Source organism: Thermus arciformis (assembly GCF_900102145.1).
Lineage (GTDB): Bacteria > Deinococcota > Deinococci > Deinococcales > Thermaceae > Thermus > Thermus arciformis.
This window is the reverse complement of record NZ_FNBC01000005.1, coordinates 1-97,513: the sequence shown is the minus strand read 5'-3', so window position 1 is coordinate 97,513 and position 97,513 is coordinate 1. Positions and strand designations below refer to the sequence as shown.

The following is a 97,513-nucleotide window of genomic DNA, read 5'->3' as shown; positions in this document are numbered from 1 at the left end:
CGGGGGTACGAGAGCCATCTGTACGAGGACCTCCTCCGGGAGGCCCAGGAGGTTGTTCCCATGGTCATCCGCAGGAGGAACAGCCGGCGGTATCTCCCTTGGATGCAGTACCTGGCCATCGTGGGGCGGAGGGTGGTGGAGACGGTGGGGAGCATGCTCCATCACCTCTTCCCCAGGCGCATCCACGCCGTGACCCAGGAGGGTTTCGTCATCAAAGTTCTCACCTTCGTCCTGGCCCATAACATCAGTCTCCTGACCCAGAAGATGGCTGGGTAGCAACTTGGGTTATCGTAGACGGAAAGGTGGTTGCCGATGTTGGTGAGCATCTGACCGAAGCGGTTCGGGTCCCCGAAGTCCAGGTGGTAGACCACGGCGATGGGGGTTTCCTTCTTGAACTCCTTGTACTCCACCCGTTCGTTCGCCTGGGCCCGCAGGAAAGCCCCCGCGCCCAAGGCCGCCCCCAGCTTAAAGAGAAACCTCCGGTCTATACCTCTCCCCTCCTTTGGGGTGAGGGGAGGATATAGGGCTTAGCCGAGCCCTGTCAAGGGTTTAGGCCTGGCGCCTCTGCAAGAGGTAGAAGACCCCATAGCCCACGGCGGCGATGAGGAGCACAGGGATGGCGTACTTGAGCAGGGTGGCGATGAGCCCGGAGAGGCTTAGGAGCACCTTGCCCAAGAAGGTGAAGACCCAGCCCCCCACCCAAAGGGCGAGGAGAACCCCCACCACCACCAGAAGGCCCAGGACCACCCACTCCAAAAGGTCGCGTAGCGTCCGCTCCATGCTTTCAGCATACTAGAAAGGTGGAGCGCTACCGGCTGGAAGAGGGCATCGTGGTGGGCCGGAAACCCCTGCCCCAGGGGGACCTCCTCCTCCGCCTGGTGACGCCCAGGGGGAGCCTCGAGGCGGTGGTCCGGAAGGGGCAAAGGCCCACGGGGCGTACGGGGAGGCTCTCCCTCTTCCACCACGTACGCTTCCAGCTCTACGACAAGGGGGAAGGCCTCCCCACCCTGACCCAGGCGGAGCTTTTGGGCAGGCTCCACGGCCTCGAGGCGCCCCGCCGCTTCCTCCTCGCCGCCTTCCTCGCCGAGCTCGCCTACCGCCTGGCCTCCCCCGAGGCCGCCCCCAGGGTCTACCCGGTCTTCGTCTCCGGCCTCCGGGGGATCGCCAAGCACGAGAACCCCCTCCTCCCCCTGGTCTGGGCGGGCTGGCGGGTGGTGAAGGCCGGGGGCATCGCCCCCAACCTCCTGGGGCCCGGCCTCCGCCTCAGGGAAGGCCGCCTGGGAGAGGAAGGGGTCTACCTGGGGGAGAAAGGGGTGGAGGCCTTGAGGGCCATCCTCCACCTCCCCGGGAGCGAGGCCCTGCCTTACCTGGAAGAAGCCCCTTTGGAAAGGCTTTTGCAGGCCCTCAAGGTCCACGCCGAGGAGGCCTTAGGGCCTTTGCGCTCGGCGGAGGCTATAGGGATTTGATCTCCAGGATGGTGTAGACCTGGGCCCCCTTCTTGCCCCGGATCTCCACCACGTCCCCCACCTTCTTGCCCAGGAGGGCCTGGCCCAGGGGGGACTCGTCGGAGATCTTGCCGCTGAAGATGTCCGCCTCGTGGCTCCCCACGATGGCGAGGGAAAGCCTCTCCCCGGTCTCGGTCTCCAGCTCCACCTGGCAGCCCAGGGCCACCTGGTCGTAGGAGCCGTTCCCCTCCACGATGACCGCCCGGGCGAGGAGGTCCTCAAGCTGGGCGATGCGGGCCTCGTTCTGCCACATGGCCCGGCGGGCCTCGTCGTAGCCCGCGTTCTCCCTGAGGTCCCCCTCCTCCAGGGCCTGCTCAAAGTCGGCGGAGATCTCCTGCCGCTTGGTGGTCTTGAGGTGGTGAAGTTCCTCCTGAAGGCGCCGGTAGCCTTCCGGGGTCAGGTAGACGGGCTTCTTCATGGTTCCTCCCGCGTAAAAGGGGACACCAGCCCAAAGGCCTTGGGCTGGCGGTACCGCTATTCAGTATAGCAGGTGGGAAGGAAGCGCTCCATGAGGGGAAGGAGCTCCCCAGGGGGCGGCCCCACGGGGAGGAGGCCCACCCCGCTTCCCGCGAGGAGGAGGTGGCCCCGAAGCCCTTCCGGGCCCAGGCGAACCCGCTCCACCCGGAGGCCCAAGCCCCGGGCGGCCTCGGCCACCTTCTCCCGGGTGATCCCCTCGAGGCCCCCCTCCAGGAGGAAAAGCGTCCCCTCCCGGAAGAGGAGGGGGCTCGTGCGGCTCCCGTCCACCACGTGGCCGGAGGCGTCCAGGAGGAGCCCCTCAAAGGCCCCCTCCCTCCGGGCCTCCTCCAGGGCCAGGCGGTAGGGGAGGTAGTTCCCCGTCTTGTAGCGGGCGAGGTCGGGGTGGACCCGGTAGCCCGTGAGGTGGACCCGCACCCCCTCCCGGTAGAGGGATGGGAGCAGGGGGGCGTAGGGCCTCGCCTCGGAGAGCCACACCCCCTCCCCCACGGTGAGGCGGAGGCGGAGGCAGGGCGCCTTGGGAAAGGCCTGGAGAAGGGCCTCGAGGTCCTCGAGGAAGGCCTCATCCCCCGGGTAGGGGAGCCCCAGGGCCAGGGCGTGGCGGCGCAGGCGGTCAAGGTGCTCCTCCAGCCAAAGGGGTTCCCCCCTTTCCGCCCGAAGCGTGGTGAAGACGCTCGCCCCGTGGTAGAGGAAGGCCTCGGGGAGGTCTAGGGCGAGGGGCGTGCCGTTTAAAAGCCTCATCCCACCTCCAGGAACCGGGCGAGAAGGAGCATGCCGTAAGGGGAAAGCAGGCTTTCGGGGTGGAACTGGACCCCATAGGCCCGCCTCCCGTCCCAGATGGCCATGGGCACGCCGTCTTCCGTCCAGGCGAGGAGCCTAAGCCCCGGGGGAAGGCGCCTTAAGGCCAGGGAGTGGTACCGGGCGAAGGGGGCGGGGGTCGGGATACCCCTAAAGAGGCCCTCCCCGGTGTGGAAGACGGCGTGGGCCTCCCCGTGCACGGGGGCCTCCCGGTAAAGCTCCGCCCCCAGGGCCACCCCCAAGGCCTGGTGGCCCAGGCAGACCCCGAGGAGGGGAAGCCCCGCCGCCAGGGCCTTCTCCGTCCACTCCAGGACGCGCCCCGCGGTGAAGGGGTCCTTGGGCCCGGGGCCCACCAGGAGGTGGGTGAAGCCCTTGAGGTCCGGCTCCTCCTCCTGGTCCACCACCGCGACCTCGGCCCCCAGGGCCCGCAGGTAGTCCACCAGGTTGTGGCTGAAGGAGTCCCGGTTCTCCAGGAAGAGGACCCGGGCCCCAAGGCGCCGGGGCGGGGGAGGCGGGCTCCAGGCCGAGGTGGGCTTGGGGGGAAGGGGCCTCTGCCCCGGCCTTCCCCTCTCCAGGGCCAGGAGGAGGCTTTGCGCCTTGTGGAGGGTCTCCTCGTACTCCCGCTCCGCCTCCGAGGCGATGACGACGCCCGCCCCCGCGGAGAAGAGGACCTCCTCCCCCACCCTCTGGAAGGAGCGGATGAGGAGGTTGAAGTCCGCCCCCCGCCCCGAGACATACCCCAGGCTCCCGGTGTAGGCCCCCCGAGGCACGGGCTCCAGCTCCCTTATGGCCTCCATCACCGTCCCCTTGGGGGCCCCGGTGATCGTCCCCCCGGGGAAGAGGGCGGCGAAGACCTCCCCCAGGGAGGCGCCGGTGAAGCCCTCCACCTCGGAGACGAGGTGCATCACGTGGGCGTAGCGCTCCACGGTGAAAAGCTCCCGCACCCGCACCGTGCCCGGGCGGGCCACCCGGGCGAGGTCGTTCCGGAGGAGGTCCAGGAGCATCACGTGCTCCGCCCGCTCCTTGGGAGAGGCAAGGAGTTCTCCCTCCAAGGCCAGGTCCTCCGCCTCCGTCCTCCCCCTAGGCCGCGTGCCCGCGATGGGCCGGGCCAAGACCCTGGGGCCCACCTTCTTAAAGAGCCTTTCCGGGCTCCCCGAGACCACGGCCCACCCCTCCCCCTCCAAAAGCCCCATGAAGGGGGAAGGGTTCAGGGCGCGAAGCCTGGCGTAGAGGAGGAGGGGGTCCACGGGGCCCAAGAGGCGGAAGCGGTGGGAGAGGTTCACCTGGTAGACCACCCCAGCCCGGATCCTCTCCCGCACCTCCTCCACCCCGCGCAGGAAGGCCTCCCGGGGGAAGTCCGAGACCAGGGGGTGGCGGGGAAGGGGCGGGGGGGCGTAGGGAAGGGGCCGCAAGGGAAAGGAAGGGGCCTCCACGAGCCTCCCCTCGAGGAGGGCGAAGCCTTCCGGGTAGTAGAGGAAGAAGGCCTCGGGGAGGCCGGGGAGGGGTTTGTGGGTGGGAAGGCCCAGGTGGCGGGCGAACTCGTAGGCGAAAAACCCGATCCAGGCGGGGAAAAACCCCTTGTTTAGGCCCCTTTCCAGGTAGAAGAAGACCTCCAAAGCCTCCCCCACCCGCCTGCCGTCCAGGTAGAGCCTGCCTTCCCAGACCTCGAGGCGGTGCCTGGGCCGAAGGCCCAGAAGGGAAAGCCGGGAGAAGGGCGCCCTAGGACCCAGGGACTCCAAAAGGGCGGGCCTCCACCCCAGGGTCCGGGCCGCGTGGTAAAGGCCCAGCACGCTAGCAGTATAGGGGCCTTGACCAAAGGGAGCGCTTCCCTTAGGCTAAGGGCCAATGCGGCGGAGCGCCCTTCTACGCCTAAACCGGGCGGGCCCGGTTTAGGGAAAGGCTTCGCCGCCTACCCCCCGGGCCACAAACCCCGGGGGATTTTCGTAGGGAGGGAGCCCATGGGAAAGACGCTTTACGAGAAGGTCTGGGAAGCCCACGAGGTCAGGAAGCTCCGAAGCGGCCAGAGCCAGCTCTTCATAGACCTCCACCTCCTCCACGAGGTCACGAGCCCCCAGGCCTTCGGGATGCTCAAGGACCTGGGCCTTCGGGTACGCTACCCCCACCGCACCTTCGCCACCGTGGACCACATCGTCCCCACCCACGACCGCACCGAGCCCTTCCAGGACCCTCTGGCCCAGAGCATGCTGGAGGCCCTGAGGGCGAACACCAAGGAGCACGGCATCACCTTCTTTGACCTGGGAAGCGGGAACCAAGGCATCGTCCACGTCATCGGGCCCCAGCTCGGCCTCACCCAGCCCGGGATGACCATCGCCTGCGGGGACTCCCACACCTCCACCCACGGGGCCTTCGGGGCCGTGGCCTTCGGCATCGGCACGAGCCAGGTCCGGGACGTCCTCGCCACCCAGACCCTCGCCGCCCAGAAGCTCAAGGTGCGGCGGATCAACGTGGAGGGGAGGCTCGCCCCCGGGGTCTACGCCAAGGACGTGATCCTCCACATCATCCGCCACCTGGGGGTGAAGGGGGGCCTGGGCTACGCCTACGAATACGGGGGAAGCGCCGTGGAGGCCATGGACATGGAAAGCCGCATGACCCTCTGCAACATGTCCATTGAGGGCGGGGCCCGCATCGGCTACGTGAACCCCGACGAGACCACCTTCCAGTACCTGGAGGGCCGCCCCTACGTCCCCAAGGGGTCCGAGTGGGAGGAGGCCAAGAGGAGGTGGCTCGCTTGGCGCTCCGACCCCGACGCCTCCTACGACGACGTGGTCACCTTCCGCGCCGAGGAGATCGCCCCCACCGTCACCTGGGGCATCACCCCGGGCCAGGCCATCCCCATTGACGGCAGGATCCCCCTCCTGGAGGAGTTGCCGGAGGAGGAGCGCCCCGTGGCCGAGGAGGCGTTGGCCTACATGGGCTTCAGCCCGGGCCAGCCCATCAAGGGGGTGCCCGTCCAGGTGGCCTTCATCGGAAGCTGCACCAACGCGAGGCTTTCCGACCTCCGGGAGGTCGCCCGCTACCTCAAGGGGCATAAGGTGAAGAAGGGGGTGCGGGCCCTGGTGGTGCCGGGCTCGGAGTGGGTGGCGAGGAAGGCCGAGGAAGAGGGGATCGCCGAGGTCTTCCGCGAGGCGGGGTTTGAGTGGCGGATGCCCGGCTGCTCCATGTGCCTCGCCATGAACCCGGACCGGCTGGAAGGGGACGAGCTTTGCGCCAGCAGCTCCAACCGCAACTACAAGGGGCGCATGGGAAGCCCCAGGGGCCGCACCGTCCTCATGAGCCCCCTCATGGTGGCGGCGGCGGCCGTGGCCGGGGAGATCGCCGACGCCCGGGAGGTCTTTGGCGTCGGCGCCCGTTAAGGAGGTAGGTCATGCTGGAGAAGTTCACCGTGATCCGCGGCAGGGCGGTGCCCTTAAGGGGCGAGGACATTGACACGGACCGGATCATCCCGGCCCGCTTCATGAAGGCCCTCACCTTTGAGGGGTTAGGCCAGTACCTCTTCTACGACGAGCGCTTTGACGAGAAGGGGAACCCCAAGCCCCATCCCTTAAACGACCCCCGTTACCGGGGGGCCACGATCCTCCTGGTGGAGTCGGGCTTCGGCTCCGGCTCTAGCCGGGAGCACGCCCCCCAGGCCATCAAGCGGGCGGGGTTTAAGGCCATCATCGGGGAGAGCTTCGCCGAGATCTTCTTCGGCAACGCCACCGCCATCGGCCTCCCCTGCGTGAGCCTTTCCCCCGAGGACCTGGGCGTCCTCTTCCGAATGGTGGAGGAGAACCCCGAGCTGGAGGTGGAGGTTGACCTGGTGAACCAAGAGGTGCGCTTCGGGGACCGCACCGCCCCCCTCTTCATCCGGGAAGAAGCCCGGGAGGCCCTGGTGGAAGGCCTCTGGGACCCCATCGGGGAGCTTTTGGAGGCTGGGGAGCTTCTGGACCAGTTTGACCGCAAGCTCCCCTACCCCAGGAGGACGGAATGAAGGTGGCGGTGCTTCCCGGGGACGGCATCGGCCCCGAGGTCACCGAGGCCGCCCTGAAGGTCCTGAGGGCCCTGGACGAGGCCGAGGGCCTGGGCCTCGCCTACGAGGTCTTCCCCTTCGGCGGGGCGGCCATAGACGCCTTCGGCGAGCCCTTCCCCGAGCCCACGCGAAAGGGCGTGGAGGAGGCGGAGGCCGTGCTTCTGGGAAGCGTGGGCGGGCCCAAGTGGGATGGGCTTCCCCGGAAGGTCCGCCCGGAGACGGGGCTTCTGGCCTTAAGAAAAAGCCAGGACCTCTTCGCCAACCTCCGCCCGGCCAAGGTCTTCCCCGGGCTGGAAAGGCTTTCCCCCCTGAAGGAGGAGGTGGCCCGGGGGGTGGACGTCCTCATCGTCCGGGAGCTCACCGGGGGGATTTATTTCGGCGAGCCCCGGGGGATGTCGGAGGCGGAGGCCTGGAACACGGAGCGCTACAGCAAGCCCGAGGTGGAGCGGGTGGCCAAGGTGGCCTTTGAGGCGGCGAGGAAGCGCAGGAAGCACGTGGTGAGCGTGGACAAGGCGAACGTCCTCGAGGTGGGGGAGTTCTGGCGCAAGACCGTGGAGGAGGTGGGGCGGGGCTACCCCGACGTCGCCCTGGAGCACCAGTACGTGGACGCCATGGCCATGCACCTGGTCCGCTCCCCCGCCCGCTTTGACGTGGTGGTCACGGGGAACATCTTCGGGGACATCCTCTCGGACCTGGCGAGCGTCCTCCCAGGCTCTTTAGGCCTCCTCCCCTCCGCCTCCTTGGGAAGGGGCACCCCGGTCTTTGAGCCCGTGCACGGCTCCGCCCCCGACATCGCCGGCAAGGGCCTCGCCAACCCCACGGCCGCCATCCTCTCCGCGGCCATGATGCTGGAGCACGCCTTCGGCCTGGTGGAGCTGGCGCGGAAGGTGGAAGACGCCGTGGCCAAGGCCCTCCTGGAGACCCCGCCCCCCGACCTCGGGGGAAGCGCGGGCACGGAGGCCTTCACGGCCACGGTCCTCCGCCACCTGGCCTAACATGGGAGTATGATCCGGCACCGCTTCAGCGCCGAGGACTTCCACCGCATGGCCGAGGCGGGGATCCTGGGGGAGGACGACCGGGTGGAGCTCATCCGGGGGGAGGTGGTGGAGTTGAGCCCCGTGGGCAAGCGGCACGCGTACGTTGTGAATACCCTCGTAGACCTTTTAAGCCCCCTGCGGGATAGGGCCGTGCTCTCGGTGCAAAATCCCCTGGCGCTTTTCCCGGACACCGAGGTCTACCCCGACCTCGCCCTTCTCCGGCCCCCGAGGACCCGGTACCGCGACCGCCTGCCCGAGGCCAAGGACGCCCTCCTGGTGGTGGAGGTGGCCGAGACCAGCCTGGACCACGACCTCAAGGTGAAGCTCCCCCTCTACGCCCAAGCCGGCATCCCCGAGGTCTGGGTGGTGGACCTCGAGGGGAAGCGGGTCCTCCTCCACCGGAAGCCGGAAGGCGGGGGCTACCGGGAGGTGGAGGCCCTGGGCCCCGGGGCCAGGCTTGCCTTCGGGGGCGTGGAGGTCCCCGCGGAGGAGCTTCTATGAGAAAGACCCTGATCCTCACCGGGGCGAGCCGGGGCATCGGGAAGGCCCTCGCCCTGGAGCTCGCCAAGGCGGGCTTTGACCTGGTGCTCAACGCCCGCAAGGAGGTCCCCTTGAAGGCCGTGGCCGAGGAGGCCCAGGCCCTGGGGGCCAAGGTGGCCCACGTGGCGGGAAGCGCGGGGGAGGCCGAGGTGGCCCAGGCCCTGGTGGAAAGGGCCGAGGCCTTGGGAAACTTCGCGGGCTACATCCACAACGCCGGGGTCCTCCACCCGGGGCCCCTCCTCTTTGAGCTCGCGGAGGAGCTATTCCTGGAGGTCCTCGAGGCCAACCTCCTCGCCGGCTACCAGCTCGCCCGCTTCGCCTACCCCGTCCTCAGGCGCAAAGGGGAGGGCCTCGCCGTGTACCTGGGCTCGGGGGCGGCGGAGAGCAACCTCCCCGGCATCGGGGCCTACGCCGTGGCCAAGGCGGCGGAGGAGCACCTGGCAAGGCAGCTCGCCGCCGAGGCCCCGGAGGTCACCTGCTTCGTCTACCGCCCCGGGGTGGTGGAGACGGAGATGCAGCGCCAGGCCCGGGAGGCCCAGGGAAGCGCCGCTCCCGTCCTTCACCGGGTGTTTAGAGGTTACAAAGAGGAAGGCCTCCTCCTCACCCCGGAGGAGGCCGCCAAGGCCCTGGTGCGGCTTCTCCCCAAGGCCAGGGCCTTCCACGGAAAGATCGCCACCTGGAGGGACGCATGAGGTCGGACCAGATCAAGAAGGGACTCAAGCAGGCTCCCGCCCGCGCCATGCTCCGGGCGGTGGGGGTGGGGGACGAGGACTTCGGAAGGCCCTTCGTGGGGGTGGTGAACACCTTCACCGACGGGATGCCCTGCAACTTCCACCTGCGAAGCCTCGCCCTTTACCTCAAGGCCGGGCTCAAGGAGGCGGGGCTTTTCCCCTTTGAGTTCGGGGCCCCCGCCATCTCCGACGGGATCAGCATGGGCACCCCCGGAATGCGGGCGAGCCTCGTAAGCCGCGAGGTCATCGCCGACAGCGTGGAGCTCATCGCCCAGGGCTACCTCTACGACGGCATGGTGGGGCTTTCCGCCTGCGACAAGACCATCCCGGGGACTGCCATGGGGGTGATCCGTAGCGGCATCCCCGGCATGGTCCTCTACGGGGGGACCATCGCCCCCGGGGAGTGGCGGGGCCGGAAGCTCACCATCGTGGAGGTCTTTGAGGCGGTGGGGCAGAGGGCCGCGGGGAAGATCTCCGAGGAGGAGCTTTTGGAGATTGAGCGCCGGGCCATCCCCGGCCCCGGGGCCTGCGGCGGGCAGTACACCGCCAACACCATGGCCATGGCCCTCGAGGCCTTGGGCCTCTCCCCCTTGGGCTACAACGCCATCCCCGCCGTCCACCCCGAGAAGGAGCGGGCCACCAAGGAGGCGGGGAAAATCCTCGCCTGGGCCATAGAAAAGGACTGGAAGCCCAAGGACTTCCTCACCCGGAAGGGCTTCCTCAACGCCATCGCCGCCGTGGCCGCCACGGGGGGGAGCACCAACGCCGTCCTCCACCTCCTCGCCCTGGCCAAGGAGGCGGGGGTGGAGCTCAGCCTGGACGACTTTGACCAGATCTCCCGCAAGACCCCGGTGATCGCCGACCTCCGCCCCTGGGGCACCTACACCGCCTGGGAGCTCTACGAAGCCGGGGGCACGGCCCTCGTCTTCAAGCGGCTTTTGGAGGCGGGGCTTCTTTACGGAGAGGAGAAGACCCTCACGGGCCGCACCCTGGCGGAGGAGGTGGAAAGGGCCTACCGGGAGGCGGAGGGGCAGAAGGTGGTCTTCCCCGTGGAGAAGGCCCTCAAGCCCCACGGGGGGCTCGTGGTGCTCAAGGGGAACCTCGCCCCCAAGGGGGCCGTCCTCAAGCTGGCGGGGACGGAGCGCACCTACTTTGAGGGCCCGGCCCGGGTCTTTGACTCCGAGGAGGCGGCCATGGAGAAGGTCCTAAAGGGGGAGATCCGCCCCGGGGACGTGGTGGTCATCCGCTACGTGGGCCCCAAGGGGGCGCCGGGGATGCCCGAGATGCTCTCGGTGACGAGCGCCCTCGTGGGGGAGGGTCTGGGGCCGGAGGTGGCCCTCCTCACCGACGGCCGCTTCTCCGGGGGCACCCGGGGCCTCATGGTGGGCCACGTCGCCCCCGAGGCCTTCGTGGGCGGGCCCATCGCCCTCCTGGAAGAGGGCGACCCCATCCGGATTGACGTGGAAGGCCGCCGCCTCGAGGTCCTCCTCCCCGAGGAGGAGCTGGAAAGGCGGAAGGCCCGCTGGCGGCCCCGCCCCCCCGCCTTCACCCACGGCCTCTTCGCCCGCTACGCCGCCCTGGTGCGCCAGGCGGACGAGGGGGCGGTGCTGGAAGACCCCCTCTAGGGCCTTTGGATCCGGTCTGGGGCCAGGTTCTGGCCCCGTTCCTTCTTCACGTCCTCCGGTTTAAAAGCCTCCCCCTTGGCCTTGAGGAGGGCCATGAGGTGGTTCAGGAGGGCGGCGAGCTCCTCGTCCTTGAGCTGGGCGAAGCCCGGCATCAGGCCCGCCTCCCCCTTCTTGCCGTAGAGGACCACCAGGACCAGGTAGCGCCGGCCCTCCGGGGTGGCGAAGAGGGGGGCCACCCCCTGGAGGCCAGGGTAGGGCCTCACCCCCTGGGCCTTCTCCCCGTGGCACTGGGCGCAGGCCCTGGCCCAAAGGCCCTCCACCCCCTGGGCCAGAGCGGAAAGGGCCAGGAAGAGAAGGAGGAAGGCCCGCTTCATGCCCCAAGTATAGGGCCTGAAGGCCAGGCCTTCCTTTAGCGGGCCTTCACCTCGGTCCAGACCCGGTCAAAGAGGGCGATGTCCGGGCCCAGGTCCTTGAGGTACTCAAGCTTAGAGCGCACCTCCTCCGGCGGGAAGACCACGGGGTCGTTCCGCATCGCCTCGGGCAGGAGGGGGATGGCCTTGGCCACGGGGGTGGCGTAGTGGGTGTACTCCGCTAAGGCCGCGGCGTTTTCCGGCTCCAGGAGGAAGTCCATGAAGCGGTAGGCGAGCGCTTGCGCCGGGCCCCGCTTCAGCACCACCATGGCGTCCGTCCAAAGCGTCCCCCCCTCCTTGGCCAGGGCGTAGCGGAGGCGCTCGTCCTCTCCCCGGGCCTGGAGGACGTCTCCCGAGTAGGCGAGGGCCAAGGCGGCGTCCCCCGCCAGGATGCGGTTCAGGGCCTCCACCCCCCCGGCGAAGCCCACGGAGCGCCTCTTGGCGGCGATGAGGAGCTCCTTGGCCTTCTCCAGGGCCTCGGGGTCGGTGGTGTTCACGGAGTAGCCCAGGTACTTCAAGGCCGCCCCGATGGTCTCCCGCATCTCGTCCAGGAGGAGGAAGGGCCCCACCTGGGCCTTAGGGTCAAAGAAGACGGCGTAGGAGTCCACGGGGCCCTTCACCAGGTCCTCCCGGTAGGCGATCCCCGTGGTGCCCCAGAGGTAGGGCACGGAATAGCGGAGGCCCGGGTCATAGGGGGGGTCTAGGAAGAAGGGGTCCAGGTTGGCCAGGTTCTTCAGCCTCCCCTTGTCCAGGGGGGCGATGAGGCCCTCCCGGGCCATCTGGAGGACGTAGTAGTCCGGGGCCACCACCAGGGAGAACTCCTGGTCCGCCCCCGCCTTGAGCTTGGCCAGCATGGCCTCGGGGGACTCAAAGGTGTCCAGGACCACCTTGGCCCCCGTCTCCCGCTCAAACTTCCTTAGGAGCTCCTCGGGGATGTAGTCGGCCCAGTTGAGGAAGTAGAGGGTGCCCGCCCCCGCGGGCGCCTTGGGCCGAAGCCAAAGCCACCCGAGGAAGGCCGCCGCCACCAGGACCAAGAGCCATCCGATCCGCCTCATACCCTCCTCCGGCTGAGAGCATACCCCAAAGCCAGGAAGAAGGCGCTAAGCCCCACCACCAGGGTGGAGAGGGCGTGGACCTTGGGGCTCACCCCGAGCTTCACGCTGGAGTAGATGTAAAGGGGCAGGGTGGTGGCCCCAGGCCCCGCGGTGAAGAAGGTGACCACGAAGTCGTCCAGGGAGAGGGTGAGGGCGAGGAGCGCCCCCGCCGCCACCCCCGGCCAGGCCAGGGGAAGGGTCACGTGGAGGAAGGTCTGGAGCCCCCTCGCCCCCAGGTCCCGGGCGGCCTCCTCCAGGGCGGGGTCCAGGAGGAGGAGCCTCGAGCGCACCACCAGGGTCACGAAGGCCACCTGGAAGGTGATGTGCCCCAGGATCACCGTGAGGAGGGAAAGCCGGGGAAAGCCCAAAAGCTCGCGGGAAAAGGCGAAGAGGAGGAGGAGGGAAACCCCCATGACCACGTCGGGCACCACCACGGGGACGTAGAGGAGGTAGCGCAAAAACCCCTTGCCGGGGAAGCGGTAGCGCACGAGCCCCAGGGCGAGGAGGGTGCCGAGGACCGTGGAGACCAGGGTGGAAACAAAGGCCACGGTCAGGGTGTTCAGGAAGTATTCCAGCACCCGTGGGTCCTGGAAGAGGGCCCGGTACCAGTCCAGGGTGAAGCCGGTGAAGCGCACCCCCCGGCGGCTCTCGTTGAAGGAGAGGGCCACGATGACCAGGATGGGCAGGTAGAGGAAGAGGTAGACCAACAAGGCGTGGAGGGAGAGGAGCCGCCTCATACCAGGTCCTCAAGCCCCCTTTCCCCCTGGAGGCGGGCGTAGAGGTAAAGGCTGAGAAGAACAAACCCCATCAGGAACACGCTCAAAGCCGCCCCGAAGGCCCAGTCCCGACTGACGCCGAACTGCTGCTGGATGAGGTTGCCGATGAGGACCACCCGCCCCGCCCCCAGGAGGTCCGCCACCACGAAGGTGCCCATGGCGGGGATGAAGACGAGGACGCCCCCCGCGAAAAGCCCGGGGTAGGTCTGGGGAAGGACGGCGTGGAGAAAGGCCCTAAAGGGCCTCGCCCCAAGGTCGTAGGCCGCCTCCAGAAGCTGCCAGTCAATCCGCTCCACGCTGGCGTAGACGGGGAGGACGAAGAAGGGCAAGAAGGTGTAGACCGTGGCCAGGAGCACCGCGAGGAAAGAGGGGTAGAGGCTTAGGGGCCCGAGGCCAAAGGCCTGCAGGAAGGCGTTCACCAGGCCCTCCTTCTGCAAGAGGACGAGCCAGGCGTAGACCCGGATGAGGAAGTTGGTGAGGAAGGGGAGGAGGAGCAGGAAGAGGAGGAGGTCCCGCCGGGGGTGGCGGGCGATGTAAAAGGCCAAGGGGTAGCCCAGGAGGGCGGAGAGGAGGGTGGCCAGGGACCCCACCCAGAGGCTTTGGGCGAAGGCCTCGAGGTAAGGGGGCTCCAGGAGCCGCAGGTAGTTCTTCAGGGTGAGGGGCCCCTGGAGCTCCCCGTAAGGCCCCCGGCTCATGAAGGAGGCCAGGAGTACGAGGAGCGTGGGCAAGAGGACGAAGAGGAAGAGCCAAAGCGCCCCCGGGCCCACGGTGACCAGAACCCGGAAGAGGCGCTGCAGGGGGGTAGCCGCCTCATTCATGGAGCACCACCAGGTTCTCCGGGGGAAGGTAGCAGAGGACCTCTTCCCCGTACCCGAACTCCTCGGCCCCCGGCTCCTGCAGGTCCTGGTTCAGGGTGTAGGCCAGAAGCCGCACCTCCCCAGAGCGAAGGTAGTACTGGTTCTCCGCCCCCGTGTAGACGATCTCCTCCACCACCGCCCGCACCAGGTTTTCCCGGGCGGGAAGCCCGTTCCCCAGGGGGTAGAGGCGGATCTTCTCCGGGCGGATCGCCAAAAGGGCCTCCCGTGCCAAAGGGGCCCTGAGGCGCAAAGGCCCCAAAGGGGTCTCGGCCCCCAAGGGGTGGGGCCTTGCGGGGAGGAAGTTGGAGCGGCCGAGAAAGGCCGCCACGAAGCGGGTCTTGGGGCGCTCGTAGACCTCGTCGGGAAGCCCCACCTGCTCAATGCGGCCCGAGCGCATCACGGCGATGCGGTCGGACATGACCAAGGCCTCCTCCTGGTCGTGGGTGACGAAGATGAAGGTGGTGCCAAGCCGCCTCTGGAGCTGCATGAGCTCCACCCTGAGGTCCTGGCGGAGCCTCGCGTCCAGGGCGGAGAGGGGCTCGTCCAGGAGGAGGACCTGGGGCTCCAGGACCAAAGCCCGGGCCAGGGCCACCCGCTGCTTCTGCCCCCCGGAAAGCTCCCGGGGGTAGCGCTTCTCCAGGCCCAGGAGGTCCACGAGCTCCAACGCCCAGGCCACCTTCTCCCGGATGGCCTCCTGGGGAAGGCCTTTCATGCGGAGGCCGAAAGCCACATTGGCCTCCACGGTCATGTGGGGGAAGAGGGCGTAGTTCTGGAAGACGGTGTTCACCGGGCGCTCGTAGGGGGGGACCCCGGCCATGTCCCGCCCGGCGATCTCTATGCGGCCCGCATCGGGGGTGTCAAACCCCGCCAGGAGGCGGAGCAACGTGGTCTTGCCGCAGCCCGAGGGCCCAAGGAGGCTGAAGAACTCGCCCCTATGGACCTCGAGGTCCACCCCGTCCAAGGCCAGCACCCCGCCGAAGGCCTTGCGCACTCCCGAAAGGCGCACCAGCACGTCCCCGGCCACGGGGCCCAGTTTAGCAGCCTAGGGCGCCAGGCGGTCCCGGTGCACCAGGAGCACGAGCCCCAGGGAGAGGAGGGTGGCCACCAGACTGGACCCCCCGTAGGAGAAAAGGGGCAGGGTGAGGCCGGTCACGGGCATCACCCCCAGGGCCACCCCCAGGTTCACCACCACCTGGAAGCCCAGCATCCCCCCTACCCCGGCAAGGAAGAGGCGGTCCGCCATGCGGGGGCACTCCAGGGCCAAGGAGAAAAGGCGCAGGAGGAGGAGGGCGTAGAGGCCGAGGAGGGCCACCGCCCCCACGAACCCCCACTCCTCCGCCCAGACGGCGAAGACGAAGTCCGTGTGGCGGAAGGGCACAAAGCCCAGCTGGGTCTGGGTCCCCTGGCCGTAGCCCTTGCCGAAAAGCCCCCCGGAGCCGATGGCGATGGTGGACTGGATCACCTGAAACCCCTGGCCCAAGGGGTCCCGGTAGGGGTCCAGCACGATGAGGACCCGCTCCCGCTGGTAGGGCTTGAGGTTGGGCCAGATCACCGTGGGCACCAAAAGGGCCAAGGCCAGCGCCCCCACCAAGAGGTGCTTCCCCGGCAACCCCCGCACCCATAGGACCGCGAAGGCCCCGAAGAGCACCACCAGGGTGCCCCCAAGGTCGGGCTGGAGCAGGAGCAGGGCCACCACGGGCAGGGTGAGGAGGCCGGGAAGGAAGTAGTCCCAAACCCGGAGGATGGGGCGGTGTTCCAGGAGGCGGGCGAGGGCCAGGACGAGCCCCAGCTTGGCCACCTCCAGGGGCTGGAACTGCAGGGGGCCCAGGACGAACCAGGCCTTGGCCCCGTTGATCTCCCGGCCCACCACCAGGACCAGCCCGAGAAGGAGCAAAGAGAGGCCGTAGAGGGGGTAGGCCAGGGCGAAGACCGCGCGGCGGGAAAGGAACTGCACCCCCACCGCCAGGGCCAGCCCCAGGAGGAAGGCCGCCCCCTGCCGGGGAAGGAGGCCGGGGTCGGGGGCGGCGCTTCGCAGGTTAAAGAGGCCGAGGACCACCAGGGTCAGGGCCAAGAGGATGAGGCCCCAGTCGTAGGCCAAAGGGTTGGGCCGGGTCAGGGTCACCGGGACCTCACCTCAGGGGGATGTCGGCCACCAGGATCATCTTCTCCCCCCGCTCCTCCAGGGCCACGGAAAGCCCCTCCTCCTGGGCGGGGAAGTAGCGGCGCAAGACCTCCAGGAGGTCCTTCTTGAGGTTTTCCACGAGCCCGGGGGAAAGCTTGGCCCGGTCGTAGGCCAGCACCAGCTTCAGGCGCTCCTTGGCCTTTTCCTTGCTCTTTCTGCGCCACCACATCAGCGACCTCCGAAGAGCCTCCTCAGCACCCCTAAAAGCCCCTGGGGGTCCTCGAGGGCGCGGAAGGGCACCTCCTCCCCCCGGAGGCGCCGCGCCGTGTCCATGAAGGCCAAGGCGGCCGGGCCCGTCCCCTTTAAGACCAAGGGCTCCCCCTGGTTGGTGGAGATGAGCACCCCCTCGTCCTCGGGGATGATGCCGATGGGCTTCAGGCCCAGGATCTCCACCACGTCCTCCACGGAGAGCATGTCCCCCCGGGCCACCATCCGGGGCCGCAGGCGGTTGATGACGAGGAAGTTCTCCCGGATCTCCCGGGCTTCCAGAAGGCCGATGATCCGGTCGGCGTCGCGGACGCTAGAGACCTCGGGGTTCACCACCACCAAGGCCCCTTCCGCCGGGGTGGCCGCCGTCTGGAAGCCCTTCTCTATCCCGGCGGGGGAGTCTATGAGCACCCGGTCAAACCCCTCCTCGGCGAGGAGGTGTTGGACGAGGTCCCGGAAACGCTCGGGGTCCAAGGCCTCCTTGTCCTTGGTCTGGGAGGCGGGGAGGAGGTAGAGGTTCTCCACCCGCTTGTCCCGGATGAGGGCCTGGCGGGGTTTGGCCCGGCCCTCCAGGACGTCAATGAGGTCAAAGACCACCCGCCCCTCGAGGCCCATGACCACGTCCAGGTTGCGCAGGCCCACGTCCACGTCCACCACCGCCACCTTCTCCCCGAGTTTGGCCAAGGCCGCCCCCAGGTTGGCGGTGGTGGTGGTCTTGCCCACCCCTCCTTTGCCCGAAGTCACCACGATGGCCCGTGCCTTCACCGCGTTACCTCCCGGGTTTCCAGAATCTCCTCCAAATCCTGAAAGAACTCCAACACGCGCTTCCCCTTCGCCGTCAAGGTGTATTCTACCCGAGGCGGCACCTCGGGGAAGGCCCGCCGCTCCACGAAGCCCAGGGCGTGAAACTCCCTGAGCCGTTCCACCAGGGTGCGGGGGGAAAGGAGCAAGGCCGCCTGGAGGTCGGAGAAGCGGGAAGGCCCCCGGCCCAGGGCGAAGAGGACCTCCGGGGCCCCCCGGCGGGCCATGACCTTGAGCACCTTCCGGGCGCTTTTGGAGAGGGCCATGGGCCAATGCTATCAAAAAGGCTAGCAAGAGGGAAAGCCTTGCCCCGGGAAGGCCAAGGGGCCTATCCTGGAAGGGTGAAGGAGGAGCCCAGACCCGACTGGAAGGACTTCTTGGCCCTCGTCCTCGCCGCTTACAGCCTCCTCCTCCCGCCCCTTCTCCTCCTCCTGGGGGTGCTTTTCGCCTTCCTTCTCCTCCTCCGGCTTTTCCTGTAAAACTAGGGTATGGAAGGCCTCTTTGAGTCCCTGCCGGAAGGCTACCGGGAGAAGCTCGGCCGGCCCGGGGAGTACCCCTTCACCCGGGGCATCTACCCCCGGATGTACCTGGATAAGCTCTGGACCATGCGCCAGTACGCGGGCTTCTCCACCGCCGAGGAGTCCAACGCCCGCTACCGATACCTCCTCGCCCAGGGCCAGACGGGCTTAAGCGTGGCCTTTGACCTCCCCACCCAGCTCGGCCTGGACCCCGACCACCCCATGAGCGTGGGGGAGGTGGGGCGGGTGGGGGTGTCCATCGCCACCCTCGAGGACATGCAGAAGCTCTTTGACGGCATCCCCCTGGACCAGGTCTCCACCAGCATGACCATCAACGCCCCGGCCATGATGCTCCTCGCCCTCTACCTCCTCGTGGCCGAGGCCCAGGGGGTGCCCTGGGACAAGGTCTCGGGCACGGTGCAGAACGACATCCTCAAGGAGTACTTCGCCCGGGGCACCTACATCTACCCCCCCGGCCCTTCCATGCGCCTCGTGACCGACATCTTTGCGTTCTGCGCCGAGCGCGTCCCCAGGTGGAACACCATCAGCATCTCCGGCTACCACATCCGCGAGGCGGGGGCCACCGCCGCCCAGGAGATCGCCTTCACCCTGGCGGACGCCAAGGCCTACGTGCGGGCCGCCTTGGAGCGGGGCCTGGACGTGGACCGCTTCGCCCCCAGGCTTTCCTTCTTCTTCGCCGCCCACGGGGACATCTTTGAGGAGGCCGCCAAGTTCCGGGCGGCAAGGCGCCTTTGGGCGAGGATCATGCGGGAGGAGTTCGGGGCCAAGGACCCGAAAAGCTGGATGCTCCGCTTCCACACCCAGACCGGGGGCTCCACCCTCACGGCCCAGGAGCCCCTGAACAACGTGGTGCGCACCGCCTACCAGGCCCTGGCGGCGGTCCTCGGGGGGACGCAGAGCCTCCACACCAACGCCTACGACGAGGCCCTGGGCCTGCCCACGGAAAAAAGCGCCCTCCTCGCCCTAAGGACCCAGCAGATCCTGGCCTACGAGAGCGGGGTCACCCGGGCCATAGACCCCTTGGGGGGAAGCTTCTACGTGGAGCACCTCACGGACAAGCTGGAACGGGAGGCGGAGGCGATCCTGCGGGAGATTGACGCCCTGGGGGGCGCGGTGGCCGCGGTGGAGGCGGGCTACTTCCAGAGGGCCATTGAGGAGTCCGCCTGGCAGTTCCAGAAGGAGGTGGAGGAGGGCAAGAGGGTGATCGTAGGGGTGAACCGCTTCTTTGACCCCAATAGCCCCCTGAACGAGCCCGTCCCCGTGCAGCGGATTGACCCCGAGCTTCACGAAAGGCGCAAGCGGGAGCTCGCCGCCTTCAAGGCCAAGCGGGACGGGGAGAGCGTCCGCATTGGCCTGGAAAGGCTAAGGGAAGCGGCCAGGGGCCAGGAGAACCTCTTCCCCTACGTCCTGGAGGCCTTCCGCCGCCGGGCCACCCTGGGGGAGGTCTGCGGGGTCTTAAGGGAGGAGTGGGGCGAGTACCAGCCCCCCCGGTGAGGAGGGCCATGGAAGGCGAAGCCGAGCTCTGGAACTTTTTGGAGAGGCACCTGAGGAGCATCTACGAGGGCGACTGGGCCACGTACGAGGCCACCACCCACGAGGAGCTTTCCCTCTACGAGTGGTTCGTGACCCCCCACCGCCTGGACGGCCTCCCCTTCCACCGCTTCATGGTGGAGAAGAACTGGGCCACGAGGGGCCGGCCCTACCGCCTGGACCTCCTGGAAAAGCGCCTCCAGCGCTATGGGGACGTGGCCATCTTCAGCTACACCCTCCTCCTCACCGTGGAGGAAGAGGCGGGCCTCCGCCACCGGGCGGTGAACGAAAGCCGGGTGGCGGTGCGCTTCCCCGAGGGGTGGAAGGTGGTGCACGTGCACAAGAGCCCGGCGGGGTGAAGGCCACCCCGCCGGGGCGCGGTGCCCGTACTAGGCCCCCTCCTTCAGCCGCTCCACCACGGAGCGGTCCTCGAGGGTGGAGGTGTCCCCCTTGATCTCCTTCTCCCCGGCGGCGATCTGCCGGAGGAGGCGGCGCATGATCTTGCCGGAGCGGGTCTTGGGCAGGGCGTCGGTGAAGCGGACCTCGTCCGGGCGGGCGATAGGGCCGATGACCTTGGCCACGTGGGCCTTGAGCTCCTCCCTAAGGGCGTCCGAGGGCTGGTACCCCTCCTTAAGGGTCACGAAGGCCACGATGGCCTCCCCCTTCAAGGGGTCAGGACGGCCCACCACCGCCGCCTCGGCCACCGCGGGGTGGGAGACCAGGGCCGACTCAATCTCCATGGTGCCCAGGCGGTGCCCCGCCACGTTCAAGACGTCGTCCACCCGGCCCAGGATCAGGTAGTAGCCGTCCTTGTCCCGCCGGGCCCCGTCCCCGGTGAAGTAGACCCCCGGGTGCTGGCTGAAGTACTGCTTTAGGAAGCGCTCCGGGTCGCCCCAGACGGTGCGGAGCATGCTGGGCCAGGGGCGGGTGATGCAGAGGTGCCCCCCTTCGTCGGGGTTCTCCACGGGGCGGTGCTCGCTGTCCAGGATCTCGGGCTTCACCCCGAAGAAGGGCTTCCCGGCGTGCCCCGGCTTCATGGCGTGGGCCCCGGGCAGGGTGGTGATCATGATGCCCCCGGTCTCCGTCTGCCACCAGGTGTCCACGATGGGGCAGCGGCCCTTGCCGATGACGTTGTAGTACCAGAGCCAGGCCTCGGGGTTGATGGGCTCCCCCACGGTGCCGAGAAGCCTGAGGGTGTCCAGGCGGTGCTTCAAGGGCCAGCCCTCCCCCCACTTCATGAAGGCCCGGATGGCGGTGGGGGCGGTGTAGAGGATGGAAACCCCGTACTTGTCCACAATCCGCCAGAAGCGGTCGGGCTCGGGCCAGTTGGGGGCCCCCTCGTACATCACCGTGGTGGCCCCGTTGAGAAGCGGCCCGTAGACCACGTAGGAGTGCCCGGTGATCCAGCCCACGTCGGCGGTGCACCAGTAGACGTCCTCGTCCTTGAGGTCAAAGACGAGCTTGGTGGTGAGGTACACATAGGTCATGTAGCCGCCCAGGGTGTGCAAGACCCCCTTGGGCTTCCCCGTGGAGCCCGAGGTGTAGAGGATGAAGAGGGGCTCCTCCGCCTCCATGGGCTCGGCCTCGCAGCGGTCGGAGGCGGCCTCCATGAGCTCGTGCCACCAGTGGTCCCGGCCCGGGGTCCAGGGCACCTCCTCCCCGGTGCGCCGCACCACCACCACGTGCTCCACGCTCGTGGCGTCCTTTAGGGCCTCGTCGGCGTTTTGCTTGAGGGGGACGATCCCCCCCCGGCGGTAGCCCCCGTCGGCGGTGATGAGGACCTTGGCCTCGGCGTCCTTGATCCGGTCCGCCAGCGCCCCGGCGGAAAAGCCGCCGAAGACCACGGAGTGGACGGCCCCGATGCGGGTGCAGGCCAGCATGGCGATGGCCGCCTCGGGGACCATGGGCAGGTAGATGGTGACCCGGTCCCCCTTCTTGACCCCAAGGCGCTTCAGGACGTTGGCGAACCTCTGCACCTCGCGCCAGAGGTCGTGGTAGGTGAGGACCCTCTCCTCCCCCGGCTCCCCCTCCCAGATGAGGGCCGCCTTGTTGCGGCGCCAGGTCTGCACGTGGCGGTCCAGGGCGTTAAAGGCCAGGTTGGTCTTCCCCCCCACGAACCATTTGGGGTGGGGGAGGTCCCCTTCCAGGACCTTCTGCCAGGGGGTAAACCAGTGGAGCTCCGAGGCCACCCGCCCCCAGAAGCCTTCGGGGTCCTCGAGGCTTTCCCGGTAAAGCCTTTCGTACTCCTCCTCGCTCCCGATGTGGGCCTGCTTCCGGAAGGCCTCGCTGGGGTAGAAGACCCGCTCTTCCTTGAGCACGCCTTCAATCCGGTCCATACATCCCCTCCCTTGGCCTTGAGGATAGGCGGGCTCCTTCCGCGGGGTCAAGAAAAGGGGGGTTTTTCACCATTCGCCAAAGCCCGCCTTTCTTGACAGGGATCGCCCGCCCCACAGAAGATGGGCGCAGATGGCCAGGAAGAGGAGCCTCTCCACGGTTCAGGCCGCCTTGCGCATCCTGGCCTACCTGGCCGAGCACCCCGAGGGGGTGGAGGTGAAGGAGGTGGCCCGCCTCCTGGGGAAGAGCCTCTCCACCGCCTACGCCCTCCTCAACAGCCTCGCCGAGGAGGGCTTCGCGGTGAAGACGGAGCGGGGCTACCGCCTGGGCACGGCCAAGCCGGTCCCGGCGGAAGGGCCCAAGGACCCCTACCTGAACGAGGCCCTGGAGGAGCTTTACCTGCGCACCCGGGAGCGGTGCTACCTGGCCCTCCTCACCCCCGAAGGGGTGCGGCTCAAGACCCGAGGGCGGCAGGGCCAGCCCCACCCCCTGGGGGAGACCCTGCCGGAGGAGGCCCATGCCCTGGCCCTGGGGAAGGTGCTCCTGGCCTTCGGGGCCCTGAACCCTCCCCCCTTGCGCCCCCGCACCCCCTACACCCTCACCGAACCCCTGGCCCTGGAGGAGGAGCTCAGGCGGGTCCGGGAGTCGGGCCTGGCGGTGGAGATGGAGGAGTACGCCCCGGGGCTTTCCGCCTTGGCCGCCCCCCTCTTCGGCCCCCGGGGGGAGCTTTTGGGGGCTTTGGGGGTGGTGGTGCCCGCGCGGCGTTTCCCCTTCGCCTTCAGCCGCCTGGCCCGGGCCCTGGCCGAGGTGGCCCAGGTCTCCCCCCACCTATCCCCCCCGAGCCCTCCTCCCCTTCCCCCGCCCGTGGAGGTGGCCGCCCCCATCCAGGCCGTGGACCCACCGCCAGACCTGGCCCGGGAGGCCAATTTGCGGGACTTCCAGGGGGCCTACCGGGAAAGCCTCGAGGACCCCGAGGCCTTCTGGGGAGGCTTCGCCCGGACCTTCGCCTGGGAGAAGCCCTGGGACAGGGTCTACGACCCGGAGGCCCGGGCCTGGTTCCCGGGCGGGCGCACCAACGCCGCCCTGAACGCCCTGGACCGCCACCTCCCGGAAAGGGCCCAGCAGGTGGCCCTCCTCACCCTGGACGGGGAAGGGAACCTGGGCAAGTGGACCTACCGGGAGCTCCACGACCTCTCCGCCCGCCTGGCGGGGGTGCTCCGGGGCCTGGGGGTGGGCCCGGGGGACCGGGTGGCCCTCTACCTGCCCACGGGCCTCGAGGCCGCCCTAAGCCTTCTGGCCCTCGCCCGCATCGGGGCGGTGCACGTGGCCCTGCCCGTGGGCCTTGGGCCCGAGGCCCTGCGCCAGCGCCTCCTCACGAGCGGAGCCCGCCTCCTCATCGCCGCCGACGGCCACTACCGCCGGGGGCAGCTCGTGCCCCTGCGCCCCGTGGTGGAGTCCGCCCTCTTCGGCCTGGACCTCCCCGTCCTCTGGCACGCCCGGGGCACCACGGAGTTCCTGGAAAGGGCCACGGAGGGAAAGCCCCAGGAGCCCCTTCCCGTCCCCGCCTCCCACCCCCTCTTCGTCCTCTACACCTCGGGCTCCACGGGCACCCCCAAGGGGGTGGTCCACGGCCACGGGGGGTACATGGTGGGGGTGGCCTGGGCCCTCCGCCACCTCTTTGACCTGAAGCCGGGGGAGGTGTTCCACACCACCGCGGACCTCTTCTGGGTGGTGGGCCACTCCTTCGGCCTCTACGCCCCCCTTTTCCTGGGGGGCACGAGCCTCCTCCTGGAGGACCGCCCCGACCACCCGAGCCCCGCCGCCTTCTACGAGCGCTTAAGGCGCCTCGGGGTGGACCTCCTCCTCACCTCCCCCACCTTCTTGCGCACCCTTCGCCGCCACGGGGAGGCGAGGCCCACGGGGCTTCGCCTGGTGGGGAGCGTGGGGGAGGCCCTGGCCCCGGAGGTCTGGACCTGGACCAGGGAGAACCTGGCCTGGCCCCTGGACAACTGGTGGCAGACGGAGCTGGGGGCCCCCGCCCTGGCCACCCCCCTCACCCTCCCCGCCAAGCCCGGGTACGTGGGGGTGCCCCTCCCCGGGGTGGAGGCCCGGGTGGTGGACGGGGCGGGGAACGTCCTGCCCCCCGGGGAGAAGGGCCACCTGGTGCTCCTACGGGCGGGACCGGCCCAGATGGTGGGCCTTCTGGGAGGGGAAAGCCCCTGGCGGGGAGGGCTTTACTGGACGGGGGACCTGGCGGCCATGGACGAAGAGGGGTACTTCCGCATCCTGGGCCGCGGCGACGAGGTCATCAAGGTGGGGGACGCCCGCCTGGGCACCGCGGAGGTGGAGGCCGCCCTCCTCACCCACCCCCAGGTGGCCGAGGCCGCGGCCATCGGGGTCCCGGGGGAGGAGGGGGAGGAGGTGGCCGTCTTCGTGGTCCTGCGGAAGGAGGTGCCGGAAGAGCTCAAGCCCCTCCTGGCGGAGAAGCTCAAGGCCCACCTCCTGCGCCACCTGGGGCCCTTACCCCCTCCCCGGGTCTTCTTCGCCGAAGGCCTCCCCCGCACCCGTAGCGGCAAGATCCTGAGGCGGCTCCTTAAAGCTGAACTCTTGGGCATGGACCCCGGGGACCTCTCGGGGCTGGAGGAGGAGTATGGCGGTGGAAAAACTGCTTAAAGAGGAAGAGCGGCTCCTTGCGCCGGAAAGCCTGAGGGAGAGGGCCAACCTTCGGGACCTCGAGGCGGAGTACCGGAAAAGCCTCGAGGACCCCGAGGGCTTTTGGGGCGCTTGGGCGCGGCGCTTCTACTGGGAAAAGCCCTTTGAGAAGGTCCTGGAGTGGAACCTCCCCGAGCACCGCTGGTTCCTGGGCGGCACCACCAACGCCGTCTACAACGCCCTGGAGCGGAACGTGGAAAGGGGCCTAAGGAACAAGGTGGCCCTCCTCTACCTCGCCGAGGACGGCCGGGAGGAGAAGCTCACCTACGGGGAGCTTTTGGACCGGGTGCGCCGCCTGGCCACAGGGCTTAGGCGCCTCGGGGTGGAAAAGGGGGACCGGGTGGTGATCTACATGCCCCTCACCCTGGAGGGCGTCATGGCCATGCTGGCCACGGCCTACCTCGGGGCCATCCACAGCGTGGTCTACGCCGGGCTTGGGGTGGGGGCCCTGAGGGAGCGCATCCTGGACGCCGGGGCCAAGCTCCTCATCGCCGGGGACGTGAGCTACCGCCGGGGCAAGGGGGTGGACCTCAGGAGCATCGCCGAGGAGGCCATCCGCGACCTCCCCCTCAAGGTGGTCTGGTTCCAGCGGGCCTACAAGGCGGAGCTTCCCGAGGGGCACCACGACTTCCACGAGCTCCTCTGGGAAAGCCCCCCGGAGGCCCGGGCGGAGATGGTGGACGCCGAGCACCCCCTCTTCATCCTCTACACCTCGGGCTCCACGGGGAAGCCTAAGGGCGTGGTCCACGTCCACGGGGGGTATATGGTGGGCACCACCTACCACCTCCGCACCTTCTTTGACGTGAAGGACGAGGACGTCTTCTGGGCCACGAGCGACATCGGCTGGATCGTGGGCCACTCCTACATCGTCTACGCCCCCCTCCTGGAAGGGGTGACCTCGGTCCTTCGGGAAGGAGCCCCCGACCACCCCGACCCCGGGGCCTTCTGGCAGGCGGTGGAGCGGTACCGGGTGAACGTGATGTTCACCGCCCCCACGGCGGTGCGCATGTTCATGAGGTACGGCCCCGAGTGGCCCGGGAAGTACGACCTCAGCTCCTTGCGCCTTTTGGCCGTGGCCGGGGAGCCCTTGAACCCCGAGGCCATGAGGTGGGCCTACGAGCACCTGGTGGACGGGGGCAGGCGGGGGTTCGTGGCCGACAACTGGTGGCAGACGGAGCTCGGCGGCCCCACCATAGGGACGCCCCTCGTCCTCCCCGCCAAGCCCGGCTTCGCCGGGGTGGCCCTCCCCGGGGTGGAGGCGGCGGTGGTGGACGAGGAGGGGAGGCCCGTGCCCCCGGGGCAGGGCGGGCTCCTCGTCCTCAAGCGGCCCTTCCCCCACATGATGCGCACCGTCTGGGGGAACCACGAGCGCTACCTCCAGTACTGGCGGGAGATCCCAGGCGGGGTCTACGCCAGCGGGGACGTGGCGAGCCAGGACGAGGAGGGGTACTTCAGCGTCCTGGGCCGGGCGGACGACGTCTTGAACGTGGCCGGGCACCGCATCGGCACCGCCGACGTGGAAAGCGCCCTGGTCTCCCACCCGGCGGTGGCCGAGGCCGCGGTCATCGGCGTCCCCGACCCCCTGAAGGGGGAGGCCATCAAGGCCTTCGTGGTCCTGCGGCTGGGGCACACCCCTTCCGAGGAGTTGAAGGATAACCTCGTCCAGCACGTGCGCCGGGAACTGGGGCCCATCGCCACCCCCTCGGAGGTGGTCTTCCTGGACAAGCTCCCCAAGACCCGCTCCGGCAAGATCCTGAGGCGGCTCCTCAAGGCCAAGGAGCTGGGCAAGGACCCCGGGGACCTGTCCACCCTCGAGGAGTAGCCCCGGCCCGAGGAAGCCCGCCGAGCCCCCCACCGCGGCCTTGGCCCCCGTGGGGTACTTGGCTTTCGCCTCCTCCCCTCTTCAGGGAAAACCGCTCCTTTTGCGCATACCCGCAAAGCCCCCTTTTCTTGACAACGCCCCTTGCCCCGACTAGCTTCAGGTCTAACCGCTAGGCAGAAACCCCTTGGGGCCAGGCCCCATACCCAGGCCTAGCGGGGGAGGTGTAGAATGCAGGAGAAGGAGCTGGAAACCCTCGTGGCCGAACGGTGGCGCATGGCCCTCACCCTAACCGGGGTCATGCTCGCCATCTACCTGGGCTTCGTCCTCCTCGTGGCCTACGCCAAGGAGCTCATGGGGAGGCAGATCGTCCCCGGCCTCAGCTTGGGCATCCTCCTCGGGGCCTTGGTCATCGTCTCGGCTTGGGTGCTCAACTGGATCTACACCCGCTGGGCCAACACCTACTACGACGAGCGGGTGAGGCGGCTCCTCGGGAGGTGAAGCATGCCCACGACCGCGCTCGGCCAACCCAACGCCGTCTCCATCCTCTTCTTCTTCCTCTTCATCGCCATCACCTTGGGGATCACCTACTGGGCGGCGAGGAGGACCAAGACCACGGAGCACTTCTACGCCGCCGGGCGGAGCATCACCGGGTTCCAAAACGGCCTGGCCCTGGCGGGGGACTACATGTCGGCGGCGAGCTTCCTCGGCATCGCCGGGCTCGTGGCCCTCTCGGGGTTTGACGGCCTCCTCTACTCCATCGGCTTCCTGGTGGGCTGGCCGGTGGTCATGTTCCTCATCGCCGAGCCCCTCCGCAACCTCGGCAAGTACACCTTCGCCGACGTGGTGGCCTACCGCCTGCGCCAGGTGCCGGTCCGGAGCGCCGCCGCCATCAGCACCCTGACGGTGGTGGCCCTCTACCTCATCGCCCAGATGGTGGGGGCGGGCAACCTGATCAAGCTCCTCTTCGGCCTCCCCTACGAGGCCGCGGTGGTCCTCGTGGGGGTGGTGATGATCCTTTACGTCCTCTTCGGGGGGATGGTGGCCACCACCTGGGTGCAGATCGTCAAGGCCGTCCTCCTCCTGGGTGGGGCCTTACTCCTCGCCCTTTTGGTCCTCGCCCGCTTTGGCCTCAACCCCATCGCCCTCTTCCACGAGGCGGCCCTCAAGTACGGGGACCAGGTGCTCGCCCCGGGCAAGCTGGTAGCCAATCCCATTGACACCGTCTCCCTGGGGCTTGCCCTCATGCTGGGCACCGCCGGCCTGCCCCACATCCTCATGCGCTTCTACACCGTCCCCGACGCCAAGGCCGCCCGGACCTCGGTCACCTGGGCCACGCTCTTCATCGGGTTCTTCTACCTCCTCACCTTCGTGATCGGCTTCGGGGCCATGGTCCTCGTGGGGCCCGACCCCATCAAGGCCATTGACAAGGGCGGGAACATGGCCGCGCCCCTCTTGGCCGAGGCCCTCGGGGGGACGCCCTTCCTGGGCTTCATCGCCGCCGTGGCCTTCGCCACCATCCTGGCGGTGGTGGCCGGCCTCACCCTCTCCGGGGCCGCCGCCCTCTCCCACGACCTCTGGGTCAACGTGATCCGGGGAGGGCACGCCCCCGAAGCAGAGCAACTGCGGGTGGCCCGGATGGCCACCCTGGTCCTGGGAGCCTTGGCCATCCTCCTCGGCATCGCCTTCAAGGGGCAGAACGTGGCCTTCACCGTGGGCCTGGCCTTCGCCATCGCCGCAAGCGGCAACCTGCCCGCCATCGTCTACTCCGTCTTCTGGAGGGGCTTCACCACGGCCGGGGCGGTGGCGGCCATCCTGGTGGGAACCCTCTCCGCCGTGGTCCTCATCTACCTCTCCCCCACCATCCAGGTGGACATCCTGAAGCACGCGGCCCCCATCTTCCCCCTGAAGAACCCGGGGATCGTCTCCATCCCCCTGGGCTTCCTGGCGGGCTGGCTCGTCTCCTTGGCCACCCGGGAGAGGGAAGCCGAGGAGAAGTACCTGGAGGTGGAGCGTCGCCTCCACCTGGGCGGGGGGGACTAAGCACCCCGCCGCGGCTAAAGCCGCGGCGGGGGCCCCAAAAGGGGTTTCTCAACTTCTCAGGTGCTCCTTGCGAAAACCGGCATGCGGACCCTTAGGTCAGAGGAAGGGGCACCGGGGGCCGGGGCCTCCCTCCCCGTGGGGGCCCTGGCCACCCGCGCCCCCCTTTGGGCCCCGGGGAGCCTGAGCGTCCGGGAGGCCGCGGCCCGGATGCAGGCCCACGGGGTTTCCAGCCTCCTGGTGGAGGGAGACCCCCCGGGCATCTTCACCGACCGGGACCTGAGGCGGTGGGTGGCCGAGGGCAGGCCCCTGGAGGCGCCCCTGGCCGAGGCCGCCTCCTTTCCCCTCCTCGCCCTCCCCCAGACCACGCCCCTCCTCGAGGCGGTGGCCTTCATGGTGGAGCGGGGGATCCACCACCTGCCCCTATTGGAGGGGGGGAGGGTGGTGGGGATGGTGACCCACACCGACCTGGTGCGGCGGGAGGCCCAGCTCCCCCTCCTCCTCCTCCGGCGCGTGGAGGGCCTGGCCCTCGAGGGCTACGCCAGGGAGGTGGCGGGGCTCGTGCAAACCCTCCTGGAGGCGGGGGCGGGGGCCCTGGAGATCGGCAGGCTGGTGGCGGGCCTCAACGACGCCCTGGTGCGGAGGCTCCTGAGCGAGGCGGAAAAGGCCTTGGGCCCGCCCCCCACGCCCTACGCCTTCCTGGTCCTGGGCTCCGAGGGGCGGCGGGAGCAGGCCCTCCTCACGGACCAGGACAACGCCCTCCTCTACGCCGAATCCGGGCACGAACCCTACTTCCAGGCCCTGGCCGAGCGGGTGGTGGGGGGGCTCTTGGCGGCCGGGTTTCCCCCCTGCCCCGGGGGCTACATGGCCACCCGCCTGCGGATGGACCTCGAGGCCTTCCTGAAGGCCTTCTGGGGCTGGACCGAAGCCCCGGAGCCCGAGGCCCTCCTCAAGGCCCAGGCCTTCCTGGACCTGCGCCAGGTGGGAGGGAAGCTGGACTTAAGGCCCCTCGAGGCCGAGCTCCTCGCCCGGGCGCAAAGGGGGGTCTTCCTCCACCACCTGGCCCGCTCGGCCCTAGCCTTCCCCCCGCCCCCCACCCCCTTCGGGCGCCTGCCCCCCTCCCTGGAGCCCAAACGGCACGGCCTCTTCCCCATCGTGCTCCTGGCGCGCTTCTACGCCGTGTACACCGGAAGCCCGGAGCGGCACACCCTGGACCGCCTGCGGGCGGCCTCCCGGGCGGGGGCCCTGAGCGAAGAGACGGCCGAGCTCCTGGGGGAGGGCTTCGGCCTCTTCTTCCGCCTGAGGCTCCGGGCGGAGCTTGGGGGGCAAGGGGCCCTCTCCCCCAAGGCCCTCTCCCCCTTGGAGAGGTGGCGGGTCCTGGAGGCCTTCCGGGCGGTGCGGACGGCCCAGGGCCACCTGCGCCTGCGCTTTGGCCTGCGATGAACCCCAAGACGCCCCTGCAACGCCTGGTCTACACCGCCTTGGACCTGGAGGCCACCGGCCTGGACCCCACCCGGGACCGGCCCGTGGCCCTGGGGGCGGTGCGGCTGGTGGGAGGAAGGCTCGGGGCGGAGCTGGAGCTCCTCCTGGACCCCGGCCGCCCCGTGAGCCGGGAGGCCCAGGCCCTCCACGGCCTGAGCCGCGAGGCCTTGAGGGGCAGGCCCACCCTGGAAGAGACCCTCCCCACCTTCCTCGCCTTCCTCGAGGGCACGGTCCTCCTCGCCCACCAGGCCCACGTGGACCTGGCCTTCCTCCCGGCCCTCAAGGGGTTTCCCCTCCTGGACACCTACCTCCTCGCCCGCTTCCTCCTCCCCGGGACCGACCCCCGCCTCGAGGCCCTGGCGGCGCGCTTCGGTCTCCCCCTCTCGGGAAGGCACACCGCCCTCGGCGACGCCCGGCTGGTGGCCGAGGTCTTCCGCCACCTCCTCCCCCTTCTGGAGGCGGCGGGGGTGCGCACCCTCGAGGCGGCGCGCCTGGCCTGCCTTCGGACAGCGGAGGGGCTCAGGCCCTGGAGCCTTTGAGGGCCCTAAAGCCGATGTCCCTCCGGTACACCGCGCCGGGAAAGCCGACCCGGGGGATGTAGGCGTAGGCCCGCTCCAGGGCCTCCCTGAGGTCCTGTCCCAACCCCACCACGTTGAGCACCCGCCCCCCGGCGCTCACCAAGACCCCACCCTCCCGCCTTGTGCCCGCGTGGAAGACCAGCACCCCCTCTGGAGGCTCGGGCACCTGGAGGGGAATCCCCTTCCGGGGGCTTTCCGGATAGCCCGGGGCGGCCAGGACCACGCAGGCCGCGGCCCCCGGCTTCCAGGAAAGCTCTACCCCCCCCAATCTCCCCTCGGCCACCCGCAGGGCCAGCTCCACCAGGTCGCTCTCCAGGAGGGGCAAAAGGGCCTGGGCCTCGGGGTCGCCGAAGCGGGCGTTGAACTCCAGCACCTTGGGCCCTTCCCGGGTGAGCATGAGCCCGGCGTAGACCACCCCCCGGTAGACCACCCCCTCGGCCCGCAGGCCGGCGATGAGGGGCTTGAGGATCTCCTCCTCCACCCGCCTTAAGGTGGCCCCGTCCATGGGGTAGGGGGCCACCGCCCCCATCCCCCCGGTCATGGGCCCCTGGTCTCCGTCCAGGAGGCGCTTGTGGTCCTGGGAGGGAAGGAGGGGCAGGATGGTCTCCCCATCGGTGAGGGCTAGGACCGTGGCCTCCTCCCCCTCCAGGTACTCCTCTATGACCACCTCCCCCCCCTCGGCCCGGTTCAGGATGTTGGCCACGGCCTGCTTGGCCTGGTGCAGGTCAAAGGCCACCGTGACCCCCTTCCCCGCAGCGAGCCCGGAGTCCTTGACCACCACGGGCACCCCCACCTCCTCCAGGTACTCCAGGGCCTCCAGGGGCTCCCGGAAGACCCGGTGGCGGGCCGTGGGGATGCCGTAGCGCTCCATGAGGCCCTTGGCGAAGGCCTTGGAGCCCTCAATCATGGCCGCCTTCTGGGTGGGGCCGAAGACGAGGAGGCCCCGCTCCAAGAAGGCGTCGGCGATGCCCTCCACCAAGGGGGCCTCCGGGCCCACCAGGGTGAGGTCTATGCCCTCGGCGAGGGCCCAGTCCGCCAGGGCCTCCACGTCCCCGCCCCAGGGGACGAGCTCCGCCAGGGCCTCCATCCCGGCGTTGCCGGGAGCGGCGTAGAGCCTTTCCACGAGGGGGCTTTGCGCCGCCTTCCAGAGGAGGGCGTGCTCCCGCCCCCCGCCACCCACCACGAGGACCTTCATAGGGAGGATTCTACCCGCTTTAGGCTCGCCTCCACTTCCCGGCGCACCGCCTCCGGGAGGGAGGCCACCTCGGCCCTCAAGGCGGGGTGGTCCTGGGCCAGGAGGTGGGCGGCGAGGAAGGCGCCCCGGCCCCACTCCCCCCCTTGGCCCAAAAAGGCGGGGGCCACCAGCGCCTCCCGCCCCCAGGCGCGAAGGAGGGCCCAGGCCCTGAGGTATAGGGGCTTCTCCCGGGGGGAAAGCCCTTGGAAGACCCCCGCCGCCTCCTGCCCGAGCCGGGCCTTCAGGTCCTGGGGCGGGGGAAAGGCGAGGCCGGAAAGGAGGAGGGCCACGGCCCTAGGGTAAAGCCCGTGCTCCAGGCGGAGGACCCGGGCCTCCAGGGTCTCCGGCGTGTCCCCGGGGAGGACGGGCACCCGGCCTTGGAGGAGGATGGGCCCCGTGTCCATCCCTTGGTCCACGAAGTGGACGGTGGAGCCCGTCTCCTTTTCCCCCGCCTCCAGGACCCGCCGGTGCACGTGAAGCCCCGGGTAGTCGGGGAGGAGGGAGGGGTGGACGTTGAGGAGGCGGCCGTACCAGGCCTCCACGAACCGGGGGGAGAGGAGGCGCATGAACCCCGCGAGGAGGACGAGGTCCACCCTCCTCTCCGCCAACAGCCCCAAGGCCTCCTCCTCAAAGGCCCGCCGCCCCCGCCAGGGGAGGGCCACCGCCTCCACCCCCCGCCTCCTCGCCCGCTCCAGGGCGAAGGCCTCGGGGTTATCGGAGAGGACCAGGACCACCTCCCCCAAGGGGTGCCCCTTGGGGAAGGCCTCGAGGAGGGCCTCGAGGTTCGTCCCCCGCCCGGAGGCGAAGACAGCCATCCGGGCGGGCCGCCCCAAGGGAAAGGGCGTCACCTAACCCTCCAAAGCCTCGGGGTGGTGCTTCTGCCAGTAGCGCACGAGGCCCTGGAGGTTCATGAAGGGGGGATCGGCGAGGGCGTACAGGCGCATGCCCGCCTCGTCCACCCCGGCCCCCCTAAGGCCCTCGTGCCAGTAGGCCTCAAAGCGCCGGACCATCTCCTCCTCGGAAAGCCCTTCCTTCAGGCGGTGCAGCACCCAGCCCGCCCAGGCCTCCAGAGTCTCCCTGAGGGCCTGGAGGTGGGCCTCCACGTCCCCGTAGGGGCCGAAGTGGGTGAGGTAGAGGGCCTTGGGCCTCAGGGCGAGGAGGCGGTCCAAGGAGGCGTACCAGCTTTCCAGGTGGATGTCGGGGGGTGGGGTGGGGGGGAGGACCGGCCCGGGGGCGATGCGCACCCCGGCGATGTCCCCGGCGAAGACGAGGTCCCCCACCCGGTAGGCGTGGTGGTGGGAAGCGTGCCCCAGCGTCTCCACCGCCTGGACCTCGAGGCCGCCCACGGCCACCACCTCCCCGTCGGCGAGGGGCCGCACCCTCTCCTCCGGAATCCCCCGGACCTTGCCCCAGAGGGCCTTGAGCCCGTCCCCGTAGATCCTTTCCGCCGAGGCGAGGAGCCGGGAGGGGTCCACGAGGTGGGGGGCGCCCCTGGGGTGGACGTAGACCGTGGCCCCAAGCTCCGCCAGGCGCCAGGCCGCCCCCGCGTGGTCCAGGTGGATGTGGGTCACGAAGACGTGGCGCACCTCCTCGGGGGCCACCCCTCGCTCCCCCAAGGCGGCCACCAGGCGGGGATAGGTGCTCTCAGGGCCCGTTTCTATGAGGATGGGGCCCTCCTTCGTCCTGAGGAGGAAGCTGGCGATGACCCTTTCCGAATGAAATCCGAGATCCAGGACCTCTACCACGGCTTTTCCTCCTTGGGGCCGATGCGGGTGTGGAGGGTGCCCACGCCCTCCACGGCCACCTCAATCCGGTCCCCGGGGTTCAGGGCCCCCACGCCGGAGGGGGTCCCGGTGAGGACCACGTCCAAAGGCTCCAGGGTCATGAAGCCCGAGATGTAGGAGAGGATCTCCGCCACGCTGAAGATCATCTGGGAGGTGTGCCCCTCCTGGCGGAGCTCCCCGTTCACGTAGGTGCGGACCCAGGTGTTCTGGGGGTCCAGATCGGTTTCCAGCCAGGGGCCCAAGGGGAGGAACTTGTCGGCGCTCTTGGCCCGGACCCACTGGAGGTCCTTCTTCTGGGCGTCCCGGGCGGTGATGTCCACGGCGATGGTGTAGCCCAGGACGTGGTCCAGGGCCTTCTCCGGGGGAACGCGGCGCATCCTGTCCCCGATGACCACGGCAAGCTCCCCCTCGTAGTGAAGCTCCTGGGTGAAGAAGGGGTAGGGCACCCTGTCCCCGGTGTTCTCCGGGTCGCGGGGGTTGGCGGGGTGGGCCAGGGTGTTGGGGGCCTTGAGGAAAAGGCCCGGCTCCTGGGGCAGGTCCTCCCCGAAGTCGTGCCCCATCTCCCGGATGTGCTCCCGGTAGTTCCGCCCCACGCAGACGATCTTGCTGGGGGTGGCGGGCACCAGGAGGCGCACCGAGGCGAGGTCGTACCGCCTGCCCGTGGGGTTGCCCCCCGGGGCGTCCGTCTCCAGGACCAGCTCCCCTTCCAAAATGCCCCAGCGGCCCTCGTTAAAGCGCAGGATCTTCATGCCCTAAAGCTACCACCTTCCCTTAAGGATTTGCAGGCCCCTTAGGGCCACCACCCCCGCCACCCCAAGGGCCCCCCAGCGGCCTTCGGGGGGAGCCAGGAGGAGAAGGGCCAGGTAGCCGAAGGCGGCCCCAAAGGGGATGGGGTAAATCCCCTTCCGCCCCTTCCGCCAGTAGGCGAGGTGGTAGACCCCCGCCACCAAAAGGCCCAGGGCCGTGGCCCAAAGGGTCTCCCGGGGGAACCAGGCCAGGAAGAAGCCCAGGGAAGGGGCGATCCCCCCGCCTCCCCGGAAGCGGAAGAAGAGGGGCCAGTTGTGGCCCGCCACCAGGGCCACCCCCGCCCAGGGGCGGAGGGCGGGCGGGGTGAGGAGGGCGGCCAAGACCCCTTTCCCCAGGTCAAAGAGGACCACCAGCAAGGCGGCCCAGGGGCCCTTCCGGCGGAAGACCCCCGAGCCCCCGGGGAGGTCCTTCCCCCGCACCTCGGGGAAGAGGAGGAGCCCCCCCACCAAGGAGCCCAGGAGGTAGGCCAGGAGGAGGTAGACCATGCCCCCATTCTTGCAAAGGCCCGGGCCCTGGGGTATCCTCAGGGTGGAAGTTTCCATGAAGCGCTTCCACACGCCATGAGGAGAAAGCAACCCACCATCCACGAGGTGGCCGCCCGGGCAGGGGTAGGGCTCGGCACGGTGAGCCGGGTGCTCAACAACCACCCGGCGGTGCGCCCCGAGACCCGGGCCCGGGTGCTTAGGGCCATGGAGGAGCTGGGCTACACCCCAAACCCCCACGCCCGCAGGATCGCGGGGGGGCGGAGCTACACGGTGAGCGTCCTCCTCCCCTTCGTGGCCACGGAGTTCTACCGCAGGCTTTTGGAAGGCATAGAGGGCGTCCTCCTGGAAAAGCGCTACGACCTCGCCCTCTTCCCCATCCTCTCCCAGGCCCGGCTCAGGCGCTACCTGGAAAGCTCCACCCTGGCCTACCTCACCGACGGCCTCATCCTGGCCTCCTACGACCTCACGGAGCACTTTGAGGAAGGCCGCCTCCCCACCGACCGCCCCGTGGTCCTGGTGGACGCCAAAAACCCCCGGTACGACTCCGTCTACCTGGACAACCGCCTGGGGGGGCGGCTTGCGGGGGAGTACCTGGCCCGCTTTCCCGGGGCCATCTTCGCCATCAAGGTGGAGGAGGAGCCCGACAAGGCCTTCCGCCACACCGTCTTCTCCGAGCGCCTGGCGGGCTTCCGGGAGGCTTTGGAGGAGGCGGGCCGCCCCTTCCCGGAAGACCACCTCTACGTCACCCGCCTCTCCCAGGAGGGGGGGCGCCTCGCCCTCCGCCACTTCCTGGAAAAGGCCTCCCCGCCCCTCAACGTCTTCGCCGGGGCGGACCAGGTGGCCTTAGGGGTCCTGGAGGAGGCGGAGCGCCTGGGCCTCGCTGTGGGCCGGGAGGTGCGGGTCCTCGGCTTTGACGGCCACCCCTTCGCCGAGGAGGTGGGGCTTTCCACCATCGCCCAGCCCGTGGAGGCCATGGGGGCCCGGGCGGCCCAGCTCCTTCTGGAGAGGATGCAAGGCTACGCGGGCCCGCCCCGGGAGGTGCGCTTTGAGCCCCTCCTCGTGGAGAGGACCTCCACCCTGACCCCAGGTCCCGCGCCCTACGTGCCCTAGAATCGTCCCATGGGCCTTTGGAACACCCTGGCCAACCTGGCGCGCTGGACCATGGTCCTGCCCGTGGTAGGCCTCCTCCTCGGGGCCTTTTACTTCGCCTGGCACGCCCTGTTGGAGGCGGCCTCCGCCCTGGGGCAGGGCCTCGAGGCCGCCCTCCCCGCCCTGGTGGGCGCCGTGGACCTGGCCCTTCTCTCCGCCGTCTTCCTCATCTTTGGCGCGGGTCTTTTTGAGCTCTTCATCGGCAAGCTGGAGGTGCCCCTGGACAACGTCTTGGCCGTGGAGAGCCTGGCCGACCTCAAGAACAAGCTGGGCCAGGTGATCGTCATGATCCTGGTGGTGAAGTTCTTTGAGAAGGCCCTGGCCTTCAAACCCCAGGCGGCCCTGGACTTCCTCCTCTTCGCCGGGGGGGTGGCCCTTCTGAGCGCCGCCCTCTGGCTGGCCCGGGCCAAGGAGTAGGTGCTGGTCTACCTGGACCAAAACCACGCCAGCCGCATGGCCAAGCACCTCCTGGGCCAGAAGGGGCACGAGGCCTTCGGCCAGCTCTTTCTGGCCCTCAAGGGGAAAGCCCTCGCCCCCCCAAGCCCCTTCCACGTCCTGGAAACCCTCTTTCCCCAAAGGGGCCCGGAGGAGAAGGCGGGCTACCTCCTCCCCGCCCTCCAGGAGGTCTTCGCCGCCCTCTCGGGGGGCTACTGGGTCCGGCCCTGGCAGGAGGTGGCCGCAAGGCAAAAGCGGGGGGTGTACCGGGAGGACCTCCTCTCCGAGGAGGGCAGCTGGGAGCACCCCGCGGACCTCTCCCCCTTCCTGGGGCTTCCCGAGGCCCTTTGGGGGCTTCCCTACGGGGAGGCCCACGCCCTGGCCCTAAAGGAGGTCAAGGCGCGCGCCGGCCTCGAGGAAGTGCCCTTCGTCAGGCTCCTCGCCCACCTCCTCGCCCGGATGGCCTCCGACAGCCACCGCAGGCCCCGCCCCTCCGACCTCCTGGACGCGGTGATGGCGGCCACGGTCTACCCCTACGTGGACCTCCTCCTCACCGACCGCTACCTGCGAAACCTCCTCCCCGAGAAGAGCGTGGGGGGGCGGAGGAAAGAGGTGGAGGCCCTGGTCCGGCGCCTCTTAGAGGAGTAGACTCCGGGGCGTGAGAGGCATCCGGGACCCCCGCCTCCTCCCCATCGCCGAGAAGGTGATGGAGGGGAAAAGGCTTTCCTTTGAGGACGGCCTCGTGCTCTACGAGACCCGGGACCTCCCCACCCTCATGCGCCTCGCCAACCTGGTGCGGGAAAGGAAGCACGGGCACAAGACCTACTTCGTCCACTCCATCCGCGTCTCCCAGACCAACATCTGCTACGTGGGGTGCACCTTCTGCGCCTTCCAGAGGCGCTTCGGCGAGGAAGGGGCCTGGGACTTTGAGGTGGACGAGGTGGTGGCCTGGGTCAAGGAGCGCTACCAGCCTGGCCTCACCGAGATCCACATGACCGCGGGCCACCACCCCAAAAGGCCCTTCTCCTACTACCTGGACCTGGTGCGGGCCCTGAAGGAGAACTTCCCCGGGGTCCAGGTGAAGGCCTGGACCGCGGCGGAGATCCACCACTTCTCCAAGATCGCCCGCCTCCCCTACCGGGAGGTCCTAGAGGCCCTGAAGGAGGCGGGCCTGGACGCCATGCCGGGGGGTGGGGCGGAGATCTTCGCCGAGAGGGTGCGGAGGAGGATCGCCCGGGCCAAGGTCTCGGCGGAAGGGTGGCTTGCGGTCCACCGCACCGCCCACGAGCTCGGCATCCCCACCAACGCCACCATGCTCTACGGGCACATAGAGACCCTGGAGGAGCGCCTGGACCACATGGACCGCCTCCGCCGCCTCCAGGACGAGACGGGGGGCTTCATGAGCTTCATCCCCCTGGCCTTCCAGCCGGACGGGAACCTGCTCGCCCGGGAGCTGGGCAAGAAGGAGTTCACCACGGGGCTGGACGACCTTAAAAACCTGGCCGTGGCCCGGCTTTACCTGGACAACTTCCCCCACATCAAGGGGTACTGGGCCACCTTAACCCCCGAGCTCGCCCAGGTCTCCCTGGACTGGGGGGTCACGGACATTGACGGCACCCTCATTGAGGAGAGGATCGTCCACATGGCGGGAAGCCCCACGCCCCAGGGCCTCACCAAGCGGGAGCTCGCCCGCATTATCCTTATGGCGGGCCGCCTCCCCGTGGAGCGGGACGCCCTCTACCGGGAGGTGCGGGTCTGGGACCGGGTGGAGGCGTGAGCCCACCCGGCTTCCCCGGACCAAGGAGGGGAAGGGAGGGATGAGGCCCCTGCGGGTGGGGTTTCCCCCCTACGCCAACGTGGCCCCCCTGGTCCGCTTCCTCAGGCCGGAGGGCTTCTCCGTGGTCCACGCGCCCCCCACCACCCTCAACGCCTGGCTCCTGGAGGGGAAGCTGGACCTGTCCTTGGCCTCCAGCTACGCCTACCTCCGCCACCAGGAGGCCCTGGGCCTATTGCCGGACTTCTCCGTGGCGGTGCTCGGGCCGGTCTACTCCGTGAACCTCTTCCACCGCGTGCCCCTGGCCGACCTCAAGCGGGTGGCCCTCACCACGGAAAGCGCCACCAGCGTGGCCCTTCTAAAGCTCCTCCTGAAGGAGGCCGGGGCCGAGCCCCGCTACGAGCAGACGAAGGGGGAGCTGGAGCTCCTTTCCGCCCACGACGGCGTTCTCCTTATCGGCGACCGGGCCATAAGGGCCTACGCCGCCCTCCTTCCCGAGATCCCCGAAACCCCCCACGCCCTCCCCACAAGCCTGGGCGGGGTCCAGGTGGCCGACCTCTCCGTCCTCTGGTTCCGGAGGACCCGCCTCCCCTTCGTCTTCGCCGTCTGGGCCTACCGGAGGGAAAACCCGCCCCCCAAGCCCTTGGTCCAGGCCCTGAGGCGGGCCCGGCGGGAAGGCCTGGCGAGGCTCGGCGAGGTGGCGCGAGGGGAGGCGGAAAGGCTTGGCGTCCACCCCGCTCTCATGGAGCACTACCTCTGGAACTTCCGCTACCACCTGGAGGAGCCGGACCGCCTGGGCCTCGAGGCCTTCGCCGAGGCCCTGGGGCTTCCCTTCCGGCCCCTTTACTATCCCGAATAGCGCTTGACATTTCATAGCGGTTGAAGTAGCGTAGCCTTGGGCCCTGGGCCCAAGGAGGTGTAAGGATGCGTTGGAACCTTGACCCGACCCACACCAGCGTGGAGTTCGCCGTGCGGCATATGATGATCGCCACGGTAAAGGGGACAATCAACCTCAAAGAGGGGTACGTGGAAACCGACGAGACCGGGAAGCCCCTCCGGGTGGAGGCCCGCCTGGACGCGGCGAGCATCCACACCGGCGTGGCCGACCGGGACAACCACCTCCGCTCCCCGGACTTCCTGGACGTGGCCAACCACCCGGAGATCGTCTTCCGGGGCGAGAGGATCACCCCCCTGGGGGAGGGCCGCTACCGGGTGGAGGGAGAGGTGACCATCCGGGGGGTGACCCGGCCCCTGGCCTTTGAGGTGGAAACCCACGGCCCCGTGAAGGACCCCTGGGGGAACGAGCGCATCGCCGCCCACTTTGAGGGGAAGCTGAACCGCAAGGACTTCGGCCTCACCTGGAACATGCCCCTGGAGGCCGGGGGGCTTCTCGTGGGCGAGGAGGTGCGCTTCAGCGTGGACACCGAGGCGGTGAAGGCGAAAGAAGAGGTAAACGTCTAGATGGTGCCCGCCTCGCTTCGGCACGCCCTCCGGGCCACGGGCCTGGCCCTCCTCGTCTTCGTCCTCTTCCTTTTCCCGCCCTTCGCCGCCACCCCACGCCCCGACACCCGGGCCGTCCTGATCCTCCTGCACGTACCCCCGGTGGCGGCCTACCTCTGGGGCCTGTGGAGAATGGAAGGGGAAATCCGCCCGTGAGGCGGCTTCTCGGCCTCACCCTCAGGGTGCGGGACCTGAAGGCCCAGCTGGGCTTCTACCAAGGCCTTCTGGGCCTAAAGGCGGAGGCCGACCCGCCCCGCTACCGGCTTTTCCCCGAGGGGAAGGGCTTCGTTCTGGAGCTTCTCCACGACCCCGAGGCCCCCTTAAGGCCCTACCCCTCCTTAGGCCTCTACCACTTCGCCCTCCTCCTGCCCCACCGCAAGGCCCTCGCCGGGGTCTTCCGCAGGCTCCTGGAGGCTAGGGCCCACTTTGAAGGGGCGGCGGACCACGGGGTCTCGGAGGCCCTCTACTTCCGCGACCCCGAGGGGAACGGCCTGGAGCTCTACCGGGACCGCCCCCAAGGGGCATGGCCCAAAGGCCCCCTCATGTTCACGGCGCCCCTGAACCTGGAAAAGCTCCTCGCGGAAAACCCGGACCCCACCCCCCTTCCCCCCGAAACCCTTCTTGGGCACCTCCACCTCCACGTGGAGGACCTGGCGGCGGCGGAGGCCTTCTTTAGCGGGAAGCTCGGCATGGAGGTGACCTTGCGCACCTACCCCGGGGCCCTCTTCTTCGCCTGGGACGGCTACCACCACCACGTGGGGGCGAACACCTGGGCGCCAAGGCGCAAGGCGCCCCCTGGGGCCACGGGGCTTTTGGGCTACACCCTCCTCGCCCCTCCCGGCGTTCCCCCCGGGGAGCACCCCGACCCCACCGGGGCCTTGGCCCGGGTCTTGACGGAGCCCCCGCCTTCCCCTTAGACTCTAGACCAACTATGTGGACCCTAGGGCGCTACTTCGGCTTTTATTACCCCGCCGGGGGCGCCCTGCGGTCCGCGTAGGCCATACCGCGAAAAGGGCGCCCCCTAAAGGGGGCGCCCAAGGTTTTTGGGAGGGAAGCCATGCTGATCGTGATGAAGCGGGGGCACACAGAAGAGGAGCTTCAGGAAGTGGTGCGGGAGATTGAGAAGGTGGGCTACCGGCCCCACGTCTCCCGGGGCGTGGAGACCACCTTGGTGGGGGCCATCGGCCGGGGGCCCACCCCGGAGCTCATGGAGCACTTCCGGGCCCTGCCGGGGGTGGCCGAGGTCATCCCCATCTCCAAGCCCTACAAGCTTGCGAGCCTCGAGGTCCAGCCCTTCCCCACGGTCCTGGAGTTCCCCACGGGGAAGACGGGGGGCGGCCACGTGATGGTGGCGGCAGGCCCTTGCGGGGTGGAGTCCCGGGAGCAGACCCTAAAGGCCGCCCGCTACGTGAAGGCCCACGGGGCCCACATGCTCCGGGGGGGAGCTTTCAAACCCCGCACGAGCCCCTACGCCTTCCAGGGCCTGGGCCTCGAGGGCCTGAAGATCCTCGCCGAGGCCAAGAGGGAGACGGGGCTCCCCATCGTCACCGAGGTCCTCTCCCCGGAGCAGGTGGAGCTCGTGGCCGAGTACGCCGACGTCCTCCAGATCGGGGCGCGGAACGCCCAGAACTTCGCCCTCCTCCAGGCGGTGGGGGAGGCGGGCAAGCCCGTCCTCCTCAAGCGGGGGATGAGCATGACCCTGGAAGAGTTCCTCATGAGCGCGGAGTACATCCTCTCCCGGGGCAACATGCGGGTGATCCTGGTGGAGCGGGGCATCCGCACCTTTGAGAAGGCGACCCGCTTCACCCTGGACGTCTCCGCCGTGCCCGTCCTCAAGAGCTGGACCCACCTCCCCGTCTGGATAGACCCCTCCCACCCGGCGGGCAAGAGGGACTGGGTCATCCCCTTGGCCCTGGCGGGCCTGGCGGCGGGGGCCGACGGCCTCATCGTGGAGACCCACCCCGAGCCGGAGAAGGCGCTTTCCGACGCCGCGCAACAGCTCCACGAGCACGAGTTCGCCGAGCTCATGGACAAGGTGCGCCGCCTGGTGGCCGCCCTGGACAAGACCCTCGCCACCCCCGTCCTGGGATGAGGCCCCTCTTCGGCAAAGTCGGGGTCTTCGGCGTGGGCCTTTTGGGCGGGAGCGTGGCCCTGGGGATTAAGGAGCGCTTCCTCGCCGAGGAGGTCCACGCCTACGACCAAGACCCTCTGGCCCTGGAGAAGGCCCTCTTTCTCGGCGTGGCCGACCGGGTGCACACCGAGGTGGGCCCCTGGGTGGGGGAGCTTGACCTCGGGGTCCTCGCCGCCCCCGTGGGGGCACTGGCCGAGCTGGGGGAAGCCCTCGCCCCCTGGGCCCACCCAGAGAGCCTCTGGACCGACGTGGGAAGCGTGAAGGCCAAGGTGGTGGCCGCCCTGGAAGGCCTCCTCCCCCACTACCTGGGGGGGCACCCCATGGCGGGAAGCGAACGGGCCGGGGTGGAGAACGCCCACGCCGGGCTTTTGCAGAACGCCGTCTGGGTCCTGACCCCCACGGAACGGACGAGCCCCAGGGCCCGGGAGGGCGTGCGGGGGCTCGTGGAAGCCCTGGGGGCCTACCCCCTGGAGATGCCCCCCGGGCTTCACGACGAGCTCGTGGCCCGGGTCTCCCACCTCCCCTACCTCCTCGCCGTGGCCTTGAACCGCATGGTGGCGCGAAGCCCCCACAAGGACCTCCTCATCTTCCTGGCGGCGGGGGGCTTCCGCGACCTCACCCGGGTGGCCTCCGGCTCCCCCAGGATGAGCCGGGACATGGTGGTGGAAAACAAAGAGGCCCTGAAGGAGGCCATAGAGGAGCTCCGGGAGGTCCTCCTGGAGCTGGAAGGCCTCCTGGAGGAGCCCGAAAGGCTTCTTAAGGCGGCGGAAGAGGCCAAGCGCACCCGGGACAGCCTCCCCATCGTGCGCCGAAGCCTCCTCCCCGAGATGCACGACCTCGTGGTCCAGGTCCCGGACCGGCCCGGGGAGATCGCCAGGATCGCCACCGCCTTGGGCGAGGCGGGGGTAAACATCAAGGACATAGAGGTCCTCACCATCCGGGAGGCGGCGGGGGCCCTCCGCCTCTCCTTCGCCACCCGGGAGGAGCGGGAAAGGGCCCGGCGCGTCCTCCAGGAGGCGGGCTACCGCTTGCCCTGAGGCGGGGCAAGGACCACCCGGCCCTTCCCCAGGGCCTTGGCCCGGTAGAGGGCTTGGTCGGCCCGTAGGAAGAGGTCCTCGAGGTCCCCCGCGTAGACGGCCACCCCCAGGCTCGCCCAGACCCCCTCCTCCTGGAGGCGGCGCCAAAGCCGCTCCGCCACCTCCACCGCCTCTTTTTCCCCCGTCCCCGGGAGGAGGACGGCGAACTCGTCCCCGCCCCACCGGGCCACGAGGTCCCCCCGGCGCACCCCCGAGACCAGGACCCGGGCCACCCGCCTGAGGTACCGGTCCCCCTCCTTGTGGCCCCGCTCGTCGTTTACCTGCTTGAAGCCGTCCAGGTCCAAAAGGACCAGGGCGAAGGGGGGCCCGCCCCGCTCCACCCGGGCCGCCTCCCGCTCCAAGGCCATCTCCAAGGCCCTGCGGTTGGGGAGGCCCGTGAGGGGGTCGGTGAGGGCCTGCTCCTTCCAGAAGCGGGCCTGGCCGTAGAGCTCCCGGAAGCGGGCGAGGAGGAGGGCGAGGGCGAGGAGGACGGGCTGGCTTAAAGCGAAGTGCCCCCAGAGCCAGGTGGGCTTTCCCACGGCCCAGAGGGCGAAGGCGGAAAAAAGCCCCGCCCAAAGGAGGCCCAGGCCGAGGGCCACGGGCAAGGGGTAGGCGAAGGCCAGGAGGAGGTAAAGGGAGGGAGACCAGAAACCCACCGCCCAAGGGAAGTCCCTTCCCCGCCAAAGCTCAAAGAGGAGGTAAGCCCCCAGGGCGTGGGCCAAGAAGCGGGGGGCCCGCCTGGGCCCCTGCCCGAGGGCGAGGAGGAAGAGGAAGGCGAAAAGGGGGTAAAAGGCCCACTCTCCGCCTTTTGGAGGCCTGGCCCAAAGCTGGAGCCCCACGCCCAGGGGCAAACCCACCCAGGCCAGGGCGTAGAGGAGGCGGTAGGCACCCTCCATGGGTCCATTCTCCCTAGACCCCTGTAAAAACCGCGTGAAAAAAGCCCATCGCCCCTAGGGAAGCACCTTGCCGGGGTTGAAGAGGCCCGTGGGGTCCAAGGCCTCCTTGACCCGGTGGAGCGCCCCCAGGGTCTCGGGGTCCACCGCCTCCGGCATGAAGCCCCGCTTCATGAGGCCGATGCCGTGCTCCCCGGAGAGCACCCCCCCGTGCCTCAAGGCCACCCGGGCGATCTCGTGGGCGAGCTCCCAGACCCTTTCCTCGCTCTCCCTCCTCGGGTCAAAGAGGATGTTGGGGTGAAGGTTTCCGTCCCCGATGTGGCCGAACTGCACCACCACCAGGCCGAAGGCCCTTCCCAGGGCCTCAATCTCCCGCACCACCTGGGGCAGGGCCGAGCGGGGCACGGCGATGTCCTCGTTCACCCGCTTGGGGCGGATGCGGCCCAAGGCGGGGCTCACCGCCCGCCGGGCCCGCCAGAGGGCCTCGGCCTCCGCCTCACCCGCCGCGCGGACCACCTCGGCCCCATGACGGCGGGCGCTCGCCTCCACCAGGGAAAGCTCTTCCTCCACGAGGTCCACCTCCTCCCCGTCCGTCTCCACCAGGAGGAGGGCCCGGCCCCGAGGCAGGCCCATCCTCAGGTAGTCCTCCACGGCGCCCGCGCAGGCGGGGTCCATGAACTCCATGCGGGCGGGCACGGCCCCCGAGGCCACCGCCTCGGAAACCGCCTCGGCCAGGGGCTCCACCCCGGGGAAGTGGGCCAGAAGGGCGGCCCGGTGCCGGGGCAAGGGAAGAAGCCGCACCCTGGCCCCGGTGATGAGGCCCAAGGTGCCCTCCGAACCGATGAGAAGGCCGGGCAGGTCGTAGGCCCCGCGGCCCAGGCGGTGGACCTCGCCCCAGGCGTCCACGAACTCCAGCTCCAAAACGTAGTCCCCGGTGACCCCGTACTTGAAGCAAAGGGGCCCCCCGGCGTTTTCCGCCAGGTTCCCCCCTAAGGTGCTGGTGCGGTAGGAGGCGGGGTCCGGGGGGTAGAAGAGGCCGAAGGGCCTCGCCGCCTCGGAAATCCTGGCCGTGGTCACCCCGGGCTCGGCCCAGGCGGTCTGGGTGTGGGGGTCCACCTCGAGGCGGGTCATCCGGGTGAAGGCCACCACGATGGCCCCCTCCTCCGGGACCGCCCCGCCGGAGAGGCCGCTTCCCGCCCCCCGGGGCACCAGCGCCACCCCGTGCCGCCGGGCCAGGCGGACCAAAGCGGCCACCTCCTCCCGGCTTTCGGGCAGGACCACGGCCAAGGGTTCAGGCCCCACCAGGATGGCGTCGTAGCGGTAGACCTCCTTCGCCGCCCGGGAAAGGAGGGCCCGGGGGCCGAAAAGCGCCTTGAGCTCGTCCAAAACCCCTTGCGCCCGGGAAAGCGCCATGGACCCAGCCTACCAGGAAGGGTCGCAGAAAGAGGAGGCATCCCCGCGCACGGGGTTGGCTGCGGCCACGTAGGGCCCGGCGACCCCCCCAGTGAACCCCCGAAGCCAGAGCCTGCGGTCAGGCAGGGCGGGCTCCACCCCGATGCCCTGGGGGAGGGAGGCGCCTTGGGGGGAAACCAAGGAGACCGCCTGGATGCTCCCATCCGGGGTCACCTCCACGAAACCCCGGACATGGCCCCCGTAGATGGGTCCCCCTAGGGCCGAACGCTCCTGCGGCGCTGCCTCCCAAGGGGCTTTCCCCTCGGGGACCCAGTAGAACTCTAAGCGGTCCACCCTTCCCTCCAGATAAAAGCGGTAGTCCACCCGCGTGTTGCCGTAGGCGCAGTAGGTGGGCTGGGTCTCCAGGCGAGCGATCCGGTGGCCCGGGTAGACCACCTCGAGGGTCAGGGAACAGGCGGCGAGAAGAGGCAGGAGCAGGGCTAAACCACGCACCCCCTAAACGTAGCTCCTCCCCCCTAAAGGGGGCTTTGCTGGGGCTAAAGGGGGCTTTAGACTTCCCCCATGGCCTACTGGCTCTTGAAGTCCGAACCCGAGGTCTACAGCATTGAGGACCTGGAGCGGGAAGGCCGGGCCGTCTGGGACGGGGTGCGGAACTACCAAGCCCGGAACTACCTGATGCGGATGAAAGAGGGCGACCTCTGCTTCTTCTACCACTCGGGCACCACCCCCCCGGGGATCGCCGGGCTTTGCCGGGTGGTGCGCACCCTCCTCCCTGACCCCACCCAGTTTGACCCGGAAAGCCCCTACCACGACCCCAAGGCCACCCCGGAGAAGCCCCGCTGGTACACGGTGGAGGTGGCCTTCGTGGAGAAGTGGCCCCTCCTCCCCCTCGCCGAGCTCAAGGCCCTCTTCCCCCCGGACCACCCCCTGGTGCGAAGGGGGAACCGGCTTTCCGTGATGCCGGTTCCCCCGGAGGTGGCGGAGAAGCTTATTGCACGGAGAGGGTCCCGATGATCTTGAAGAGGGGCAGGAACATCCCGGCCACGATCATGCCCACGATGACGCCCAGGAAGATGATCATGAGGGGCTCAATGGCCGCGGTGAGGCTCGCCACCGCCTCGTCCACCTCCCGCTCGTAGAAGTCGGCGATCTTGGAGAGCAGGGTGTCCAAGGCCCCCGTCTCCTCGCCGATGGCCACCATGGAGCTCACCATGGGCGGGAAGACGAAGGGGTGCTGGGCCAGGGTGAGGTTCAAGGGGTCGCCCTGCTGGATCTTCAGCTTGGCGGCCTCCACGATCTCCTCCACCACGCTGTTGCCCGCGGTCCCCTTGGTGATGTCCAGGGCCTCCACGATGTTCACCCCGCTGGAGAGGAGAAGGGCCAGGGTGCGGGAGAAGCGGGCCACGGCGGTCTTGCGGTTGAGGTTGCCGAAAACCGGCACCCTGAGCTTGATGCGGTCAATGACCCTACGCCCCTGGGGAGTGCCGTAGTACCAGCGGTAGGCGAAGAAGAGGACCACGGCGAGGAGGAGGAGGGGCAAGGTGGCCGCCCGGAGGAAGTCGGAAAGGGCGATGAGGAAGCGGGTGAGGAGGGGGAGCTCGGAGCCTAAGTCGGTGAGGATCTGGGCGAACTGGGGCACGATGCCCGTGAGGAGGAAGTAGGCCACGCCCACGGCGAAGACGAAGACGATGACCGGGTAGGTCATGGCGCTGCGGATCTTGCCCCTTAGCTCCAGCTCCTTCTCCAGGAAGCTTGCCAGGCGGTCCAGGATGACGTCCAGGCCGCCCGAGGTCTCCCCGGCCCGCACCAGGTTCACGTAGAGGCGGGAGAAGAGCTTGTGCTTGGAGAGGGCCTCGGAGAAGGCCATGCCGCCCTCTATGTCCGCGCGCACCTGCTTGAGGATCTCCCGGAACTTCTTGTTCTCCGTCTGGCGCTCCAGGATGGCCAGGGACTGAAGAAGGGTGAGGCCCGCCCCCAGCATGGTGGCGAGCTGCCGGGAGAAGATGGCGAGGTCCTTGAGGCCGGGGCCCCTCTCCAAGGCGGGAAGGCGCACCTCGGCCTGGAGGCCCTTCCCCGGCTCCTTGATCTCGGCCACGAAGAGGCCCCGGTCGCGGAGGAGCCTCGCGGCGGTGCGGAGGTCCTCGGCCTCAATGGTGGCCTCCACCAGACGGCCCTGGCGGTCCCGGGCCTTATACTGGTAGATCGGCATGGAAGCAGTATACCAGGAGGCCCTGGCCAAAGCGGCGGAGATCCTCAAGGGAGGGGGTTTGGTGGCCTTCCCCACGGACACGGTCTGGGGAGTGCTGGCCCGCATGGAGGACGAGGCCGCTTGCCTAAGGATCTACGAGGTCAAGGGGAGGCTCGAGGACAAGCCCCTCCAGGTGCTAGTGGCGGACCTGGAAAGCGCCCTGAGGCTTGCCGACCTCGGCCCCCTGGAAGGGAAGTTTTTGCGCCTGGCGGAGGCCTTCTGGCCCGGGGGGCTCACCGTGGTGGTCCCTGGGAAGGCCATCCCCCCCTGGATCAGCAAGGACGGCTCCGTGGGCCTCAGGATGCCGGACCACGCCCTTTTGCGGGAGCTCCTCCGCCGGGTGGGGGGCCATGCCGCCGCCACGAGCCTGAACCGAAGCGGCGAACCCCCCGTGCGCACCGAGGCCGAGGCCCGGGCCTTCCCCGTGGACTTCGTCTTTCCGGGGGAGGCCGGGGGGCTCGCCTCCAGCGTGGTGGACCTGCGCACAGGCCAGGTGCTTCGGGAGGGGGCCATTCCCAAAGCGGCCCTCCTCCCCTACCTCACCTAGGCCATGGAAGGCCCCGGGCTCAAGGCGGAAATCCTGGCGGTTCTCTTCGCCGCGGGCAGGCCTGTTTCCCTGAAGGAGCTCAAGGCCCTGGGCCACCCCGAGGAGGCCCTTCTCCGGGCGCTCAAGGCCCTCGAGGCCGACCTCCAGGAAGGCGGGCTCGGCGTGGCCCTGGAGCGGGTGGCGGGGGGGTGGCGGCTCGTGGTGCACGAAAGGTCCCTCCCCGCGGTGGAAAGGGTCCTCAAGCCCACCCCGCCCCGCCTCTCCAAGGCGGCCCTCGAGGTCTTGGCCCTCATCGCCTACCACCAGCCCATCACCCGGGCGGAGCTCGAGGCCATGCGGGGGAAAAGCGTGGAAGGCCTCCTGGAAAGCCTCCTGGAGCGGGGGCTCATCCGGGTGGTGGGGGAGAAGGAGGCCCCGGGCCGCCCCAAGCTCTACGGCACCACGGAGCGCTTCCTGGAGGTCTTTGGCCTGGAGAGCCTAGAAGACCTCCCTCCCCTCCAGGACGGCCCACCCCTCCTCCTCCGGGGCTAGGGCCTCCCGGGCAGGGACGGGGAGGGGGCTAAAGAGCTCGTTCTGCCGCACGAAGGCGAGGAGAAACCGCCCGAGGAGGCGCATCTGGCTCCGGTGGGCCCGGATGGCCTTCTCCTTGAGGCGCACCTCCTCTTCCTCCAAGGGAAAGCGCCGCCAGGGAAGGCCCCTTCCCCGGGGAGGGGGGTAGAGGGGCAGGCGGGGGTGGAGCCCCTTGGGCAGGGGGTACTGGTACCCCCCGTGGATCACGTAGTACTCCAGCCGCCCCTCCAGGCCCAAGGCCGCCGCCGCCCGCATCCCGAAGTAGGCCGCGGCCTGGTGGTCCCGGTGGGCGTCTAAGGGGCTTGGAAGGAGGATCCGGGTGGGCTTAAGCCGCTCCAGAAGCTCCACCAAAGTGGCCTCGAGGGCCTTTCCCGTGTAGGGGAGGCCCGCCCGGTAGCACCCCGGGTAGGCCACGGCCTTGAGGCCGGTGTAGGGGCTTTCGTAGGCCAGGTAGTAGTGGGTGGTGAAGAGCTGAAAAAGCCCCTGGTCGGGAAAGCCCAGGAAATAGGCGCTCTCCCGGGGAAGGCCCAGGGCCTCGAGGCCCCGCCAGGCCTCCACCATGCGCCTAAGGGCCAGGCGGCGCAGGGCCTCCCGGGAGGGCAGGGGGCTCCCCGCCGCGAGGTCAAAGGCGTCCCCCGAGGTGAGGTAGACCACGCTCACCCGCCCCCCCCGGGCCCAGGTGCGGCGCATGAGCCCTGCCGCCGCCAGCACCTCGTCGTCGGGATGGGGGGCCAGGACCAGGAGGTGCTCCCCCCCACCGGGCCCGGGAAAGAGGGGCAGGCGGCGCACCCGGGCCCCCGCGAGGAGGGCGTGGTAGGTGGCGAAGACGAAGCGGCCGTTGACGAAGGCCCAGACCCCTAAGGCCGCCAGGAGGACAAGGAGGCGCTCCGTCCACAAAAGGCCAAGCCAAAGCCTTAAGACCTCCCCTACGCCCAGATAAAGGAGGAGCAAGAGGAGAAGCCACTGCCAAGGGGCCAGGCGGCGCACAGAGGCCATTCTAGACTGGAGGCGTGGCCCACCTGCGCCCCGCTCGCCCGGAAGACCTCCCCGCCATCGCCCGCCTCTCCCACCAGACCCTCCTCCTGGGCCGGGAAGGCCCCGGGGTCTTCCCCAGCGAGGCCCTGTGGGGAGAGCTCTTCGTGGCCCCCTACCTAAAGGGGGGGTGTTGCGCCTTGGTGGCCGAGGAGGAAGGCCGGGTGGTGGGCTACATCCTGGGGGCCTGCGCCTACTTTCCCCTGGCTTTGGCCCTCTCCTTACGCTTGCCGAGGGTGCTCTTGGGCTTTCTCCTGGGAGGCTACGGCCCCAGGCTTCCCCACCTCCGCTACCTCCTCCGCCTCCTCCTCTTCCCCGGGCCCAAGGCCCCCCGGAAGGCCTACCCCGCCCACCTGCACATCGCCGTGGACCCCAAGGCCCAGGGCCGCGGCCTGGGCCGGGCCCTCCTCGCGGCTTTTCTGGACTGCTTAAAGAAAAGAGGGGTTAAAGGGGTGCAGCTTTCCACCACCCGGGCCAACGAGGCCGCCCGGAGGCTTTACCGGAGCCTGGGCTTCCGGGTCTACGCCAAGCGGGCGAGCCCCTTCTGGGCCCCCTACCTGGGCCATCCCCTGATCCACGAGGTGTGGGTGAGGGAGCTTTAGGGAGCAAGCTTCACCGCGGTGCCGCTGGCCGTGACCATGAGCATGGAGTTCGCCTGGCCCAAGACCTCGTAGTCCAGGTCCACGCCTACCACGGCGTCCGCCCCAAGCCTCCTGGCCTCCTCGGCGAGCTCCTCTAGGGCCATCTCCCGGGCCCGCCTCAGCTCCGCCTCGTAAGCCCCGCTCCGCCCCCCCACGATGTCCCGCACCTGGGCGAAGAGGTCCCGGAGGAGGTTGGCCCCCACGATGGCCTCTCCGAAAACGATGCCGAGATACGCCTGTATGCGGCGCCCTTCCACCTGGGGAGTGGTGGTGAGGATCATGCCCCCATAATAAGGGGGTGCTGCCCGAGGCGCTTCGGGGCTTTTCCAGCTACCGGGAGTGGCTGGAAAGCGAAGAGGAGTTCCGGGGACGCGTCGTCTTCGCCCGCCTCCTCCCGCGAAGGCCCCCAAGGGCCGCCCCCTACCAGGGGGCCTTCGCCGGGGTGCTGGCCGCCTTGGGCCTCTCCCCCTTCGCCCACCAGGTGGCCGCCCTGAAGAAGGTGGAGGCCGGGAAGAACGTGGTCATGGCCTACTCCACCGCCGCGGGGAAGAGCCTGGTCTTCCAGGTCCCGGTGCTCAAGGCGGCCCTGGAAGGGGGGACGAGCCTCCTCCTCTTCCCCACCAAGGCCCTGGCCCACGACCAGCTGAAGCGCCTTAAGGCCATGGCCCAAACCCTGGGCCTCGAGGGGGTCTTCCCCTACGACGGGGACACCCCGGGCCCCACCCGCCGGGCGGCCCGGGAGGGAGGGCTTGTCCTCCTCTCCAACCCGGACATGCTCCACCACGGCCTCCTGCCCCGGCACGGGGAGTGGGCCTCCTTCCTCTCCCGCCTGCGCTACCTGGTCCTGGACGAGCTCCACGCCTACCGGGGGGTCTTCGGCACCCACGTGGCCCTGGTCCTCTTCCGCCTCCTCCGCCTGGCCCGCCGCTACGGGGCCAACCCCCAGGTGATCGCCGCCAGCGCCACCATCCAAAACCCCAAGGCCCACGCGGAAACCCTCACCGGCCTCCCCTTCGTGGAGCTCCGGGAGGAGGTGGCCCGCTCGGAGAAGGAGCTTCTGGTCCTCCTGCCCAAGCCCCTAGACCGCAAGGGGGAAAGGCGGAGAAGCCCCCTCCTCGAGGCCGCCCACCTGGCCCGGGCCCTGGCGGAGAGGGGCCTTAAGGCCCTGGTCTTCGCCAACGCCCGCAAGAGCGCCGAGCTCATCGCCCGCTACGCGGCCCACCCCCTGGTGCGCCCCTACCGGGCGGGGTACACCGCCAAGGACCGGAGGCGGCTCGAGGAGGCCCTGAAGCGGGGGGAGGTGCGGGTCCTGGTCTCCACCAGCGCCCTGGAGCTCGGGGTGGACATCGGGGAGCTGGACGCGGTGGTCCTGGTGGGCTACCCGGGTTCGGTGGCCGCCTTCTGGCAGCGGGCGGGAAGGGCCGGGCGGGGGGAGAGGCGGGCCCTGGTGGTCTACATCCCCCGGGAAGACCCCCTGGACGAGTACTTCCTCCACCGCCCGGAGCTCCTCCTAAGAAGCCCCCCGGAGGAGGCGGTGGCCGACCCCAAGAACCCGGTGCTCTGCCCCCTGCACCTCCACGCCGCCGCCTGGGAGTGGCCCCTCGCCCGGGAGGAGGTCCTCTGCCCCCAGGCCCTAGGGGAGCTTCGGGAAAAGGAGGGCCGCTACTACACCCCAAGGAGGCACCCCCACCGGGAGATCAGCCTCCGGGGCCTGGGGGCGACCTTCACCTTAAGGGGCCCCGAGGGGGAGGTTCTGGGCCACCTGGACGAGCGCCAGGCCTACTGGGAGGCCCACCCCGGGGCGGTCTACCTGCACGGGGGGGAAAGCTACCTGGTGCGCAACCACGACCCCGAGAGGCGGGAGATCTGGCTTCTCCCCGCCCTGGAGGACTACTACACCGAGCCCCGGGCGGAGACCCACCTGGAGGTCCTGGAGGGAGAACCCGTGGGCCACGGGGTCTGGGTGGGCCGGGTGGTCCTGAGGGAGCGGGTGGTGGGCTACGTGAAGAAGCGCTTCTTCACGGGGAGCGTCCTGGAGGAAGTGCCCCTGGACCTCCCCGAGATCGCCTTCCCCACGGAGGCCCTCTGGTTCCACCCCAAGGAGGCGGTCCCCCCCCACCGGATCCCCGGGGGGATCCACGCCCTGGAGCACGCCATGATCGGCCTCCTTCCCCTCTTCGTCCTGGCGGAGCGGCAGGACATTGGGGGGCTCTCCTACCCCTTCTACCCCAGGCCCCTGCCCTCGGGAGAGGGGCCCACCGTCTTCATCTACGACGGCTACCCGGGGGGCGTGGGCTACGCCCGGGCCGCCGCCCGACGCTTCCCCGAGTGGCTCCGGGCCGCCTTGGAGCTCCTCAAGGCCTGCCCCTGCGAGGAGGGGTGCCCCCGGTGCGTCCTCTCCCCCAAGTGCGGCAACGGCAACCAGTACCTGGACAAGGAGGCGGCCCTTCACCTGGCGGCCCACCTGGTCCTCTCCCTCCCGGCCCGGGTGGTGCACTAAGTGCCCGCACCTTGATTTCGCCCCATGGGACGCCGGAGGTAGCTTAAACACCCCACCGGTTGCCAGGCCCGGTCCTCCGCGCGTAAACTCTTCCCCATGAGCCCCAAAGAGGCCCTAGAGGAAAGCCCCGAGGCCTTCTGGGGCCGTTTTCGGGAGTACGCCCTCGAGGTCTGGCTCTCCCCCGAGCCCTGGGGAAGCCCCCTGGTGGAGGTCCTCCACGGGGAGGGGGTAGTCTACGCCTTTGACCGGGGCGCCCCCCCGGCCCCCGCGGGGCGGGTGCGGGCCCTCCTCCACGGGGTGGTGGCGGAGGCCAAGCCCCTGGAGGGGGAGGCTTTCTTGCGCCGGGAAGGCCCGAGGTACCGCCTGGGAGGAAGGGCGAGGGCCCTGGGGGAGGGGTTTTACCTCCTGGAAGCCCCCGTGCCCGTGCTGGTCTACGGGGAGACGCCCCTGCCCGAAGCGGCCGAGGTCCTCTTGTGGCCCCCCCTGATGCTCTTTAGGGAGTGAGATGCGCTGCGCCTGCGGGCAGAAAAACCCCCCGGAAGCCCGGTTCTGCATGGCTTGCGGCCAGGCCCTGGAGGCGCCCCTGCCCGAGGAGAGGCGCCACGTGAGCGTGGTCTTCTTTGACCTGGTGGCCTCCAGCGAGCGCTTCCGGGAAGGGCTTGGCCCCGCCTACCAGGGCCTGAGGGAGGCCCTGGAGGAAGCCGCCCGGGTGGCCCGGGCCAAGGGGGGGTTCGTCCACCGCTTCCTGGGGGACGGGATCCTGGTCCTCTTCGGGGCCCCCCGGGCCCGGGGACGGGAACCCTGGCGGGCCCTGGAGGCGGCTTTGGAGATGGTGGCCGCCTCCCCCCTCCCCGGCCGGGCGGGGGTGGCGAGCGGCCTCGCCCTCTGGGCCCCCCTGGGAAGCGGCCAGGCGGGGGAGCCCACGGCCGTGGGGCCCCCTGTGGTCCTGGCGGAAAGGCTGAGCAAGCTGGCCGCCCCCGGGGAGGTCCTGGCCGACGCCGCCACCCTGGCCCTGGCCCCGGGGGCGGAGGCCGAGCCCTTAAGCCCCCTGGAGGTCAAGGGCCTGGGAAGGGTGGAGGCGGCCCGGGTCCACGGGGTGCGCCCTGAGCCGGGCCCTGGGGGCAGGGCCCTTCTGGCCCAGGTCCGCCAGGCCCTGGCCAGGCCCCCGGGCCGCCTCAACCTGGTGGGCCCGCCGGGAAGCGGCAAAAGCTTCCTCCTGGAAAGGCTTCTGGAGGAGCCCTTCCCCTTTCCGGTGGTGGTCCTGGAGCGCATGGGCCCGGAGACCCCCCTGCGGGCGAGCCTCCGGGAGGCGGTGGAGCGGGCCTTCGGAACCCCGGAGGCCCTCCTGGACCGGGCGGGGCTTCCGGAGGGCCTGGCCCTGGCCTGGCGCTACAGCCTGGGCCTGGCCCAAAGGCCCTCCTGGGGCCGGGAGGAGCTGGAGGAGGCCATCCTCGAGGCCTGGCGGCGGGTGCTTTGGCGTCTGCCCGGGCCCATGCTCCTGGTGCTCAAAGACCTCCACCTCCCCGACCCCACCCTGGCCCGCCTCCTCCGCCACCCCTTCCCCCGCCTCCTCCTGGTGGCGGAAAGCCGCAAGCCCCTCTTCGCCCCCACCCTGGCCCTCCCCGGCCCCCAAAAGCCCCTCCTCCTCGCCCTTCAGCCCGCCCTGGACGCCCTGCCCACCCGGGAGCGCCAGGCCCTCCTGGCCTGGGGGGTGCTGGGCGAGGTCCCGGAGGAGGTCCTGGAGGCCCTTGCGGGGCGCTTCTCCCGGGAGAGGCTGGAACGGGAGGGCCTGCTGGAAGGGGGTAAGCCCCTCCCCGAGGTGGCCCAGGCCGCCCGTCTCCTGGTGCCCGAGGAAAGGGCCAAGGCCTGGCACCTGGCGGCGGCAGACCACCTCCGGCAAAGGGGCGACCTCCTGAGGGCGGCCCGCCACCTGAAGGAGGCGGGGGAGGCCCGCCAGGCGGCCCAGGCCTACCGCCTCCTGGCCCAGAGGGCCTGGCGGGAGGGCCACCCGGAAAGGGCCCTGCCCCTCTACCAAAAGGCCCTGGAGGCCGACCCCTCCCTAAGGGCCTTCCTGGAAAGGGAGCGCCAGGACGCCCTGGCCTCCTTGGGCCTCGCGGAGGAGGCCGAAGGGGGCCCCCGCTCCCAGGACCCCGTGCTTGCGGCCTTCAAGGAGGCCCAAAGCCCCTGGGCGCTCCTGCCCCTCCTTCCCGGGCTCAAGCCCTACCCCCTGGAGGAGGCCCAGGCCCGCCTGGCCCTGGCGGGGGCCTTCTGGCGGGCCTTCAAGCCCCGGCAGGCCCTGGAGGTCCTCAAGGGCTTCCCCGAAGGGGCCCCCCCCTCCCTCCGCCTCCACGGGAAAAGCCTCCAGGCGGGCCTCCTGATGGACCTCGGCCGCTACCCCGAGGCCGAGGCCCTCCTGAAGCCCGGGGAAGGGGACCTCGAGGCCCAGGTCCGCTTCCACGCCACCCGCCTCCGCCTCCTCCTGGAGACGGGCCGCCTGGAGGCGGCCCTGGAGGAGGGGGAGGCCGCCTACCGGAATGTCCCCCACCCCTGGCTCGCCGCCGCCCTCCTCACCGCCTGGACCCTCAAGGGGAGGTTCCGGGAGGACCTCTTAGAGGCGGCGAAGGCCCACCCCGACGGCCGGGGGCTCGCCCTCTTGGCCCTGGCCCACCACCGCTGGCTCCGGGGGGAAAACCCCAAGCCCTTCCTCAAGGAAGCCCTCCGGGAGGCGAGAAGGCTCTCCAACCCCTACGTCCACCACCTGGCCCTCACCTCCTTGGCCCTCTACCACTGGCCCCGAAGCCCGCAAAAGGCCCGGGTCCTCTCCCAGCACCTCCTCTACCAGACCCACCGCACGGGCTTTTCCGTCCACCTGGAGCTGGCCCGGCTCCTCCGGGCCCAGCTCCTCCTGGAGGAAGGGGAAAGGGTGGACCACCTCCTGGGCTTCACCCCCTCGGTGTCCCTCACCGCCGCCTGGAAGGCGGCCCTGGCCGGGGAGGGGCCCTGGGACCTCCGGGGGTACGGTATGCTGGGAAGGTGGGTCCGCCAGCTTTGGCGTAGGCGGAGGGGAGCATGGACGGGGAGGCCATAGAGGCCATCAAGCGCCGCCTCTCCCTGAAGGAGGTGGTTTCCCGCTACGTGGCCCTGAAGCCCGCGGGCCGCGGGCGGTGGAAAGGCCTTTGCCCCTTCCACCAGGAGAAGACCCCCTCCTTCTACGTGGACGAGGAGAAGGGCCTCTTCCACTGCTTCGGCTGCAAGGCGGGGGGCGACCTCATCGCCTTCGTGGAGAAGATAGAAGGCCTGGACTTCCAGGCGGCCCTGGAACGCCTGGCGGAGGAAGCGGGGGTGGAGCTTCCCAAGCGGGGGGGTGTCCCGAACCGCAAGGAGCTCTACGAGGTCTTGAAGCTGGCCCAGGCCTACTTCCAGGAGGGGCTCGCCGCCCACCCGGAGGCCCGGGCCTACCTGGAGGGGCGGGGCCTCACCCCGGAAAGCCTGGCCCGCTTCGGCCTCGGCTACGCCCCCCCTAAGGGGGATGGCCTCCTCACCCACCTCGCCCGCCACGGGGTGAGCCCCGAGGAGGGCCTGAAGGCGGGGGTGCTGGGGGAGAAGGGCGGCCGGTACTACGACTACTTCCGAGGACGCGTCACCTTCCCCATCAAGGACCACCTAGGGCGCATCGTGGCCTTCACGGGGAGGGCCCTGGGGGACGAAAACCCCAAGTACCTGAACTCCCCGGAGACCCCCCTTTTCCGCAAACGGGAGGTGCTCTTCGCCTACCCCGAGTCCAAGGCCAAGCTCCGGGAAGGGCGGGCCATCGTGGTGGAGGGCCTTTTTGACGCCATCGCCCTGCACCAGATGGGCTTCCCCGAGACCGTGGCCGTCTTGGGCTCGGGGCTTTCCGAGGCGCAGGCCCGCCTCCTCAAGGCCCAGGAGGTGCGGGAGGTCTACCTGGCCTTTGACGCGGACGAGGCCGGGCAGAAGGCCACCCTGCAGAGCCTGGACCTGGAGATGGCCCGGCAGTTCCTCTTCTACGCGGTGCGCCTCCCCGCCAAAGACCCCGGGGAGCTCCTCCTCCACCCCGAGGGCCCCGCCCTCTTCCAAAGGGCCCTGGAGGAAGCCCTCCCCGAGGTGGACTTCCGCTTCCAGGAGGCGGCCAAGGGCCTGGCCCTCTCCCGGCCCGAGCACAAGCGGAAGGTCCTCGAGGCCCTCACCCCCAGGATGCTCTCCCCCGAGCCCTTTGACCCCGTGGCCGAAAGGCTCAAGGCTTTGGTGGTGGAGCGTTTGGGCCTTTCCCCGAGGGAGCTCAACGAGTACCTGCAAAGCCGCCGCCGGGGCAAGCCCCCCCCGCCCCCGCCCCCCAAGGCCGAGCCCAGAAACCGGGCCCTCCTCCTGGAGCTGGACGTCATCGCCCTCCTCCTCTCCCTCCCCCAGGAACGCCTTCTGGAATGGGTCCGTTATGTGGCGGACCACGTCTGGCCCCCGGAAGGCTCCCTCCTGGCCGAGTTTCTGGAGCTCGCCCAGAAGGAGCCCCGCAAGGACTACCTGCGCCAGGTTCTGAGCCGCAAGGAGGCCGGAGGAATCCTCTTTGAGCGGCTCATGCTGGCCCCGGAGGTGGAGGAGGCCCGCCTCCCCGAGGTGGTGGAAAAGGCCCTGGCCCGCCTGCGGGAGGCCTACTACCTGGAAAGGAGGTCCAAGCTGAAAGAGCTTCTGCAGCAAAGCCCAAGCCTTGAGCTTCTGCGGGAGATCCAGGAGCTGGACCAGGCCATAGAGGCGGAAAGGCGCATCTACCGGGGCCTCTAGGGGTAAAATCCCCGGTGGGCGTAGGCCCGAAGGAGGTACGAGGATGAAAAGCCCCGTTCGCGTGGCGGTGACCGGCGCCGCAGGCCAGATCGGCTACAGCCTCCTCTTCCGCATCGCCGCGGGGGAGATGCTGGGCAAGGACCAGCCCGTGGTCCTGCAGCTTCTGGAGATCCCCCAGGCCATGAGAGCCCTGGAGGGGGTCATCATGGAGCTGGAGGACTGCGCCTTCCCCCTCCTGGCCGGGATAGAGGCGAGCGACGACCCCCGGGTGGCCTTCAAGGACGCGGACTACGCCCTCCTGGTGGGGGCAGCCCCCCGCAAAGCGGGCATGGAGCGGCGGGACCTCCTGGAGCTAAACGGCCGGATCTTCACCGAGCAGGGCCGGGCCCTGGCCGAGGTGGCCAAGAAGGACGTCAAGGTGCTGGTGGTGGGGAACCCCGCCAACACCAACGCCCTCATCGCCTACAAGAACGCCCCCGGCCTCAACCCCCGGAACTTCACCGCCATGACCCGGCTGGACCACAACCGGGCCAAGGCCCAGCTCGCCAAGAAGACCGGGACGGGCGTGGACCGCATCCGCCGCATAACGGTGTGGGGCAACCACTCCTCCACCATGTTCCCCGACCTCTTCCACGCCGAGGTGGACGGCAGGCCTGCCCTGGAGCTCGTGGACATGGAGTGGTACGAGAAGGAGTTCATCCCCACCGTGGCCGGGCGGGGCGCCGCCATCATCCAGGCCCGGGGGGCTTCTAGCGCCGCCAGCGCCGCGAACGCCGCCATAGAGCACATCCGCGACTGGGCCCTGGGCACCCCCGAGGGGGACTGGGTCTCCATGGCCGTCCCCTCCCAGGGGGAGTACGGGATCCCCGAGGGCATCGTCTACTCCTTCCCCGTAACGGCCAAGAACGGGGCCTACCGGATCGTGGAGGGCCTGGAGGTGAACGAGTTCGCCCGCAAGCGCATGGAGATCACGGCCCAGGAGCTCCTGGACGAGATGGAGCAGGTGAAGGCCCTGGGCCTCATCTGAGAGGCCTGCCCAAGAATCCCCACCGCAGGGCGCGGTGGGGGCTTTAACCTTCGGGCCAGGCCTCGAGGGCCCAAGGGTAGACCACCCAGGCCTCGGTCTTTTCGGCGTAGAAGTCGGGGCGGTCCGGCACCCGGTTCCGCCCCGGCTTGAAGTGGAGGGTGGCCACCACCGGCACCCCGCCCGCCCGGCGCACCCGGTCCTTCACGGCGAAGGCCGTGCGCCCCGAGTCCCAGACGTCGTCCACCACCAGGACCCGCTTGCCGAAAAGCAGGGGGTCAGGGGGAAACTGCAGGAATACCGGCTCGGGCAAGGCCTCCTCCCCCTCGTAGAACATGACGGCGGCGGTGAGGATGTTCCGCGCGCCGAGGGCCTGGGCCAGGAGGGCGGTGGGGATGAGGCCTCCCCGCGCCACCCCCAGGACGAGGTCAAAAGGCTCCGCGGAAAGGGCCTCCGCCAGGCGGCGGACCAGCTTAAGGAGGTCCTCCCAGGAGAGGTGGAGGCGCTCCATCAGGCCTTGTCCAGCTCAAAGGCCTGGTGGACGGCCCTAAGCGCCGCCTCGGCGTACTCGGCGGGGATGATCACGGAGATGCGCACCTCGCTGGTGGCGATCATCTCAATGTTGGCCCCGGTGGAGGCCACCGCCTGGAACATCTTGGCGGGGATCTCTGGGGCGGAGGCGAGGCCCACGCCCACGATGGAGACCTTGGCGATGTCGGGCCTCAGGATGGCCTCGCCCCCGATCTCGGCGAGGACGGGTTCCAAAGCCTCCAGGGCCTCCTGGGCGAAGTCCTTCTTCACCGTGAAGGCCATCTGCTGCCTCGAGGGGTCGTGGCCGGGCACCCCCTGGATGATCATGTCCACGGCGATGCCCCGCTCGGCCAGGGCCTGGAAGACCTTGGCGGCGATGCCCGGCTGGTCCGGGATGCCGATGAGCCCGATCTGGGCGTGGTCCAGGTCCAAGGCCGCCCCCGTCACCGATTTGCCCATTTCCATAGCCACCTCCTTCACCAGGGTACCGGGGTTGTAGGAGAAGCTAGAGCGCACGTGGAGGACCACCCCGTAGCGCTTGGCGTAGTAGACCGCCCGGGGGTGGAGGACCCTGGCCCCCAAGGCGGCCATCTCCAGCATCTGGTCGTAGCCGATGACGGAAAGCTTCCTCGCCTCGGGGATGAGGTGGGGGTCGGTGGTGTAGACCCCCTCCGTGTCCGTGTAGATCTCGCACTCCTTGGCCCCAAGGGCGGCGGCGATGGCCACGGCGGTGGTGTCCGAGCCCCCCCGGCCCAAGGTGGTGATCTCCCCTTCCGGCGTGGTGCCCATGAAGCCCGCCACCACCGCCACAAAGCCCTGGTCCAGGGCCTCTTGGATGCGGGCCGGGTTCACCTCGAGGATCCGGGCGTCCCCGTAGCGCCCGTCCGTGGTGATGCCGATCTGGTGCTGGACGAAGCCCTTGGCGGGGATCCCCATGGCCCATAGCTGCATGGAGAGGAGGGCCACGGAGACCTGCTCCCCGGTGGTGGTGAGGAGGTCCAGCTCCCGAAAGGGCGGTCTCGGGTTCACCCGCTTGGCCAGGGCGATGAGCTCGTCCGTGGTGTGCCCCATGGCCGAGACCACCACCGCGAGCCTGTGCCCCTTCTCCCGGTAGTGGGCGATGCGCTGGGCCACCTTGTGGATCCTCTCCAGATCCCCCACGGAGGTGCCGCCGTACTTCTGAACCACCAGGGCCACGTCTTCCTCCTTCCCCGCCCGGGGGCGGTTTGAAAGGGAATATTAGCACATTTGCCCTTCTCCCCCAAGCCCCGTATGCTTGGAAGACGTGGGCCTGACCCTGGCCGAGTACCACCGCCTCACCCCCCTGCCCCGGCCCGGAGGGGCGCTTTACGTGAAGCCGGGGGCTCGAGGCTTCCGCGACCCGGTGTACGAGCTCCTGCAAAGGAGCGTGGCCCCCTTCGGGAAGCGAGCCCTGGACCTCAACCCCGGGGTGGGCTGGGGGAGCCTCCCCCTGGAGGGGGCCATGGAGGTGGAGCGCCTGGAGACCTCCCGGGCGGCCCTCCGCTGCCTCGAGGCGAGCGGCCTGAGGGCCCGCCGGGCCCTCCCCTGGGAGGCGGAGGAGGGGGCCTACGACCTGGTGGTCCTGGCCCTTCCCGCGGGAAGGGGGACGGCCTACGTGCGGGCGAGCCTGGTGGCCGCGGCCCGGGCCCTCCGGATGGGGGGACGGGTCTACCTGGCGGGGGACAAGAACAGGGGGTTTGAGCGCTACTTCAAGGAGGCCCAGGAGCTCCTCGGGTACGGGAAGGTGGTGCGGCGGGAGGGCCCCCACCGGGTGGCCCTCCTGGAGAAGGAGAAGGAGGCCCCGCCCCTCCCCCCCCTCTGGCACGCCTTCCAGGCCCACCTCCTGGGGGAGGCGTACACCTTCCGCCACCTCCCCGGGGTCTTCTCCGCGGGCAAGGTGGACCCGGCCTCCCTGCTTCTCCTCGAGGCCCTCCTGGGAGAGGTGGGGCGGGAGGGGGTACGGGGCAAGGCCGTGCTGGACCTGGGAGCGGGCTACGGGGCCCTCACCCTGCCCCTGGCCCGCCTGGGTGGGGAGGTTACGGCGGTGGAGGACGACTGGGCCTCGGTGCTTTCCCTGGAGGAAAGCCTTCGGGCGAACGGGCTTAAAGCCCTGGCCCTCCACTCGGACGTGGACGAGGCCTTGACGGAAGAGGCGCGGTTTGACATCATAGTGACGAACCCCCCCTTCCACGTGGGGGGCGCGGTCATCCTGGACGTGGCCCAGGCTTTTGTGGAGGCGGCGGCGGCCCGGCTGAGGCCGGGCGGTGGGTTTTTCCTGGTGGCCAATCCCTTTCTCAAGTACGAGCCCCTCTTGGCGGAGCGCTTCGGCGCTTTCCGGACCCTTTTGGTGAAGGAGTACAAGGTGCTCTTCGCGGAAGGGCAAGGCTGAGCCAGCGCAAGGGAGGTTGGCGTTGAAGAAGGCCAAGACGAAGAAGAGCAAGACCGCGGTGACGGAGATGGGTGGCTCCCCGGACATCCAGGGCTTGGACGAGGCCCAGGAAAGGGAGGAAGGGCTTCCCCCGGAGGCGGAGGCCCTGGCCGGGGAGCTCGCGGACCTTCCCGAGCCCGACCCCGAGCTCCTGGAGGCCGATCCCGACCTCGTCCTGGAAGAGCCCCTGGACCTGGAAGCGGAGGAGCTTGGGGCGGAGGGGGAGGACCTCTTTGAGGAGGAAGAACTGGCCCTCCCCAAGGTGTCCACCTCCGACCCCGTGCGCCAGTACCTGCACGAGATCGGCCAGGTGCCCCTTCTCACCCTGGAGGAGGAGATTGAGCTCGCCCGGAAGGTGGAGGAGGGGATGGAGGCCATCAAGAAGCTCTCCGAGGCCACGGGGCTGGACACCGACCTCATCCGGGAGGTGGTGCGGGCCAAGATCCTGGGCACGGCCCGCATCCAGCAGATCCCGGGCCTCAAGGAGAAGCTGGACCCCAAGACCATAGAGGAGGTGGACGCCAAGCTCAAGAGCCTCCCCAAGGAGCTCAAGCGCTACCTGCACATCGCCCGCGAAGGGGAGGCGGCCAGGCAGCACCTCATTGAGGCCAACCTCCGGCTTGTGGTCTCCATCGCCAAGAAGTACACCGGCCGGGGGCTCTCCTTCCTGGACCTCATCCAGGAGGGCAACCAGGGCCTCATCCGGGCGGTGGAGAAGTTTGAGTACAAGCGGCGCTTCAAGTTCTCCACCTACGCCACCTGGTGGATCCGGCAGGCCATCAACCGGGCCATCGCCGACCAGGCCCGCACCATCCGCATCCCGGTCCACATGGTGGAGACCATCAACAAGCTCTCCCGCACCGCCAGGCAGCTCCAGCAGGAGCTGGGCCGCGAGCCCACCTACGAGGAGATCGCCGAGGCCATGGGGCCGGGCTGGGACGCCAAGCGGGTGGAGGAAACCCTCAAGATCGCCCAGGAGCCCGTCTCCCTGGAGACCCCCATCGGGGACGAAAAGGACAGCTTCTACGGGGACTTCATCCCCGACGAGAACCTCCCCTCCCCCGTGGACGCCGCCGCCCAGAGCCTCCTGGCCGAGGAGCTGGAAAAGGCCCTCTCCAAGCTCTCCGAGCGGGAGGCCATGGTCCTGAAGCTCCGCAAGGGGCTTATAGACGGGCGGGAGCACACCCTGGAGGAGGTGGGGGCCTACTTCGGCGTGACCCGGGAGAGGATCCGCCAGATTGAGAACAAGGCCCTGCGCAAGCTCAAGTACCACGAGTCCCGCACGCGGAAGCTCAGGGACTTCCTGGACTAAGTCGCTTTCGCCAGAGAGGGGCCCTAAAGACGCCTCCCATGGACGCCAGCCTCCTCCTCCCTCTAGGCTTCGGCCTCTTCTCCGCCCTCACCTGGGGGGCCGGGGACTTCGGCGGCGGGATGGCCTCCCGCCGAGCCCACGCCCAGGCCGTGGTCCTCTGGGTCTCCGGCATCGGCCTCCTCCTCTTCCTCCTCCTGGCCCAGGTCTTCGGGGAGGCGCCCCGAGGGCGGGACCTTTCCTATGCCCTTTTGGGCGGGGCCTCCGGGGCCCTCGGCCTCCTCGCCTTTTACCGGGCCCTGGCCCACGGGGAGATGGGCCTCGCCGCCCCGGTGGCCGGGGTGGTGGGGGCGGCGCTCCCCGTGGCCCTGGGGGCCCTCCTCGAGGGGTGGCCGGGCCTTTTCCCCGCCCTAGGCATGGGGCTGGGCCTCCTCGCGGTCTGGCTCGTCTCCCGGCCCGAAGGCCGGGCGCGCCCGGGGAACCTGGGCCTCGCCCTCCTCGCCGGCCTCGGCTTCGGCGGGTTCTACGCCTTCATGGACCGGGTGGAGGGGCTCTTCTATCCCGCCGCCTGGGCCAAGCTCACCGCCTTCCTCCTGGTCCTCCCCGCCGCCCTCAGGGCCAAGCCCTGGCCTGGAGGACGCGAGGCCCCATGGGTTCTCCTCGCTGGCCTCGGGGACGCCGGGGGAAACCTCTTCTTCCTCCTCGCGGCCCAAGCCGGGCGGCTGGACGTGGCGGCGGTCCTCTCCTCCTTCTACCCGGTCTTCACGGTCCTTCTGGCCTGGCTCGTCCTGAAGGAAAGGCTCTCCTGGGGAAGGCTTACGGGGGTGGGCTTGAGCCTCCTGGCCATGGCCCTCATCGCTTTGGGCTAGGGCCTAGCGGAAAGCGGGCCACCTCCGCGAGCCCCTCCCCTTCGCTCCGCACCAAGGCCGCCTCCTTCACCAGGAAGGAGCGGCGGGGCGGGGGCGGGAGGCGTTCCGCCAGGGCCTTCGCCTCCTCCGGGGAGAGGCCCAGGGCCAGGGTCAGGTGGGGGATGTAGCTTGGCCCCTCAATCTCCTTGAGGGGCGGGGCCAAGGGCTCCAGGGCGTGGTGGAGGCTCCGGAAGGCCCCGCCCCCGGAGGCCCGGAGGTAGACCACCCCCTGGGGAAAGAAGCCCCAGCCCCCCAGGCGAAGGCGAAAGGGAGGATGGCCCCGCAGGATGCCTTCCAGGGCGATCTTCAAGGCCTCCTCCTCGTAGGGCCAGTCAAAGGGCTGGCGGAGGTTCAGGTGGGGCGGGCCGAACCCCTTGACCCCGTGACGGGCCTGGAGATCTTCCATGAACCGCCTCAGGTCCTCGGGCGGCCACACCAGCACCCCGTACACGCCGCCAGTATACCGAAAGGCCTGGCGAAAACGGCTCCAACCTTCTTGGAGGCGGGGCTACCCCCGAGGGACAAATTACCCTTGACTTAAGTCATAGCAGGGGTGTGGACTATCCCTGTAAGGAGGTGGCGCTTATGAAGAAAGCTCTACTCGCCCTCCTGGCCCTGGGCCTCGTGGTGGCCTTCTCCAACAAGGAGGCCATCCAGAAGGAGTGGGAGGGAAGCGCCCACAACAACGGGGTCATGGGGGAGAAGACCCTTGCTGTGGCCACGGTGGAGGCCAGGGGCGAGGCCGCCGCCCACTGCGCCCGCTGCCACAGCGAGCAGGGCTTTTTGGCCTGGCTGGAGCAGCTTAAGAAGGGGAACCCGGGGAACCTCGTGGGGCCCGATGGCAAGCCGGCCACGGTGGACTACCTGAAGGGCCTCGGCCTCACCCAAGCCCAGGTGAAGCCCATCACCTGCAACACCTGCCACGACGAGGACGGCGACCTGCGCCTGTCCCAAGACACCCCCATGCTCCCCTCCGGCTTCAAGGCCACCGCCGTGGGCAACGCCGCCTTGTGCATCGCCTGCCACAACTCCCGCAACGGCCGCATCACTTGGAACGCCGAGGACCCCGGGCGCTACACCTACCCCCACGCCTCGAGCCAGGGGGACGTGATCCTGGGCAAGAACGCCTTCTTCGTGGACGACACCAAGGAATGGCCCAACCCCCACGCCTTCTTCACCGGAAACGCCTGCTCCACCTGCCACATGAGCCTGGCGGGGACCGGCGAGTACAGCAGCCACACCTTTAAGGCTCCAGAAAACCTCTGCGCCTCCTGCCACGGGGCCAAGTACACCCAGGAGATGGTCCAGGAGAACACCGAACACCTCCTCGCCCTGGTGCGGACCAAGGTGAACGCCCGGGTGCTGGCGGTGCGGGACCGGATCAAGACGGTGCGGGCTTACAACCCGGAAAACGGCCAGTTCACCCCCAACACCCCGGTCAAGGCCCCGGTCTACCGGGTGGACATCCTCTCCATCGCCGGGCAGATCGCCTTCAAGATGACCCTCACGGACGGCACCGTCCTCTACAGCCAGCTCGGGGACATCAAGGACGAGAAGGGCCAGCCCGTCTTCCCCACCAAGGACCCCATCGTGCGGGCCAGCTGGAACTACCTCCTCATCCAAAACGACGGCTCCAAGGGGGTCCACAACCCCACCTACACCCGCCAGGTCCTCCTGGCCACCCTGAACGCTCTCCAGTAAAAGGCGCGAACGCCCCGGGGGCAGGGTGCCCCCGGGGCCTTAACATAAGGGGGTGGAGCGCACCTACCTCTACCGGGGCCGCATCCTGAACCTGGCCCTGGAAGGCCGTTACGAGATCGTGGAGCACAAGCCCGCGGTGGCGGTGATCGCCCTGAGGGAAGGGAAGATGCTCTTCGTGCGCCAGATGCGCCCCGCCGTGGGCCTCGCCCCCTTGGAGATCCCCGCGGGGCTCATAGAGCCCGGGGAGGACCCCTTGGAGGCAGCGAGGCGGGAGCTCGCGGAGGAGACTGGCCTTGCGGGAGACCTCACCTACCTCTTCAGCTACTACGTCTCCCCCGGCTTCACCGACGAGAAGACCCACGTCTTTTTGGCGGAGAACCTCAAGGAGGTGGAGGCCACCCCCGACGAGGACGAGGCCATAGAGGTGGTCTGGCTGGAGCCGGAAAGGGCCCTGGCCATGCACCAGAGGGGCGAGGTGGAGTTTTCCGCCACCGGAATCGTGGGGGTCCTTTACCACCATGCTTTTCTCCGAGGTCGCTGACGTCCCCAAGGGCCCCAAGGTGGTGGCCGTGGGCTCCTTTGACGGGGTCCACCTTGGCCATCAGCACCTCCTCCACCAGGCCCTGGCCGAGGCCAAGCGCCTCCACCAGCCCCTCCTCGTCTACACCTTTGACCCCCCCACCAAGGTCTTCACCCGGGGGGAGGGCTTCCTTATGGACCTCACGGAAAAGGTGGAGGCCCTAAGGGCCCTTGGGGTGGAGCTGATCCTGGCGGTGCCCTTCAACGAGGAGTTCGCCAGAAGACCCCCCGAGGCCTTCCTGGAGGACCTAAGGGCCCTTCAGGCAAGCCGCATCTACGTGGGGGAGGACTTCCGCTTCGGCCGGGGCCGGGCGGGGGGCCCGGAGGCCCTGGAAAAGGTGGCCCCCACCCGGGTCGTCTCCCTCCTGAGCCTCGGGGGAGAGGCGGTGAAGAGTAGCCGCATCCGTGACCTCCTCAAGGAGGGGAAGGTGGAGGAGGCCCGCCACCTCCTGGGCCGGCCCTACGGGGCCTACGGGGTGGTGGTGGAGGGGGACCGGATGGGAAGGCGTCTTGGCTTTCCCACCGCCAACCTGGCCGTTCATCCCTTGAAGGTCCTTCCCCCCGGGGTCTACGCCGTGGAGGCGGAAGGAGCCTTTGGCCGCTACAAGGGGGTGGCCAACGTGGGGACGCGGCCCACCCTGGGGGGGGAGGAAAGGCGCTTGGAGGTGCACCTTCTGGGCTTCGCTGGGGAGCTTTACGGGGAGGAGGTGCGGGTGCGCTTCCTCAAGCGCCTCCGGGAGGAGAGGCGCTTTCCCTCCCTCGAGGCCCTAAGGGCCCAGATCGCAGAGGACGTGGCGGCGGCCCGGGCCTACTTCGGCCTCTAGGGACACCCTTCCCTCCCCCCGGGGGCTAACCTGGGAAGGGATGGACTGCACCCGTCTGGCCTTGGCCCTGGCGGAAGCCAAGACCCGGGAGGAGGTGATGCGCAAGGCCCTCCGCCTCCTGGAGGAAGCGGGCTCCATCCGCTGCGGGGAGGCCTACTGGGTGGGGGAGGGGCTCCGCCTCTTCCAGATGCAGGCCTGCCGCACCACCTGTAGCCTGGTGGGCCGCTCGCGGCGGCTGGCCGAGGAGGCTGTGGCTCAAGGAAGCCCGGTGCGGGCGGACACCTTCTTGGCCCTCCCCGTGGGCGAGCCAGGGAGGAGGCCCCTGGCCGTCCTGGTCCTGAGCCTCGAGGAGGGGGCCACGCCCCCCGAGGCCCTGGCCCCCCTCTTGCTCCTCGCCCTGAAGCGGGCAGGCCTGGGCCAGGCGGCCCGGCTCCTCCGCGCCCAAGAAGAGGAACGCCGCCGGGTGGGCCGGGAGCTTCATGACGGGGTGGGAAGCCTCCTCACCGCCGCCCTCCTCACCCTCAAGGTGGCGGAGAAACACCCGGAAAAGCTCCCCGAGGCCCGGAACCAGGTGGCCGAGGCCTTGGAGGAGGTGCGCCGCCTCTCCCGGGAGCTGCGCCTTCCCCTTCTGGACGACCTAGGCCTCGAGGCCGCCCTCAGGCGCTATCTGGAAGAGTACCAAAAAAGTGGCCTGCGAGTGGAGGCGGACCTCCAAGTGCCTCCCCTTCCCAAGGAAAAGGAGGTGGCCCTCTTCCGCGTGCTGCAGGAGGCCCTCACCAACGTCCTCCGCCACGCCAAGGCCCGGCGGGTCCGGGTAGCCCTCTGGGTGGAGGAGGACCGCCTCTTCGGGGCGGTGGAGGACGACGGGGTAGGCTTTGACCTGGAAAGGACCCCGGTTTCCGTGGGCCTCCTGGGCATGCAGGAACGCATAGAGGGCCTGGGCGGAAGCCTCCACCTGCGCTCGGCCCCCGGGGAAGGCACCCGGGTGGAGTTCGGGGTGCCTTTATGAGGGTGGTGCTGGTAGAGGACCACCATCTGGTGCGCAAGGGCCTCAGGCTCCTACTGGAAGAAGGCGGACACCAGGTGGTGGCCGAGTTCGCCCGGGCGGAGGAAGCCCTAAAGGCCCCTTGGGAAGCCGACCTGGTCCTCCTGGACCTGAACCTTCCGGGCATGGGGGGCCTCGAGGCCCTGCCCCAGTTGGCGAAGAGGGCCAAGGTGCTGGTGGTCTCCATGCACGACGAGCCCGCCTACGTGGCCCGGGCCTTCGCCTTGGGAGCCAAGGGGTACCTGCCCAAGCACGCCTTGGACCAGGACCTTCTGGAGGCCTTGGAGCGTCTGGGGCGGGGCCTCCGCTACCTCCACCCCAGCCTGACCGAGGCCCTTTTGGAGGGGCAAGGGGAGCCAGGACCCGAGGTCCTCTCCGAAAGGGAGCGGGCGGTGGTGGTCCTGTTGGCCCAGGGGTACACCCTCTCCCAGGTGGCGGAGCGCCTGGGGATTTCCGTAAAAACCGCCTCCACCTACAAAGGGCGGGCCCTGAACAAGCTGGGCCTCATGGAAACCCCCGACCTGGTGCGCTGGGCCCGGGAACAGGGCCTGGTCTAAGTACCCCACCGCGGCTTTCGCCGCGGTGGGGGCCCCAAAAGAACCTCCCCGAGCCTTATTTGGGGCAACCCGTGTTGCGAAATCAACGTGCAACCACTTAGGCATCCCCCCGGCGGGGGCGCCGAGGAGCCGCTAACCCAGCTTGGGACATTCTTCCCAAGGACATTTGCCTTAGGAAACCTTCCGACAGGCACGGGTAAAGCCCTCCGTCTTGGGACAAGAAGCCTGCCCTCTACCCTGAGCCCAGGAGGTGAGGCATGGAACTCCTGGGCTGGGTCACCGCGAACCTCTTCGCTCCCCCCGGGGAAGCCCTTTGGAGAGGACTCCAGGAGGGAACCCTGGAGGAAGCCCTGGCCGAGCTGAGGGGAGGCCCGGTGGCCCTCCCCCACCCCCCCTTGGCCGAGCTCCAGGCGGCCTACACCGCCCTCTTCGTGGCCAACCCCCAAGGGGTGCCCGCCCCGCCCTACGCGGGCTACGCCCGGGACGGGGAGCTTCTGGGACCCTCTTTCCACCGCCTCCTGGCCCTCTACCAGGAGGGGGGCCTCGAGGTCCAGGAAACCTGGCGGGACCTCCCCGACCACCTCTCCGCCCTGGGGGAGGCCATGGCCCTCCTGGCCCCCAAGCGCCCCGACCTGGCGCAAAGGCTCGCCCGGGAGTTCCTCGCCCCTTGGCTAAAGCGCTTCGGCGAGGCGGTGAAAGCCCACGACCCCACCGGCTTCTACGCCGCTCTTGTAGACCTCTTAGAGGAGGCCGTCCATGCAAAGACGGGAGTTTCTGAAGCTTAGCGCCCTAGGTGCCGGGGCCCTGGCCTTAAGGGGCAGCTCCCCGGCCAAGGCCAGCCCGGTGCCCTGGTACGCCAAGGAGGTGCGGAGCGTCTACCAGATCTGCGAGGGCTGTTTCTGGCGCTGCGGCATCGTGGCCCACGCGGTGGGAAACCGGGTCTACAAGGTGGAGGGGTATGAGGCCAACCCCAAAAGCCGGGGCCGGCTCTGCCCTCGAGGCCAGGGCATGCCCCAGACCACCTACGACCCCGATCGGCTGAAGCGGCCCCTCATCCGCGTGGAGGGGAGCCAGCGGGGGGAGGGCAAGTACCGGGTGGCCACCTGGGAGGAGGCCCTGGACTACGTGGCCGAACGGATGCTGAAGATCAAGGAGGAGTACGGCCCCGAGGCCATCGCCTTCTTCGGCCACGGCACCGGGGATTCCTGGTTCGTGGACTTCCTCCCCGCCGCCTGGGGTAGCCCCAACGCCGCCAAGCCCTCCGTGGCCATCTGCACCGCCCCCCGGGAGGTGGCCTCCCAGTGGGTCTTCGGCCGGCCCATCGGCGGCCACGAGCCCGTGGACTGGGAAAACACCCGCTACATCGTGCTCATCGGCCACCACATCGGGGAGGACACCCACAACACCCAGCTCCAGGACTTCGCCCTGGCCCTCAAGCGGGGGGCCAAGGTGGTGGTGGTGGACCCCCGCTTCTCCACCGCCGCCGCCAAGGCCCACCTGTGGCTTCCCATCAAGCCGGGCACCGACACCGCCTTGCTTTTGGCCTGGATCCACGTCCTCATCTACGAGGGCCTTTACGACAGGGAATACGTGGAAAAGTACACCACGGGCTTCGCCGAGCTGAAGGCCCACGTCAAGGACCTCACCCCCGAGTGGGCGGAGAAGCACACGGAGATCCCCGCCGAAACCATCCGCCAGGTGGCCCGGGAGATGGCCGCCCACAAGCCCCAGGCGGTCCTCCCCCCCACCCGGCACACCGTCTGGTACGGGGACGACACCTACCGGATGATGGCCCTCTACTACGTGAACGTCCTCCTGGGAAACTACGGCCGCAAGGGCGGGTTCTACATCGCCCAAAGCCCCTACCTGGAAAAGTACCCCACCCCTCCCCTTCCCCTCGAGCCCGCCGCTGGGGGCTGCTCCGGGCCCTCGGGGGGCGACCACGAGCCGGAAGGCTTCCGCCCCCGGGCGGACAAGGGCAAGTTCTTCGCCCGCTCCACCGCCATCCAGGAGCTCATTGAGCCCATGATCACCGGGGAGCCCTACCCCATCAAGGGCCTCATCGCCTACGGCATCAACCTCTTCCACTCCATCCCCAACGTGCCCCGCACCAAGGAGGCCCTGAAAAAGCTGGACCTCTACGTGGCCATAGACGTCCTTCCCCAGGAGCACGTGATGTGGGCCGACGTGATCCTCCCCGAGGCCACCTACCTGGAGCGCTACGACGACCTGGTGGCCGTGGCCCACAAGACGCCCTTCCTAGAGCTCCGGGTCCCCGCCCACGAGCCCCTCTTTGACACCAAGCCGGGCTGGTGGATCGCCCGGGAGCTCGGGGTACGGCTCGGCCTGGAGGCTTACTTCCCCTGGAAGACCATTGAGGAGTACCTGGACACCCGCCTTCAGAGCATCGGCTTTGACCTGGAGACGATGAAGGGGATGGGCACCCTGGTGCAGAAGGGCAAGCCTTGGCTGGAGGACTGGGAGAAGGAAGGCCGGCTTCCCTTCGGCACCCCCTCGGGGAAGATTGAGCTCTACTGCCAAGCCTTCAAGGAAGCGGGGCACCAGCCCCTCCCCGTCTTCACCCCGCCCGAGGAACCTCCCCCCGGTTTCTACCGCCTCCTCTATGGCCGAAGCCCGGTCCACACCTTCGCCCGCACCCAGAACAACTGGGTGCTCATGGAGATGGACCCGGAAAACGAAGTCTGGATTCACCGGGAGGAGGCCCGAAGGCTCGGCTTGAAGGATGGGGACTACGTGGTCCTGGAAAACCAAGATGGTGCCCGCGAGGGCCCGGTGCGGGTCAAGGCCACGGAGAGGATCCGGAAAGACTGCGTCTACCTGGTCCACGGCTTCGGCCACAAGGCCCCCCTCATGAGGGTGGCCCACGGCCGGGGGGCCTCGGATACCTACCTCCAGACCCGGTACAAGCTGGACCCCATCTCCGGGGGGGCGGGCCTTAGGGTCAACTTCGTCCGGCTGGAGAAGGCGGAAAGGCCCAGGCTTCCCCCCCTCACCTCCCTGGCCCGCAGGCCCTTGGACGAAAGGAGGATGTGATGCCCCGCTACGCCATGGCCATTGACCTTAGCCTCTGCGTGGGCTGCGCCGCCTGCGCCGTGGCCTGCAAGATGGAAAACGAGGTCCCACCCGGGGTCTATAACCTCTGGATCCGGGAGCGGGAAGTGGGCACCTACCCGGACCTTTGGGTGGAGTTCCGCCCCGAACAGTGCCTGCACTGCGAAAACCCCCCTTGCGTGCCCGTCTGCCCCACGGGGGCAAGCTACCAGACGGAGGAGGGCCTGGTCCTGGTGGACCCAAGGAAGTGCATCGCCTGCGGGGCCTGCATAGCCGCCTGCCCTTACGATGCCCGCTACCTGCACCCGGCTGGCCACGTGAGCAAGTGCACCTTCTGCGCCCACCGGATAGCGCAGGGCCGGCTTCCCGCCTGCGTGGAAACCTGCCCCACCCTTTGCCGCACCTTTGGGGACCTGGACGACCCGGAAAGCCCGGTATCCAAAGCCCTAAAGGAGGCAGGGAGGATGGATGTGCTGAGGCCCGAGCTCGGCACCAGGCCCAAGCTCTTTTATCTGAACGCCCCCTCCAAGAAGGGGCTCACCCGGGAGAAGGAGGTGCGCCATGACTGAGTTCTACGGCCTTCCCAACGCCGGCGAGTTCTGGCACTGGACCAACCTTCTTCACTTCATCCTGGTGGGGCTGGCAGGGGGCATGGCCTTGCTGACGGGCCTTCTCCACCTTAAGGGCCACAGGGAAGCCCGCCGCTACACCCTTTGGACCCTGGTTCTCATCGCCTTGGACCTCTTCGTGCTCTGGGCCGAATCCCCCGCCCGCTTCCGCTTCACCCACGTGTGGCTTTTCCTCACCTTCCACCCCGCAAGCCCCATCTGGTGGGGGTCCTGGGGCCTGGCCCTCTCCTTCGTGTCCGCCGGGCTCCTCTACCTGGGGAAAGGGCCAGGAAGGCCCTTGGCCTTGGCCTTGCTGGCCTTTAGCCTGGTGGCCCTGGCGTACCCCGGCATGGCCTTGGCGGTGAACCTGAACCGGCCGCTTTGGAACGCCTTGATGGCCGGCCTATTCCCCCTCACCGCCTTGGTCTTGGGGCTGGGGGTGGCCGCCCTGCTTAAAAGCCCCTGGGCCTTATACCCCTTGCGGGTCCTCCTGGGGGCTTCCCTCCTCTTGGCCTTCCTCTACCCCCTCACCCTCCCCCTCGAGGCCCGGGGGCACCTGTGGGAGGAAAGCGGGGTTCTCTACGGCCTTTTCCTGGCCTTGGGGCTTGGGGCCTTCTGGAAAGAAGGCCTGGCCCCGTGGGCCGCTCTTCTGGCAGCCGCCGGGCTCAGGGCCCTTCTGGTGGCCGTGGGCCAGTGGCAAGGGCTTGGCCTTTAGGGGAGGAAATCCCCTAGAGAAGGAGGTGCGCGATGAAAGGCATGAGGAAACTGGCTTGGTTTGGGCTTCTTCTGGTCATCCCGGTTCTGGCGCAGGCGACCACCACCACCTTCTCCGCCCTGACGGTAAGGGAGGTGGGGAACTTCCTCGCCACCCTGCCCGCGGACTTCTACGGCATCCAGCCCGCCGCCGCCAAGCAGATGATGGACACCCTGGACGTCTTCGTCCTGGACGTGCGGGAGCCCGCGGAGTTCAAGGACGGGCGCATCCCGGGCGCGGTGAACATCCCCATCCGCGAGCTCCCCAAGCGGATCGGGGAAATCCCCAAGGGCAAGCCCATCATCATCTACTGCGGCATCGGGCACCGGGGGGCCATGGGCCTGGTCTTCCTCCGGGGCCAGGGCTACAACGTGAAGAGCATCCTAGGAGGCTACAAGGCCTGGACCGGGGCTAACCTCCCCGTGGAGAAGTAGGGCCCCAAGCGGACGGGGCGGGCCGTGAGGCCCGCCCCTTAAGTACCCCACCGCGGCTTTTGCCGCGGTGGGGGCCCCAGGAGGGCTTCCCCAAAGCTCTTTTGACCTTAGCCCTCGTCAAAGTAGGTGAGCTTGGGGTGCTTGTTGGCCCGAAGCTCGTCCAGGCGGCGGACCGGGGTGGAGTAGGGGGCGTTTTCCAGCCACTCCTTGGGCCTTTGCAAAAGCTCCCCCATGGCCTCGGCGAAGGCCTCGAGGGTCTCCTTGGCCTCGGTCTCCGTGGGCTCCACCATGAGGGCCTCCTTGACGATCAGGGGGAAGTAGACCGTGGGGGGGTGGAAGCCGAGCTCCAAAAGCCCCTTGGCGAGGTCCAAAGCGCGGAAGCCCTGGGGGGGCTGGGCCACGAACTCGTGCATGGTGGGCCCGTCGTAGGGCACCCGGTAGCCCTTCTCCTTGAGGAGCTCCTTCAGGTAGCGGGCGTTGAGCACGGCGAGGGCCGCGGCCTTCTTAAGCCCCGGAAGCCCCAGGGTGCGGATGTAGGCCCAGGCCCGCACCAGGGCCAGGAAGTTCCCGTGGAAGCTCCGCACCCGGCCGATGCTCTTGGGCCGCCCGAAGTCCAGGTAGAAGCCCCCCTCCCCCCTGGCCACCAGGGGCACGGGGAGGTAGGGGGCGAGGTGGGCCTTCACCCCCACGGGGCCCGAGCCGGGGCCGCCCCCGCCGTGGGGCACGGTGAAGGTCTTGTGGAGGTTCAGGTGGACCACGTCAAAGCCCATGTCCCCGGGCCTCGCCCAGCCCATGACGGCGTTCAGGTTGGCCCCGTCGTAGTAGAGCTGGACCCCGGCCTCCTTGGCCAGGCGGGAGATCTCCAGGATGCGCCTCTCAAAGAGGCCCAGGGTGTTGGGGTTGGTGAGCATGATGGCGGCCACGTGGGGGCCGAGTTCCCGCTTCAGGGCCTCGAGGTCCACCTCCCCATCGGGCCCCGAGGGCACCTCCCGCACCTGGTAGCCCGCCATGCTGGCGGTGGCGGGGTTGGAGCCGTGGGCGGAGTCCGGCACCAGGACCACCCGCCGCGTCCTCCCCTCCCCCCGGTCCTCGTGGTAGGCGCGGATGATCAGAATCCCCGTGAGCTCCCCGTGGGCCCCGGCGGCGGGCTCCAGGGTGATGGCGTCCATGCCCGTGAGGGCCTTGAGGTACTCCCCGAGCTCCCACATGAGCCTTAAGGCCCCCTGGGCCGTCCCCGGGTCCTGGTAGGGGTGGAGGTCGGCAAAAAGCCGCGCCGTCTCCTCGTGGAGCTTGGGGTTGTACTTCATGGTGCAAGACCCCAAGGGGTAGAAGGTGGTGTCCACCCCCACCTGGCGGCGAGAAAGCCCGGTGTAGTGGCGCACCAGGGTGAGCTCGTCCACCTCGGGGAGGCGGGGCGGGACCTCCCGCAGGTGTTCCTTGGGGATCAGGTCCTCCGCCTTGGGCACCGCCTTCACCAGCTTGAGGCCGCGCCTTCCCTTGCGGCTCCGTTCAAAGATCAGGGGAAAGCTCATGCCAAAACCTCCCTAAGGGCCTCCCGGAAGGCCAGGAGGTCCTCCTCCTCGTGAAGCTCGGTGGCGGCGAAGAGGGCAAGCCCCTCCCCGTACTCCCGGGGCACCGGGGTGGCCCCGTGGAAGCCCCGCTCCGCCAAGGCCTCCCGCACCGCCTCGGGGTCCTTGGGGAGGGCCAGGGCGAACTCGTTGAAGAAGGGCCTGGGGGTGAAGGGCCTGACCCCCGGGACCTCCAGGAGGAGGGCGTGAAGCTTATGGGCCATCTCCACGCCCTTCAGGGCCACCTCCCTAAGCCCCTCGGGCCCCAAGGCCGCGAGGTACATGGCCCCCATGAGGGCGGTGAGCTGGGCGTTGGTGGTGATGTTGCTCTTGGCCTTGGCCCGCCTTATGTACTGCTCCCGGGCCTGGAGGGTGAGGAGGAAGCCCCGCCTTCCCTCCACGTCCACGGTCTCGGAGACGAGCCTCCCCGGAAGCTGGCGCACGAAGGCCTTTTTGGTGGCGAGAAAGCCGAAGTGGGGGCCGCCGAAGCCCATGGGGAGGCCGAGGCTCTGCCCATCCCCCACGGCGATGTCCGCCCCATAGGCCCCCGGGGGCCTGAGCACGCCCAAGGAGAGGGGATCGGCCACGGCCACGAGGAGCGCCCCTGCGCCATGGGCCGCCTCGGCGAAGGGCCCAAGGTCCTCCAGGGCGCCCAGGAAGTTGGGGTTCTGGACCACCACCGCCCCCACCTCCTCCCCCACCTCGGGCACGGGGGTCCTTCCCCCCTCCAGGGGGAGGGTCAAAAGCTTGGCCCCCACGGCCTCGAGGTAGGCCCGGAGCACCGCGCGGTACTCGGGGTGGACCCCCTGGGAGACCAAAACCCCCATCCGCCCCGTCTCCCTGAGGGCGAGGAGGACCCCCTCGGCCAGGGCGGTGGCCCCGTCGTACATGGAGGCGTTGGCCACCTCCAGCCCCGTGAGCTCGGCGATCATGGTCTGGTACTCAAAGGTGGCCTGCAGAACCCCCTGGCTCACCTCGGGCTGGTAGGGGGTGTAGGCGGTGAGGAACTCCCCCCGCGCGGCCAGGGCCTGGACCACGGGGGGCACGTGGTGGCTCCTCACCCCGCCCCCCAGAAAGGCCTTGTGGGCGGGGAGGTTCTGGGCGGCGAGGCGCCTTAGCTCCTCCAGGACCTTCCACTCCGGCAGGGGCTCGGGAAGGTCTATGGGGGGGTTCAGGACCTCCTTGGGCAGGTGGGCGAAGAGGTCCTCCAGGGATTCCGCCCCCACCCGCCTGAGCATCTCCCGGATCTCTTCCTCCGTGTGGGGCGTGTAGTCCATGCTTCCATCCTCAAGCAAAACCCCAGGGCCATTTGCCCCGGGGCTACAGAAGCCCCCTCCGCCCCAAGGTGGGAAAGGGGCTTTGGGCCATGCCGCCTCCTAGGCCTCGCTCTCCAAGACCGCCTGGTAGCCCCCGGCGTCCAGAAGGGCGTCCAGGTCGGCCATGTCCTGGGGCTTCAGGCGGAAGATCCAGCCCTCCCCGTAAGGGTCCTGGTTGATGAGCTCGGGGGTCTTCTCCAGGGCGAGGTTCACCTCCACGATCTCCCCGGCCACGGGGGCGTAGATGTCGGAGGCGGTCTTGACGCTTTCCACCACCGCCACCGCCTCGCCCTTCTCCACCCTGCGCCCCACCTCGGGAAGCTCCACGTAGACCACGTCCCCGAGGGCGTCTTGGGCGTAGTCGGTGATGCCGACGAGCACCGTGTCCCCTTCGGGCAGGGCCCACTCGTGGGTCTTGGTGTAAAAGCGGTCCTTGGGTATGTCCATAGCGCCTCCCAACCCCCGCTATTTTAGCGGCACAAAGGGGAGGGGGCTAAGGGCGGCGGGGACGGCCCGGCCCCGGACCTCCACCGCAAAAGGCCCTTCCGCCCCCTCCTCCACGTAGGCCAGGGCGATGCCCTTTTCCAGGAGGGGCGAGTACCCCCCGCTCGTCACCCGGCCCACGGGGCGGCCCCCGGAGAGGACCCGGTAGCCCTCCCGGGGGATGCCCGCCTCCAGGATCAGCCCGACGAGCCTCTCCCGGCAGGCCCGGGCCCGCATGGCCTCCTTGCCCAAAAAGTCCTTGTCCAGCTTCACCACCCAGGCCCAGGGGGTGCAGAGGGGGTTGGTCTCCTCCGTGAGCTCGTGGCCGTAGAGGGGAAAGCCCGCCTCGAGCCTCAAGGAGTCCCGGGCGCCGAGGCCCGCGGGCCTGGCCCCGGCCTCCACCAGGGCCAGAAAGACGGGCTCGGCGTCCTCCGGGGCGAGGAAGAGCTCAAACCCGTCCTCCCCCGTGTACCCCGTGCGGGCGAGGAGGGCGGGCCTTCCGGCCACCCGGGCCCGGAAGACGTCGTTTTTGCGCTTCTGGGAGAGGTCCTGGTCGGTAAGCCCCTGGAGGAGGGAGGCCGCCTTGGGGCCTTGGAGGGCGAGGAGGGCGGTCCTTTCGGAGGCGTCCTCGAGCTCCACCCTAAACCCTTTGGCCAAGGCCTGGAGGTGGGCGAGGTCCTTGGCGATGTTGGCGGCGTTCACCACCATGAGGTACTCCTCCTCCCCCAAGCGGTAGAGGTAGATGTCGTCCACCACCCCGCCCCGCTCGTTGGGGAGCATGGAGTACTGGGCCCTTCCCACCTTGAGCTTGCCTGCGTCGTTCGCCGTGGCCCACTGGAGGAAGGCCAAAGCCTCCTTCCCCCGGACCCAGAACTCCCCCATGTGGCTCACGTCAAAGAGCCCGGCTTCCCGGCGCACCGCCAGGTGCTCCTCAAGGATGGAGGTGTACTGGAGGGGAAGGGCGTAGCCGGCGAACTCCACCAAGCGCCCCCCGTGGCGCAGGTGGGCCTCGTAAAGCGGGGTCTTCCTCATGGCCAGGCCATCCTACCCCAGAAACTCGCGGCGGAGGGCCTCGGCGGAGTTGTCCTCCAGAACCTCCTCCCTCTTGGTGGCCCAGGCGGGAAAGGGGAAGTGGACCAAAAGGGGCACGGGGATCTCGGGCTGGTGGAGGATCACCGCCCCCTGGGGGAGGATGAGGGCCCGCTGGCGGAAGGAGGCGGGGAGGTAGCGGTACTCGGGGCGCTCGGCCTCGGCGGCGTCCAGCCGGCCCACCACCCTTATGGCCGCGTTCCCCACCACCCGCCTTTCCACCTCGCTCGCCGTCTGCTGGGCCCCGATGAGGATCACCCCCAGGGAGCGGCCCCTCTCCGCGATGTCCAAGAGGACGTCCTTGATGGGGCTTTCCTCGTCCCGGGGGGCGTACTTGTTGAGCTCGTCCAAGACGATGAAGACCCTCCCCCGGTACTGCCCCCGCTCCTTGCGCTCAAAGAGGTCCTTGAGGAGGCTTCCCACCACGAACATCTGGGCCTGGGGGGAAAGCTTCGCCAGGTCCACCACGTGCACCTGCTCCCCCTTCAAAGGGTCGGGGGGGTTTCCGGGCCGGTCCCCCCGCAGGAGGTGGCCCAGGTTCTCCACGCTCGCCCTTAGGCGCCGGACGAAGGCCTCGAGGGTCCCCTTGGCCTGCCTTGCGGTCCAGCCCCGGTCCCCTTCCCCCTCCCCGCTTTCTGGGCCTAGGAGTTTGAACTCCAGGTAGCGCACGAGGTCGGAGAAGCTCTTGAGGCGCGCCTTTCCCAGCTGTTCAAAGCTCATCCCCTCGGAAGCCTCCCCCCCGGGCCAGTCCTCCACCAGGAGGTGGGGGCCCTTCTGCCCCTCGGCGAGGCGCCTGAGCTTCTCCGTCACGTGGGCCACCAGGAAGCCCAGGTTGGTCATAAGCCCCCGGTCGGCGAAGAGGAAGGGAAGGAGGCCCCTTTGGCAGAACTGGACCAGGTCCCAGTGGTAGGCCTTGACCCCCTCCAGCCGGGTGTCCACGTCCGGGAGGTAGCCCTCCTTCTTGGGCGGGGCGAGGAAGGCCACGCTCCCGAAGGGGGTCGCGGGGAGGCCAAGCCGCGCGTAGGCCTTCCGCGCCTCCTCCGTGAGGCGGGCGTTGGGCTTGTCCAGGAAGAAGAGGTCCTCCCCCTTGACGTTGAAGAGGAGGACCTTGGCCTGGTGGGCGTCCTCCAGGACCCCGCTTTCCAGAAGGCTCTTGAGGAGGAAGGTGGCGTAGCTCGTCTTGGCCGCCACCCCGCTGATGCCGGAGATGTTCACGTGCCCGCCCTTGACGCCGTTGAGGAACTCCAGGTTGAGGTAGGCCACCTCCCCGTTCTTGAGGAGCCCGGCGGGGAGCTTGGTGCTTCCCCGTTGGTTTTTCATGGCCTCGTAGTAGAGGGCGAGCTCCAGATCCTCCCCCTGGGCCAGGTAGGCCGGGGAGCCCGGGTCTGGGGGGAAGAACTCCTCGGGGAGGATGCGGGTCACGCTCACGTGGGCCACGTAGGCCAGGCTCACGGGGATCTTCCCCTCCACCGCCAAGAAGGTGTCGGTGTCAAAGCCCTCCCCCTCGTGGACCTTGGCCACGTGGTCCACCATGCCGAAGAAGCGCACCCGGCCCACCTGGGGGTGGAAGCCCTCCACCACCACCAGGTCGTCCAGGCGCAAAAGCCCGTCCCCCTCCACCCCCACCCAGAACTCCAGGGGGGTGGCCTCGCGGCTTCCTAAGACCAAACCCACACGCTTCAACGCCCACCTCCCAAGTGCCTCGCCAGCATGCGGCCCACCACCTCGAGCCTCCCCATCCTGCGGCCAAGCTCCCGCTCTAGCCCCCCCACGGGCAGGAGGTTCTGCGGGGCCCGGGGGTCCTTCACCGGGTGGGAGGCCAGGGCGGGGAAAAGCCCTAAGGAGAGGTCGGCGAGCTCCAGGAAGGGCCCATGTAGGGGCGTCTCCACCCGCAAAAGCCCCGCCAAGGGCGGGCGCACCCCCTCGGGGGGAAGGGGCAGGCGCAGGTACCAGCTCGCAAGCTCCAGCCCCTTCCGGCGCACGCGGAAGGCGGGGGTGCGCTCCCCCGGGGCCAGGGCCTCGAGGAGGGCCTCCTGCTCCTTGGGCAGGTAGTGGGCCCAGTGGGTCTTGATGTAGCCGAGGAGGGGGCCTTCCCGGAGGAGGCGCACCGGGCCGTCCACCACGAGAAGCCCTCCCTCAAGCCCTTCCGCCACCTCCTTCTCCAGGGCCTCCCGGGCGGCGCGAAGCCCCGCCCATAGCCCCTCAAGCCCCTCGCCCAGGGAGGGGACGGGCTCATAGACGAGCTCCCCCGCCCAAAGGGCCCCCTCCAGCCCCACCCCCACCCGCCGGACCCGAAGGTCCAGGAACCCCGTCCTTCCCCCCTTAAGGACCACCGCCCCCGCGGCCACGCACCCCAGGAGGGCCAGGCGGGGCCCCTGGGCCACCAGGGCCTCGGCCCGCTCCCTCCCGTCCACGAAGTAGAGGGGCTCGGGCCAGGAGGCCCCGCCTCCCCGCTTGGCCTCCCAGGGCGCCTCCAGGGGGTGGAAGCCCTCGGGTTCCGGGGAGGAGGGGAGCTCCTCCTGGAGCGAGGCGGGCTCGAGGCGCAAAAGGCGCCAGGCCATGCCCCTAGATTACCGGGGCCGGGCGGTAGGGGAGGTAGCGGGGCTCCCAGAAACGGCTTTTCACGAACTCCAGGAGGCCTTCCAGGGAAAGCCCCTGGACCTCCCCTTCCGCCACCCCCTCCTCCAGGGCCCTTTGCATCACCCGGGCGGCCACGTAGGGGGAGACCTCCCGCAGCCGGGCCACGGGGGGGTAGAGGAGGTGGGGGAAGTGCTCCCGGGTGTAGTCGTAAAGGGCGTAGGCGGCCTCGAGGACCATCCCGTCCGTCACCTCCCGGGCCCGGGAGAGCACCGCCCCCAGGCCAAGCCCGGGGAAGATGAAGGCGTTGTTCCCCTGGCCCACGGGGATGACCCGTCCCTTGAAGCCCACCGGGGGAAAGGGGCTTCCCGCGGCCACCAGGGCCCTGCCGTCCGTCCAGTAGATGAGGTCGTCGGGAAGGGCCTCCGTGGCCGAGGTGGGGTTGGAGAGGGGGAAGATCACCGGGGAGGGCGTGTTCTCCAGCATGGCCCGCGCCACAGGCTCGGTGAAGCTTCCCGCCTGGCCGGAGAGGCCGAGGAGGACCGTGGCCCGGGCGTTTTGGATGGTCTCCAGGAGGTTGGGGTACGCCCCGGCGAAGCGCCAGCCCTGAAGGCGCTCGGGCCTTTGGGCGTAGGGCCTCTTGTAGTCCTCCATGGCCCGCCCCTCCACGAGGAGGCCCTTGGAGTCCAGAACCAGGACCCGGGCCTTGGCCTCCTCCTCGGAGAGGCCCTCCCGCTTCATCCCCTCCAGCAGGGCCCAGGCCACCCCGATCCCCCCGGCCCCCGCCCCATAGACCACCACCACCTGCTCCGAAAGCCTCTCCCCCTTTAAGCGGCAGGCGGAGAGGACCCCGGCCAGGGCCACGGCCCCCGTGCCCTGGATGTCGTCGTTGAAGGAGGGGACCACCTTGCGGTAGCGCTCCAGCACCTGGAAGGCCGTCTCCTTGGCGAAGTCCTCCCACTGGATGAGGGCCTTGGGGTAGCGCCGCCTCACCGCCTCCACGAAGCGGTCCAGGAAGCGGAAGTACTCCTCCCCCCTTAGGCGCCGGTGCCGCACCCCGAGGTAGAGGGGGTCCTTGAGGAGGTCCTCCCGGTCCGTGCCCACGTCCAGCTCCACGGGAAGGGTCTTGTCGGGGCCCACCCCGCCCGCGGCGGTGTAGAGGGTAAGCTTGCCGATGCTGATGGCCATCCCCCCGTAGCCCTGGTCCCCGATGCCCAAAATGGCCGAGGAGTCCGTGGCCACGATGAGGCGCACCTCCTCCAAGGGGACGTTCTGGAGGGCCTCCTCCAGGTGGTCAATGTTTTTGGTGCTCGCGGTGAAGCCCCGGGGGTAGCGGTAGATGTGGGAGAACTCCCGCACCGCCTCCCCCACCGTGGGGGTGTAGAGGATGGGGAGCATCTCCTCCAGGTGGTCCACCACGAGGGCGTAGAAGAGAACCTCGTTCCGGTCCTGGAGGTTGCGCAGGTAGATGTGCTTCTCCAGAGGGGAGGTCTGCAGGCGGTAGCGGCGGTAGACCCTCTCCTTCTGCTCCTCCAGGGTGTTCACGTGGGGAGGGAGAAGCCCCTCCAGACCCAAGGCGCGGCGCTCCTCCTCGGTGAAGGCCGTGCCCTTGTTGAGGAGGGGAAGCCTGAGGAGCAAAAACCCCGTGACGTAGGGCTCCAGGTAACGCTCGCCTTTCTCGTCCCGCTTGACGTCGTAGTAGCGGCTAACCGGCATGGCCCCATTCTCCCACTCCCCCTCACCCGGGGCCAGGGGATAGACGTCCCTAAGGCATCTAAACGTTGAAGCCGAACATGCGCATCATGCGCTTGCCCTCCTCGGTCATCTTGGCGGGGGTCCAGGGCGGGGTCCAGACGAACTCCACGTTCACCCCCTGCACCCCGGGCAGGCGCATGACGGCCATCTCCGCGTCCGCCTTCACCACGTCCTGGGCGGGGCAGCCGATGGCGGTGAGGGTCATGGTGATGTCCACCACCCCGTTCTCGTGGACCTCCACGTCGTAGACCAGGCCCAGGTCCACGATGTTCACCGGGATCTCGGGGTCGTAGACCACCTTCAGGGCCTCGAGGACCTGCTCCTTGGTGGGAAGCTCCTGCCGCGCCTCGTCCATGGCCTTGAGTATAGCCCCAAACCCCACCCCCCTTTCCCTTCCTGGCCTCACCTTTATATACTGGGCCCGGTTGGGGAGTAGCCCCAAGTCCGGTCCCCGTCAGGACGGGCCCAAAGGCCCCGGGGGCCGGGAGGGCGGAAGCCCTTGGGCAAGACCACCGTGCCTAGCGGTGGTCCTTTCTTTTTGGGAGGTGAGAACGTGGAACTCACGGGCGCCCTTTCGGCCATCCTGACCCTTGTCGCCCTGGAGGTCATCCTCTCGGCGGACAACGCCCTCATCCTGGGGGTCATGGTGCAGAAGCTCCCCGGGCACCTTAGACGGAAGGCCCTCTTCTACGGCATCCTGGGGGCCTACATCCTAAGGGGCCTCGCCCTCCTCTTCGCGAGCCTCGTCATCCAGCTCTGGTGGGCCCAGGCCCTGGGGGCGGCCTACCTCCTCTACATCGCCCTGAAGCACTTCCTCAAGCCCGAGGAGGCCCACGCCCCCCCGCCCTTGGAGGTGAGCGCGGCCCAGTTCTGGAAGGTGGTGGCCCAGGTGGAGCTCATGGACCTGGCCTTCGCCGTGGACTCCGTTCTGGTGGCCGTGGCCGTCTCCGACAAGCTCTGGGTCATCTACACCGGGGTCTTCCTGGGGATCCTCGCCCTCAGGGCGCTGGCGAGCCTCGTGGTCTCCCTCCTGGACCGCTACCCCCGGTTCAAGCACCTGGCCTACCTGGTGGTGGGCCTCGCCGGGGTGAAGCTCGCCGTGGGCGGGTGGGACAAGCTGGCCAAGGAGGTCCTCCACCGGCCCGAGCTCGCCCTGGGGCTGGATAAGGAGGCCTTCAGCCTCTTCATCCTCGGCGTCCTCCTCCTGGGAAGCCTCTGGGCCACCCGCAAGCCCGCCCCCGCATGAACGCCCTCCTCCTCCTCGCCCCCCTCTCCCTCTTCCTGGAGACGGGCCTTCCCATCGGCCTCTTCGTGCCCGGGGGGGACACCCTCCTCCTCGCCCTGGGCGCCCTGGCCGCCGAGGGCGGCCTTGAGGCCTTTCCCCTCCTCCCCCTCCTCTTCCTGGGAAGCCTCCTCGGCCACCTCCTGGGCTACGCCCTGGGGCGCTACGGGGGGAAAACCCTGAGGCGGCGTTTCCCCGAGGACCTATGGCGAAAGGGGGAGCGCCTCGCCCTCCGCTTTGGCCCCCTGGTCCTCCTCCTCGCCCCCTTCATCGGGGGGGTGCGTACCCTCACGCCCTTCCTTTTCGGGGCCTGGGGCTTCCCCTTCGCCCGCTACCTCCCCCTGGTGGCCCTGGGAAGCCTCCTCTGGACCCAGGGGCTTTTCCTCTTGGGCTACCTGCTGGGGCAGCGCCTCCCCCTTTGGGCCATCCTCTTGGGGCTTCTCCTCCTCGGGGGGCTTGGGCTTCTCCTCTCCCGGCGCCCCTCCCGCACCGGGTAGGGCGCCGGCCTGGGGTGGCCTCACACGTACTTCTCCCCCCGCACCACCCAGACGTTTTCCACGTAGGCGATGACGGCGTAGTGGGGAAAGTACTCCTCCTGAAGCCTTTGCAAAATCCTCAGGGCCACCTCCTCGCTCACGATGGTCTCCAGGCGGATGTTCTGCCCCTCCCAGTCCACGCTCCTAAGCCCCCGGGAGCCCTCGCCCCGGGCGGGGGTGATGGTGTAGCCCTTGGCCCCCAGGCGCTTGACCTCCTCCACGAGCCGCTTTTCCAGAAGGCTTTCCGCCACGATGGTCACGAGCTTCAAGGGCACCAGGTCCATGGCCTAACCTCCCCAAAGGACCGCCAGGGTGTGGTAAAGGGGAATCCCCAGGATCAGGTTAAAGGGAAAGGTGACCGCGAGGCTCGCCGTGAGGTACAAACTGGGGTTCGCCTCGGGAAGGGCGATCCTCACCGCGGCGGGGGCGGCGATGTAGGAGGCGCTCGCCGCCATAGCCCCAAGCACCGCCGCCCCCCCTACCCCAAGGCCTGCGAGGAGGCCCAGGTACACCCCCAAGGCCCCGTGGAAGAGGGCGAGGCCCACGCCGAAGAGGACGAGCCTGAAGCCCACCTGGCGCAGGGCGGAAAGCCTCGAGGCCGCCACCATCCCGAGGTCCAGGAGGAAGAGGGTGAGGGCGCCCTGGAAGGGCTCCACGAAGAAGGCCTCCACCTTCTTCATCCCCTCCTCGCCGGAAAGGAGCCCCACGAGAAGCCCCCCGAGGAGGAGGACCACGCTTTTGCCGGTGAGGACCTCGTGCAAGGCCTCCCCCATGCGCCCCCCCTTCCGCTTGGCAAGGAGGAGGGCCACCACGATCCCCGGGACCTCCAGAAGCGCCACCAGGGTGGGCATGAACCCGGGAAGGGCGTCCCCCACGGCCTGGACGAAGGTGAGGGCGGCGAGGAAAGTGACGGCGGAGACGGAGCCGTAGTGGGCCGCGAGGGCGGCGGCGTCCTCCCGCCCCACCCGGAGGAACCGCCGGGCGAGGAGGTAGGCGGGGAAGGGGCGGAAAAGCCCCAGGGCCAGGGTGAAGAGGGCGGGAAGGAGCACCACGGCCAAGGGCGTGTGGGAAAGCTCCACCCCGCCCTTGAAGCCGATGGCGAAGAGGAGGTAGATGGAAAGAGCGGTGTAGAGGGCCTCGGGGAAGGCGAGGTCGCTCTTCAAAAGCCTGGCCGCGACCCCCAGGAAGTAGGCGAGGACCATGGGGGAGAGGAGGTTGAGGCGCAAAAGCTCCAGGGCGTCCATACCCCTGGCTTTACCAAAGGAGGAAGGGCTTTTACAATCCGGTACGATGGCGCCGTTGGTAGGCCTCATCATGGGTTCCCGTTCCGACTGGGAGACCCTGCGCCACGCGGCGGAGACCCTCGAGGCCCTGGGGATCCCCTACGAGGTGCGCGTGGTCTCCGCCCACCGCACCCCCGACCTCATGGCGGAGTACGCCAAGACCGCCGAGGAACGGGGGATCCAGGTGATCATCGCCGGGGCCGGGGGGGCGGCCCACCTCCCCGGCATGACCGCGGCCCACACCGCCCTGCCCGTCCTCGGGGTGCCGGTGGAAAGCCAGGCCCTAAGGGGCCTAGACTCCCTCCTTTCCATCGTCCAGATGCCCGCGGGCGTCCCCGTGGGCACCCTGGCCATCGGGCGGGCGGGGGCGGTGAACGCCGCTCTGCTTGCCGCAAGCATCCTGGGCCTCAAGCACCCCGAGATCCAAGAGCGCCTCAAGGCCTACCGCAAGGCCCAGACGGAGGCCGTCCTCGCCCACCCCGACCCCAGGGAGGAGGCGTGATCGGGATCCTGGGCGGGGGGCAGCTCGGGCGGATGCTGGCCCTTGCCGGCTACCCCTTGGGGCTTTCCTTCCGCTTCCTGGACCCCTCCCCCGAGGCCTGCGCCGGGCAGGTGGGGCCCGTGGTGGTGGGGGACTTCCTGGACGAAGGGGCCCTTTTGCGCTTCGCCGAGGGGCTATTCCTCGTCACCTACGAGTTTGAGAACGTTCCCGTGGAGGCGGCGAGGCGCCTGGCGGCGAGGCTTCCCGTGTACCCTTCGCCCCAGGCCCTGGAGGTGGCCCAGGACCGCCTCCGGGAAAAGGCCTTCTTCCGGGGCCTCGGGGTGCCCACCCCCCCCTTCCACCCCGTGGACGGCCTCGAGGACCTGGAGGAGGGCCTAAAGCGGGTGGGCCTTCCCGCCCTCCTCAAGACGAGGCGGGGCGGCTACGACGGCAAGGGGCAGGCCCTGGTGCGCAAGAAGGAAGAGGCCCTAGAGGCCCTAAAGGCCCTGGGGGGCAAGGGGCTTCTTCTGGAGGGCTTCGTCCCCTTCCACCGGGAAGTTTCCCTGCTCGCCGTGCGGGGCCGGACAGGAGAAGTGGCCTTCTACCCCCTGGTGGAAAACCGCCACCGGGAGGGGATCCTCCGCCTCTCCCTGGCCCCGGCCCCCGGGGCCAGGGAGCCCCTGCAGAAGAAGGCGGAGGCCTACGCCCTAAGGGCCATGCAGGCCCTGGACTACGTGGGCGTCCTCGCCCTGGAGTTCTTCCAGGTGGGGGAGGAACTCCTCTTCAACGAGATGGCCCCCCGGGTGCACAACTCCGGCCACTGGACGATAGAAGGGGCGGAAACGAGCCAGTTCCAAAACCACCTCCGGGCCGTCCTGGGCCTTCCCCTGGGGAGCACCGCGCCAAGGGGCCACAGCGCCATGGTGAACCTCATCGGCTTTAGGCCCGACTTCGCCGAGGCCCTAAAGGTGGAAGGGGCCCACCTCCACTGGTACGGCAAGGCGGTGCGCCCCGGGCGCAAGGTGGGGCACATCACCCTGAGGCGGGATAGCCAAGGGGAACTCCAGGAAGCTTTGCAAAGGCTCCTTGCCGCCCTGGCCCTTTCGGTATAATCCCCCCAAGGAGGCACCATGGACCGCTTGGCAAGGCTTAGGGAAGTCCTGGGCGCGGCGCAGGCCCACCCCGTCTACGAGGGCAAGCTCAAGGGCCTAGACCCGGAGAAGCTCACCCTGGAGGACCTCCCCTCCCTCCCCCTCACCACCCGGGAGGAGTGGGTGGCCTACCTCGGGGAAAACCCCAGGCCCCCGGAAGGGGCGAGCCTCATGCACCTCACCCCAAGCCCCGCCCTGGGCTGGATGCCCGAGTACCTCTCCCAGGAGGACCTCCGCTACCAGGCGGAGGCCCTGGCCGCGCACTACCGCCGGATGGGGCTGGTGGGGAAAAGGGTCCTGGTGGCCTTCAGCTACCACGTCTTCGCCGGGGGGTGGCTCTTCCACCAGGCCCTTTGGCGGGCGGGGAACCTGGTCTTCCCCCACGGGCCCGGCGAGGCCGCCCGCATCGCCGAGATCGGGGGGCGCTACGGCTTTGACGTCCTCGTCACCAACCCCTCCTTCGCCCTCAAGGTGGGCCAGGCCGGGGGGCGCTTCCCCCTCCTCCTCGCCGGGGGGGAGCCTTTCACCTCGGTGCCGGGCTTCAGGGAACGGGTGGAGGAGGCCCTGGGGGGCGTGGCCCTGGACGCCTACGGGACGAGCGAGCTCGGCATCGTGGCCGGGGAGCGGCCCGAAAAGGACGGGCTTTGGGAAATCCCCGAGATGGCCGTCCTCGAGGTCCTGGACCCCGAGACCTTAAGGCCCGTGGCGGACGGGGAGAAGGGGGAGCTCGTGGTCACCGCCCTAAGCCGCACCCTCATGCCCATGGTGCGCTTCCGCACCGGGGACCTGGCCATCGCCGAGAGGCGGGAAGGGCTCACCGTCCTCCCCCGCGGGGTCTTCGGCCGCACGGACCAGATGGTGAAGGTGAAGGGGGTGAAGCTCTACCCCACGGAGCTCGCCCCCATCCTGGCGGGCTTCGGCCTGGACCCCAAGGGCTTCCAGGTGGTGGTGGAAAGGAAGCTGGAGGGCACGGACAAGCTGGTGCTGCGCCTGAAGGCGGATCGGGTTCCCCCCGGGCTCTTTGAGGCCATCCAGAAGGCCACGGGGCTTAAGGTGGACGAGGCCGAGCTGGTGGAGGTCCTCGAGGGGGGCCTGGTGGTGGACCGGAGGTTTTAAGTACCCCACCGCCTCGGCCAGGGTGTCCCCCGCCTTTGGGTCGGGGGCGCTCTTGCTTGTTATCTCTTTCTCATGATGGGGCGGTAGGCTTCTTGGCGAAGCCACGGGGCCCTTGCGGTATAGTGAGGGCAAAAGCCTTTGCCTGAGAAAGGGGGAAGGATGCGGTTTTTCGTGGTGGGAGACGTTTCCGTGGACCTGCTTTTCTTCTTGGAGCGCATTCCCGAGCCCGGGGAGGAGCTCCCCGCCCGAAGGGCCCTCATGAAGCCCGGGGGGGCCGGGGGGACCTTAGCCGCCCAGCTCGCGAGCCTAGGCCACCGGGTCTTCCTGGCGGGCCGGGTGGGCCAGGACCCCTTCGCCGAGCTCGCCCTAAGCCGGGTGCGGGAGGTGGGGGTGGACCTCCGCCACCTCCAGGAGGACCCGGAGCACACCACGAGCTCCGTCCTCATCCTGGTGGTGCCGGGAGGGGAGCGGGCCATGGTGAGCGCGGAAGGGGCGAGCCGCCACCTGGACCCCGCCCTCTTCAAGCCCCGCTTCCTGGACCAGGCGGACGCCGTGGTCCTCTCCGCCTACGCCCTGGTGGGGGGGCCTTCCCGAAGCTACGCCGTGGAGGTCCTGGAGTCCGCCCGGAAGCGGGAGATGCCCATCTTCGCCGACCTGGGCACGGGGGCGGTGCGGGCCGCGGGGCAGGAGCTTTTGAAGTACCTGAGGGGCGTCCGCTGGCTCCTCATGAACCAGACCGAACTTCTGGCCCTCACGGGGGCTTCCTCCCTCTCCGAGGGGGTGGAGCGGCTGCGCCAGGAGGGCTTTTCCCACCTGGTCATCAAGGTGGGGGCCATGGGGTCCATCGTGGTCACCCCGGAAGGGGAGGAGCTCATTGAGCCCTTCCCCGTGGAGGACATCGTGGACTCCACCGGGGCCGGGGACGCCTACACCGCGGCCTTCGCCCACGCCATCCTGCAGGGGAAGAAGCCCCAGGAGGCGGCCCGCCTGGCCAACCTGGCGGGGGCCTTGGCCGCCACCGCCATCGGGGCCCAGGGGCGGCTCGTGCGCCTAGAGGACCTGGAAGTGGCGGCGGGCTAGGGCGAGGAAGGCCAGCCCCGCCTTCCCGCTCTTCTCGGGGTGGAACTGGGGGGCGAGGAGGTTTTCCTTGGCGAGGAGGGCGGTGAAGGGGGTGCCCTCGTACTCCCCCTTCCCCAGGGAGTAGGGGGTGAGGGGGCCGTAGTAGGAGTTGGCGAAGTAAAAGTGGCGCCCCGTGAGGGAGGCGAAGGCCCCGCCGAACTCCAGGGCGTTCCAGCCCATCTGGGGCACCCGGCCCCGGGGGAAGCGGCGCACCACCCCCGGGACGAGGCCGAGGCCCTCCACCCCGGGGGCCTCCTCGCTCCCCTCGTAGAGCACCTGCATCCCCACGCAGATCCCGAGGAAAGGCAGCCCCCTTTCCAGGTGGCGGAGGACCCGCTCCACGAAGCCGCTTTCCCGGAAGGCCCGCATCACCTGGCCGAAGTGCCCCTGGCCGGGGAGGACGAGGAGGTCCGCGTCCTCGCGGGCCTTGGGGTCCTGGGCCACCGCCACGTCAAACCCCGCGGCCTCGAGGGCCTTGGCGGCGCTCCTCAGGTTGCCTGAGCCGTAGTCAATGAGGAGGGTCTTCACCTACAGAACCCCTTTTGTGCTGGGAAGCCCTTCCCCGGTAATCCGGGTGGCCCGGTGGAGGGCCCGGGCCAAAGCTTTAAAGCTCGCCTCCACCACGTGGTGCGCCTCCCTCCCGGAAAGGAGCCTCAGGTGGAGGGTGAGCCGCCCGTGGTTCACCAGGCCCCGCAGGAACTCCCGCAGGTGGTAGTGGTTCACCCCGCCTGCCTCCCCCACCACGGGCCAGGCCTCGGGGCGGTACTCCAGGTGGGGCCTTCCCGAGAGGTCCAAGACGCAGAGCACCAGGGTCTCGTCCATGGGGGCGAAGGCCTCGGCGTAGCGCTCCAGCCCCACCCCGTCCCCCAAGGCCTCCTTCAGGGCCATCCCCAAGGCGATGCCCACGTCCTCCACCAGGTGGTGCACGTCCACCTCGAGGTCCCCCCTGGCCTCCACCTCCAGGAGGAAGCGGCCGTGGCGCTGGAGCTGGAGGAGCATGTGGTCCAGGAAGGGGAGGCCCGTGGCCACCTTCCCCCCGGTGGGCCCGTCCAGGCCGAGGCGGAGCCGCACCCAGGTCTCCGCCGTGGCCCGTTCCACCGTGGCCTCACGCATAGGCCACCCCGAAGGCCGCCCTCAGGAAGGCGTCCATCTCCTCCTTCCGGCCGATGGTGACCCGGAGGCACCCCGCAAGCCCTGGGTAGCGGTCCTGCCGACGCACCAGGACGCCCCGGGCGAGGAGGTGGCGGAAGGCCTCTTCGGCATCGGGGGTTCGCACCAGGAGGAAGTTGGTGCGGCTCGGGTAGGGGCGCCAGGTGGGGTGGGCGAGGAGCTCCCGGTAGACCCGCTCCCTTTGGGCCACCACCTCCTCCACCACCTTCTCCACGTAGCCCGGGTTTTCCAAGACCACTTCCAGGATGGCCCCGGTGTGGGCGGGAAGGACGAAGGGGGGAAGCACCTCCCGCACCACCCCCGCCACCTCCGGGCTTCCTAGGAGGTACCCGGCGCGGACCCCCCCCAGGGAGAAGGCCTTGGAGAAGGTGCGAAGCAGGGCCACGTGGGGGTTTTCCCGGGCGAGGGAGCGGAAGTCCGTCCCGGCGAACTCCTGGTAGGCCTCGTCCACCACCAAAAGCCCCCCCACCTCCCTGGCCCGTTCCGCCAGGGCCCAAAGGGCCTCCTCTGGGAAGAGGACCCCCGTGGGGGCGTGGGGGTTGGGGAGGAAGAGGACCCCGCCCCTGAAGGCGGCGAGGAGGGCGTCAAGGTCCAGGGAAAACCCTTCCCCGAGGGGCACCGCCCGGTAGGGCGTCCCCGCCACCTTGGCGGCGTGGGCGTAGTGGGGGAAGGAGGGGCTAAGGTCCAGGACCTCCTCCGCCGCCAGGCTCAGGGCGAGGATCAGGAGGTTGGAGCCGGGAGAAAGGACGATCCCCTCCTCGGGCCAGTCCAGAAGGGCGGAAAGCCTCTTCCTGAGGCTTTCCGCGTGGATCTCCGGGTAGCGGTTCCAGGGAAGGCCCCTGAGGCGTCCCAAGGCCTCCTCCTTGAGCGCCCTGGGGAGGTCAAAGGGGCTTTCGTTCTGGTCCAGCTTCACCGGGGCCTCTTCCTTCTTGTAGGGGTAAGGGCTAAGGCCCCGGAGATGCGCCTTGAAGGCCCGCATGACCCGAGTATAGCGGTAAACTCAGGGCATGAACCGGGGCCGGGACTGGCTCCTCCGGGCGGAGAAGGGTGGCGGTGAGCTATGCCCGTGAGGTCCTTGGGTTCGTCCGTGCTCAGGTGGCCTAGCCGGGAAAAGGTGGAGGAGGCCCTGAAGGACTGGCTCGTCCGCCACCCTATCCCTGGGCTTGTGGCCGCAGGCTACTTCGGCTCCTACGCCCGGGGGGAGGCGGGGGTGGGAAGCGACCTAGACCTCCTCCTCCTGGTGGCCCACTCTCCCCTCCCTCCCTGGAAGCGCCCCCTGGAGCTTCCCGTGCCCGCGGAGGCCTTGGTCTACACCCTGGAGGAGTGGAAAGGCCTGCCCCAAAGGAGCCCCCGCCTGGCCCGGGTCCTCTGGGAGGAAACCCGCTGGCTCCTCCTCCCTCCCTAGCGCCAGAGGACCACCCGCTCCAGGGGCAGGCGGTGGGAGGGGTAGCCCTCCTCCGCCGGGTAGCCCAAGGCCACCAGGGCGGGGACGGCGGCGTGGGAAGGAAGCCCCAGGATGGCCTTCACCCTCTCGGGGTCAAACCCCAGCATGGGGACGCTTCCGAGACCATAAGCCTCCAGGAGGAGAAGGAGGTAGCCCAAGAGGATGTAGCTCTGCCCGGAGGCCCAGGCCTTTCGCGCCTCTTGCCCCATGGCGGCGAAGGCCCGTTGGATGGCCTGCTTCTGCGCCTCACGCCTTTCCCCCTGGACCCCGGGGTGGATGACCTCGTCCAGGTGGGCGAGGGCGTCCTCGAGGTCGGCGTAGAGGACCAGGACCACGGGGGCCTCCTCCACGTGGGCCTGGCCGAAGGCCGCCTCCCTCAGGGCCCGCTTGGTGGCGGGGTCTCGCACCACCACGATCCGCCAGGGCTGGAGGTTCCAGGCCGAGGGCGCCCTAAGGGCGGCCTCGAGGACCTCCCTAAGAAGCCCCTCGGGCACGGGGTCCTTCCGGTAACGCCGGATGGAGCGCCTCTTGAGGGCCGCCGTCTTCGCGTCCAAAACGGGAAGGGTCGCCTCCATACCTGGGGAAGGCTAACCTGGGGGACGGACCCTTTTTGTGAACCAAAGCGCTTTCAAGCGGAGAGGAACCCGCCGTCCACCGGCACCACCGCCCCGTTCACGTAACTTGCTAAGTCGCTGACCAGGAAAAGAATCACCCGAGCCACCTCGTCCGGGTCCCCAAAGCGGCCCATGGGGAGCCGGGCCTGGAAGAAGAAGCCGGTGGCCATCTTGTCCCAGTCCACCTTAAGAAGGGTGCGGCGCACGGCCTCCCTTACCCCTTCGGTGCGGATCCCCCCGGGAACCACCACGTTGGCCCGAATCCGCTTCCCGTATTCCCGGGCCAAAGCCCGAGTCAAAGCCACCACCCCCGCCTTAGCAGCATCGTAGTGCGCCACCCCCCGGACGACGGGAAGGAAGGCCTCAATAGAACTCACATTAACGATAGCCCCCCTACGCCCCTTGTAGGCCCGCACAAACCCCTGGCACATCCAAAACACCGCTTCCAGGTTTACGGCGAGGGTCCGGCGCCAGAGGAGCTCGTCCACCTCTTCAAAGGGGCAAAAAGGGTAGACACCTGCGTTGTTGACCAGAATCTCGGGAAGAGGCCCGCGGCCCTCGAGACGACGCCAGAGGTCCTGAACGGCCTCCCGGGAGGCCAGGTCTAAGGCGCAAACCTCCACCCTTACCCCGTGGACCTCCCGGACCACCTGGGCCACGTCCTTGAGAAGGTCTTCGTCCCGATCCACGAGGATGAGCCCCGCCCCCGCCTCCGCCAGGCGCACGGCCGTGGCCCTACCGATGCCCTTGGCCGCCCCCGTAACCAAGGCCACCCGCCCTTGTAAACGAACCAGCTCGTCCAAAGAAGCCACCTTCACCACCTCCTAAGTGCCCACACGTTGGCTTCGCAACAGGGGATGCCGGAACTAGGGCTGTAGGAAAGCTCTTCTGGGGCCCCTGCTCTAGCGAAGTCCAGAACAGGGTACCTAGAAGTGGGTATACCCCTTCCGGGGAAGGAGCGCCCCCCGGAGGTAAACCCCTCCCCCCGCCACTACCCTCCCTGCCCGGAAGAGGGGGAGCCCCCTGGCCTTGGCCCTCGCCTCCACCGCGGCCGCCCCTTCCTGGGGCACCACCAGGACCGCCTCAAACTCCTCGCCCCCGTAGAGGACGAGCTCCAAGGCCGCCTCCTCGCTCCCCGCGAAGGCCAGGACGTCGGGGTAGAGGGGCAGGGCCTCCACCTCCACCCCCACCCCGAGCTCGGCAAGCTGCCAAAGGGTCTCGGCGAGGCCGTCGGAGGAGTCCAGGCTTCCCCGGAGGAAGCCGGAGAGGGCGAGGAGCCCCAGGCGGGGCAGGGGGTAGAAGGCGGCCTCCCGGATCTCGGGAAACCCCTCCAAGGAGCGCCCCTCGTAGTGGGCCCGGATGGCCGCCCCCGTCCTCCCCCACCGGTCGCCCGCGAGGTAGAGGAGGTCCCCGGGGAGGGCCCTCCGGGGCAAGGGGGCCTCCGTCTGGGCGAAGCCGGAGACGGTGAGGGCCACCTCCACCCCCCGGTTCGTGTCCCCCCCGAGGAGGAAGGCCCCAAGCCGCTTGGCCGCCTCCGCCGCCCCGCGCACGAGCTCCAGGACGAAACTCTCCTCCAGGTCCTCGGGCAGAAAGAGGCCCAAGGTGAAGCCCAAGGGCCGCCCCATCTTGGCGAGGAGGTCCGAGGCCGTGGCCGCCACCCCCCGAAACCCCACCTCAAAGGGCCCCATGCCCCTTAGGGCCACCTCCCGGTAGAGGAAGCCGTCCGTCTTGAGGAGCCAGGCCCTTCCCTCCACCCAAACCCCCCCGGCGTCGTCCCCCGGGGGCAGGGGGGCCTCCGGGGGGTAGCCCAGGGGGGCGAGCCTCGCGAGGAGGGCCCGCTCGCCCAGGTCCTTAAGCCGCATACGCCCAGGCTAGGGTATCATGGCCGGGTGTGCCGGGTTGACCTGTGCCTGAGGCCGGCCCAAGGCCCCCTGTTCCTGGTGGAGGTCCTGCCCGCGGGGAGCGTCCTCACCCGCCTCCTCGCCCTGGGGGCCCAGGAGGTCTGGGTGGCCCCGGGGCCCAAGGTGGCGAGGCTCCTTGCGGAGGCCCTGGGGAAGGACGTCCTCCTCCTGGGCGAGGTGGAGGGGTTTCCCCCGGAAGGCTTCCACGGGAGGCTTTCCCTCCTGGACCTGGAGGAGGCCGAGGTCCGGGGCAAGCGGGCGGTCCTGGTGGCCCCTTCCCTTAGCGCAAGCCTCCTCCCCGAGGAAGAGGAGGTCTACGTGGCCAACCTCCGCAACGCCAAGGCGGCCTTGGCCTTGGCCCAAAGCCTCCCCCACCTCACCCTCCGCCCGGCCGGGGCCCCCGAGCCCCTCCTTTCCGCCCTGGTGGCCGCGGGCTTCCTCAAGCGCAAGCTTTCCCCCGAGGCCCCGCCCTCCCTCGCCACCGCCCTCCTCAAGGCCTTCCCCGACCCCCAGGAGGCCCTTTTCCAAAGCCCCGAGGGCCAGGCCCTCCACCGCCAGGGCCGCGCCGAGGAGCTGGCCTGGGCGAGCCTCATCGGGGTGGACCCCGTGGTGCCCAGGCTCGCCGAGGTCCGCCGCTTCCCCAAGGAGGCCTACGGGCTTAGCCAAGACCGCCACGCCCAGAGGTTCGTCCCATGGAACGGCTGACCCTCCTCGGCCTGCCCCTAGACCCCGTGGACATGGAGGAGGCCCTAAAGCGCCTCGGGGGCTTCCTCCGGGAGGAAAGGACCCACCAGGTGGTGACCCTGAACCCCGAGATCGCCGTGAGGGCCCAGGAGGACGAGGCCCTGAGGCGGGCCGTCCTCGAGGCCGAGCTCGTCACCCCGGACGGGGTGGGGATCCTCTGGGCGGTGCGGCGCCTCCACAGCCTTTCCCTCAAGGAACGGGTCACGGGGATTGACCTCACCCTCGCCCTCCTCCGCCGCTTCCCCGGGGTCCGGGTCTACCTCCTCGGGGGGAAGCCCGGGGTGGCCGAAAGGGCCGCCCGGGAGGTGGAGCGCCTGGGGGGCGTGGTGGTGGGGCACCACCACGGCTACTTCCAGGAGGAGGCCCCGGTGGTGGAGGCCATCCGGAAGGCCGCCCCCGACCTCCTCCTGGTGGGCATGGGGGAGCGTCAGGAAGCCTTCATCCACCGCCACAAGCCCCACCTCGAGGCCCGGGTGGCCATGGGGGTAGGGGGCACCCTGGACGTCCTGGCGGGGGAGGCGAGGCGCCCCCCCCTCTGGGCCCAGAGGCTCGGCCTGGAGTGGCTTTTGCGGGTGGGCCTGGACCCGAAGCGCTGGCGGAGGGCCCCCAGGCTTTTCCGCTTCGCTTACATGGTGCTTAGGGAAGGGCGCTAAAATGGGCCCATGCGCTGGATTTCCGGCCTCCTCTTCCTGGGCCTCGCCCTCGCCCAAGGCCTCGTCCTGCCCTTTGAGGGCCCCAAGGGGTACGGCCTCGCCCAGGCCTTCGCCCAGGGGCTGAAGGCCCCACCCCCCACCCTCCTCGCCCTCCTCCTCCCCGACCTCCCTTGGCGGGGAAGCTACGAGCTCGCCGGGGGGCTTTACACCAAGGCGGGGGCCCGGCTCGCCCGGGCGGTTACGGGGGCGGACTGGGTGCTCCTCGGGCGGGAGGAGGAAGGGGGCCTCAGGCTCTTCCTGGCGGACGCCCAGGGGGCCAAGGAAGCCCTCTTCCCCACCCCAGAGCTCGCCTGGCTTTGGCTCCAGGGCCAGGGCCTCGCCCCAAGGCGCTCCCCCCTCCCCGCCCCCGGCCTCCCGGAGGAGAGGCTTCGTGCCCTGGCCCAGGGGGAGGACCCCGACCCCCTCCACCAATCGGCCCTGGACCTGAAGGAGGGCCGGGGAAGCGGGCTTCTTGAGGGGCTTCTTCCCCAAAGGCTCCTCCTCCTCTGGCAGGGGAGGCTTCCCCGAGCCTACGAGGCCTTCCGGCTCCTCGCCGAGGGGAAGCGGGAGGAGGCCTTGGCCCTGGCGGCGGCCATGGGGGAGGGGGACGTGCTGGAAAGGACGGCGGCCCACCTCCTCCTCCGGGCCCTGGAGGACGAGCGCTGGAAGGCCTCGGCGAGGAGGCTGGCGGAGGCCTTTCCTGAGCTTCCCCTGGCCTGGGAGGAGGTGAGCTTTGCCGCCTTCCAGGAAGGCCAGGGAAAGGAGGCCAAGGAGGCCCTCCTCAAGGCCCTCGCCCTCCGCCCGGACTCCTGGCTCTACTGGACCAACCTGGGCTGGGCCTACTACCTCACCGGGGACCTCCCCCGGGCCCTCCTGGCCTCGGAGAGGGCGGTGCGGCTTCAGCCGAACGCCACCGCCTACTACAACCTGGGCCTCTTTAGGGCCATCTACGGGGACTTCCTCGGGGCCAAGGCCGCCTACGACCGGGCCCTGAGGCTGGACGAGGGGGAGGACTACCCCGAGGCCCTGAAGGACCTGGAGGAACGGGAAGAGCCCCTCGCCCTCTTCTTCCGGGCTTACCTCGCCGAGCGGGCGGGCCTCGAGGCCAAGCCCCTCTACGAGGCCTTCCTCGAGGCCCACCCCAAGCACCCCGCGGCCTTCGCCGCCAGCCGGGCCCTAAAGCGCCTGAAGACCTCCCAGGTGCGCCTTCAGGTCCTCAGGTTCACCCTCATCCCCGGCGACCTGGAGGCGAGGCCCTTCCGCAAGGGAGAGGCGGTCTTCCCCATGGTGCGCCTGGAAGGCCTCCCCTACCTGGGGAGGGGGGCCCTGGAAACCCTCCTCTGGCAGGAGGGGAAGGTCCTGGCCCAGGAGGCCAAGCCCTTGGGCTTCCCTCCCCTCACCGCCGCCCTGGAGGAGACGGCCCCCGCGGTCACCCTGCCGGAGGAGGGAAGGTACACCCTCGAGGTCCGCTACGGGGAGGCCCAGGTCCTCCTGCCCCTGGAGGTGGGGCCGGAAAGCCTCGCCCGCAGGCTCTACGCCCTGGGCCTCGAGGCCCGGGACCTCTCGGGCCAGGCCCTCCTCACCCCCAAGGAGGCCCTGGGGCCGGAAGGGGAAACGCTCCTCCTGGAGAGGACCCTCAAGGCCCTTAAGGAGGCTGCCCCCTTGGCCACCGCCCCCCGGTTCACCACCCCCCTGGACCAGGGGCCCTACAAGGGGCGAAGCGTCCAGGAGCTTCTCCAAAACCCCACCCCGGAGCTCGTGCGGGCCTTTTACCAGGCCGTTCTGGAAAACCCCGAACTCCTCGCGGAAAACGACGTGGTAAACGCCTTCGTAGAGTGGCTCCTCGGCCCGTAACGGGGTAACGCTTCTGTAACGTCGCCTCCCGCCTAAACTGGTCTAGGTCCCTCGGAACCGGATTGGAGGCGGATTCATACCCTTTCTTGTTGTATTCTTCGTCCATGACCGTGGCCGACCACCTGACCCTGAACGAGCTGTGGCGGAGGGTCAAGAAGGCCAAGGACCCGATAGAGAAGCATCGCTTCCTGGCCGTCTACCACGCCAAGCGGGGACTCGCCGCCAAGGAGATCGCCAAAATCACCCTCAGCTCCACCCGCTGGGTCCAGGAGACGGTGCGGCGCTACAACCGGGAAGGGCCGGAGGGCTTGAAGGACAAGCGGCACCAGAACCCGGGCCAGAAGCCCAAGCTGACCCCGGAGGAGCAGAGGAGGGTCCTGGAGGCCCTCCAGGGCCCCCCACCCGACGGGGGCCTGTGGACGGGGC

The 97,513-nt window shown here is 69.4% G+C and carries 103 protein-coding genes and 1 pseudogene; 60 read left to right on the top strand and 44 right to left on the bottom strand.

Features of this window, described 5'->3' with window-relative positions; genetic code table 11:
• Window positions 1–276 (top strand): annotated as a pseudogene (locus tag BLP62_RS03415) (IS982 family transposase); the annotation flags it as partial.
• A 273-nt stretch (window positions 277–549) separates the two neighbouring features.
• Here the strand turns inward: BLP62_RS03415 and BLP62_RS03405 are convergent.
• A complete protein-coding gene (locus BLP62_RS03405) occupies window positions 550–780 on the bottom strand; it encodes a hypothetical protein (protein WP_093005872.1) in 231 nt (76 codons plus the stop codon).
• A 20-nt stretch (window positions 781–800) separates the two neighbouring features.
• On the opposite strand from BLP62_RS03405, the gene recO reads away from it, so the two are divergent.
• On the top strand, window positions 801–1,466 hold the full coding sequence (gene recO, locus BLP62_RS03400; protein ID WP_093005870.1) for a DNA repair protein RecO: 666 nt from the start codon (window positions 801–803) through the stop codon (window positions 1,464–1,466).
• Here recO and greA read toward each other — a convergent pair.
• From greA to BLP62_RS03385, 3 genes are read right to left on the bottom strand one after another with little or no spacing between them, the layout of a single operon-like run.
• Entirely contained in the window at window positions 1,453–1,923 is a 471-nt protein-coding gene (gene greA, locus BLP62_RS03395; RefSeq protein WP_093005868.1) for a transcription elongation factor GreA, read from the bottom strand. The two genes, recO and greA, sit on opposite strands and share 14 nt — an antisense overlap.
• A gap of 56 nt (window positions 1,924–1,979) precedes the next feature.
• On the bottom strand, window positions 1,980–2,720 hold the full coding sequence (locus BLP62_RS03390; protein ID WP_093005866.1) for an aminotransferase class IV: 741 nt from the start codon (window positions 2,718–2,720) through the stop codon (window positions 1,980–1,982).
• Window positions 2,717–4,567, bottom strand: coding sequence for a chorismate-binding protein (locus tag BLP62_RS03385; RefSeq protein ID WP_093005864.1), 1,851 nt, complete (start codon window positions 4,565–4,567; stop codon window positions 2,717–2,719). The genes BLP62_RS03390 and BLP62_RS03385 overlap by 4 nt, the downstream gene beginning before the upstream one ends.
• Before the next feature lie 168 nt (window positions 4,568–4,735).
• On the opposite strand from BLP62_RS03385, the gene leuC reads away from it, so the two are divergent.
• Genes leuC through ilvD form a run of 6 tightly spaced genes read left to right on the top strand, consistent with a single transcriptional unit; the run spans window position 4,736 to window position 10,740 of the window.
• Window positions 4,736–6,151, top strand: coding sequence for a 3-isopropylmalate dehydratase large subunit (gene leuC / locus BLP62_RS03380; RefSeq protein WP_093005862.1), 1,416 nt, complete (start codon window positions 4,736–4,738; stop codon window positions 6,149–6,151).
• Between the two features lie 11 nt (window positions 6,152–6,162).
• Window positions 6,163–6,768, top strand: a complete 606-nt coding sequence (gene leuD / locus BLP62_RS03375; protein WP_093005860.1) for a 3-isopropylmalate dehydratase small subunit — start codon at window positions 6,163–6,165, stop codon at window positions 6,766–6,768.
• Window positions 6,765–7,802, top strand: coding sequence for a 3-isopropylmalate dehydrogenase (gene leuB / locus BLP62_RS03370; protein ID WP_093005858.1), 1,038 nt, complete (start codon window positions 6,765–6,767; stop codon window positions 7,800–7,802). Before leuD ends, leuB begins: the two co-directional genes overlap by 4 nt.
• A gap of 9 nt (window positions 7,803–7,811) precedes the next feature.
• Window positions 7,812–8,345: a Uma2 family endonuclease gene (locus BLP62_RS03365; RefSeq protein WP_093005856.1), complete on the top strand. Its 534-nt coding sequence runs from the start codon at window positions 7,812–7,814 to the stop codon at window positions 8,343–8,345.
• The gene (locus tag BLP62_RS03360) at window positions 8,342–9,076 is read left to right on the top strand and encodes an SDR family NAD(P)-dependent oxidoreductase (RefSeq protein WP_093005854.1); all 735 of its coding nucleotides are present in this window, start codon (window positions 8,342–8,344) and stop codon (window positions 9,074–9,076) included. Before BLP62_RS03365 ends, BLP62_RS03360 begins: the two co-directional genes overlap by 4 nt.
• Window positions 9,073–10,740 carry a dihydroxy-acid dehydratase gene (ilvD, locus tag BLP62_RS03355; RefSeq protein ID WP_093005852.1) on the top strand — a complete coding sequence of 556 codons (1,668 nt, stop codon included), beginning with the start codon at window positions 9,073–9,075 and terminating at the stop codon, window positions 10,738–10,740. The genes BLP62_RS03360 and ilvD overlap by 4 nt, the downstream gene beginning before the upstream one ends.
• Here ilvD and BLP62_RS03350 read toward each other — a convergent pair.
• From BLP62_RS03350 to BLP62_RS03310, 9 genes are read right to left on the bottom strand one after another with little or no spacing between them, the layout of a single operon-like run.
• The gene (locus tag BLP62_RS03350) at window positions 10,737–11,114 is read right to left on the bottom strand and encodes a c-type cytochrome (protein WP_093005850.1); all 378 of its coding nucleotides are present in this window, start codon (window positions 11,112–11,114) and stop codon (window positions 10,737–10,739) included. The genes ilvD and BLP62_RS03350 overlap by 4 nt on opposite strands.
• 35 nt (window positions 11,115–11,149) lie before the next feature.
• Window positions 11,150–12,205 (bottom strand): polyamine ABC transporter substrate-binding protein, encoded by a 1,056-nt coding sequence (locus tag BLP62_RS03345; RefSeq protein ID WP_093005848.1) that lies wholly within the window; start codon window positions 12,203–12,205, stop codon window positions 11,150–11,152.
• The gene (locus BLP62_RS03340) at window positions 12,202–12,981 is read right to left on the bottom strand and encodes an ABC transporter permease (protein WP_093005846.1); all 780 of its coding nucleotides are present in this window, start codon (window positions 12,979–12,981) and stop codon (window positions 12,202–12,204) included. Before BLP62_RS03340 ends, BLP62_RS03345 begins: the two co-directional genes overlap by 4 nt.
• Entirely contained in the window at window positions 12,978–13,838 is an 861-nt protein-coding gene (locus tag BLP62_RS03335; protein ID WP_093005844.1) for an ABC transporter permease, read from the bottom strand. Before BLP62_RS03335 ends, BLP62_RS03340 begins: the two co-directional genes overlap by 4 nt.
• Window positions 13,831–14,901 carry an ABC transporter ATP-binding protein gene (locus BLP62_RS03330; protein ID WP_093005842.1) on the bottom strand — a complete coding sequence of 357 codons (1,071 nt, stop codon included), beginning with the start codon at window positions 14,899–14,901 and terminating at the stop codon, window positions 13,831–13,833. The genes BLP62_RS03335 and BLP62_RS03330 overlap by 8 nt, the downstream gene beginning before the upstream one ends.
• Window positions 14,902–14,919: 18 nt before the next feature.
• Window positions 14,920–15,999: a rod shape-determining protein RodA gene (gene rodA, locus BLP62_RS03325; RefSeq protein ID WP_093005840.1), complete on the bottom strand. Its 1,080-nt coding sequence runs from the start codon at window positions 15,997–15,999 to the stop codon at window positions 14,920–14,922.
• A gap of 7 nt (window positions 16,000–16,006) precedes the next feature.
• Window positions 16,007–16,228, bottom strand: coding sequence for a cell division topological specificity factor MinE (gene minE, locus BLP62_RS03320; protein ID WP_093005838.1), 222 nt, complete (start codon window positions 16,226–16,228; stop codon window positions 16,007–16,009).
• Entirely contained in the window at window positions 16,228–17,031 is an 804-nt protein-coding gene (gene minD / locus BLP62_RS03315; RefSeq protein WP_093005836.1) for a septum site-determining protein MinD, read from the bottom strand. Before minD ends, minE begins: the two co-directional genes overlap by 1 nt.
• Window positions 17,028–17,333: a winged helix-turn-helix transcriptional regulator gene (locus BLP62_RS03310; RefSeq protein WP_093005834.1), complete on the bottom strand. Its 306-nt coding sequence runs from the start codon at window positions 17,331–17,333 to the stop codon at window positions 17,028–17,030. The genes minD and BLP62_RS03310 overlap by 4 nt, the downstream gene beginning before the upstream one ends.
• Window positions 17,334–17,408: 75 nt before the next feature.
• Between BLP62_RS03310 and BLP62_RS03305 the strand changes: the two genes are divergently transcribed.
• From BLP62_RS03305 to BLP62_RS03295, 3 genes are read left to right on the top strand one after another with little or no spacing between them, the layout of a single operon-like run.
• The gene (locus BLP62_RS03305) at window positions 17,409–17,546 is read left to right on the top strand and encodes a hypothetical protein (protein ID WP_093005890.1); all 138 of its coding nucleotides are present in this window, start codon (window positions 17,409–17,411) and stop codon (window positions 17,544–17,546) included.
• A 9-nt stretch (window positions 17,547–17,555) separates the two neighbouring features.
• A complete protein-coding gene (locus tag BLP62_RS03300) occupies window positions 17,556–19,100 on the top strand; it encodes an acyl-CoA mutase large subunit family protein (RefSeq protein WP_093005832.1) in 1,545 nt (514 codons plus the stop codon).
• An 8-nt stretch (window positions 19,101–19,108) separates the two neighbouring features.
• Window positions 19,109–19,495 (top strand): calcium/calmodulin-dependent protein kinase type II, encoded by a 387-nt coding sequence (locus tag BLP62_RS03295; protein ID WP_093005888.1) that lies wholly within the window; start codon window positions 19,109–19,111, stop codon window positions 19,493–19,495.
• 30 nt (window positions 19,496–19,525) lie between these two features.
• On the opposite strand, the gene acs is transcribed toward BLP62_RS03295, so the two are convergent.
• Window positions 19,526–21,472, bottom strand: a complete 1,947-nt coding sequence (gene acs, locus BLP62_RS03290) for an acetate--CoA ligase (protein WP_093005830.1) — start codon at window positions 21,470–21,472, stop codon at window positions 19,526–19,528.
• 130 nt (window positions 21,473–21,602) lie between these two features.
• Between acs and BLP62_RS03285 the strand changes: the two genes are divergently transcribed.
• The 6 genes from BLP62_RS03285 to BLP62_RS03260 all read left to right on the top strand — a co-directional run bounded on the left by BLP62_RS03285 (window position 21,603) and on the right by BLP62_RS03260 (window position 30,062).
• Complete coding sequence (locus BLP62_RS03285) at window positions 21,603–24,143, top strand: AMP-binding protein (RefSeq protein ID WP_093005828.1); 2,541 nt, start codon at window positions 21,603–21,605, stop codon at window positions 24,141–24,143.
• Window positions 24,121–26,004 carry an acetate--CoA ligase gene (locus tag BLP62_RS03280; RefSeq protein WP_093005826.1) on the top strand — a complete coding sequence of 628 codons (1,884 nt, stop codon included), beginning with the start codon at window positions 24,121–24,123 and terminating at the stop codon, window positions 26,002–26,004. Before BLP62_RS03285 ends, BLP62_RS03280 begins: the two co-directional genes overlap by 23 nt.
• 228 nt (window positions 26,005–26,232) lie before the next feature.
• Window positions 26,233–26,502, top strand: a complete 270-nt coding sequence (locus tag BLP62_RS03275) for a DUF485 domain-containing protein (RefSeq protein WP_093005824.1) — start codon at window positions 26,233–26,235, stop codon at window positions 26,500–26,502.
• A 3-nt stretch (window positions 26,503–26,505) separates the two neighbouring features.
• Complete coding sequence (locus BLP62_RS03270; protein WP_093005822.1) at window positions 26,506–28,044, top strand: sodium:solute symporter family transporter; 1,539 nt, start codon at window positions 26,506–26,508, stop codon at window positions 28,042–28,044.
• 81 nt (window positions 28,045–28,125) lie between these two features.
• Entirely contained in the window at window positions 28,126–29,484 is a 1,359-nt protein-coding gene (locus BLP62_RS03265; RefSeq protein ID WP_093005886.1) for a DUF294 nucleotidyltransferase-like domain-containing protein, read from the top strand.
• Window positions 29,481–30,062: a 3'-5' exonuclease gene (locus tag BLP62_RS03260; RefSeq protein ID WP_093005820.1), complete on the top strand. Its 582-nt coding sequence runs from the start codon at window positions 29,481–29,483 to the stop codon at window positions 30,060–30,062. Before BLP62_RS03265 ends, BLP62_RS03260 begins: the two co-directional genes overlap by 4 nt.
• Here the strand turns inward: BLP62_RS03260 and purD are convergent.
• Genes purD through BLP62_RS03235 form a run of 5 tightly spaced genes read right to left on the bottom strand, consistent with a single transcriptional unit; the run spans window position 30,043 to window position 34,411 of the window.
• Complete coding sequence (gene purD / locus BLP62_RS03255) at window positions 30,043–31,296, bottom strand: phosphoribosylamine--glycine ligase (RefSeq protein WP_093005818.1); 1,254 nt, start codon at window positions 31,294–31,296, stop codon at window positions 30,043–30,045. The genes BLP62_RS03260 and purD overlap by 20 nt on opposite strands.
• Window positions 31,293–32,150, bottom strand: coding sequence for a phosphoribosylglycinamide formyltransferase (gene purN / locus BLP62_RS03250; protein ID WP_093005884.1), 858 nt, complete (start codon window positions 32,148–32,150; stop codon window positions 31,293–31,295). The genes purD and purN overlap by 4 nt, the downstream gene beginning before the upstream one ends.
• A 33-nt stretch (window positions 32,151–32,183) precedes the next feature.
• The gene (locus BLP62_RS03245; protein WP_093005816.1) at window positions 32,184–33,080 is read right to left on the bottom strand and encodes an MBL fold metallo-hydrolase; all 897 of its coding nucleotides are present in this window, start codon (window positions 33,078–33,080) and stop codon (window positions 32,184–32,186) included.
• The gene (locus tag BLP62_RS03240; RefSeq protein WP_093005814.1) at window positions 33,074–33,868 is read right to left on the bottom strand and encodes a fumarylacetoacetate hydrolase family protein; all 795 of its coding nucleotides are present in this window, start codon (window positions 33,866–33,868) and stop codon (window positions 33,074–33,076) included. The genes BLP62_RS03245 and BLP62_RS03240 overlap by 7 nt, the downstream gene beginning before the upstream one ends.
• Window positions 33,869–33,877: 9 nt before the next feature.
• Window positions 33,878–34,411 carry a glycerol-3-phosphate acyltransferase gene (locus BLP62_RS03235; protein ID WP_093005882.1) on the bottom strand — a complete coding sequence of 178 codons (534 nt, stop codon included), beginning with the start codon at window positions 34,409–34,411 and terminating at the stop codon, window positions 33,878–33,880.
• Window positions 34,412–34,486: 75 nt separating this feature from the next.
• Between BLP62_RS03235 and BLP62_RS03230 the strand changes: the two genes are divergently transcribed.
• The 10 genes from BLP62_RS03230 to BLP62_RS03185 all read left to right on the top strand — a co-directional run bounded on the left by BLP62_RS03230 (window position 34,487) and on the right by BLP62_RS03185 (window position 42,437).
• A complete protein-coding gene (locus BLP62_RS03230) occupies window positions 34,487–35,521 on the top strand; it encodes a substrate-binding domain-containing protein (RefSeq protein WP_093005812.1) in 1,035 nt (344 codons plus the stop codon).
• A 9-nt stretch (window positions 35,522–35,530) separates the two neighbouring features.
• Window positions 35,531–35,977 (top strand): YqhA family protein, encoded by a 447-nt coding sequence (locus BLP62_RS03225; protein ID WP_093005810.1) that lies wholly within the window; start codon window positions 35,531–35,533, stop codon window positions 35,975–35,977.
• Complete coding sequence (locus BLP62_RS03220; RefSeq protein WP_093005808.1) at window positions 35,978–36,643, top strand: hypothetical protein; 666 nt, start codon at window positions 35,978–35,980, stop codon at window positions 36,641–36,643. It abuts the gene before it with no gap.
• Window positions 36,644–36,653: 10 nt separating this feature from the next.
• Complete coding sequence (gene mqnE, locus BLP62_RS03215; RefSeq protein WP_093005806.1) at window positions 36,654–37,772, top strand: aminofutalosine synthase MqnE; 1,119 nt, start codon at window positions 36,654–36,656, stop codon at window positions 37,770–37,772.
• 40 nt (window positions 37,773–37,812) lie between these two features.
• Window positions 37,813–38,628 carry a menaquinone biosynthetic enzyme MqnA/MqnD family protein gene (locus BLP62_RS03210; RefSeq protein WP_093005804.1) on the top strand — a complete coding sequence of 272 codons (816 nt, stop codon included), beginning with the start codon at window positions 37,813–37,815 and terminating at the stop codon, window positions 38,626–38,628.
• A gap of 65 nt (window positions 38,629–38,693) precedes the next feature.
• Window positions 38,694–39,230: a YceI family protein gene (locus BLP62_RS03205; RefSeq protein WP_093005802.1), complete on the top strand. Its 537-nt coding sequence runs from the start codon at window positions 38,694–38,696 to the stop codon at window positions 39,228–39,230.
• On the top strand, window positions 39,231–39,425 hold the full coding sequence (locus tag BLP62_RS03200) for a hypothetical protein (RefSeq protein WP_093005800.1): 195 nt from the start codon (window positions 39,231–39,233) through the stop codon (window positions 39,423–39,425).
• On the top strand, window positions 39,422–40,186 hold the full coding sequence (locus BLP62_RS03195) for a VOC family protein (RefSeq protein ID WP_093005798.1): 765 nt from the start codon (window positions 39,422–39,424) through the stop codon (window positions 40,184–40,186). The genes BLP62_RS03200 and BLP62_RS03195 overlap by 4 nt, the downstream gene beginning before the upstream one ends.
• Before the next feature lie 140 nt (window positions 40,187–40,326).
• Window positions 40,327–41,361 (top strand): 3-deoxy-7-phosphoheptulonate synthase, encoded by a 1,035-nt coding sequence (gene aroF / locus BLP62_RS03190; protein ID WP_093005796.1) that lies wholly within the window; start codon window positions 40,327–40,329, stop codon window positions 41,359–41,361.
• Window positions 41,358–42,437 carry a prephenate dehydrogenase/arogenate dehydrogenase family protein gene (locus tag BLP62_RS03185; protein ID WP_093005794.1) on the top strand — a complete coding sequence of 360 codons (1,080 nt, stop codon included), beginning with the start codon at window positions 41,358–41,360 and terminating at the stop codon, window positions 42,435–42,437. Before aroF ends, BLP62_RS03185 begins: the two co-directional genes overlap by 4 nt.
• On the opposite strand, the gene BLP62_RS03180 is transcribed toward BLP62_RS03185, so the two are convergent.
• The 3 genes from BLP62_RS03180 to BLP62_RS03170 are packed head-to-tail and all read right to left on the bottom strand — an operon-like array spanning window position 42,422 to window position 45,274.
• Window positions 42,422–43,372: a GGDEF domain-containing protein gene (locus tag BLP62_RS03180; RefSeq protein WP_093005792.1), complete on the bottom strand. Its 951-nt coding sequence runs from the start codon at window positions 43,370–43,372 to the stop codon at window positions 42,422–42,424. The two genes, BLP62_RS03185 and BLP62_RS03180, sit on opposite strands and share 16 nt — an antisense overlap.
• A 54-nt stretch (window positions 43,373–43,426) precedes the next feature.
• Window positions 43,427–44,782, bottom strand: coding sequence for an FAD-binding oxidoreductase (locus BLP62_RS03175; RefSeq protein ID WP_093005790.1), 1,356 nt, complete (start codon window positions 44,780–44,782; stop codon window positions 43,427–43,429).
• A 9-nt stretch (window positions 44,783–44,791) separates the two neighbouring features.
• Window positions 44,792–45,274 (bottom strand): hypothetical protein, encoded by a 483-nt coding sequence (locus BLP62_RS03170; protein ID WP_093005788.1) that lies wholly within the window; start codon window positions 45,272–45,274, stop codon window positions 44,792–44,794.
• 69 nt (window positions 45,275–45,343) lie between these two features.
• Between BLP62_RS03170 and BLP62_RS03165 the strand changes: the two genes are divergently transcribed.
• A complete protein-coding gene (locus BLP62_RS03165; protein ID WP_093005786.1) occupies window positions 45,344–45,796 on the top strand; it encodes an EVE domain-containing protein in 453 nt (150 codons plus the stop codon).
• Here the strand turns inward: BLP62_RS03165 and pilC are convergent.
• The gene (pilC, locus tag BLP62_RS03160) at window positions 45,771–46,991 is read right to left on the bottom strand and encodes a type IV pilus assembly protein PilC (protein ID WP_093005784.1); all 1,221 of its coding nucleotides are present in this window, start codon (window positions 46,989–46,991) and stop codon (window positions 45,771–45,773) included. The genes BLP62_RS03165 and pilC overlap by 26 nt on opposite strands.
• Here pilC and BLP62_RS03155 point away from each other — a divergent pair.
• Both BLP62_RS03155 and scpB read left to right on the top strand, forming a co-directional pair.
• On the top strand, window positions 46,990–47,577 hold the full coding sequence (locus tag BLP62_RS03155) for an L-threonylcarbamoyladenylate synthase (protein WP_093005782.1): 588 nt from the start codon (window positions 46,990–46,992) through the stop codon (window positions 47,575–47,577). The genes pilC and BLP62_RS03155 overlap by 2 nt on opposite strands.
• A gap of 3 nt (window positions 47,578–47,580) precedes the next feature.
• The gene (scpB, locus tag BLP62_RS03150; RefSeq protein ID WP_093005780.1) at window positions 47,581–48,108 is read left to right on the top strand and encodes an SMC-Scp complex subunit ScpB; all 528 of its coding nucleotides are present in this window, start codon (window positions 47,581–47,583) and stop codon (window positions 48,106–48,108) included.
• Here scpB and BLP62_RS03145 read toward each other — a convergent pair.
• Complete coding sequence (locus BLP62_RS03145) at window positions 48,055–49,134, bottom strand: PIG-L deacetylase family protein (RefSeq protein WP_093005778.1); 1,080 nt, start codon at window positions 49,132–49,134, stop codon at window positions 48,055–48,057. The two genes, scpB and BLP62_RS03145, sit on opposite strands and share 54 nt — an antisense overlap.
• 23 nt (window positions 49,135–49,157) lie before the next feature.
• Here BLP62_RS03145 and BLP62_RS03140 point away from each other — a divergent pair, with 23 nt between their 5' ends.
• Entirely contained in the window at window positions 49,158–49,781 is a 624-nt protein-coding gene (locus BLP62_RS03140; protein WP_093005776.1) for a GNAT family N-acetyltransferase, read from the top strand.
• On the opposite strand, the gene BLP62_RS03135 is transcribed toward BLP62_RS03140, so the two are convergent.
• Entirely contained in the window at window positions 49,778–50,101 is a 324-nt protein-coding gene (locus BLP62_RS03135; protein ID WP_093005774.1) for a heavy metal-binding domain-containing protein, read from the bottom strand. The genes BLP62_RS03140 and BLP62_RS03135 overlap by 4 nt on opposite strands.
• Window positions 50,102–50,118: 17 nt before the next feature.
• Between BLP62_RS03135 and BLP62_RS03130 the strand changes: the two genes are divergently transcribed.
• The 5 genes from BLP62_RS03130 to BLP62_RS03110 all read left to right on the top strand — a co-directional run bounded on the left by BLP62_RS03130 (window position 50,119) and on the right by BLP62_RS03110 (window position 58,144).
• Window positions 50,119–52,320, top strand: coding sequence for a DEAD/DEAH box helicase (locus BLP62_RS03130; RefSeq protein WP_093005772.1), 2,202 nt, complete (start codon window positions 50,119–50,121; stop codon window positions 52,318–52,320).
• A gap of 96 nt (window positions 52,321–52,416) precedes the next feature.
• Window positions 52,417–52,824, top strand: coding sequence for a hypothetical protein (locus tag BLP62_RS03125; protein ID WP_093005770.1), 408 nt, complete (start codon window positions 52,417–52,419; stop codon window positions 52,822–52,824).
• A 1-nt stretch (window position 52,825) separates the two neighbouring features.
• Complete coding sequence (locus BLP62_RS13690) at window positions 52,826–55,408, top strand: adenylate/guanylate cyclase domain-containing protein (protein WP_093005768.1); 2,583 nt, start codon at window positions 52,826–52,828, stop codon at window positions 55,406–55,408.
• A complete protein-coding gene (gene dnaG / locus BLP62_RS03115) occupies window positions 55,390–57,117 on the top strand; it encodes a DNA primase (protein WP_093005766.1) in 1,728 nt (575 codons plus the stop codon). Before BLP62_RS13690 ends, dnaG begins: the two co-directional genes overlap by 19 nt.
• A gap of 43 nt (window positions 57,118–57,160) precedes the next feature.
• The gene (locus BLP62_RS03110) at window positions 57,161–58,144 is read left to right on the top strand and encodes a malate dehydrogenase (protein ID WP_093005764.1); all 984 of its coding nucleotides are present in this window, start codon (window positions 57,161–57,163) and stop codon (window positions 58,142–58,144) included.
• Between the two features lie 43 nt (window positions 58,145–58,187).
• Here the strand turns inward: BLP62_RS03110 and BLP62_RS03105 are convergent, their stop codons facing one another.
• Both BLP62_RS03105 and BLP62_RS03100 read right to left on the bottom strand, forming a co-directional pair.
• Window positions 58,188–58,652 (bottom strand): phosphoribosyltransferase, encoded by a 465-nt coding sequence (locus BLP62_RS03105; protein ID WP_093005762.1) that lies wholly within the window; start codon window positions 58,650–58,652, stop codon window positions 58,188–58,190.
• Entirely contained in the window at window positions 58,652–59,869 is a 1,218-nt protein-coding gene (locus BLP62_RS03100) for an aspartate kinase (protein ID WP_093005760.1), read from the bottom strand. The genes BLP62_RS03105 and BLP62_RS03100 overlap by 1 nt, the downstream gene beginning before the upstream one ends.
• A gap of 88 nt (window positions 59,870–59,957) precedes the next feature.
• Between BLP62_RS03100 and BLP62_RS03095 the strand changes: the two genes are divergently transcribed.
• From BLP62_RS03095 to BLP62_RS03085, 3 genes are read left to right on the top strand one after another with little or no spacing between them, the layout of a single operon-like run.
• A complete protein-coding gene (locus BLP62_RS03095; RefSeq protein ID WP_093005758.1) occupies window positions 59,958–61,082 on the top strand; it encodes a methyltransferase in 1,125 nt (374 codons plus the stop codon).
• A gap of 22 nt (window positions 61,083–61,104) precedes the next feature.
• Window positions 61,105–62,433 carry an RNA polymerase sigma factor RpoD gene (gene rpoD, locus BLP62_RS03090; RefSeq protein ID WP_420918348.1) on the top strand — a complete coding sequence of 443 codons (1,329 nt, stop codon included), beginning with the start codon at window positions 61,105–61,107 and terminating at the stop codon, window positions 62,431–62,433.
• Window positions 62,434–62,471: 38 nt separating this feature from the next.
• The gene (locus tag BLP62_RS03085) at window positions 62,472–63,299 is read left to right on the top strand and encodes a DMT family transporter (RefSeq protein ID WP_093005756.1); all 828 of its coding nucleotides are present in this window, start codon (window positions 62,472–62,474) and stop codon (window positions 63,297–63,299) included.
• On the opposite strand, the gene BLP62_RS03080 is transcribed toward BLP62_RS03085, so the two are convergent.
• Window positions 63,283–63,789 carry a 2'-5' RNA ligase family protein gene (locus tag BLP62_RS03080; protein WP_093005754.1) on the bottom strand — a complete coding sequence of 169 codons (507 nt, stop codon included), beginning with the start codon at window positions 63,787–63,789 and terminating at the stop codon, window positions 63,283–63,285. The two genes, BLP62_RS03085 and BLP62_RS03080, sit on opposite strands and share 17 nt — an antisense overlap.
• A 134-nt stretch (window positions 63,790–63,923) precedes the next feature.
• Between BLP62_RS03080 and BLP62_RS03075 the strand changes: the two genes are divergently transcribed.
• The 10 genes from BLP62_RS03075 (at window position 63,924) to BLP62_RS03030 (ending at window position 72,912) form a co-directional block, all read left to right on the top strand.
• Complete coding sequence (locus BLP62_RS03075) at window positions 63,924–65,039, top strand: hypothetical protein (protein ID WP_093005752.1); 1,116 nt, start codon at window positions 63,924–63,926, stop codon at window positions 65,037–65,039.
• Window positions 65,040–65,091: 52 nt separating this feature from the next.
• Window positions 65,092–65,580 carry an NUDIX hydrolase gene (locus BLP62_RS03070; RefSeq protein WP_093005750.1) on the top strand — a complete coding sequence of 163 codons (489 nt, stop codon included), beginning with the start codon at window positions 65,092–65,094 and terminating at the stop codon, window positions 65,578–65,580.
• On the top strand, window positions 65,558–66,442 hold the full coding sequence (gene ribF, locus BLP62_RS03065; RefSeq protein WP_093005748.1) for a riboflavin biosynthesis protein RibF: 885 nt from the start codon (window positions 65,558–65,560) through the stop codon (window positions 66,440–66,442). The genes BLP62_RS03070 and ribF overlap by 23 nt, the downstream gene beginning before the upstream one ends.
• A 40-nt stretch (window positions 66,443–66,482) precedes the next feature.
• Window positions 66,483–67,451, top strand: coding sequence for a sensor histidine kinase (locus BLP62_RS14310; RefSeq protein ID WP_093005746.1), 969 nt, complete (start codon window positions 66,483–66,485; stop codon window positions 67,449–67,451).
• On the top strand, window positions 67,448–68,044 hold the full coding sequence (locus BLP62_RS03055) for a response regulator (protein WP_093005744.1): 597 nt from the start codon (window positions 67,448–67,450) through the stop codon (window positions 68,042–68,044). Before BLP62_RS14310 ends, BLP62_RS03055 begins: the two co-directional genes overlap by 4 nt.
• Window positions 68,045–68,301: 257 nt before the next feature.
• Window positions 68,302–68,829 (top strand): TorD/DmsD family molecular chaperone, encoded by a 528-nt coding sequence (locus BLP62_RS03050; protein ID WP_093005742.1) that lies wholly within the window; start codon window positions 68,302–68,304, stop codon window positions 68,827–68,829.
• Window positions 68,801–71,098, top strand: coding sequence for a molybdopterin-dependent oxidoreductase (locus BLP62_RS03045; RefSeq protein WP_093005740.1), 2,298 nt, complete (start codon window positions 68,801–68,803; stop codon window positions 71,096–71,098). The genes BLP62_RS03050 and BLP62_RS03045 overlap by 29 nt, the downstream gene beginning before the upstream one ends.
• Window positions 71,098–71,685 carry a 4Fe-4S dicluster domain-containing protein gene (locus tag BLP62_RS03040; protein WP_093005738.1) on the top strand — a complete coding sequence of 196 codons (588 nt, stop codon included), beginning with the start codon at window positions 71,098–71,100 and terminating at the stop codon, window positions 71,683–71,685. Before BLP62_RS03045 ends, BLP62_RS03040 begins: the two co-directional genes overlap by 1 nt.
• Window positions 71,678–72,439 carry a polysulfide reductase NrfD family protein gene (locus tag BLP62_RS03035; RefSeq protein WP_093005736.1) on the top strand — a complete coding sequence of 254 codons (762 nt, stop codon included), beginning with the start codon at window positions 71,678–71,680 and terminating at the stop codon, window positions 72,437–72,439. Before BLP62_RS03040 ends, BLP62_RS03035 begins: the two co-directional genes overlap by 8 nt.
• 41 nt (window positions 72,440–72,480) lie before the next feature.
• Window positions 72,481–72,912, top strand: a complete 432-nt coding sequence (locus tag BLP62_RS03030) for a rhodanese-like domain-containing protein (RefSeq protein ID WP_241374131.1) — start codon at window positions 72,481–72,483, stop codon at window positions 72,910–72,912.
• Window positions 72,913–73,019: 107 nt separating this feature from the next.
• Here the strand turns inward: BLP62_RS03030 and gcvPB are convergent, their stop codons facing one another.
• The 8 genes from gcvPB to BLP62_RS02990 form a co-directional block, all read right to left on the bottom strand.
• Window positions 73,020–74,444, bottom strand: coding sequence for an aminomethyl-transferring glycine dehydrogenase subunit GcvPB (gene gcvPB, locus BLP62_RS03025; protein ID WP_093005732.1), 1,425 nt, complete (start codon window positions 74,442–74,444; stop codon window positions 73,020–73,022).
• The gene (gcvPA, locus tag BLP62_RS03020; protein ID WP_093005730.1) at window positions 74,441–75,757 is read right to left on the bottom strand and encodes an aminomethyl-transferring glycine dehydrogenase subunit GcvPA; all 1,317 of its coding nucleotides are present in this window, start codon (window positions 75,755–75,757) and stop codon (window positions 74,441–74,443) included. Before gcvPA ends, gcvPB begins: the two co-directional genes overlap by 4 nt.
• A gap of 99 nt (window positions 75,758–75,856) precedes the next feature.
• Window positions 75,857–76,243 carry a glycine cleavage system protein GcvH gene (gene gcvH, locus BLP62_RS03015; RefSeq protein ID WP_093005728.1) on the bottom strand — a complete coding sequence of 129 codons (387 nt, stop codon included), beginning with the start codon at window positions 76,241–76,243 and terminating at the stop codon, window positions 75,857–75,859.
• An 18-nt stretch (window positions 76,244–76,261) separates the two neighbouring features.
• Window positions 76,262–77,311, bottom strand: a complete 1,050-nt coding sequence (gcvT, locus tag BLP62_RS03010) for a glycine cleavage system aminomethyltransferase GcvT (protein WP_093005726.1) — start codon at window positions 77,309–77,311, stop codon at window positions 76,262–76,264.
• A gap of 12 nt (window positions 77,312–77,323) precedes the next feature.
• Window positions 77,324–79,051, bottom strand: coding sequence for an ATP-binding protein (locus BLP62_RS03005; RefSeq protein WP_093005724.1), 1,728 nt, complete (start codon window positions 79,049–79,051; stop codon window positions 77,324–77,326).
• Entirely contained in the window at window positions 79,048–79,929 is an 882-nt protein-coding gene (locus tag BLP62_RS03000; protein WP_093005722.1) for a DNA double-strand break repair nuclease NurA, read from the bottom strand. Before BLP62_RS03000 ends, BLP62_RS03005 begins: the two co-directional genes overlap by 4 nt.
• 4 nt (window positions 79,930–79,933) lie before the next feature.
• Window positions 79,934–81,661, bottom strand: a complete 1,728-nt coding sequence (locus BLP62_RS02995) for an NAD-dependent malic enzyme (RefSeq protein WP_093005720.1) — start codon at window positions 81,659–81,661, stop codon at window positions 79,934–79,936.
• Between the two features lie 58 nt (window positions 81,662–81,719).
• Window positions 81,720–82,055 (bottom strand): metal-sulfur cluster assembly factor, encoded by a 336-nt coding sequence (locus tag BLP62_RS02990; protein WP_093005878.1) that lies wholly within the window; start codon window positions 82,053–82,055, stop codon window positions 81,720–81,722.
• Window positions 82,056–82,253: 198 nt separating this feature from the next.
• Here BLP62_RS02990 and BLP62_RS02985 point away from each other — a divergent pair, with 198 nt between their 5' ends.
• Together BLP62_RS02985 and BLP62_RS02980 are read left to right on the top strand one after the other, a co-directional pair.
• Window positions 82,254–82,946 (top strand): TerC family protein, encoded by a 693-nt coding sequence (locus BLP62_RS02985; RefSeq protein WP_093005718.1) that lies wholly within the window; start codon window positions 82,254–82,256, stop codon window positions 82,944–82,946.
• On the top strand, window positions 82,943–83,479 hold the full coding sequence (locus BLP62_RS02980; protein WP_093005716.1) for a DedA family protein: 537 nt from the start codon (window positions 82,943–82,945) through the stop codon (window positions 83,477–83,479). Before BLP62_RS02985 ends, BLP62_RS02980 begins: the two co-directional genes overlap by 4 nt.
• Window positions 83,480–83,499: 20 nt before the next feature.
• Here the strand turns inward: BLP62_RS02980 and BLP62_RS02975 are convergent, their stop codons facing one another.
• A complete protein-coding gene (locus BLP62_RS02975; RefSeq protein WP_093005714.1) occupies window positions 83,500–83,802 on the bottom strand; it encodes a P-II family nitrogen regulator in 303 nt (100 codons plus the stop codon).
• A 3-nt stretch (window positions 83,803–83,805) separates the two neighbouring features.
• Window positions 83,806–84,762 carry a sodium-dependent bicarbonate transport family permease gene (locus BLP62_RS02970; RefSeq protein WP_093005712.1) on the bottom strand — a complete coding sequence of 319 codons (957 nt, stop codon included), beginning with the start codon at window positions 84,760–84,762 and terminating at the stop codon, window positions 83,806–83,808.
• Between the two features lie 46 nt (window positions 84,763–84,808).
• Between BLP62_RS02970 and purE the strand changes: the two genes are divergently transcribed.
• The 4 genes from purE to BLP62_RS02950 all read left to right on the top strand — a co-directional run bounded on the left by purE (window position 84,809) and on the right by BLP62_RS02950 (window position 88,629).
• On the top strand, window positions 84,809–85,303 hold the full coding sequence (gene purE / locus BLP62_RS02965) for a 5-(carboxyamino)imidazole ribonucleotide mutase (RefSeq protein WP_093005710.1): 495 nt from the start codon (window positions 84,809–84,811) through the stop codon (window positions 85,301–85,303).
• The gene (locus tag BLP62_RS02960; protein WP_176758128.1) at window positions 85,300–86,394 is read left to right on the top strand and encodes a 5-(carboxyamino)imidazole ribonucleotide synthase; all 1,095 of its coding nucleotides are present in this window, start codon (window positions 85,300–85,302) and stop codon (window positions 86,392–86,394) included. Before purE ends, BLP62_RS02960 begins: the two co-directional genes overlap by 4 nt.
• Before the next feature lie 18 nt (window positions 86,395–86,412).
• Window positions 86,413–87,549 carry a phenylacetate--CoA ligase family protein gene (locus BLP62_RS02955; RefSeq protein ID WP_093005708.1) on the top strand — a complete coding sequence of 379 codons (1,137 nt, stop codon included), beginning with the start codon at window positions 86,413–86,415 and terminating at the stop codon, window positions 87,547–87,549.
• 159 nt (window positions 87,550–87,708) lie between these two features.
• On the top strand, window positions 87,709–88,629 hold the full coding sequence (locus BLP62_RS02950; protein ID WP_093005706.1) for a carbohydrate kinase family protein: 921 nt from the start codon (window positions 87,709–87,711) through the stop codon (window positions 88,627–88,629).
• On the opposite strand, the gene hisH is transcribed toward BLP62_RS02950, so the two are convergent.
• The 3 genes from hisH to BLP62_RS02935 are packed head-to-tail and all read right to left on the bottom strand — an operon-like array spanning window position 88,600 to window position 90,817.
• Complete coding sequence (gene hisH, locus BLP62_RS02945) at window positions 88,600–89,196, bottom strand: imidazole glycerol phosphate synthase subunit HisH (protein WP_093005704.1); 597 nt, start codon at window positions 89,194–89,196, stop codon at window positions 88,600–88,602. The two genes, BLP62_RS02950 and hisH, sit on opposite strands and share 30 nt — an antisense overlap.
• A complete protein-coding gene (gene hisB, locus BLP62_RS02940) occupies window positions 89,197–89,781 on the bottom strand; it encodes an imidazoleglycerol-phosphate dehydratase HisB (protein ID WP_093005702.1) in 585 nt (194 codons plus the stop codon). It lies immediately after the preceding gene.
• A complete protein-coding gene (locus BLP62_RS02935) occupies window positions 89,774–90,817 on the bottom strand; it encodes a pyridoxal phosphate-dependent aminotransferase (RefSeq protein WP_093005700.1) in 1,044 nt (347 codons plus the stop codon). Before BLP62_RS02935 ends, hisB begins: the two co-directional genes overlap by 8 nt.
• Before the next feature lie 81 nt (window positions 90,818–90,898).
• Here BLP62_RS02935 and BLP62_RS02930 point away from each other — a divergent pair, with 81 nt between their 5' ends.
• Window positions 90,899–91,243, top strand: a complete 345-nt coding sequence (locus tag BLP62_RS02930; protein WP_093005698.1) for a nucleotidyltransferase domain-containing protein — start codon at window positions 90,899–90,901, stop codon at window positions 91,241–91,243.
• On the opposite strand, the gene nox is transcribed toward BLP62_RS02930, so the two are convergent.
• The 3 genes from nox to BLP62_RS02915 form a co-directional block, all read right to left on the bottom strand.
• Window positions 91,240–91,857 carry an NADH dehydrogenase gene (gene nox, locus BLP62_RS02925; RefSeq protein ID WP_093005696.1) on the bottom strand — a complete coding sequence of 206 codons (618 nt, stop codon included), beginning with the start codon at window positions 91,855–91,857 and terminating at the stop codon, window positions 91,240–91,242. The genes BLP62_RS02930 and nox overlap by 4 nt on opposite strands.
• 53 nt (window positions 91,858–91,910) lie before the next feature.
• Window positions 91,911–92,714 carry an SDR family NAD(P)-dependent oxidoreductase gene (locus BLP62_RS02920; protein WP_218121475.1) on the bottom strand — a complete coding sequence of 268 codons (804 nt, stop codon included), beginning with the start codon at window positions 92,712–92,714 and terminating at the stop codon, window positions 91,911–91,913.
• Between the two features lie 108 nt (window positions 92,715–92,822).
• The gene (locus tag BLP62_RS02915) at window positions 92,823–93,758 is read right to left on the bottom strand and encodes a thiamine-phosphate kinase (RefSeq protein WP_093005694.1); all 936 of its coding nucleotides are present in this window, start codon (window positions 93,756–93,758) and stop codon (window positions 92,823–92,825) included.
• A gap of 27 nt (window positions 93,759–93,785) precedes the next feature.
• Between BLP62_RS02915 and BLP62_RS02910 the strand changes: the two genes are divergently transcribed.
• The 4 genes from BLP62_RS02910 to BLP62_RS02895 form a co-directional block, all read left to right on the top strand.
• On the top strand, window positions 93,786–94,502 hold the full coding sequence (locus BLP62_RS02910; RefSeq protein ID WP_093005692.1) for a 2-phosphosulfolactate phosphatase: 717 nt from the start codon (window positions 93,786–93,788) through the stop codon (window positions 94,500–94,502).
• Complete coding sequence (locus BLP62_RS02905) at window positions 94,490–95,194, top strand: WecB/TagA/CpsF family glycosyltransferase (protein WP_093005690.1); 705 nt, start codon at window positions 94,490–94,492, stop codon at window positions 95,192–95,194. Before BLP62_RS02910 ends, BLP62_RS02905 begins: the two co-directional genes overlap by 13 nt.
• Window positions 95,195–95,203: 9 nt before the next feature.
• Window positions 95,204–97,087, top strand: coding sequence for a hypothetical protein (locus BLP62_RS02900; protein WP_093005688.1), 1,884 nt, complete (start codon window positions 95,204–95,206; stop codon window positions 97,085–97,087).
• A gap of 104 nt (window positions 97,088–97,191) precedes the next feature.
• Window positions 97,192–97,513: helix-turn-helix domain-containing protein (locus BLP62_RS02895; RefSeq protein ID WP_143004334.1), on the top strand; the 322-nt coding region annotated here is incomplete at its 3' end.

Bases quoted from the DNA above. Each gene is read 5' to 3' on its own strand.
- purD (WP_093005818.1), bottom strand. From the start codon at position 31,296: ATGAAGGTCCTCGTGGTGGGTGGCGGGGGGCGGGAGCACGCCCTCCTC.
- BLP62_RS03165 (WP_093005786.1), top strand. From the start codon at position 45,344: ATGGCCTACTGGCTCTTGAAGTCCGAACCCGAGGTCTACAGCATTGAG.
- BLP62_RS03125 (WP_093005770.1), top strand. From the start codon at position 52,417: ATGAGCCCCAAAGAGGCCCTAGAGGAAAGCCCCGAGGCCTTCTGGGGC.
- BLP62_RS03270 (WP_093005822.1), top strand. From the start codon at position 26,506: ATGCCCACGACCGCGCTCGGCCAACCCAACGCCGTCTCCATCCTCTTC.
- BLP62_RS02995 (WP_093005720.1), bottom strand. From the start codon at position 81,661: ATGCCGGTTAGCCGCTACTACGACGTCAAGCGGGACGAGAAAGGCGAG.
- BLP62_RS03335 (WP_093005844.1), bottom strand. From the start codon at position 13,838: ATGAATGAGGCGGCTACCCCCCTGCAGCGCCTCTTCCGGGTTCTGGTC.
- BLP62_RS03050 (WP_093005742.1), top strand. From the start codon at position 68,302: ATGGAACTCCTGGGCTGGGTCACCGCGAACCTCTTCGCTCCCCCCGGG.
- BLP62_RS03110 (WP_093005764.1), top strand. From the start codon at position 57,161: ATGAAAAGCCCCGTTCGCGTGGCGGTGACCGGCGCCGCAGGCCAGATC.
- leuB (WP_093005858.1), top strand. From the start codon at position 6,765: ATGAAGGTGGCGGTGCTTCCCGGGGACGGCATCGGCCCCGAGGTCACC.
- BLP62_RS03365 (WP_093005856.1), top strand. From the start codon at position 7,812: ATGATCCGGCACCGCTTCAGCGCCGAGGACTTCCACCGCATGGCCGAG.
- BLP62_RS02935 (WP_093005700.1), bottom strand. From the start codon at position 90,817: ATGCGGGCCTTCAAGGCGCATCTCCGGGGCCTTAGCCCTTACCCCTAC.
- gcvPA (WP_093005730.1), bottom strand. From the start codon at position 75,757: ATGGACTACACGCCCCACACGGAGGAAGAGATCCGGGAGATGCTCAGG.
- BLP62_RS02975 (WP_093005714.1), bottom strand. From the start codon at position 83,802: ATGGACCTGGTGCCCTTGAAGCTCGTGACCATCGTGGCGGAAAGCCTT.
- acs (WP_093005830.1), bottom strand. From the start codon at position 21,472: ATGGACCGGATTGAAGGCGTGCTCAAGGAAGAGCGGGTCTTCTACCCC.
- BLP62_RS02915 (WP_093005694.1), bottom strand. From the start codon at position 93,758: ATGCGGCTTAAGGACCTGGGCGAGCGGGCCCTCCTCGCGAGGCTCGCC.
- scpB (WP_093005780.1), top strand. From the start codon at position 47,581: ATGGAAGGCCCCGGGCTCAAGGCGGAAATCCTGGCGGTTCTCTTCGCC.
- BLP62_RS14310 (WP_093005746.1), top strand. From the start codon at position 66,483: ATGGACTGCACCCGTCTGGCCTTGGCCCTGGCGGAAGCCAAGACCCGG.
- BLP62_RS03295 (WP_093005888.1), top strand. From the start codon at position 19,109: ATGGAAGGCGAAGCCGAGCTCTGGAACTTTTTGGAGAGGCACCTGAGG.
- dnaG (WP_093005766.1), top strand. From the start codon at position 55,390: ATGGACGGGGAGGCCATAGAGGCCATCAAGCGCCGCCTCTCCCTGAAG.
- pilC (WP_093005784.1), bottom strand. From the start codon at position 46,991: ATGCCGATCTACCAGTATAAGGCCCGGGACCGCCAGGGCCGTCTGGTG.
- BLP62_RS02950 (WP_093005706.1), top strand. From the start codon at position 87,709: ATGCGGTTTTTCGTGGTGGGAGACGTTTCCGTGGACCTGCTTTTCTTC.
- BLP62_RS03285 (WP_093005828.1), top strand. From the start codon at position 21,603: ATGGCCAGGAAGAGGAGCCTCTCCACGGTTCAGGCCGCCTTGCGCATC.
- gcvT (WP_093005726.1), bottom strand. From the start codon at position 77,311: ATGAGGAAGACCCCGCTTTACGAGGCCCACCTGCGCCACGGGGGGCGC.
- BLP62_RS03345 (WP_093005848.1), bottom strand. From the start codon at position 12,205: ATGAGGCGGATCGGATGGCTCTTGGTCCTGGTGGCGGCGGCCTTCCTC.
- ilvD (WP_093005852.1), top strand. From the start codon at position 9,073: ATGAGGTCGGACCAGATCAAGAAGGGACTCAAGCAGGCTCCCGCCCGC.
- BLP62_RS02970 (WP_093005712.1), bottom strand. From the start codon at position 84,762: ATGGACGCCCTGGAGCTTTTGCGCCTCAACCTCCTCTCCCCCATGGTC.
- BLP62_RS03055 (WP_093005744.1), top strand. From the start codon at position 67,448: ATGAGGGTGGTGCTGGTAGAGGACCACCATCTGGTGCGCAAGGGCCTC.
- BLP62_RS03265 (WP_093005886.1), top strand. From the start codon at position 28,126: ATGCGGACCCTTAGGTCAGAGGAAGGGGCACCGGGGGCCGGGGCCTCC.
- BLP62_RS03310 (WP_093005834.1), bottom strand. From the start codon at position 17,333: ATGGCCCTCTCCAAAAGCGCCCGGAAGGTGCTCAAGGTCATGGCCCGC.
- BLP62_RS03200 (WP_093005800.1), top strand. From the start codon at position 39,231: ATGGTGCCCGCCTCGCTTCGGCACGCCCTCCGGGCCACGGGCCTGGCC.
- BLP62_RS03175 (WP_093005790.1), bottom strand. From the start codon at position 44,782: ATGGCGCTTTCCCGGGCGCAAGGGGTTTTGGACGAGCTCAAGGCGCTT.
- BLP62_RS03275 (WP_093005824.1), top strand. From the start codon at position 26,233: ATGCAGGAGAAGGAGCTGGAAACCCTCGTGGCCGAACGGTGGCGCATG.
- BLP62_RS03300 (WP_093005832.1), top strand. From the start codon at position 17,556: ATGGAAGGCCTCTTTGAGTCCCTGCCGGAAGGCTACCGGGAGAAGCTC.
- BLP62_RS03405 (WP_093005872.1), bottom strand. From the start codon at position 780: ATGGAGCGGACGCTACGCGACCTTTTGGAGTGGGTGGTCCTGGGCCTT.
- BLP62_RS03075 (WP_093005752.1), top strand. From the start codon at position 63,924: ATGAAGAAAGCTCTACTCGCCCTCCTGGCCCTGGGCCTCGTGGTGGCC.
- BLP62_RS02900 (WP_093005688.1), top strand. From the start codon at position 95,204: ATGCGCTGGATTTCCGGCCTCCTCTTCCTGGGCCTCGCCCTCGCCCAA.
- purN (WP_093005884.1), bottom strand. From the start codon at position 32,150: ATGGCTGTCTTCGCCTCCGGGCGGGGGACGAACCTCGAGGCCCTCCTC.
- BLP62_RS02930 (WP_093005698.1), top strand. From the start codon at position 90,899: ATGCCCGTGAGGTCCTTGGGTTCGTCCGTGCTCAGGTGGCCTAGCCGG.
- hisB (WP_093005702.1), bottom strand. From the start codon at position 89,781: ATGCGTGAGGCCACGGTGGAACGGGCCACGGCGGAGACCTGGGTGCGG.
- BLP62_RS03085 (WP_093005756.1), top strand. From the start codon at position 62,472: ATGGACGCCAGCCTCCTCCTCCCTCTAGGCTTCGGCCTCTTCTCCGCC.
- BLP62_RS02955 (WP_093005708.1), top strand. From the start codon at position 86,413: ATGGACCGCTTGGCAAGGCTTAGGGAAGTCCTGGGCGCGGCGCAGGCC.
- BLP62_RS03210 (WP_093005804.1), top strand. From the start codon at position 37,813: ATGAGGCCCCTGCGGGTGGGGTTTCCCCCCTACGCCAACGTGGCCCCC.
- greA (WP_093005868.1), bottom strand. From the start codon at position 1,923: ATGAAGAAGCCCGTCTACCTGACCCCGGAAGGCTACCGGCGCCTTCAG.
- BLP62_RS03045 (WP_093005740.1), top strand. From the start codon at position 68,801: ATGCAAAGACGGGAGTTTCTGAAGCTTAGCGCCCTAGGTGCCGGGGCC.
- nox (WP_093005696.1), bottom strand. From the start codon at position 91,857: ATGGAGGCGACCCTTCCCGTTTTGGACGCGAAGACGGCGGCCCTCAAG.
- BLP62_RS03180 (WP_093005792.1), bottom strand. From the start codon at position 43,372: ATGGAGGGTGCCTACCGCCTCCTCTACGCCCTGGCCTGGGTGGGTTTG.
- BLP62_RS03280 (WP_093005826.1), top strand. From the start codon at position 24,121: ATGGCGGTGGAAAAACTGCTTAAAGAGGAAGAGCGGCTCCTTGCGCCG.
- BLP62_RS02905 (WP_093005690.1), top strand. From the start codon at position 94,490: ATGGAACGGCTGACCCTCCTCGGCCTGCCCCTAGACCCCGTGGACATG.
- BLP62_RS03390 (WP_093005866.1), bottom strand. From the start codon at position 2,720: ATGAGGCTTTTAAACGGCACGCCCCTCGCCCTAGACCTCCCCGAGGCC.
- BLP62_RS03000 (WP_093005722.1), bottom strand. From the start codon at position 79,929: ATGGCCTGGCGCCTTTTGCGCCTCGAGCCCGCCTCGCTCCAGGAGGAG.
- BLP62_RS03030 (WP_241374131.1), top strand. From the start codon at position 72,481: ATGAGGAAACTGGCTTGGTTTGGGCTTCTTCTGGTCATCCCGGTTCTG.
- BLP62_RS03135 (WP_093005774.1), bottom strand. From the start codon at position 50,101: ATGATCCTCACCACCACTCCCCAGGTGGAAGGGCGCCGCATACAGGCG.
- gcvH (WP_093005728.1), bottom strand. From the start codon at position 76,243: ATGGACATACCCAAGGACCGCTTTTACACCAAGACCCACGAGTGGGCC.
- BLP62_RS03205 (WP_093005802.1), top strand. From the start codon at position 38,694: ATGCGTTGGAACCTTGACCCGACCCACACCAGCGTGGAGTTCGCCGTG.
- leuC (WP_093005862.1), top strand. From the start codon at position 4,736: ATGGGAAAGACGCTTTACGAGAAGGTCTGGGAAGCCCACGAGGTCAGG.
- BLP62_RS03155 (WP_093005782.1), top strand. From the start codon at position 46,990: ATGGAAGCAGTATACCAGGAGGCCCTGGCCAAAGCGGCGGAGATCCTC.
- BLP62_RS03040 (WP_093005738.1), top strand. From the start codon at position 71,098: ATGCCCCGCTACGCCATGGCCATTGACCTTAGCCTCTGCGTGGGCTGC.
- BLP62_RS03105 (WP_093005762.1), bottom strand. From the start codon at position 58,652: ATGGAGCGCCTCCACCTCTCCTGGGAGGACCTCCTTAAGCTGGTCCGC.
- BLP62_RS13690 (WP_093005768.1), top strand. From the start codon at position 52,826: ATGCGCTGCGCCTGCGGGCAGAAAAACCCCCCGGAAGCCCGGTTCTGC.
- purE (WP_093005710.1), top strand. From the start codon at position 84,809: ATGGCGCCGTTGGTAGGCCTCATCATGGGTTCCCGTTCCGACTGGGAG.
- BLP62_RS03235 (WP_093005882.1), bottom strand. From the start codon at position 34,411: ATGGTCTACCTCCTCCTGGCCTACCTCCTGGGCTCCTTGGTGGGGGGG.
- minE (WP_093005838.1), bottom strand. From the start codon at position 16,228: ATGTGGTGGCGCAGAAAGAGCAAGGAAAAGGCCAAGGAGCGCCTGAAG.
- BLP62_RS03240 (WP_093005814.1), bottom strand. From the start codon at position 33,868: ATGAAGATCCTGCGCTTTAACGAGGGCCGCTGGGGCATTTTGGAAGGG.
- BLP62_RS03185 (WP_093005794.1), top strand. From the start codon at position 41,358: ATGAGGCCCCTCTTCGGCAAAGTCGGGGTCTTCGGCGTGGGCCTTTTG.
- BLP62_RS03360 (WP_093005854.1), top strand. From the start codon at position 8,342: ATGAGAAAGACCCTGATCCTCACCGGGGCGAGCCGGGGCATCGGGAAG.
- BLP62_RS03225 (WP_093005810.1), top strand. From the start codon at position 35,531: ATGGGCCTTTGGAACACCCTGGCCAACCTGGCGCGCTGGACCATGGTC.
- gcvPB (WP_093005732.1), bottom strand. From the start codon at position 74,444: ATGAGCTTTCCCCTGATCTTTGAACGGAGCCGCAAGGGAAGGCGCGGC.
- BLP62_RS02980 (WP_093005716.1), top strand. From the start codon at position 82,943: ATGAACGCCCTCCTCCTCCTCGCCCCCCTCTCCCTCTTCCTGGAGACG.
- BLP62_RS02990 (WP_093005878.1), bottom strand. From the start codon at position 82,055: ATGGACGAGGCGCGGCAGGAGCTTCCCACCAAGGAGCAGGTCCTCGAG.
- BLP62_RS03350 (WP_093005850.1), bottom strand. From the start codon at position 11,114: ATGAAGCGGGCCTTCCTCCTTCTCTTCCTGGCCCTTTCCGCTCTGGCC.
- BLP62_RS03230 (WP_093005812.1), top strand. From the start codon at position 34,487: ATGAGGAGAAAGCAACCCACCATCCACGAGGTGGCCGCCCGGGCAGGG.
- leuD (WP_093005860.1), top strand. From the start codon at position 6,163: ATGCTGGAGAAGTTCACCGTGATCCGCGGCAGGGCGGTGCCCTTAAGG.
- ribF (WP_093005748.1), top strand. From the start codon at position 65,558: ATGCTTTTCTCCGAGGTCGCTGACGTCCCCAAGGGCCCCAAGGTGGTG.
- BLP62_RS03340 (WP_093005846.1), bottom strand. From the start codon at position 12,981: ATGAGGCGGCTCCTCTCCCTCCACGCCTTGTTGGTCTACCTCTTCCTC.
- BLP62_RS03035 (WP_093005736.1), top strand. From the start codon at position 71,678: ATGACTGAGTTCTACGGCCTTCCCAACGCCGGCGAGTTCTGGCACTGG.
- aroF (WP_093005796.1), top strand. From the start codon at position 40,327: ATGCTGATCGTGATGAAGCGGGGGCACACAGAAGAGGAGCTTCAGGAA.
- BLP62_RS03260 (WP_093005820.1), top strand. From the start codon at position 29,481: ATGAACCCCAAGACGCCCCTGCAACGCCTGGTCTACACCGCCTTGGAC.